Origin of the sequence: Lactobacillus rodentium, assembly GCF_003423665.1 — a bacterium.
GTDB classification, from domain to species: domain Bacteria; phylum Bacillota; class Bacilli; order Lactobacillales; family Lactobacillaceae; genus Lactobacillus; species Lactobacillus rodentium.
This window is the reverse complement of sequence record NZ_BFBY01000007.1, coordinates 1-99,347: the sequence shown is the minus strand read 5'-3', so window position 1 is coordinate 99,347 and position 99,347 is coordinate 1. Positions and strand designations below refer to the sequence as shown.

Below are 99,347 nucleotides of genomic sequence, written 5' to 3'. Positions count from 1 at the left end.
TATGTTGTGCTTAATCCTCTTAAAGCGAAAAAAGAAATGGATCTAGGACTACGTCATAATAAAACTGATAAAACTGATGCTTATCATTTAGCCTTAATTCAAAGACTTTATCATCATCCAGTTAGTCAAAACCAGTCTCAGGCTTATAAGCAACTCAATGCTTTAAGTCGTTTCTATGACCAGTTAACAGATGATTTAGTTATAGCTAAAAATAGACTTCACCAAGCTCTACAATCAACCTTTCCCGAAATTGAAAATCTATTTTCTACTGCTAAAGGTAATAACTACTGGCACATAGTTGCTCATTTTCCTCATTGCGATTCAGTAAGAAAAGAGAATAAAAAGCAAATTATTAATTGGCTAATGAATTTAAAAGGTATTTCATTTAAACATGCACAAAAAACTGCTGATAATCTTATTGAATTAGCTCATCAAGCTTATCCAGTTGTCCCTGAGACTAGTATAGAAATCCAACAAGTACAATATTATGCCCAAAGACTACTTAATCTAAATAAGCAAAGAGAACAATTAATTACAAGAATGGTTAAACTCGCTAAGACTTTGCCTAATCATGATCTAGAAAACCTAGAAAGTATTCCAGGCTTTGCCCAAACTACTGCAGTCAGAGTCTTAGCAGAATTGGGAGATGTACGTAGATTTAGTAATCCTAATAAAATCAATGCTTTTATTGGCATAGATCCAGGTAGATATCAGTCAGGCGAAACAGACTCTAATTTAAGCATTACTAAGCATGGCAATGCAGTGGCACGCAAATTGCTTTATCGGGCTATTGGTCAAATTGATAATGCGGCTAAGACTAATCCGTGTCATATAGCAGATTATTATGAAAGCAAAAAGCTATCCCCTCAAACCAAAGGATTTAAGAAGATAGCTATTGCTTCAATACATAAATTAATCAGAACCATTTATGCTCTGATTATTAATGATCAACCATATGATTACAACATAGCCACACATAATCAAAAAGACTTTAGTCGTAATTAATTGATCAAGTACATTATAACGCTAAGCCCAAAAACCAGATATAAACTTGGGCTTATGTGTCATGCTTAATACTAAAAATAAATCGCCACTACAAAATACTTAAACTGAAATTCAAGTTAAAAATAAAGCCAAACTTCTTACTATGCTTGACTTTACGTAGAAAAAAGAGCAATATTGCTCTTTTTTTAGTCAATATTATTACGGTAAAGTCCTACAACTTTACCTAAAATTTGTACACTATTTAAAATAATTGGTGCCATAGTATCATTTTCCGGTTGAAGACGATAATAATTATCCTCTTTATAAAATCTCTTGACTGTCGCCTCATCTTCATCAGTCATGGCCACTACAATTTCGCCATTATGGGCTGAAGATTGTTTTCTTACGATTACGTTATCACCATCAAGAATTCCTACATTAATCATTGAAGTACCATGAACCCTTAACATGAATAAATCACCGGCATCATTGGCTAAATCAGGTGGAATTGGAAAGTAATCTTCAATATCTTCTACGGCTAATATTGGTTGGCCGGCAGTTACAACACCAATAACAGGAATATCCTTTGGTTTGATTCCCAAAGCATTAAGGCCATCTTGTGTTACTTCAATAGCCCGAGGTTTAGTCGCATCTTTGATAATGTAACCTTTGTTTTCAAGACGTGACAAATGACCGTGAACAGTAGAAGTAGATGATAAGTTAACAGCCGAACAAATTTCTCTAACAGTAGGTGGAAATCCACGATCTTCGACTGTTTCATAAATATATTTTAAAATTTCGAGTCGTTTTGATTCATGTGCTTCAGTCATATTAAACTCCCTCTTATTAATACTATAATTCTATCAAAAAAATTTGTAGATAACAAACAGATGTTCTAGGCACTTATAACTTTTTTTATAGAAATAGATAGGGTAAACTTATTAAAGTAAGAGAGGTGTTTTTGATGGATAAAAAAGAAGAAGAAAAAGTAATTAAAAGAATCAACGAGCTTTATCATACGAGTAAAGAAAGGGAACTTACACCTGAAGAACTTGAAGAAAGAAAGAAGTTACGTGGGGCCTTTCTTGAAAACTTCCGTGCAGGATTTAGACAACAACTTGAAGATACAGTTGTAATTGATAAAGATGGTAAAGAAGTTACTTCTGAAAAAGCCAAAGAAGCACAAAGAAGAAAAGGTTTAAGAAAAGATTAGATTAGTCCTTTAAAAAGGATAGCTTTTTTAGTAAAATTTACTTGTTAGAAAATTGGAGGTTTTATCATTATGAATATGGGTTTAGCTATTTTATTAATTATTATTGCCTTGCTTATTGGTCTTATTGCAGGCTTTTATGGTGCAAGAGCATATATGAAGAAGTATTTTCAGGACAACCCTCCAATTAGTGAAGATATGATTGTTGCAATGATGTCGCAAATGGGTCAAAAACCATCAGCAAAAAAAGTAAATCAAGTTATGAATATGATGAAACATCAACAACGCAAGTAAATTTAATCTAATTAATTCACTAATTAAAAAACGAGGGATTTTTTCTCTCGTTTTTTTGTATATATTTATTTGGAGTGATTTATGAGTATATTTAGTAAATTAGGCTGGTTCTTTAAGTCAGAAAAGAAAAGGTACATCATTGGTGTATTATTTTTAGCATTAACCTCCGTTGCCAATTTGGTTCCACCATTGATTTTGGGAAAGATGGCTGATCAATTAGATAAAGGTCATATTAGTGTTGCCTATTATATTTGGTTAATTTTAGCAATAATTGCAGCCGCCTTTTCTTTATATTTATTAAGATACTTTTGGCGTAAACAAATCTGGGGTGGAGCGGCAGTATTAGAAAGAAAATTACGTACCCAATTATTCGAACATTTCATGAATATGGATCGAACTTTCTTTCAACGTCACCGAACCGGAGATTTAATGGCGCATGCTACAAATGATATTACTGCTATTCAAAATGTAGCTGGGGATGGAGTTTTAACTTTAGTTGACTCATTAGTTACTGGCGGCTCCACCATGATCGCAATGATGATTGTAGTTGATTGGCGTTTAACTATTATTGCCTTGCTTCCCTTACCAGTTTTGGCAATTGGCTCGTGGAAGTTAGGAGATCGTTTACATGGAGCTTTTGATAAATCGCAGGCGGCTTTTTCACGGCTTAACAATAAAACGCAAGAATCTATTTCTGGCATCAAAGTATTAAAAACTTTTGGTCAAGGAAAAGAGGATACTGTTGCTTTTAACAAAATGGTTGATGAAACAATCGAAATTAATAAAAAAGTTTTCAAATGGGATGCCTTATTTGATCCATTAGCTACAGTGGTCATTGGGGCCACTTATGTAATTACTATTATTTATGGAGGACTTTTAGTATCCAACAATCATCTATCAGTCGGTCAATTAGTTTCCTTTATTGCTTATATTGGGAATATGGTTTGGCCAATGTTTGCGATTGGTTATTTATTTAATATTTTAGAAAGAGGCTCGGCCTCTTATGATCGTGTTGAAAAATTATTAAAAGAAAAGTCTCTAATTACTGATGAAAAGGCTGATCAAAAACTTGATCACCAGGCAATTAAGGGAGATTTAGTTTATGATATTGAATCTTTTGCTTATCCAGATGAGAAGGAAATTCCTGTCCTGCAAAATATCAAATTTAAATTAAAACCTGGACAAACCCTTGGTTTAGTAGGAAAAGTTGGTTCAGGAAAAACGACAATCATTCAATTACTATTACGAGAATTTGATGATTATCGTGGAAAAATTTCTTTAGGTGGTCACAATATTAAAAATATTCCCCTTAAAACTTATCTTAATGAAATTGCCTATGTACCACAAAATAATTTCTTATTTTCTACTTCTATTAAAGATAATATTGCTTTTTCTAAACCAAAAACTGATCAGGCAAAAATTGAAACAGCGGCAAGAAAGAGCGATTTGCATGATGATATTTTACAAATGCCAGCTGGTTATAACTCTTTAGTAGGAGAAAATGGAATTTCACTATCAGGTGGTCAAAAGCAAAGAATGTCTATTGCTAGAGCACTTTTAAAAGATAGTCAAATTTTAATTTTAGATGATGCCTTGTCAGCAGTAGATGCAAAGACTGAAAAGGCAATTTTGTCATCATTAAAGCAAGAACGCCAAGATAAAACCACTTTGATTGCTGCTCATCGTTTAACTTCAGTGATGGATGCGAATTTAATTTTAGTACTTAAGGATGGAAAGATAATTGAAGAGGGCACTCATCAAGAATTACTAGATAAACATGGTTGGTATGAAGAAATGTGGCAAAAACAAGAATTAAGTAGTGAGGCAGGTGAAAAATTGGATGAATAATAAAAAGAATGAATCAATTTGGGCCAAAGAAATTCCTTTTAAAGAACAAATGGGCATTTTTAAACGCTTAATGACTTATGTAAAACCTTTTAAATTTGAGATTGGTTTGGCTTTAATTGGTGCTTTTCTCGTTAGCGTTATAAATATGTTGTTACCGCGTGGATTGCAATATTTTCTAGATCATTTTTTGCTAAAACAAAGTGCAACTTTACAAATAATTCTTTGGGCTGGTTTTCTTTATGGTCTAGGTTCGATTTTAAAGGCAGTTATTCAATTTACTTATGAATATTTCTATGCTTTGGGTTCAGAAAAAACATTAGAAAGTGTGCGTAAAGCACTTTATAAGAAATTACATACTTTAGGAATGCGATATTTTGATCAAACACCTGCTGGATCAATTGTTTCAAGAGTTACCAATGATACGATGACACTAAGCAATTTCTTGTCTGTTTTATCTGGAGTAGTTATTGGGATTTTTTCTATTGTAACTGCCTTTGTAGCGATGTTTTTAACTAATCATGTCGCTGCGTGGATTGTATTAGCCTTTTTACCTATTTTGGGTATTGTTTTTTGGCTTTATGCACGCCATAGTTCCAAACTTTATCGTAATTATCGCGAAAGACTCAGTCGTATCAATACTAACTTAAATGAATCAATTGAAGGTGTTTCCTTAATTCAACAGTTTAATCAAGAAGAACGCAAAGAAGGAGAATTTGAAGACGAGAACGGTTCGCTTATGCGCACGCGTTTCAATATGATCAGAATCAATTCTTTACTTTTGTCCCCATTAACCAGTCTTTTATATTCTTTGGCTTTAGCCGCAACCTTAATGTATTTTGGTTTTCCACTTAGAAAAACCTTTGTACCAGCTGGTGTAGTTTATGCGTTTTCTCAATATGTGTCAGCTTTCTTCAATCCAATTTCACAAATGATGGATACAATGACCATGTTTCAAGATGGTATTGTTGCTGGAAAAAGAATCTTTGGAATTTTGGATGAAACTGAATATGAGCCACAACAACATGCAGACCCAGACTTGACAATTAGCCAAGGTAAAATTGAATTCAAACATGTTAGTTTTTCTTATGATGGAAAAAATGAAATTTTGCATGATATTTCCTTTACGGTAAATCCAGGAGAGACTTTGGGTATTGTAGGACATACTGGATCAGGGAAAAGTTCCATTATTAATGTGATGTTACGTTTTTATGAATTTGGTAAGGGCGAAATTTTAATTGATGGCGTTGATATTCGCAAATATTCTAAGGCTGAGTTAAGAAAAAAATTAGGGTTAGTTTTGCAAGAGCCATTTATGTTTTATGGTGATATTAATTCTAATATCCGTTTATATAATAATGGGATTTCTGATGCGCAAATTAAAAATGCCGCTAAGACTGTTCAGGCTGATCAATTTATTGAAAAAATGCCTGGTAAATATCATGCCAAAGTAAATGAAGGTGGTGACGAACTAAGCCAAGGTGAAAAGCAATTAATTTCTTTTGCTAGAACTTTAGTTACTGATCCTAAGATTTTAGTTTTAGATGAAGCGACCGCAAATGTTGATACTGAAACGGAATCAATGATTCAAGCGGGACTTAAAAAATTACGTCAAGGTAGAACGACGCTAGCTATTGCTCATCGTCTTTCTACTATTGCAGATGCTGATCAAATTATTGTTCTTGATAAAGGAAGGATTGTAGAAAAGGGGACTCATCAAGAACTACTAAACAAAAAAGGGTATTATTACAATTTATATACGTTGCAACAAAATAGTGAAGATAATCAAGAATAAACAAAAAGGCATAGATGATTGTTTCATCTATGCCTTTTGTATTAGTTAGATAATTTAAAATTACTTGTCATTTAACATGTAATCACGAGTCATTGGTAGTAATTTACCTGAAGGACCTTTAGTTAAAAGATATTGCATAACATCAATATTTCCTGATTGGAATGAAGCGGCACAAGCTTGAAGGTACATATCCCACATGCGAGTGAAACGTTCGCCCATCTTTTCTTGAACTTGATCACGAACCTTGTTAAAGTTAGCATCCCAAATTTCAAGAGTACGTTGATAGTGACGACGGAGTGATTCCATATCAGCAATTTGCAAGTGAGCTTCTTCGATGCGACTAATAATTTCTACTAATCCAGGAATGTAACCACCTGGGAAAATATATTTATCAATCCAGGCATTAGTGGCACCACCTTGTTGGCGAGTAATACCGTGAATTAAAGCAACACCGTTAGGAACTAAATATTTAGCTACGTCATCGAAATATTCACCTAAGTTTTCGGAACCTACGTGTTCGAACATACCAACAGAAGTAACATAATCAAATTGACGGTCACCAAGTTCACGATAATCTTCAAGTAAGACTTCTGCTTGATCTTCAAGTCCCATATCCTTAATTCTCTTAGATACTAAATCGTATTGTTCTTGACTCAAGGTTACACCAGTAACTTTTAAGTCATATTCTTTAGCAGCGGTTAACATCAAGGTTCCCCAACCACAACCAATATCTAATAAAGTTTTACCTTTTTCTGGGTTTAATTTTTGTAAAATATGATGAATTTTAGCCATTTGCGCAGCTTCTAAATCATCTTTATTACCATTAGTAAAGTAGGCACATGAATAAGTTAAGGTAGGATCCAACCATAATTCATAAAAATCATTCCCAATATCATAGTGACTTTGGACATCTGCTTGACTTTGCTTTTCGGTGTGCTTTTGTTTTGGTAAGAATTTCTTAAATTTTGAGTTATAAAAGAAACTATCGGCACTTTCATAAGCAGCTTCAATCAAGTCTTGAATTGAACCCTGGATTTCAATGTCCTTATCCATGAATGCTTCTCCTAAAGCTAAGGAAGCATTAGAAGTAATATTTTTAATTGGAATTTTTTTGTTAAAAATAATCTCTATTTCCGGATTGCCATCACCATAAACTTCTGATTTGCCATCCCAATAAGTAACCTTAATAGGAATGTTAAAGGAGTGTTTTAACATGGTTTTGTAAAAGGTTTTTTCTAGCATTAATTTATCTCCTTAAATTTAATTAACTAGCTTATTCTAACACAAAACCCGTTATCTAGGATAACGGGTTAAGATATTAATTATTTGGGAATATATTTAAAATCAGGGTTCTCTTCCTTATCAAGTCTATTCCAAGCTTTTTCAAGTTCTTGATAAAGAGCAGGTACAGTTTCTTTATTAACTTTTTCTTTTTTAGGAATATAGATAGGATCGCCAAAACAAATATGCATTGGTTCACGTTTTAAAACTCCCTTAAAAGTAAGCGGCCCTTGATAAACCACTGGTACTAGTGGCTTTTGTGACATTTTGGCAATGACGAAGGCACCACTTTTTAATTCGGCCGAATGTCTTGTACCAGAAGGAAACATGATTAAAGATAAGTCTGAATTTTTTAGTCCTTTAACTGGAATTTTTATTGCTGAAGTACCGGGATGTTTACGGTCAACAGCAAAGGCATGGGAATGATCTAAAATAAATCTTAAAATAGGATTTTTAAATAATTCCTTTTTTGCCATAAACATAAATTCTTTTGGACGAGCTGCATAGGCAAATAAAACTGGTTCCCACCAATTGCGGTGAGGAGCAACTAGTATATAATTTCCATCAGGAATTCGATCTTTATGTTGAACATCTAAATTTCCATTAAGTAGCCAAATTAGAAAGCGTACTACTTGACGTGCAAAGCGATAAAACATAAATTTACCTCCATTTTCATGTATAGTATTATACAGCACAATTTATAAAAGAGGGATTAACTATGACACTTTTAAAAGAGAATGAACGAATTGATTATCTCTACAATGATAATTTAGGAATAATTCAATCAAAGGATGCCTTTAATGTCACGCTTGATAGTATCTTTTTAGCTCATTTTGCTAAAGAAAAAGTAAAGGATAAAAATAAAATAGTTGATTTATGTAGTGGTAATGGTGCTGTCAGTTTATATATGTCATATTTTAATCGAGCCCACTATGATGCAGTTGAAATTCAAACTGAAATTGCTGATCAAGCTAAAAGAAGCGTTGAGTTAAATCATCTTGAAAATAGAATTGAAGTACATAATTTTAATGCTTTAGAGGCACCGAAAAAATTAGGAAAAGATAAGTTCGACATGGTTGTAATTAATCCACCTTATTTTAAAGTTCCTGAAGGTCACGTGATTAATCCTGATGAAAAAAAGGCTCTAGCCCGTCATGAAATTACTATTACTTTAGAAGAGATTATTAATGTAGCCAGTCAAATGCTAAAGATGAAGGGAAAAATGTTTATGGTTCACCGGCCAGAGCGCATGGGAGAAATTATGCATTTTTGTCTTAAATATCAGTTAAGTCCAAAGTGGGTGCAACCTTTTTCTGCTAAAGAAGGTGAAAAGGCTAATTTAGTTTTAGTGGAAGCTATTAAAAATACTGGTACAGATGGTCTTATTTTAGAAAATTCAATTCTCGTTCACAATGAGGATGGAAGTTTTAAAAAAGATATTCAAAAAATAATTAAAGAAGAAAAACAAGCGGATAAGACTCAACAAGAAAAATATTATTTTTATTGCTTATTATGCAATGATGGAACTTTTTACGGTGGTTTTACTAATGATTTAAAACATCGTTTAGAGATGCATAATAGTGGAAAAGGCGCAAAATATACTAAAACAAGACGACCAGTAAAAATGATTTATCATGAAGAATTTGATGATAAACGTTTAGCCTTAAAAAGAGAGTATTGGTTCAAGCACCACTCACGAACTTGGAAAGAAAAATTTTTAAAAGAACATAATGTTAACTTTTAATTGCAATCTGGTTGTTTATTAGTTAAAATGTTTGAGTGTGTAAAAACACAAAGAAATAAATCACATCAAGAGCGATTAAAATTTTGGTGCCTATATGGTCGAATTTTAATGCGACCTCTTGAGAGGAAGTAACCAATAGGAGGAATTTTATTATGACAGTTGTTACTATGAAGCAATTGCTTGAAGCAGGTGTCCACTTCGGTCACCAAACTAGAAGATGGGATCCAAAGATGGCTCCATACATCTTTACTCAAAGAAATGGAATCTACATCATTGATTTACAAAAGACTATCAAGATGTTAGATGATGCTTACAACTATGCTAAGGCAGTTGCTGCTGATGGTGGTGTATTCTTATTCGTAGGAACTAAGAAGCAAGCCCAAGAAGCTGTTAAAGAAGAAGCAACACGTGCAGGCCAATACTACGTTAACGAACGTTGGTTGGGTGGTACTTTAACTAACTGGAAGACTATCCAAAGCCGTGTTAAGAGATTAAAAGAATTAAAACAAATGTCAGAAGATGGTACTTTTGATGTTTTACCAAAGAAAGAAGTTGCACTTTTAACTAAGGAAATGGACAAACTTCAAAGATTCTTAGGTGGTATCGAAGATATGCCAAGAATTCCAGATGTTATGTTTGTTGTTGATCCTAAGAAGGAAAAGATTGCAGTTCACGAAGCTAACAAGTTAGGTATCCCAGTTATTGCTATGGTTGATACTAACACTGATCCTGATCCAATCGATGTTATTATTCCTTCAAACGATGATGCTATTCGTGCAATTCGTTTAATTGCTGGTGCAATGGCTGATGCTGTTATCGAAGGTCAACAAGGCCAAGATGATGAAAAGTCAGTAGAAAAAGAAATGGCTGAAAAAGCAGCTGCAAATGATGACGAAACTTCAATTGAAGAAGTTGTAGAAGAATCAGAAGACTAATTTGTTTTTACTATTTAGTTCTGTTAGGAGGACTTAATTAATGGCACAAATTACAGCTAAAATGGTTAAAGAATTACGTGAACGCACTGGTGCTGGCGTTATGGACGCTAAGAAGGCATTAGTAGAAGTTGACGGAGATATGGACAAAGCAGTTCAATTCTTACACGACAAAGGTATGGCTAAGGCTGCAAAGAAGGCTGATCGTGTTGCTGCTGAAGGTTTGACCGGTGTTTACGTAGATGGTAATGTTGCAGCTATCACTGAAATTAACTCAGAAACTGACTTTGTTTCTCAAAATGATAAATTTGTGAAATTAGTAGATGATGTTACTAAGGCAATTGCTGAAGGTAAGCCTGCTGATATGGAAGCAGCTCAAGACTTAGACATGGGTGATGGTAATACTCTTGCTCAAGCATTTGTTGATGCAACTGCTACCATCGGAGAAAAGATTGCCTTACGTCGTTTTGCTCTAGAAGAAAAGACTGATGATCAAGAATTTGGTGCTTACCAACACAATGGTGGTCAAATCGGTGTAATTACTGTTTTAGAAGGTGCTGATGCAGAAACTGCTAAACACTTAGCAATGCACATTGCTGCTATGAGCCCTAAGGTTATCTCACCAGATGAATTAGATGAAGAATTCATTACTGAACGTTTAGCAGAAATGAACCATAAGATCGATCAAGATAATGAAAGTCGCGCTTTGGTAAACAAGAAGCCTTTACCACATCTTGTTTACGGATCAGCTAAGCAATTAAGCGATGATGTTTTAGCTAAGGCTAAGGAAGACATCAAGGCTGAACTTAAAGAAGAAGGTAAGCCAGAAAAGATCTGGGATAAGATCATTCCAGGTAAGATGCAACGTTTTATTGATGATAATACTCAAGTTGATAAGCAATACGCTGTTTTATCACAAGATTACATCATGGATGACAGTAAGACTGTTGGTGAATTCTTAAAGGAAAAGGGAGCTAAGTTAGTTGCCTTCCAACGTTTCGAAGTTGGTGAAGGTATCGAAAAGAAAGAAGAAGACTTTGCTGCTGAAGTACGTGAACAAATGAGATAATTTGTTAAAAATTTTAAAAGAGTAGTGTAATTTTGACACTACTCTTTTTCTTTGCACTTTTTTATTGCTTATTTATGGTAAAATGATAAAAGCTAAAGAGGAGGATTTATCATGAGTCAAGTTAAATATAAACGCATTATTTTAAAAATATCTGGTGAAGCATTGGCCGGCGAAAAAGGTACTGGTATTAACCCAGAAGTGATTAGCCATCTAGCTGAAGAAATTAAATCAGTTCATGATATGGGCGTTGAAATTGGAATCGTCTGTGGTGGTGGTAACATGTGGCGTGGTGAAACTGGTGCCAAGATGGGCATGGAAAGAGCTCAAGCTGACTACATGGGAATGTTAGCCACAATTATGAATGGTCTTGCACTTCAAGATGGTTTGGAAAACTTAGGCGTTCCTACTCGTGTACAAACTTCAATAGAAATGCGACAAGTTGCTGAACCATATATTAGACGTAAAGCAATGCGTCACTTAGAAAAGGGAAGAGTAGTAATTTTTAGTGGTGGTACTGGTAATCCATACTTTTCAACTGATACTACTGCTGCCCTTAGAGCAGCCGAAATTGGTGCAGATGTTATTTTAATGGCTAAAAATGGTGTTGATGGTGTTTATTCAGCTGATCCTAAGATAGATCCTAATGCTAAAAAATATGACGAGTTAACTCAATTAGATGTTATATCTAAAGGTTTACAAGTAATGGATAAAACTGCAAGTTCACTTTCAATGGATAATAACATTCCTCTAGTAGTCTTTAATGTAAATAAACCAGGCAACATTAAGAAAGTTGTGATGGGTGAAAATATTGGTACTGTAGTAAAGGGTGGTAAATAATGGGAAACGAAGCTATTGATAAGGCAAGAAGTAATATGGATAAATCCATTGCCGTTTATCAAAAAGAACTAGGCGGCATTCGCGCTGGTGTAGCCAATGCGAGTCTTTTAGATGGAATTAATGTGGAATATTACGGTTCACCTACGCCATTAAACCAAATGGCCAGTATTTCAATTCCAGAAGCTAGAGTTTTGATGATAACTCCTTATGATAAATCAAGTTTAGATGATATTGAACATGCAATTCTTGCTTCCGATATTGGTATTACACCTGCCAATGATGGAACTGTAATTAGAGTCGTAATTCCACAACTAACTGGTGAACGTCGTCAAGAAATTGCAAAGCAAGTTGGAAAATTAGCTGAACAAGCTAAAATAGCCGTACGTAATGTTAGACGTGAAGCTATGGATTCGTTAAAACGTCAACAAAAAGATGGCGATATCACTGAAGATGAACAAAGAGGACTTGAAAAGAAAGTTCAAAAAGTAACTGATGATGCTACTAAACGAATTGATGAATTAGCCGATGAAAAGAGTAAGGAAATTACTCAAGCATAGTTAGGTTGATAAGATGAGTAGTGAAAAAAAGCCATTAAATCATTTAGCCATTATCATGGATGGTAATGGTCGTTGGGCAAAGCAACGACATAAGCCTAGATTTTTAGGGCATAAAGAAGGTATGAACAATATTCGAAGAATTGCGCTAGAGGCGAATGATTTGGGTATAAAAGTTCTCACACTTTATGCCTTTTCTACTGAAAATTGGGGTCGACCAACTGATGAAGTAAATTATTTAATGAAATTACCCATTAATTTCTTTGATAAATTTATGCCGGAATTAATGGAAAATAATGTTCGTGTAAATATTATGGGCTACACCAAAGAATTACCAGAGAAAACTTATTTAGTAACTCAAAAGGCAATGGCAGAAACTGCTAAAAATACTGGAATGGTTCTAAATTTTGCTTTTAACTATGGCTCTCGACGAGAAATAGTTTCGGCGGTGAAAGAATTAACTCAAAAGGCAGTAAATGGTGAAATTAATCCTGATCAAATTAATGAAGAATTATTTGCACAAACATTAATGACTGCAAATTTGGCTCCTTATAGTGATCCAGATTTACTAATTAGAACTTCAGGAGAAGAGCGTCTTTCCAATTTTTTACTTTGGCAAATGGCTTATACTGAATTCTCTTTTACAGATAAACTGTGGCCAGATTTTAATAAAGATGATTTAAAAAAATTAGTTAAAGAATATCAAACCCGTAATCGGCGTTTTGGTAAAGTTTAAATAGATAGTAGAATTATATATGAAACAACGTGTAATTACGGCGGTAATAGCCTTAATATTATTTATTCCTATTGTTCTTGCTGGTGGTATTTGGATAGATTTGTTAACTTGTCTTTTTGCTGCAGTGGGAATTGGCGAAATTTTTATCATGAAAAAACAAATTATTGTTTCATGGGATTTTGTCTTAGCTTTATTAGCAACCTTAACAATTACAGTTCCAGTTGCCTTTTTTAATTTCTTACCTCCATTTCTAAATAGATATGATATTTTTTACATATTTATCATGTTAATGTTAGTAAGAATGGTTTTGTCCAAAAATAAAGAAACTTTTGATGATGTTGGTGTTTATACCTTGTCCGCTCTTTATATTGGAACCGGTTTTCACTACATGGCAGCAATTAGAAATGTACAAGATGGACATGGATTAGCTATCTTATGTTACGTTTTCGTAGTTGTATGGGCCACCGATATTGGAGCTTACATGATTGGAAGAAAATTTGGTAAAACAAAATTATGGCCTGTTATTAGTCCTAATAAAACTTGGGAAGGTTCAATAGGTGCTGTAATTTGTGCTATTATCTGTGCAGCTATTTATGTTTACCTGGTACCAACAGGGAGAAATCAATTATTAATGATTTTCTTTGCACTTATTTTCTCAATAATTGGTCAAATGGGAGATCTAGTAGAGTCTGCATATAAGCGCTTTTACGGAGTAAAAGATTCAGGAAAAATTCTTCCAGGTCATGGTGGAATTTTAGATCGATTTGATAGTATGCTTTTTGTTTTACCTGTTGTAGCTTTCTTAGGAATTATGTAGGTGAAAGCGATGAAAGGAATTTTAATCTTTCTTGTTGTCTTCGGAATTCTTGTTTTTGTCCATGAATTTGGTCATTTTATTGTTGCTAAGAAATCCGGAATATTAGTGCGTGAGTTTTCTATTGGAATGGGTCCAAAACTCTTTCAAGTCATGCGCAAAAAAACTACCTACACGATTAGATGGTTACCCCTCGGAGGATATGTTCGTTTGGCAGGTCCTGATGATGCTGCTGTGATTGATCCAGGCACAACCGTAGTTGTCCAATTTGATAATCAAGGTAAAGTAAAACGAATAGATGCTTCTGGTTCACAGATGCCTATTTCAGGAACTCCTATACAGGTAAGTGAGAGCGATTTAGTTAATAAGCTTTTTATTACTGGATATGAAAATGGTGAAGAAGATAGAGAAGTCACATATCAAGTAGATCATGATGCAACAATCATTGAAAAAAATGAAACTGAATTATTAATTGCCCCTAAAGATACCCAATTTCAAGAAGCAAGTGTTGGTAAAAAATTAGCGACTAATTTTGCAGGACCTTTTATGAATATTGTTTTGGGCTTTGTTGTTTTTATTATTTGGTCACTAGTTAGTCCCGGGCCTGCAACAACCACGATTGATAAAACTATTAATAATTTTCCAGCTCAAGAAATTGGCTTAAAATCTGGAGATACCATTAAAAAAATTAATAGTAGTAAAATTTCTTCTTTTGATGACATAGCTACACAATTGGCAAAATCAAAAGGTAAAAATGTAAAAGTTACAGTAGAAAGAAAAGGAAAAGAGCAAGTTTTTACTGTTAAACCTAAAGAAGAAAAAATTAATGGGACTAAAGTTTATCAACTTGGTTTTTATGGCAAACCTGATAATAGTTTAGGAGTTAAATTAGAGCGCGGGTGGAATACCAGCATTCAAACTACAGGCATGATTTTCGGTGCGGTTGGTAATTTATTCCGACACTTTAGCCTTAATAAATTATCTGGTCCTGTAGGAATTTATTCTCAAACTGTGCAAGTATCAAATATGGGAATCACTTATTTACTTGCTTTTCTAGCCATGATTTCCATTAATCTAGGTATAGTTAACCTCATTCCAATTCCAGGATTAGATGGGGGTAAACTATTACTAAACATTATTCAATTAATCATTGGAAAACCAATCCCGCAGGAACGTGAAGCTCTTGTCGATGTTATTGGGTTCGTTTTATTATTACTATTAATTGTTGCGGTTACTGGAAACGATATTTATCGTTACTTTATTAAATAGAATTATTTTGGAGGAAAAATGCGTCAATCTAAATTTTTTATGCCTACTTTAAAAGAGGCACCAGCAGATGCAGTTGCAGAAAGTCATAAGTTAATGATTCGAGGGGGCTATATTCGCCAAGTTACTGCTGGTGTTTATGCTTACTTACCACTTGGCTACCGTGTTTTACGAAAAGCTGAAAGAATAATGGAAGAAGAAATGGATAAGATTAACGTTCCAGAAATGTTAATGCCTCATTTCTTACCAGCTAGTTTATGGGAAGAATCTGGCCGTCTACCGAAATATGGACCAGAAATGTTTAGACTTAAAGATCGCCACGATCGTGAAAGTTTACTAGGGCCAACTCACGAAGAAACTTTTACTGAAATTATTGCGAAGAATTTAAAGAGTTATAAGCAAATGCCAATTTCTCTTTATCAAATTCAAACTAAATTCCGTGATGAAAACAGACCTCGTTTTGGTTTATTACGTGGTCGTGAATTTATAATGCTTGATGCTTATAGTTTTGCCTCAACTAGAGAACAATTAGATCAACAATTTGATGACGAAAAACAAGCATTTAAAAATATTTTCAGAAGAGCCGGTGTAGATGTACGTCCAGTTATTGCGGATTCTGGTACAATGGGTGGAAAAAATTCTACTGAATTTCAAGCACCTGCAGCTATCGGTGAAGATACAATTGCCACTAATGAAAAGGGTACTTACGCAGCTAACTTAGAAATGGCACAAAGTATTGATACCTTTAAGCAAGAACCTGAAGACCCTAAAGAATTGAATAAAGTGGCAACCACAGGTATGGATTCTATTGAAAAACTAGCAGAATTTTTACATGTACCTGCTACTAGAATCGTGAAAAGTATTTTGTTTATTGCCGACGATCAAAAAGTTTTAGTCTTAATTCGTGGTGATAAAGAAATTAACGAAGTCAAATTAGGTCATATTCTTGATGCCGACGAAGTACGAGCAGCAACTCCTGAAGAACTTATTGAAATTACTGGAAGTGCTAAAGGTGCTGTTGGTCCAATTAATGCTGATTGGGCTGATAAGATTATTGCTGATGAAACAGTAAGAAATCTTTACAACTTTGTTGTAGGTGCTAATGAAACTGATTATCAATTTGAAAATGCAAATTTAGACCGTGATTTTAAAGTTGATGAATTTGCAGATATTAGAACTGCCAACGAAGGTGAACCTGATCCTGTCGATCAATTACCATTACAATTTACTACTTCCATAGAAGTAGGACATATTTTCAAACTTGGTACTTATTACACCACTACAATGGGTGCAGATTTCTTGGATCAAAATGGTAAAACTCAACCTGTAATTATGGGTTCTTATGGAATTGGTGTTACCAGAATGTTATCTGCGGCTGTTGAACAACATTTAACTGAAAATGGTATTGCATGGCCAAGAGAAATTGCCCCATTTACTGTTCATTTGATTCAAATGAAGATGAAGGATGAAACACAAACAAATTTGGCAGAAAAACTTGAAAAAGAATTATCAGCCAAGTATGATGTTTTATACGATGATAGAAATGTCCGTCCAGGAGTTAAATTTAATGATGCTGACTTAGTTGGTGCACCTATTAGAATTACTATTGGACGTGATGCGAGTGAAAATATAGTAGAAGTTAAGCAACCAACTGATGACAAGGCTACTAAGATTAGCGTTGAGGAATTGGAAGCTTATATTGCAAATAAGATAGGATAATTTTTGTGACTAAAAAGAATGATCTTTTCTTAAAGTTATTAGAACAAATTAACTTACCAGATAATTTTGCAAGTAATGAAACCTTTAAAAAAGGCGAGATTGAAAACGTGGATGTGTACGCTAAAGAAAGAAAGTGGAAGATCCACGTTTTTTTTGCCACTCCACTCGATTTTGCAAGTTATCAGGCGTTTTACCAAGGGTTAATTAATAACTTTAATCCATTTGTAGATGTCGAATTATATATTAAGAGTAAAGATGGAGATAGTAAGTATCTTCCTGATTATTGGGAATTTGTAATAAAGAATTCTACCCAATTTCAACCTGTGGTTAGAGAATTTTTACTAAATCAAAAACCATATCTAGAGAACGAAAAATGGCTTATCCCAACTCAAAATAAAGTAGTTAATAGTATGTTAACCAATAAGGTTTTGGCAACACTAAATGAAGAATTTAGAAACTATGGATTTTTTAATATTAAATTTACTACTAAGATTGATGAAGCAAGTAATGATGAAAATTTAAAGAGTTTGGAAGAAGAACAAACGGCTCATGAATCTGCAATGCAGGAAATTTATAAGCAAAATCCTCCTGAAACAAAATCTAAAGTTCAATCTTCACAAAATACCCGAAGTTTCTCTAAAGGTAAAATTAGTAAAAAAGCTGATTTTATTCAGATGAAAGAGATAGAAGATGGTACTCGAAATGTTTTAATTGAGGGTCAAATTTTTAATACTGAATTAAAAGAGTTGAAATCAGGCAATGCAATTTGGACAGGTGAAATCACTGACTATACTGATTCGATAAGTTTTAAGAAATTTGTCAACGACAAGGATGAGCGAGATTATTTAGCTTCAATTAAACCGGGAACTTGGGCAAGGTTGCAGGGAAGTGCAGCTGATGATCAATGGCAGCATGAGGTTGTCTTTAATATCAGAAATATGGAATTAATTGAGCACCAAGGAAGACAAGAACAATATGAGGGAGAACAACAACGAGTTGAACTTCATCTTCATACCAATATGTCACAACTTGATGCAACTAATCCACCAACAGATTTTATTAAAGCAGCTAAAAAATTTGGTCAAAAAGCGATTGCTGTAACTGATCATGCAGATGTTCAATCATTTCCAGAAGCATATTTTGCTGGTAAGAGCAATGATGTAAAAGTACTTTATGGCTATGAAGCTAATATGATTGATGATCATGCCTTATTAGTTCTTAATCCAACAGATATGGACTATCGTGATCGAGAATATGTAATTTTTGACGTTGAAACAACTGGCTTATCATCTGTTTACGATACCATCATTGAAATCGGTGCCGTAAAAATGAAGAATGGTGAAGTAATAGAGCGTTTTGATAAATTTATTAATCCGCATCATCCTCTAAGTGATACTACTATTAACTTAACCTCAATTACTGATGAAATGGTCAGTGCAGCAGATGATGAAGCTGTTGTGATTAAGCAGTTTAAAGATTTTTATGGTGATTTACCACTATGTGGGCATAACGTTCAATTTGATGTTGGCTTCGTTAATGCCGCTTTAAGAAGAGCAAATTTAGCAGAAATTAGCCAACCAGTGGTAGATACTCTAGAAGTTTCTCGTCTTTTACACCCAGAACAAACTAGACATACATTAGATTCCTTAGCCAAGAAATATAATGTGGTGTTAGAACATCACCACCGAGCTAATCAGGATGCAGAAGCAACTGGTTACCTTATGTTCAAGCTTTTAGATGCCTTTTATGATCGTTTTGGTGAAGCAAATCTTGGTAAAATGAATGATTATGCTAAATATGGTCAAGTTTATAAAAGAGCCAAACCATCACATATGACAGTATTGGCCTTGAATCAAACTGGCCTAAAAAATATGTATAAATTAATTTCCAGCGCTTCAACTAAATATTTTTATCGAATTCCTCGAACTCCTATATCTGAATTAAGGAAATATCGTGAAGGTTTACTATTTGGTAGTGGCTGTAATCTTAGTGATGTTTTTATTGCAATGATGCAAAAGGGCTATGATGAGGCACGAGAAAAGGCAAAATTCTATGACTTTTTGGAAGTCCAACCGCCAGCTGCTTATCAAGGGTTAATTGATGATGAATTAATCAAAGATGAAGCTGAATTACACGAAATTATCAATAATATTTATAAGCTTGGTAAAGAGTTAGATAAGCCTGTAGTGGCTACAAGCGATGCTCACTATGTTGAGCCTCATGAAGCAATTTATCGTAAAATTTTGTTAGCAGCGCAAAAGTCTAATCCTAACCGCAATAAGCCATTACCTGATTTACATTTCTATACCACACAGGAAATGTTAGATGCCTTTAACTTTCTTGGCGAAGAAAGGGCAAAAGAAATTGTAATCGAAAATACCAATAAGATTGCTGATCAAATAGAGGAAATTGCTCCAATTAAGAGTGGTCTTTATCCACCTCACATTGATAATGCAGATGAAGAGATGAAGCAATTAACTTATGATAAAGCTTATGAACTTTATGGCAAGCCTTTACCTAAGATCGTTAAAGATAGAATAGATATGGAATTAAATTCGATCATTTCTAATGGTTATGCAGTTATTTATTTAATTTCACAAAGACTTGTGGCTAAATCCAATAAAGATGGTTACCTGGTTGGTTCTCGTGGGTCTGTTGGTTCTAGTTTAGTCGCCACAATGTCTGGAATTACGGAAGTTAATCCTTTGGCACCGCATTATCGTTGTCCAAAATGTAAATATTCAGAATTTTTTGAAAATGGTGAATATGGATCAGGCTATGATTTACCAGATAAAGATTGTCCAAAATGTGGTACAGCATTAGTTAAAGACGGTCAGGATATCCCATTTGCTACTTTCTTGGGATTCCACGGAGATAAAGTTCCTGATATTGATTTGAACTTCTCTGGAGATTATCAACCAGTTGCCCATAATTATATTCGAGTAATGTTTGGCCCTGATAACTCTTATCGTGCTGGAACAATTGCGACAGTTGCAGATAAAACGGCGTTTGGCTATGTTAAACATTATGAAGATGAAAATGAATTGCATTTGCGTAATGCTGAATTAGATCGTTTGGCTAAGGGCGCCAGTGGTGTAAAAAGAACAACTGGACAACACCCAGCTGGAATTGTTGTAGTACCAGATGATATGGATATTTATGACTTTACTCCCGTACAGTATCCAGCAGATGATCTAGATGCAGCATGGCTTACTACTCACTTTGATTTCCATTCAATTCACGATAATATTTTGAAATTTGATATTCTAGGTCATGATGATCCCACAATGATTAGAATGCTCCAGGATTTATCTGGTATTGATCCGATGACAATTCCAACCGATGATCCAGGAGTAATGGCACTATTTTCTGGAACTGATATTTTAAATGTAACACCTGAACAAATAGGGTCTAAGACAGGAACATTAGGTGTTCCAGAATTTGGTACACGTTTTGTTAGAGGAATGTTAGAAGAGACTAAGCCGACTACTTTTTCGGAACTTTTACAAATATCAGGTTTATCACATGGAACTGATGTATGGTTAGGAAATGCGGAAGAATTAATTAATAATGGAACTTGTGAATTAAAGAATGTTATTGGTTGTCGTGATAATATTATGACCGACTTAATTCACTGGGGTGTTAAACCAGAAGTTGCCTTCTCAACAATGGAATCAGTACGTCATGGTAAAGGTATTAGTGACGAAGATATGGCCGTTTTAAAGGAAAATGATAATATTCCTGATTGGTACATTCCATCCTGCTTAAAAATTAAATATATGTTCCCTAAGGCCCATGCAACTGCCTATATCTTAATGGCGTTACGTATTGCCTGGTTTAAAGTTTATTATCCAGTTATTTACTATGCTTCATACTTTACCGTTAGAGCTGATTTATTCGATATTGTGGCAATGAGTCATGGTAAAAATACAGTTAAAGCTGCAATGAAAGAAATTCAAGATAAAGGGATGGATGTCTCAGCGAAGGATAAATCATTATTGACAGTTTTGGAATTAGCAAATGAATGTATTGAACGTGGTATAAAAATAAAAATGGTTGATGTTGATCAATCAGAAGCATTAGATTTCAAAATCTTAGATGATCATACTATTTTAGCTCCATTTAATTCTGTTCCAGGATTGGGTGACAATGCGGCAAAACAAATTGTAGCAGCTCGTGCTGAACAAAAATTCCTTTCAAAAGAAGATCTTGCTAAGCGCGGAAAAGTCTCCCAAACAATTATGGATTACTTTGAAGAAAATGGTGTCTTGGAAGGAATGCCCGACCAAAATCAACTTTCATTATTCTAGTTCTTAAATTTACAAAACTTAATAAATATGCTATTCTAAATGGGAAGTTCGAATAGCTAATTCGAGTGAGCAGCGATGCTCACTCTTTTTATTACGGAGGAAGAAATTTGTCAAAAGTTACTGAAATGGTTACTAAACTTGTTCAACCTTTGGCACAAGCTCGCGGGGATGAACTAGTTGACGTAGAATACGTTAAAGAAAAAGATCAAAATTATCTACGAATTTATGTTGATCGTAGACCGGGCGGGATAGATATCGAAGAAATTGCTGATCTTAGTGAAATCGTTTCTGAAAAACTAGATGAATTAGATCCGGATCCTTTTCCAGATCCTTATGTTTTAGAACTTTCATCTCCTGGGTTAGAACGACCAATTAAGAATGATTCTGACTGGGAACATGCTGTGAGGTCTTATATTCATGTTGGCCTCTATCAAAAAATTGATGGTAACAAGGTTTATGAAGGACTCTTAAAGGAATTAAATGATGAAACCTTAACTTTGGAAATTAAAGTTAAGACTAGAACAAAAGAAGTTAAAATTCCTCGTGATGCTGTAGCTAATGCTCGATTTGCGATCGAGTTTTAGAAAGGATGAGCAAAACTTATGACTAAAGAAATGATCGATGCCTTTGCAACTTTAGAAAAAGAAAAGGGTATCAAGCAAGATGTAATTGTTGAAGCAATCAAGGCTGCTTTAGTAGCTGCCTACAAAAAGAATTATAATCAAGCCCAAAATGTAGAAGTTGTTTTTGATGAAAAGAAGGGCAACTTCAAAGTAAACGCCATTAAAACTGTCGTTGATGAAGTACAAGACAATCGTTTAGAAGTAAGTCTGAAAGATGCATTAGAAATTAACAAGGCTTATGAAGTGGGCGATGAAATAAGATTTGAAGTTACTCCTAAAGACTTTGGTCGTATAGCAGCTCAGACTGCTAAACAAGTAATTATGCAACGTTTGAGAGAAGCTGAACGCAATCATATTTATGATGAATATTCACAATATGAAGATGAAATAATTACTGGTACTGTTGAAAGACAAGATAATCGTTTTGTTTATGTCAAAATTGGTAATGTTGAAGCTGTTATGCCTCATAATGATCAATTACCAGGAGAGACTTATAATCCACAAGACAAAATTAGAGTTTTAGTTACGCGTGTTGGGTCAGATACTAAGGGAGCTCAAATTACTGTCTCTCGCACTGCTCCTGACTTAGTTAAACGTCTATTTGAACAAGAAGTACCTGAAGTCTATGATGGAACTGTTGAAATTGTCTCAATTGCCCGTGAAGCAGGCGATCGAACTAAAATTGCTGTTAAAACTAATGATCCTGACATTGATCCAGTTGGTACTTTAGTTGGACCTAAGGGTTCTCGTGTACAGAATATCGTCAATGAATTAGGTGGCGAAAATATTGACGTGGTAAAATACGAAGATGATCCAACTGATTTTATTGCTAATGCTCTTAATCCGGCAGAAGTAATTGCCGTTCAATTTGATGAAGAAGATGAAGCAAAAAATGCATTAGTAATTGTTCCTGATTATCAATTATCGTTAGCTATTGGTAAAAAGGGGCAAAATGTTAGATTGGCGGCAAGATTGACAGGCTACAAGATTGATATTAAACCTGAATCACAAGTAGAATTTGTGGAAGAAAGTAATGAGACAACTGATGATCAAGAAGATACTGCAACTTCTGATACTGAAGTAGAAGATATCGAAACTAGTAGCGATGAAACTGTAAATAATGAGGAATAGGTGATTTTCTTTGAAAAAAAGAAAAATTCCAATGCGTAAAGATTTATTAACCAATACAATGATGCCAAAAAAAGAATTGGTTAGAATTGTAATTGATAAAGATAAAAATGTTTCCGTAGATCCAACTGGAAAGAAATCTGGCCGAGGTGCTTATGTTTCTTTAATTCCAGAAAAGATTGCAGAAGCTCAAAAAGATCGGGTTCTTGAAAAGAGCTTAGGCGCAAAAGTACCACCTCAATTTTATGAGGATCTTTATGCATATGTGGATCATCAAAAAGCAAGAAAAGAATTATTTGGTGAAAACTATCGTGCAAAGTAAAGTACTGAATTTATTAGGTTTAGCGCAACGTGCTGGAAAATTAATAATTGGTTACGATGCGGTTAAACCAGCCTTATTGCAACATCAAATCAAAGTCTTAATTGTAGCTAAAGATCTTAGTGACAATACAAAAGATAAAATTATGTCAATTGCTAAACATAATAAAAATCTTGTAATTCTTAATGAATTTTCAAGTGAAGAATTAAAAAGTGCTTTAGGTAAAGAAAGAAAGTTACTTGCAATTAAGGATATTGGCTTTAGTCAAGCAATAACAAAATTAATTGATAAATAAAGGAGAGTGTTTGGATGGCTAAAAAAAGAATTTATGAAGTAGCTAAAGAACTAAACATCGATAACAAAACCGTAGTTGATAAAGCGAAGGAATTGGGATTTGATGTTAAAAGTCACATGTCTTCTTTAGATGATAATGAAGCAAAAAAACTTACTGAAGTTTTTTCTAAGAAACAAACTTCAGGTCAATCAAATTCATCAAAAAAGACAAAAATCAAAATTTCTGTTGGTGCCATCAGACGCCCAAAACATTCTGATAAAAAGAAGAATTTTTCTAATAAGAAGAATGACTCTAAAAAAACAGCGGGTCAAAATGAAAATCGTAAACGTGAAAAGAACAATAGACCAGCTGCGCGCGATTTATTAAAAGAATTGCAAGATAAGCAAAGAAAAGATTCTGTGGAATTAAATAAACAGACCGAACGTTCCCGTATGCAATACGAAAATAAACAAAATAAGAAGAAAAATACAACTAGAGAAGAAAATAATAAAGCTAGTGTTCCAGTAGAAGGAGCAGAAGCGGTAAAAGCACGTGTACAAGCCTCTAAAAAGGTAACTGGACCAAAGATTGTTAAACTTTCTCCAGCTCGTAACCAACAAAAGAAAGAAAAGCCTAGAGTAAGAAAAGTTACTCCAACTATTCCAAGTGCTCCAATTCAGGAACAAGACCAAAAGAGAAACAATAATCGTAAAAAAGACTTTGGTAAGCCTGGTCGCAAACATCATGAAGTTCCAGAATATGAACGTGAACGTAGTGATCATTCAGATAAGGCTAGACGTCGTCGTAATAAGAAGAATAAACGAAATAACCAAAGCCAAGAAGTTAAAAAACAACCTACCCAAAGAAAAGAACGTCCATTACCAGAAACTTTAGTATATGAAGAAGGAATGAACGCTCAAGATTTAGGAAAGATTCTTCACCGCGAACCAGCTGAAATCGTTAAAAAGTTGTTCATGCTTGGTGTTATGACCAACCAAAACCAATCTCTTGATAAAGATACAATTGAACTACTAGCAGCTGAATATGGTATTGAGGCCGAAGAAAAAGTTCATGAAGATATCTCTGATATCGATACTCTTTACACTAAAGAAGTTGAAGCATCAAAGAACTCTAAGAATCAAGTTAAGCGTCCACCAGTTGTAACAATTATGGGACACGTTGACCATGGTAAAACCACTTTACTTGACCGCTTACGTCATACTAATGTTTCTGAACATGAAGCTGGTGGTATTACTCAAAGTATTGGTGCATATCAAGTTAAATTAGATGATCGTAAGATTACATTCTTAGATACTCCTGGACATGCTGCCTTCTCAAATATGCGTGCTCGTGGTGCAGAAATCACTGATATTGTTGTTTTGGTAGTTGCCGCAGACGATGGCGTAATGCCTCAAACTATCGAGGCAATTGATCATGCCAAGAGTGCTGGTGTGCCAATCATTGTTGCTGTTAACAAGATTGATAAACCAGGTGCAAATCCTGATCATGTCATGGAAGAGTTAATGCAACATGGTTTGGTTCCAGAAGATTGGGGTGGGGACACTATCTTTGTAAAGATCTCTGCTAAGACTGGTGAAAATGTTGAAGATTTACTTCAAATGATTTTACTTCAAGCAGATGTCTTGGAATTAAAGGCTGATCCTGATCAAAAAGCAATTGGTACTGTTGTAGAAGCACGTCTTGATAAAGGACGTGGTCCAGTAGCCGACTTATTAGTACAACAAGGTACATTAAAAGTAGGAGATCCAATTGTTATTGGTGATACTTACGGCCGTGTACGTGTAATGACCAATGATAAAGGTCGTCGTATCAAAGAGGCAAAACCTTCAACTCCAGTAGAAATTACCGGTTTAAATGATGTTCCTAGTTCTGCAGATAAATTAGTTGTCTTTGATGATGAAAAGACTGCTAGAAATGTCGGTGAACAACGTGCTAAAAATGCTCTTGAAAAACAACGTGAAAATGTACAACATGTAACTCTTGATAATTTATTTGATACCATGAAGAAAGAGAACATGAAGTCAGTAGATATTGTGCTTAAAGCAGATGTTCAAGGTTCTGTTGAAGCACTCCAACAATCACTCGAAAAAATTGATGTTGAAGGTGTTCGAGTAAATATTATTCACGCTTCTGTAGGTGCTATTAATGAATCTGATGTTACATTAGCAGCTGCTTCAAATGCATTTATTATTGGGTTTAATGTTCGTCCAACTGCAACTGCTAAGGCTCAAGCTGAAAGTGAAGGCGTAGATATGCGTCTTTACAACATCATTTACAAGGCAATGGATGATGTTGAAGCAGCTATGAAGGGTATGCTTGAACCAACTTATGAAGAAAAAGTTACTGGTAACTTAACTGTCCGTGAAACTTGGAAAGTTTCTAAAGTTGGTACTATTGCTGGTGCCTTTGTAGATAGTGGCTATGTAACACGTGATTCTGGAATTCGTGTCATTAGAGATGGTATAGTTAAATATGATGGTAAAGTTGCTTCTCTTAAACGTTTCAAAGATGACGTTAAAGAAGTTAAGCAAGGTTTTGATTGTGGTTTAACTATTGAAAACTTCAATGATATCAAGGTCGATGATGAACTTGAAGCATATGAAATGCAAGAGGTTAAGCCTCAATAATAGGAGGCAAATATGAAACATAGAATTGGTCGTGTTGAAGGAGAAATTTTACGCGAATTAACAAAAATCTTGAGAAAAGATATTCGCGATCCACGCTTGAGCGATATAACTATTACTGCAGTTGAATGTACTAATGATTTATCCTATGCAACTGTTTACTACAGTTTATTAACTGAAGATCCAGAAAAGGAGAAAGAAGTTGCAGAGGCCTTAGACAAAGCTAAGGGAACCATGCGACACTTATTAGGACAAACTTTAACTGTATATAAAGTTCCAGAATTGATTTTTAAGCGGGACACTTCTGTAGCCTATGGTAGTAAAATCGACGACTTGATTCGCCAAGTAAAAAAGGCTGATCAAGAGCGAGAAAATAAATAATATTAAAAGGCGTCAATCAAGTTGTTGACGCCTTTTAATTTAATTATTAGGAGAATTTTGATGTTAAATGGTATTGTTGTTCTGAATAAAGAACGAGGAATGACTAGTAGCGACTGTGTCTATAAGTTAAGAAAGCTTCTTCATATTAGAAAAATTGGTCATGCTGGTACTTTGGATCCAGAAGTAAATGGGGTATTACCAATTGCAATTGGTCAAGCTACCAAATTAATTGAATTAATGCACGAAGAACCGAAGGCTTATATTGGAACAGGAAGATTTGGTTTAGCAACTGATAGCTATGATCTAGAAGGAAAAATTCTTGAAACTAAGGCAGTAGAAAAGCCTTTTACACGGGATGAAATTAGTAGTGGAATGGAAAAATTAACTGGAGAATTAGAACAAGTTCCACCAATTTATTCGGCAGTTAGGGTGAATGGGATGCGTTTATATGAATATGCTAGAAAAAATATTCCAGTTGAACGTCCTAAAAGAAAAGTTGAAGTATTTAACTATCAATTAACTAATGAATTAAGGTATGATAAAGAACATAAAACCCAGGACTTTGATTTTGCAATTAAATGTTCTAAGGGAACCTATGTTCGCTCTTTAGTTAATGACTTAGGAACGCACTTAAATATGCCTGCAGTAATGACGAGTTTGACGCGAATTGCTAGTTCAGGATTTAATATTAATCATGCGGTTTGTTTAGCTGATATTGAAAAAAATCTTGATTATCCAGAGAAATGGTTACAAGCAATTGATGACTTTTTCAGTGATTATCCAACGATAGATTTGACACAAGATCAATTTAATCGTGTAAAAAATGGAGCTGCGATTAAATTAAATATTCCAAGGGAAAAAGTGGCATTGAGATTTAATAATAAAATAAAGGCAATTTATAAAAAAGTAGGGCAAGATTATCGTCCTGTTTTAATGCTTTTAAACAACGAATAAAGAGGAATCAGAAGTGAAAGTAATTTCAATAAAGTTTCCAATTAAGGAAAAGCCCATAAAAGAAAATATGGTTGTGGCTTTAGGCTTCTTCGATGGTCTCCATTGTGGTCATCAGGCCTTAATTAAGCATGCTAAAGAAATTGCAGCTAAGAAAGGGTTACCTTTGGGTGTAATGACTTTTAACCGTCATCCAAAAGAAATTTACCAGAATGATAAAACTTTTGTATATCTTAATACTTTAAAAGAAAAAGAAGAAAAGTTAGCTAAATTGAATGTTGATTATATGTTAGTCGTGGATTTTGATGAAAACTTTAGTAAATTAGAACCACAGGAATTTATCGATCAAGTGGTGCTTAAATTAAATATTGATACTGCAGTTGTTGGTTTTGATTATACATATGGACCTAAAGATGTGGCTAATATTGAAAATTTACCAAAATTTGTTAAAGGAAGGTTTGATATTGTGGTTGAACCAAAGCATATGGAGGCTGGACAAAAAGTTGGCTCTACCAACATTCGTCATGCCATTGAAACCGGTAAAATTGAATTAGCTAATAAACTTTTAGGCGCACCTTATACAACTTCAGGAATTATTGTAAAAGGTTATCGTCGCGGACATACAATTGGATTTCCTACTGCTAATTTAAAAGTTGAGGGAGATAAGGTTATTCCAGCTGAAGGCGTTTATGCAACTCGTACACTAATTGATGGTAAATGGTATAATTCTATGACTAGTGTCGGCTACAATGATACTTTTGAAAATAAAGAGTTAACGATTGAATCGCATTTATTTGGCTTTGATGAAGAAGCTTATGGGAAAGCAATGACAATTGCTTGGTATAAATATATGCGTGGTAATGAAAAATTTGCCGGTATTCCTGAGTTAAGCGCGCAGTTAAAGAAGGACCAAGAAGATATTCAAAAGTATTTTAACCAGTTGGACAAAAAATAAATATTAAATTATAATTTTGGCATCAATTGAAATTCATTATGAAAGAGGGATTGCCGTTGCGTTAATTAATCTTGCAATTATGTGTAGTTAAATAAAATTTCTTTTATTAAAAGAGTTTTTTTGTACACTTTGTTACAAGGTTAATTATAGAGGGTAATCCTTCTTTTGATATCCCAATTAGCTCATACAATACCTTACTCATACTGAAGGAAAAGAGTCTATACTTGTGCAAAGTGTAGACTCTTTTTGCATGAGGGGATTAATTTATAAAAAATATTTAGCACTCAGCTTGCATTATTGCTAAAGTTTGATATCATTATAATTGTTAGCACAGTAAAAACTTGAGTGCTAATAAAGGGGCGATATAAATGTTGACCGAACGGCAAGAGTTAATTTTAAAAACTATTATTAAAGACTTCACGCAAATGCATGAGCCTGTTGGCTCAAAGACCGTTATGTCCCAATTACCAATAAAGGTTTCTAGTGCAACAATTCGTAATGAAATGGCAGCTTTGGAAGAAGCTGGATTATTAGAAAAGACCCATTCATCTAGTGGAAGAATTCCTTCAACTTTGGGTTATCGTTATTATCTCGATCATCTTATTAATCCAGTCCAAGTTCCTAGTTCAATTTATGAAAAAATTGGCTATCAGCTAGATCAGCCATTTCATCAAGTAAATGAAATAGTACAAGAAGCAGCAAAGATCTTATCTGATTTGACTGATTATACTGCTTTTGCGGCTGGTCCTGAAACAAAGGATATTAAAATTACAGGCTTTAGGATCGTGCCACTTTCTCCATATCAAGTAATGGCAATCTTGGTTACTGATGATGGTAATGTTAAAAATCAAGTTTATACTTTACCACATAGTGCCAAGGCTGAAGAGATTGAAAAGGCAGTTAATTTAATCAATAGTTATTTAGTAGGTAAATCTTTAAGTGAAATTAATTCTTCACTTTTAAATGAAATTTCACAACAATTAGTCAATCGTTCATCAGCAACACAAATAGTAGATTTATTGCAAGATGTAATTAAAGATGCTGCTAGTGAACAGATGTATGTTGATGGGCAAATTAACTTACTTAATAATTTTGAAAGCAATGATGTATCTCAAATTAAATCATTGTATGAATTAATCAATCAAAAAGAAGATCTTATTTCGAATTTAATAGACTTTAAACCTGATGATATGGTTGGAAAAGGTAATTCTAAAATTCAAGTTAAGCTTGGTTCTGAATTGCCATCTGACCTATTAAAGAATTATAGTTTATTAACTGCTGAATATAATGTTGGTAAATATGGCAAAGGGACAATCGCTCTTTTAGGTCCGACGAATATGCCGTACTCGCAGATGATCGGATTACTCGATTACTTTAGAGATGAGTTAGCTAAAAAGCTACTCGATTACTACGGTAGATTTAAATAGAGGAGGTTAGCTGTGAGTAAAGAAGAATTTCCACATGAAAAAGATTTAAAAGAAGAAGATTCATCAGCTCATAAAAAAGATTCTGAAGCAAAAGAAAATAGTAAAAAAACTGAAGAAGCAAAAAAAACAAGTAAAGAAGATAGTGAAGCTAAAGTTAACGAACTTGAATTAAAGATTACTGCTTTAACTGAAAAGAATAAGGAACTTGAGGACAAGTACCTTAGAAGTGAAGCGGAAAATCAAAATATGCAAAATCGTTATGCTAAAGAGCGGGCTCAATTGATTAAATATGAGTCACAAAATTTAGCCAAAGATGTCTTGCCTGCAATGGATAACTTGGAACGAGCTTTAGCTGTTAAAGCTGATGATGAAGCAGCTCTACAATTACAAAAGGGTGTTCAAATGACTTTGGATGCTTTAGTTAGAGCCATGAATGACCACGGTATTACTGAAATAAAGGCTGAGGGTGAAAAGTTTGACCCTAACTTACATCAAGCAGTGCAAACAGTAGCTGCAGAAAATGATGAGCAGAAGGACCATGTAGTTCAAGTTTTACAAAAGGGATATCAATATAAAGATCGTACGTTAAGACCAGCAATGGTTGTTGTCGCACAATAACGAAAGGAAGTAAATTTAGATGTCAAAAGTTATTGGAATTGACCTAGGTACTACTAACTCAGCAGTAGCTGTCTTAGAAGGAAAAGAACCAAAAATTATTACTAACCCTGAAGGTAGTCGTACTACTCCTTCTGTAGTTGCTTTTAAAGATGGTGAAATTCAAGTTGGTGAAGCAGCAAAAAGACAAGCTATCACTAACCCAAACACTATCACTTCAATTAAGAGTCACATGGGTGAAGAAGGATACAAAGTTAAAGTTGGAGATAAAGAATATACTCCTCAAGAAATCTCTGCAATGATTTTGCAATACATCAAGAAGTTCTCAGAAGATTATCTTGGTGAAGAAGTAACTGATGCAGTTATTACTGTTCCTGCATACTTCAATGATGCCCAAAGACAAGCAACTAAGGATGCTGGTAAAATTGCTGGTTTAAATGTTCAAAGAATTATTAACGAACCTACTGCAAGTTCACTTGCTTATGGTTTGGATAAAGATGATGCCGATGAAAAGATCTTAGTATATGACCTTGGTGGTGGTACTTTTGATGTTTCTGTCCTTGAATTAGGTGACGGTGTCTTCCAAGTTTTATCTACTAATGGGGATACTCATTTAGGTGGGGATGACTTCGATAAGAAGATTATGGATTGGTTGATCCAAAACTTTAAAGCAGAAAATGGCATTGATCTTTCTCAAGATAAGATGGCCTTACAACGTTTGAAAGATGCTGCTGAAAAGGCTAAGAAAGATTTATCAGGTGTTTCTTCAACCCACATTTCACTTCCATTCATCTCAGCTGGCGAAGCTGGTCCACTTCACTTAGAAGCAGACTTAACTCGTGCCAAATTTGATGAATTAACTAATGATTTAGTTGAAAAGACTAAGGTTCCATTTGATAACGCCTTAAAGGATGCAGGTTTATCAGTAGGTGATATCGATAAGGTTATCTTAAATGGTGGTTCAACTCGTATTCCAGCTGTTCAAGAAGCTGTTAAGAAATGGGCAGGTAAAGAACCTGATCACTCAATTAACCCTGATGAAGCTGTTGCCCTTGGTGCCGCAATTCAAGGTGGTGTTATCTCTGGTGATGTTAAGGATGTTGTTTTACTTGATGTTACCCCATTATCATTAGGTATTGAAACTATGGGTGGTGTCTTCACTAAGTTAATTGATAGAAATACTACTATTCCTACTTCAAAGAGCCAAATCTTCTCAACTGCTGCTGATAACCAACCAGCTGTAGATGTTCACGTTTTACAAGGTGAACGTCCAATGGCCGCTGACGACAAGACACTTGGACGCTTTGAATTAACTGATATTCCACCTGCACCACGTGGTGTTCCACAAATCCAAGTTACTTTTGATATCGACAAAAACGGTATCGTAAACGTATCAGCTAAGGATATGGGTACTGGTAAGGAACAAAAGATTACTATTAAATCTTCATCTGGTTTATCTGACGAAGAAATCAACCGTATGCAAAAAGAAGCAGAAGAACACGCTGAAGAAGATAACAAGAAGAAAGAAGAAGTTGACTTACGTAATGAAGTTGACCAATTAATCTTTACTACCGAAAAGACTTTAAAAGAAGTTGACGGTAAAGTTCCTGAAGATGAAGTTAAGAAAGTAAAGGATGCCTTAGAAGACTTAAAGAAGGCTCAAAAAGATAATAACCTTGAAGATATGAAGGCTAAGAAGGATGCTTTATCTAAAGTAGCTCAAGACTTAGCAGTTAAGCTTTATCAACAAAATGGTGGAGCACAAGGTGGTCCTCAAGGTCCAAACCCACAAGGTGGTCAACCAAATGATAATTCAAATGGTAATGATGATGGCCCAACAGTTGATGGTGATTTTCACAAGTAAAGTGGGTATAATATAAATACCATTTAGAAAAGAACTGCGCTGCGTAGTTCTTTTCTTTTATGAATTAAAGGAGTTTATAAATGGCACAACGTGATTATTATGAAGTGCTGGGTGTTAATAAAAATGCAACCGATAAAGAAATCAGTTCTGCTTATCGAAAGTTAGCAAAAAAATATCACCCAGACATCAACCATGAACCTGGTGCTGAAGAAAAATATAAAGAAGTAAATGAAGCTTACGAAGTGCTTCATGATAAGCAAAAGCGGGCTCAATATGATCAATTTGGTCAGGCTGGCGTGAATGGTCAAGGCGGCTTTGGTGGTCAAGGTGGTTTTGGCAATGCTGGTCAAGGTTTTGGCGGTTTTGGTGACTTTAGTGATATTTTTAATGATATTTTTGGTGGTGGCCGTAGTCGTCGAGCTGATCCTTCCGCACCACAAAAGGGTCAAGATTTGGATTATACTTTAGATCTTGATTTTATGGATGCGATTAAGGGTAAAAAGACCCAAGTTTCTTATAATCGTGATGAAGTTTGTGAGACCTGTCATGGTACTGGCGCAGAAAAGGGTACACATCCAATTACTTGTGATAAATGTCATGGTTCAGGTGTGGTTATGCAATCTCATCAAACCCCATTTGGCATGATGCAACAACAAGTTGTTTGTGATAAATGTAATGGCCGTGGTCAAATTATTGAACATCCATGTCAAACTTGTCATGGTAAAGGAACTGTTGAAAAGAAACATACGGTTCAAATTGATGTACCAGCTGGAATTGATAATGGCCAACAAATGCGTAAAAATGGTGATGGTGAAGCCGGTAAAAATGGTGGACCATATGGAGATTTATTCATCGTCTTTAGGGTAAAACCAAGTAAGAAATTTACTCGGCGTGGAACGACAATTTATACAGAAGAACCAATTTCATTTGCTCAAGCTGCCCTAGGTGATCAAATTCAAGTTGATACTGTTGATGGAAAAGTTACTCTTAAAATTCCTGAAGGTACCCAACCTAATACTCACTTTAAATTAAGAGGAGAAGGTGTACCTAAGCTAAATAGTAGTGGCCGTGGAGATCAAGAAGTAACCGTTAAAGTCCAAATTCCAAAGAAGATGAATGACAAGCAAAAAGAGGCCTTGGTAGATTATGTTAAGGCTGGCGGGGGAAATATTACTCCGCAAGAGAAGAATTTCTTTGAAAGAATGAAAGATAAGCTTGATCTTCATTAGTAAGTAATTTCGACAAGTTAAAAAGAATAGGAAAATTTTCCTATTCTTTTTCTTTTGTTTTGGCCCTTTGCTATAATTAAATAAGTGAAAAAGGTGAATTTATGGATATTAAAAAATTAAAAGAGTACCAAAAACATATTAGAAACTTTTCAATTGTAGCACATATTGACCATGGAAAATCTACAATTGCTGATCGAATTTTAGAATTAACAGATACTGTTTCAAAAAGACAATTAAAAGAACAATTACTTGATGATATGCCATTAGAACGTCAACGTGGTATTACTATCAAGTTAAACTCAGTGCAAGTAAAGTATCATGCAAAAAATGGAGAAGACTATATTTTTCACTTAATTGACACTCCAGGACACGTTGATTTTTCTTATGAAGTTTCGCGTTCTTTAGCGGCTTGTGAAGGAGCACTTTTAGTAGTTGATGCGACTCAAGGTGTGCAAGCGCAAACTTTGGCTAATACATACTTAGCCATTGATGATGATCTAGAAATTTTACCTGTTATCAATAAGATTGATTTACCTTCAGCTGACCCAGAAATGTGCAAGGGTGAAATTGAAGAAATGATTGGCTTGGACGCAGAGGATGCGGTTGAAGTTTCTGGTAAAACTGGACAAGGAATTCCTGAATTATTGGAAAGAATTGTCCAAGATATTCCTGCTCCTCAAGGAGATATTGAGGCTCCATTAAAAGCTTTAATTTTTGATTCAAAATATGATGATTATCGTGGAGTTGTTTTAGCAGTAAGAATTGAAGAAGGAACTGTTAAACCTGGTGATAAAATCAGAATTATGAATACCGGTAAAGATTTTGAAGTAACAGAAGTAGGTGTATCTAGTCCTAATCCAGTTAAAAAGGATATGTTGATTGCGGGGGATGTAGGTTATATTACTGCTAACATTAAATCAGTTCGTGAAACTCGCGTTGGTGATACCATTACTAGTGCCGAAAATCCTACTCCTGAACCATTGCCTGGATATCGTCAAATTCCCCCAATGGTTTATTCCGGAATGTATCCCGTTGACAATCAAAAATATGATGATTTAAAAGAAGCATTGCAAAAGTTGCAATTAAATGATGCTGCACTTGAATTTGAACCTGAAACTTCGCAGGCTCTTGGTTTCGGTTTCCGTTGTGGTTTCTTAGGCTTACTTCATATGGATGTAGTCCAAGAAAGACTGGAACAAGAATTCGGCATTGATTTGATTATGACTGCACCAAGTGTTGACTATCATGCAATTATGAATGATGGTTCAACGAAGTTAATTGATAATCCAGCTGATTTACCAGAAGCAGGTGAATATAAGGAAGTTCAAGAGCCTTATGTTAAGGCAGAGATCATGGTGCCGGAAGATTATGTTGGTCCTGTAATGGAATTGTGTCAACGTAAACGCGGTGAATTTATCACCATGGATTATATGGATAAATATCGCGTTAATGTTAAATATAATATGCCACTTGCCGAAATAATTTTTGACTTCTTTGATGATTTGAAATCTTCAACTAAGGGGTATGCATCCCTTGATTATGAAATTACTGGCTATCGCGCAACCAATTTGGTTAAGATTGATATGTTACTCAATAAGGAACCAATTGATGCTTTGAGTTTTATTGCACATCGTGACGAAGCTCAAGCACGTGCACGTCAAATGACTACTTTACTTAAGAAATTGATTCCACGCCAAAACTTTGAAGTGGATATTCAAGGAGCAATTGGTGCTAAGATTATTTCACGTGCTACAATTAAACCATATCGTAAAGATGTTACTTGGAAGATTCATACTGGTGATCCAGATCGTCGGGCTAAGTTACTTGAAAAGCAACGTCGTGGTAAGAAGCGAATGAAAGCAGTTGGTAAAGTAGAAGTACCACAAGATGCTTTCATGGCAGTATTGCAGATGAACGATGAAGATATCAAAGGAAAATAAAATGAATAAAAATGAGAAAAAGAAAACTTCAAAAAAGGTAATCTGGTTAAGAGTAGCAGCTGTTATTCTTCTAATTATTGGTTTGGGGATGATTTTTAATGCCCAAATTCGTGATTATATGGTAGCTCAAAATCAATCTTCTGCATTGAAAAAATTAGATCGAAGTACGATTGAAAAAAATGAAAAGAAAAAAGGAATGTTTGATTATTCAAAGGTTCAAGAAATTGATTTTAGCCAAGTTACTAAATCTCGTGTCAAAAATACTGCTGATGCGATTGGTGCACTTGCAGTTCCTGCAGTTAAAATGTACTTACCAATTATGAAGGGACTAAGTAATGATGCTATGTCCACTGGTGGTGGTACAATGCGTGCTGATCAAGTGATGGGAAAGGGTAATTATCCTCTAGCTGGACACTATATGACTGCCAAAGGCGTATTATTCTCCCCATTAGAAAATACTAAGGTCGGAGAAAAAGTTTATCTAACTGACTTGAAGAAGATTTATGTTTATAAAATATACATGAAGAAAAAGGTTGATCCGACTGCGGTGTGGTTAGTAAATAATACTAAACAAAACATTGTAACTTTAATTACTTGTGCTGACGGTGGTGTAAATCGTTGGGCAGTTAGAGGTAATTTGATTAAGACTGAAAAAGCAACGGATAAGAACCTACAAGTCTTTAAATTAAAATAAAATTTTTAGCTTAATGATACAACTGAAGTATGATTAAGCTTTTTATTTGTTTTAAAACTAAATTGCGTAGAAAGTTTTTTCTTAATATAATAGTTAGTATCTGTTAAAAATTATTTATTACTTAGAACTTGAAGTGTTTAGAATATGAAATGGAAACAAAGACAAGCTAGTCCCTTAGCTGAAGAATTGATTGATGAATTTCAACTTAGCCCCATTCAGGCTAAGTTGTTTTCATTAAGGGAGATTAATACGGCCGAAAAATTAGAAAAATGGTTCAATGCGTCTGAATATGATTTGGCCGATCCATACTTAATGCATGATATGGATAAGACTATTGAAAGAATCAATCAAGCAATAGATAATGGTGAAAAAATCACTATTTATGGTGATTATGATGCTGATGGAATTACTTCTACTAGTATTATGGTCGAAACTCTTTCTATTTTAGGAGCTGATGTTCATTACTTTATTCCGGACCGTTTTAAAGATGGCTATGGACCAAATTTAGAGCGCTATAAAGAATTAATTGAAAATGGTACTAATTTAATAATTACGGTTGATAATGGAGTTACTGGAGTAGAAGAAGTTAAATACGCTAAAGAGCATGGGGTAGATACAATAATCACTGATCACCATACTTTTCAAAGTGAAGTGCCTGAGGCTTACGCAATCATGCACTGTAATTATCCAGGACAAAAATATCCTTTTGATGATTATTGTGGAGCTGGTGTAGCTTATACGATTTGTCGCGCGCTTATGGATGATTCAATGAGTGACATGCTTGAATTAGCAATGATTGGAACTATTGGGGATATGGTTAAAGTAACTGGTGAAGGTCATATCATTGTTAAACGCGGCTTAGAAATGATCAATCAAAGTGAGCGCCCGGGATTACGTACCTTAATTAAATTATCGGGGCTTAATTTGGGTCAAATTACAGCAACGGATATTGGTTTTAATATTGCGCCTCGTTTAAATGCTGTTGGACGTTTAGCAAATGCTGAATTAGCGGTGCAATTGCTCTTAACTGATGATGAAGATGAGGCGCAACAAATTGCTCAACAAATTGAAGATTTAAATGAAAAACGTAAAGAATTAACGAGTGAAGTATTTCAAGCATGTTTACAAGAAGTAAAAGAAAAAGGGTGGCAACATACTAATACCTTAGTGATCTATAATCCAGACTTTCATGAAGGAGTTTTGGGTTTAGTTGCTAATAAGATAGTAGAAGCGCTTCATAAACCAACGATCGTACTTACTAAAAATGAAGCAGGGGAAATTAAAGGTTCAGGTAGATCAGTAGAAGGTTTTAATATTTTTGATGCTTTGGAACCTTTAAAGGGTGATATCTTAACAAAGTTTGGTGGTCATGATTTTGCCTGTGGTCTTTCCCTACAAGAAAAAGACATTAATCGTTTAAGAAAAAATTTTGAAGAAAACTTCCATGTTAGTGATAGTTTAGAAGAAAAAGAATATGATATGGAATTGCCAATGTCTGAATTACGGCCTGAATTAATGAATCAAATTAATTTAGTGGGACCTTTTGGGACTGGTAATCCAGAGCCGATTTTTTCAATTACTGAACCACAGATTTCTCATTTCTTTAAAATGGGTAAGGATAAGAATCATGTTAAATTTACAGCAAGTAAAAATGGTGGAAACCTAGAAGTAGTTGGCTTTAATAAGGGATATTTAAATTCAAATATTCTTTCTTTTGTTAAAACTTTGTACCTTACTTTATCTTTAAATCAATGGCGTAATAAAGTTAGCTTACAAGGGATGATTGATGATATTGCTTATGGTGCTCCGCAGTTAGCAGTACCAACGAAGGTCATCGATTTGCGAAAAGAAGATTATATTATGGGTTTTGCTGATCGATATTTGTTATTTGATAAAAAACTTATTCCCTGGGTAGAAAATGGCCTCGGAATTAACAAAGATCATATCAGTTTAGTAAAAGATTATGATTTAAACAATGAAACGGCTGTTTTATTAGATACTCCACGTAATAAAGCTGAATTAGACCAGGCGTTAAATAATGAATATGCCCAACTATATCTAAGATTTATTTTGGATGAATTACCAGTTCAAAGCATTCCCAATAAAGATGCTTTTGGTAAAATTTTGAAATATATCTATGCCCATCCCGAACTTAGCTTAGATGACTACCAAGAAGTAGCTCCCTACTTAGGATTAGACTATGATAGTATTTTATTCATTCTACGAGTATTTTTTGAATTAAAATTCGTAACTTATCAGGATGGCAAGATTATTGCTGAAAAAAATCCTGAGAAAAAACCGCTCACTACTTCTAACTATTTACAGGGAGTTAATGCGCAAATAAAATTTATGCAACAGTTAAGACATATGCCAACTGAACAGTTAATAAATTATGTTAAACAAATGATGTTATAAAAAGATATATTTTATTAAAAACGGTCCTTAGACTGTTTTTTTGTTCCATTTCTGGTAAAATAGAACAGTCAAAGACTTATTATAGTTTTTAAAGTCAAAGGAGAGGTCAGCTTTATATGTCAGTTGATTTTAAGAAGTACATTGCCAGTGTGCAAAATTTCCCTAATGAAGGAATTGTTTTTCGCGATATTACCCCAATCTTACAAGATGGTAAATTATATCGTGCTGCTACCCACGAATTAGCGGAATATGCTAAAAGTCGTGGTGCAGAAGTAATTGTTGGACCAGAAGCACGTGGCTTTATTGTGGGGTGTCCAGTAGCGACTGAATTAGGCCTTGGTTTTGTTCCTGCACGTAAACCTGGTAAATTACCTCGTGAAACTGAAAAGGCTTCTTATGATTTAGAATATGGTTCTAATTCACTTGAAATGCATAAAGATGCAATTAAACCAGGTCAAAAAGTAGTTATTTGTGATGACTTAATGGCTACCGCTGGTACTTTACACGCAACTAAAGAATTAGTTGAAAGAATGGGTGGCGAAGTTGTCGGCGCAGCATTTTATATTGAACTTCCAGATTTAAAGGGAAGAGAGAAGTTCCCAGATACTGATATTTTCAGTTTAGTTCAAATGGAAGGCGCTTAAAAAATATCCTTAGTTAATTAATTAACTAAGGATATTTTTATGTTTTGAATGCATTTTAATTGAACTAGAATTTTTTCTTAACTATGATGATTATATAGTTAGGAGATGTAAAAGATGAAAAAAATTATGTATTCAGGAACAATTTTATTGGGATTAATTGCTGTAACTTGCGGTGTTTATTCATGGCATATGGATATTATTCACACTTACAAAAGAAATAAAAAGCAAAATTAATTAAATATTTATCTATCAAAAAAGCTTTCGAAATGTATTTCGAAAGCTTTTTCGTTTTAAATTTTACTTGATAGTTTAGTGAATCCAGCCAGCAATAAGTGGTAAAATCCAAATCCAGAAAATACAACTTACTGCAAAGACTACGGTAGAAACTGCAACAGTACTTGCACCTTCCTTAACGTAGATTTTGAAGCGACTGGAAATGATGATTCCTGAGAATGCAGGTGGAAGACCAGTTGCTAAAGCTAGCATTGAAATCTTGTGAGGTTCAAATCCCATACCAATTATATAAGCAAAAGCAACGATAATTGCAGGTGTCAAGAATAAGCGGAAGAAGGTGTTCCAGATAACTTCTTTGTTAACGGCAAATTTAACAGTTGATAAAGCAACACCAGCTGCTAAAACAGCAACACCAGCATTTGCTTTAGCAATTAAGTCAAATGTTGGATCCCAAGAATTTGGAATTCTAAGTCCGGTTAATACAAATAAAACAGCTAATAAAGGAGCGGCGGCAACGGGCTTTTTAATGGCACTAATAATAGATTCCATAATATGAGAATTGCCTTTTGACTTTTTCTTTTTATCATCTTTATCATCGCTGTCACTGGTGTTATCAGAAGTAGCTGCTTCTTTGTCTTGGGCTAATCCTTTATTAATTAAGAAAAGTCCAAGAGGAATGGTAATGGCATTAACGACAATTGAAACAATTCCGATAACTAGGTTAGTAGTAACGTCGTTACCATAAATAGGATCCAATACCGCAAAACCTAAAAATCCAATTGTTGGGGATCCTGCAATCAAAGCACAGACGGCAGCTTGTTGTGTTGAACGGTGAAAGAGTAATTTATCTAAGTAATAACTTACCATAAACAAACCTACAACACCGACAACAGAAACAATAGTTAGTCGAATGTCTTTTACAAACATTGAACGAGTTGCCTTAACAATTGAAATAAATAATGCTGCTGGTAAGGCAATATCTAGGACTAATTTATTAAGTCCTTGTAATTGATCACTATCAAAAAAGTCTAATTTCCCACATATATATCCTAAAATCATCAGGATTAATATGGGGATAATATCATCTACAATTATTGAAACCATATATACCTCCAATAAATTTTTTTATATCTTTACACAGCAAGTATGCCGACAAAAATTGATAAAAACAACTAAAACGACTTATTATTTTAAATTTTATATATTAAGTCTTATTATTTGTATTTTAAAAAAATATCCCTTATAAATAACGTGTAGAGAATTTTTAGGAGGGATAACATGTCCGAAGATTTATTAAACCGAACTGGTGCCAATATTTTAGTAGAAGCACTGCAAAAAAACGGTATTAAAAATGTATATGGTATTGTCGGAATTCCCGTAACTGATCTAGCAAGACTAATGGAATTACGTGGAATGAAATATTATGGTTTTAGAAGAGAAGATTCTGCTGTAAATGCTGCTGCGGGAGCAGGATTCTTGAATAAACAACCAGGAGTTGCTTTAACAGTTTCTGCTCCTGGATTCTTAAATGGTTTAACGGCCTTAGCTGAAGCAACTAAGAATTGTTTTCCATTAATTATGATTTCAGGATCATCAGAAAGACATATTATTGATTTATCACAAGGTGATTATGAAGGTTTAGATCAATATAATGCTGCTAAACCATTTTGTAAGAAGGCTTATCGTGTTGATCGTGCACAAGATGTTGGTTTAGCAGTTGCACGTGCAGTTCGTACTGCCGTATCTGGTCGTCCTGGTGGTGTTTACTTAGACTTGCCAGCAGATACAATTACACAATTGAACAATGCAACCGATCAAACTGATATGGGTATCTTTGCTCCAGTTGATCCAGCTCCAGCACAAGAACCTAGTGATGCAGCAATTCAAAGAGCAGTTGATTTAATCAAATCCGCTAAAAAGCCTTTGATGATTATCGGTAAAGGTGCTGCTTATGATCGTGCTGAAAAGCAACTACAAGAATTAGTTGATGCTACTGATATTCCATTTTTACCAATGTCAATGGCCAAAGGTGTTATCCCTGATGATAGTAAGCATTCTGCCGCAGCAGCTCGTTCACTTTCACTAAAGAATGCTGATGTAGTAATCTTAGTTGGTGCTCGTTTGAACTGGATGCTTTCTTATGGTGATGCACCAGAATTCAATCCAAATGCTAAATTTATTCAATTAGACATTGATGCAACTCAATTTGATTCTTCACAAAAAATTGACGCTCCTTTACAAGGAGATATTCAATCAATTTTGAATAAATTAGTTCCTGCTATTAAGGAAACTAACTATAAAGTAGATTCAGCTTGGCTTGATGCAATTGCAGCAGATACAACCAAGAATGATGCAAAATTTGCTCAAAGAATTGAAAAGGGTAAGACCAAACCTGAATTTGGCTTCTATGCTGCAATTGATCCAATTAAGGAATACTTCGAGCAGCATCCTGAAACTTACTTAGTTAGTGAAGGTGCTAATACTTTAGATATTGGTCGTGACATGATTGGAATGCAATTACCTCGTCACCGCCTTGATACTGGTACCTGGGGTGTAATGGGTGTTGGTATGGGTTATGCCATTGCCACTGCTATTGAAACTGGTAAACCAGTAGTTGCCCTTGAAGGTGATAGTGCCTTTGGCTTTGACGGGATGGAAATTGAAACTATTTGTCGTTACCACTTACCAATTACGATTGTCATTCTAAACAATGGTGGTATTTACAATGGTATTGACAAGGTTGTACCAGATCAACCAGGTCCAACCCAACTTGATCCAACTGCTCATTATGATTTACTAGCTAAAGCCTTTGGTGGAGATAATTACTTTGTAACTAATTATGAAGAAATGAAGGAGACCTTTGCTAAGGCTGTTGCTTCAGGTAAACCAAATATTATTAACGTTCAATTAGACCCAGCCATGGGTAAAGAATCAGGTCATATTGGTAACCTCAACCCAAAGTTGAATCTTGAACCACTTGAAGAAAAAGAAAGTGTAGATAAAAATGACTAAAGAACCAAATAACAAGAATATTGAAAATGAAACTAATGAGTATGCACCTTTAAAAGGGATTAAAGTTGTGGACTGGACTCAAGTTCAATCAGGTCCCTCATGTACCCAATTATTAGCATGGCTTGGTGCGGACGTTATTAAGATTGAACGTACCAATACTGGTGACCCAACTAGAAATGAATTACTTGATATTGCAGATTCATGGAGTGTTTACTTCTTACAATTGAATGCTAACAAGAAGTCATTAACTTTGGATATTAAGGCACCAGAAGGAAAGAAGATCATGTACGATCTTTTGAAAGATGCCGATGTCTTTGTTGAAAATATCAAACCAGGTGCTGCTGAAAAAGCTGGCTATGGTTGGGATACTCTTCACAAGTTAAACCCAAGATTAATCTATGCTTCATTAAAGGGATTCAACCAAGGCTCACGTTTTGCTAATGTTAAGGCCTTTGAACCAGTAGCCCAATCAGCTGGTGGTTCAGCAACTGCAACAGGTTGGAATGAAGGTAAATTTAATGTGCCTACCCAATCTGCTGCCGCACTTGGTGACTCAAACTCAGGTATGCACTTAACTATCGGTATTTTAGCTGCACTTCTTCAACGTGAACATACTGGTGAAGGTACTTTTGTTTACCAATCAATGCAAGATGCAGTTTTGAACTTATGTCGTATCAAATTGCGTGACCAAATTATGCTTGATAACTTAGGTGCACTTCCTCACTACGCTGTATATCCTAACTTCAAGTGGGGCAAAGCAATTCCACGTGCTGAGAACACTGAAGGTGGTCAAGTTATCGGTTGGACTTACAAGGCTAAAGGTTGGGAAACTGATCCAAATGCTTATGTATATATTGTTGTTCAAAACAGTAACAAGAGCTGGGAAACTATTGCTAACACCATGGGTCACCCAGAATGGGCAACTGATCCTAGATTTAGTGATTGGGAACACCGTCAATTACACAAGCAAGAATTATACCCATTAATTGAATCTTACACTAAGAATTATGATAAGTTTGAATTAACTAAGAAGCTTGGTGCAGTTGGTATTCCAGTCGGTCCTATTCTTGATTGGCACGAATTGGAAAATGACCCTGACTTAAACTCAGATGGAACTATTGTTACTATTGATCAAGGTGGTAACCGTGGTACGTTTAAGACAATTGGTATGCCATTCACCTTATCAAACTACAAACCAGTTTATAATGCTGCACCAAACTTAGGTGAAAATAATAAAGAAATTTTATCTTCACTTGGCTATGATCCAGATCAAATTGAGGAGTTAGTTGAAAAGGGTGTAATTTCTAAAGAAAAGGCTCCATCTAACCCAAGAACTCAAGTTATTAAGGGCGAAGAATAAACATTATTGAATTTAAAAATAGATCTAACTGTTGGGTTAGGTCTATTTTTTGTTATGATAAAATGACTATATCAAAAGCAATGCAAGGAGAAGAAAAATTAATGACTAGTAATTATGAAATTAAGAGAGTATCTCTTAATAATCTGCAAGATTTACAAAAAATCTCTCGTTTAACTTTTGCCCAAACTTTTGGTGCCGAAAATAGTGAGGCTGACCTAAATAAGTATTTAGATGAGGCCTATGCCTCAGAAAAATTAACGCAGGAAATTGAGAATCCGAATAGCGAATTCTATTTTATTAAGGTTGATAACGAAGTAGCAGGTTATCTTAAAGTTAATGAATTTGATGCACAAACAGAAGAGGTCGATCCTGACGCTTTGGAAATAGAAAGAATCTACTTGGATAATAAGTTTCAACATCAGGGTTTAGGATTAGCTTTAATTCAATTAGCTGAGAAAATTGCCCATGATAAAAATAAAAAGAAAATGTGGTTAGGTGTTTGGGAGAAAAATTATAATGCCCAAAAGTTTTATGAAAAAGATGGCTTTAAGAGATTCAGTGAGCATACTTTTGTAGTTGGTAATGATAAACAAACGGACTATATTTTAGTGAAAACTTTAGTATAAAGAAAATGCAGTGCATTTAAGCACTGCATTTTTTGTATACCTTTATAAAATTGGTGCAAGTAATCTTGAAAAGTACTCTTTAAATTTATGCCACCAAGATTGCTTGTCAAAGTATTCATTAGTTAAAAGGGTAGATTCTAAAATATCATTTTCAAAAATTTGTTTTAACTTAGTATTTAACTCTTCATCATAACAAATTGCATTTGCCTCAAAGTTTAACTCATAACTTCTAAAATCTTGATTAGCCGATCCAACAGAAGCAATATTGGAACCACTAACCATAGTTTTGGCATGGATAAAGCCGTTATTATACTTGTAAACTTTAACACCATTGCGGGTTAAGTATTTTGCATAATATTCAGTTGCACGGTAAACAAAAGCATGGTCAGGCATACAAGGAATCATGACACGTACATCAATCCCACTCTTAGCTGCAATAATTAGAGCTTCTAAGATTGGATCACCAGGAATTAAATATGGAGTTTGAATATAAACATATTCCTTAGCTTTAGCAATAATTTCTTCATAAGCACGGCGAAGAGCAAAGTTTTGACTATCTGGACCAGAAGAAACAATTTGCATTGGAACAAGATTAGGATCGTTACTTGGTTCTACTAAAGTAAAATTATCTATTTCTTGATCTAGATTAAACTTAGGTAGCTTTGATTTACGACAACTAGTATTCCAGTCCATGGCAAATCTTACTTCCATCATGACTGCAGCTTGTCCAACGACACGTAAGTGGGTATCCCGCCAGTGACCAAATTTTTTACTTTTATCGACATATTGGTCACCAATATTAAAACCACCAATGTAACCAATTTTATGATCAATAATAACTAATTTACGGTGAAGGTGGTAATTAAAACGTGGAGAGGTCCAGAATTTATTGCCGGCAGTTGAGATGAATGGTTGTGCTTCACCTTGATATTTTCTTAAAGGATCAAAGAATTTTGGTTTGGTTCCGCGTGAGCCGCTGGCATCGTAAAGAACTCTAACTTTGACCCCACGTTTAGCCGCCTTAACTAATGCATCTAGCATACGATTACCGAGTTCATCATCGTAAAAGGTATAAAATTCGATATCAATTGTTTTTTGGGCTTGCTTAATATTTTCAATGATATTCTCAAATAAGTTTTCACCATTAATAAAGGTTTGAACTTGATTATTAAATGTAAGAATAGCACTATCATTTGCTAAATTAAGTTCAACCAGCCGACGGGTACGGTTACTACTTTCAGCATTAGGAAGTAAATCGTGCTTTCTTAATAATGCTTGTTGTCTTTTTAGAAAATGATTTTGAAATTTTTTTTGTTCTTTTTGTAAACTGAAAATATCATCATGTGATAATTGACGACCAGTAAGTAAATAAAAAACCAATCCCACATAAGGGAAAACCGTTAAAACTAATAACCAGGCCCAAGTAGAAGCAATATCTCGTTGGCTTCTAAAAATGGTCCAAATGGCAATGGCATCGTTGATTAACCATAAAACTTCGATTGTTCGTCTAATTATATCCCAAGTTAATACCATAAAAGGCTCCTTTTTTAATATGTTAACTTAATTATTCTAGCATAAATTAGAAGTAATTGATTTGAACCTAAATTTTAAATTGTAATATTATCTTTGGCCGAAATGTGATAATTTAGAAATACAATTTTGGGAGGAGAGTTTCATAATGTCAATTTTAGAAACACCATATTTAAACTTATTAAAAGAAATTATGACGACAGGCAATGATCGTTCTGATCGCACGGGGACGGGGACTAAAAGTATTTTTGGTGCACAAATGCGATTTGATTTACAAGCAGGTTTTCCCATTATTACTACCAAAAAGGTTCCTTTCGGTCTGATTAAAAGTGAACTCTTATGGTTCTTAAGAGGAGATACCAATATTCGTTTTTTATTAGCACATCATAATCATATCTGGGATGAATGGGCTTTTAAAAGTTGGATTGAAAGTAGTGATTATACTGGCCCTGATATGACTGACTTTGGTTTGCGTAGTGAATCGGATCCAGAATTTAAACAAGTTTATCTAGAAGAAAAGAAAAAATTTGATCAGAAAATTTTAAATGATGATGTTTTTGCCAAAAAATATGGTGAATTAGGTAATGTTTATGGAGCGCAATGGCGCCATTGGCAAACTCGTAATGGCAAGTTTATTGATCAAATTCAAAATGTTATAGAAGAAATTAAAAATAATCCTACTTCCAGAAGATTAATTGTAACAGCTTGGAATCCCGAGGATATTCCTAGTGCTGCATTACCACCATGTCATGTTCTCTTTCAATTTTATGTAAATGATAATCGTTTGAGTTTACAACTGTATCAACGTTCAGGAGATATGTTTTTAGGGATACCATTTAATATTGCCAGTTATGCGCTCTTGGTCCATTTAATTGCTCGTGAAACTGGGTTAAAAGTAGGAGATTTTATTCATACCTTAGGGGATGCTCACATTTATCATAATCATTTTGAACAAGTGCAAGAATTACTTACTCGAAAACCTTATGATGCACCTAAATTATGGTTAAATCCCGAGAAAAACAAAATTATGGATTTTGAAATGACCGATATTAAGTTGATTGATTATAAGCATCACTCAACGATTAAAGCACCAGTAGCAGTTTAAGGAGAACTAGATGATTAGTTATGTGTGGGCAGAAGATAAGCGCGGAAATATAGGTTATCAAGGTAGGCTTCCTTGGCATTTGCCAGCTGATTTGCACCATTTTAAAAAATTAACGCTTAATCATCCCATAATTATGGGACGCAAAACTTTTGCCAGTCTACCTGGAATCTTGCCAAATAGGGTGCATATAGTACTAACTCATGATCAAGCTTTAAAGGAAAAGTATCAGGAAAATAATAAAGTTTTGATTTTTAATGAGTTAACTGATTTAAAAAAATGGATTGCTCAACAAGATCAAGAAGTGGTCGTGATTGGTGGAGCAAGTTTATTTAAAGAATTTAGTGATCAGGTTGATATTTTACATCGCACAGTAATTCATAGTGAATTTAAGGGGGATGTCCAAATGCCCAAGCTGGATTATGGAAAATTCACTTTGATGAATCAGGAAGATTTTAAAGCTGATGATAAAAATAAATATTCTTATTCATTTTTAGATTATCAACGTAAATAAAAAGGGCTTTACTGTTAGTTTTCTTTTAACAGTAAAGTCCTTTTTGTAACCATTAACTATTTATTTTTCATAATGGGTTGATAGAACAAATCAATAATAATTGCGGCAATTAAAGCAACTAAAATAGTTAAACCTAAGTTTGCCCAAGTAATTTGAGTCATTGCTAAGCCAAATAAAGCAAGAGCAAAGGTAATCACGACATCAATAATCTGAACTGTATAAACTAGTCGTGAAGGTGCAGATTGCCAGAAGAATTTCTTCGTACGGGTAATCAATACAAGGAACATCGCACTAAGCACGAGGTAAACATAAACCATCGTTGAAACCACACCTTGAGTATAGCCGTGAGCAATTAAGTACCACACAAAACCAAAACCAATAATGGTCCAACCGGCAGCTAATGAAAAGGCAATTTTAGCAAGTTTGGCCATATTCCAGCTTTCTGGCTTGTAAGTTACATGAGCATTATCAGTACCAATCATCATCGTTACCATATTGTTCATAATAGTATAAATAACCATAGCGTTTAAGGCCATTGGAATATAGTTGAAGATAAGGTAGGCAAAAGTTAGTAACATGGTCAATTCAGCAGTACGGGCAAGTTTAGTTAATGACCAAGTAGTCATTCTTTGGTAAACTCGGTGACCTGCATCAAGGATATTAACGATTGGAGTTAATCCATCTTCAAGTAATACCATTTTTCCACTCTTTTTGGCCATGTCGGCAGCATTAGCAACAGCAATACCAACTTCAGCTTGTTTAAGAGCAGGGGCATCGTTAACTCCATCCCCAGTCATTCCGACAATATAACCATCTTGTTGGAAAATTTTGACCATTCTAAGTTTATCTTCTGGTAAAACATCTGCAATACCGGCTAAATCATTGACATCAGTTTGATCGTTAAAGTCTTTAATAGAAATAACTTTACCTTTTAAGCCAACTTCTTTAGCAACCGCAGCAGCCGTTCTTTGGTTATCACCAGTTAACATAATTGGTTTAATACCACGACGTTTTAATTCTTCTAAAGCGGCTTTAGAATCAGAACGAACCTTATCTTGTAAGATAAAAATTCCAGCTAACTTATCATTAATTAAGGCTGCAACTGAACGACCGGCACCAAAATCAATTTTGGCTGCTTCTTGATCAGCGTTTTTATCAATTAAAGATAACTGTTTAAATGAACCAAGTTTAACATTATAACCATCAACTTCGGCCATTGAATAACCAGTATTTGAAGTAAATGGAGTAAATTTGGTTGGAGTTAAAGCCTTGATATGGTTGGCAGCTAAGTAATCGTCGATAGCAGTATCAATAATACCAGGACTACGTTTATCAGTTGCTGCACCAATCAAAGCCAAAACCTTATCATTATCTAAATTAGAAAAGTTTTTCCAAGATGAAACAGCAGTCTTATTTTCAGTAATTGTACCAGTTTTATCTAATAATAATAGGTTTAAGTTGGCTGCATCTTGGATACCAGTTAAGTCAGAAGTTAAAACACCTTCCTTACTCAAACGAGTTGCTTCAAATGAATTTGAAAGAGCAAAAGTTGAAGGCATCGCAACTGGAATTGAAGCAATAAACATCATGGCTAAGAATGGTAACATTTCGATGACATTTTGACCACGAATCAAAGCAGCAATAATTAAGATTAATGTCAAAACTCCGTCTAAAAGGCAAAGGTAGTAAATAATCTTAGTTAATAATTGTTGTAAGTGACCAGGGGCAGCAGAATTGTTAATCAAGTTAATGGTCTTACCAGAACGAGAATTGCTACCAGTAGCAGTAACGTAAGCTAACGCATCTCCGCTAACAACAGTTGTACCAGCGTAGGCTGTATCACCGACATTTTTAGTTACTTCTTTTGATTCACCAGTAATTGATGATTCATCAACGGCAATTGAACCTTGGGCAATTTTAACGTCAGCTGCTAAAACATCTCCACGCTTTAAACTGATTAAATCCCCAACAACTAAGTATTTTGAATTAACTTTTTTCCATTTACCACTACGTTTAACAGCAACAGTAGGGGTTAATTCATGAGAAATAGTGTTTAAAACACGACGTGATTTTTTCTTTTGGGTTGCTCCGTTAAAAGCAGCAAAAAGTAACATTAGTAAAACGAATAAAGACTGAATCCATTTGCCTAAGATACATTCCAAAATAAGAGCTGCTTCTAGGATCCAAGCCGATAAGTTCCAGAGTTTAGACATGAATTCCTTAAAGAAATTGAATTCGGGTTCCGGAACTTCATTTAGGCCATCTTTTTTAAGACGAGCTTCAGCTTCGGCTTCAGTGAGTCCCTGAAGTTCTTTTTCTTCCATAAATATACCTCCTATAATTATGTACTGTTTAAGTGTAGCGCAGTTTAAGGAATTAGGGTATAGGGGAGAGAAAAATAATGAATTGCTTTAATTAATCAAAAATATTCTAGGTATAGAATAATTTATTATCCTTCTAAATAGTGCTTTAATAAAATTGTGTTACGGAAGGAGAAAACAATGAAAAATAAAAAAGATGGATACTTAGAATTAGTTGATCCTAAACCTTTAATCAATACTTTTGCACCTTGGTTACTAGGTATTTTATATACTTTATATAACTACCATTTGTTTAACCTATGGTTGAGTATTGAAATGTTAATAGCTTCTGCATTCTTGCAGTTAGCTTTAAATCTGAATGATGATTTTTGGGATAATCGTAGATCAGAAGCCTTGGGTATTGATGATCCACAAAATCCTATTAATACCTATGATTTAAGTAAGAAAGTAGTTTTAAGTTTAATTCTTAGTTTCTTGGCTATCTCAATGGTGTTTGCTTTTGCAATAGGGTTTCAAACTAATTTGATTATTTGGTTAGTTGGTATTTTTTGTTATAGCGTGGCTATTGGTTATTCAACGGGAAGACATTCAATTTCTGGAACACCTTTTGGAGAAGGATTATCAGGAATTGCCATGGGATTTGGAATCTTTTTCGTTACAGCTTTCTTAAATATCAATCATGTTTTGCCTTTAGATTGGAACTTTACTTGGAAAGCAATCTTAGCTTCTGGAGTAGGAGTGGCATGTACTTTTAATTTATTGCTTGCTAATAATATTTGTGATGCCCAACCTGATATTGAACATGGTCGTCATACGATTGTTAGTTATCTCGGTGTTAAAAATAGTTGCTGGTTAATGGCAATTGTTTATCTAGCCGGCTACATCGCATCCATTTTTGCTACGATTGTTGGTTGTATTCCTTGGACCGTATTAATTATTGAATTCTTATTATTGCCTTACTTGATTAAACAAGTTCGCTTTATTTTCCAGAAACAGAGTAAACAAATCTCATTTATTAAAATCTTGAACACTAATATTTTATTATCTTTTGGACAAATATTAGGTTTAGTCATTTGGCTATTAGTTTAATTTATTCCAATAATATTTTACTGATTACTATTTTTGATTAAAATATAAGGTATTCTTTCGAAAAAATTGGAGGATACTGGAATGAAAAAGTTGATTGGAATTTTTTTAGGATTAATATTTCTAACGGGTTGTGCCCATAAGAATGAAGTTCAAACATCTCAGTCTAGTTCAAAATCTACTTCGGTTCATAGAAGTAATTCAAAGTCTACTTCGAAAATTGATTTAACTAAGAAATATAAGAATTTAAAACTTATGACAATTCCCTCAGAATTTTATGGAACTTGGTGGCGTAGTGATCAATTTTCTAAAAGGGCCCGGAGTTTAAAGATTGATGCTCATACAGTAAATGGATCTGTAGTTTATTATCAGACTAAACCATTCAGACGTGATCATAATTCTGAAAAACTAAATAAAGAATATCCTGGCGATCTTTCCATCGGTGAAGTAACTAATTTAGATAATCGGTCCGCATTACGTGTGTGGGATATCTTAGGAACAGTAGATTTAGTATATTTGAAGGGAACATTCAATGGAAATGAAGTCCTGTATTTGGCTTATTCGTCTGGAGATATTCATGGGGCTTTGTTTAAGGATCCAAAGTTAGCTATAAAATATCGTAATTATCCCTTTGATGAGATTAAATAAAAAAGAAGCATATCATTTAATATGCTTCTTTTTTATTAGTATTAATAGCTTATTTTACGCGACCAATTTCATCGCGAACTTTGATGTTTGATGAACCGAGACTTGGCTCTTGCCCATGTAAGTTAAAGTCAACATCAACACCTGGTCTAAATAAGAGAACATGCGTAGACCCACCAAAGTGGAAGATACCTAATTGATCACCTTTATTTACATGTTGACCAACTTTAACTGTAATTTCATTACCTGAAACTTCAGCCATTCCTACTGCTACGAAGGCCATTAAACCAATCTTAGGATTATCAGCTTGAATGAAGATAACTGCACGTGAAGCAGTTTGAGTAATGTAAGCTTGAGAATCATTTGGAGCTGCAGGATCGGGTCCATCAGGATTTGCAAAACCTTGGTTAAGAGTTTCGGAGTAGTAAGATCCGTAAAGATTATATGCTTTAACAATTTTGCCACTAACTGGACTGTTCCATCTGTGATAACTTAAGGCACTTAAAAAGGCTTGATATAAGGTACCACCAACGAATTCATCGGTTAAAGGATCATTATGAAGTAAATCAACTAATGAATATGGTTGTCCTTTAATCCAGAATTTTGCTTTTTTAGGTAAATTACGTGCAACACGATATGGAGCAGATTCACAAGCATTAGCAATAGAATCTGGGTCATCTGGATTTGCTACTGGTCTAATACCTGGATTAAAGGTGCGAGTAAAGAATTCATCCCATGACTTAAAACCATAATTATTGTTAATATCATCGTTTGGCGTCTTAAAAATGGTTCTAAAATCATCACCATAAGCAGCACCTTCCATGCTCTTTAAGGCTTCATCACTTAACCAACCATTTTTTGAACGGTTAAGTACATAAGTTGAATCCGGACCTTGTAAAAACTTACCCCAGTAATCTAAGATAGCACGTAGTTTTTCATTAACACGTGGATCCATAAATGCTACGTAACCAGCCTTAGTTGCCATTGGCCAGTCTAAAATAGCGTTGATTGGAAAACCTACTAAACCCGTAGTATTAAATTCTGGTGCTCGATGCATAATACGGTTTAAGGTTCTAAGCATTTGACGATAGTCATGGATGGCTGGAGTACCCATTGGTGTATCTTTATATTTTAAAGGTACTTCATCAAACATCATGTGGAATAAATTCCAAAGAGTATGATCATTTTCGATCAAATCCTTAAAATCTTGAATAGGAGGGAGAAGTTCTTGATTTTCTTCTTCTTCAGCTTCTTTTAGAACTTTTTTCATCCATTTATTGTAAAATTCTTGGTCACTTGGAAGCCATTGACCAACATTAAATTTTTCATTTTGTTTCATAATTCTTTTCCTTTATTAATTAAAAAGTAATTTTCTTTGTAATTAAGAGATAAATAGAAATAACGGCTAAAATACATAAAGCAATTGCTAAAACCGCTTCCCACTTAGTAAAGATATGTTTATCACCGTCAGGATTTTCTTTTCTCGCAATCCAGAAGAAGATAATTCCTACTGCATATATAATGGTGGAAATTAATAAATAATTTAATCCAGCGGCATATAGTAGCCACAGACAATAGACAGTAGATAAAATACCTATAAATAAACTCTTGTGTCGTTTGGCAGAATCATTATTAAAGATTTCTTTTTTCTGCGCAATTTTCCATAAGTACATTGAACTTAATAAATAACATGGCAAAATTAATACACCAGTAATATCAATTGCTGCTAAGTATACATTATTAGCTGTAACAACCAATAACATGAATAAACTCATTAAAACACTTGAAATATAAAGTGATACACTAGGTACCTTCTTTTTATTTTCACGTGCAAAGAATGATGGTAAAACATTACCTTTAGCGGCGGCATATGGTAATTGTGCCATCATAACAGTCCAAGCGATCCAAGAACCACCGACAGAAATGATAACTGAAATAGTAACGAAGTCAATGAACCAAGGACCAAGCAAGTTCTTCAATAAGTATGCTGTTGAAGGATCAGTTAGAGTTGAAAGGTGTGGTTGGTGGTAAATTCCGTAAGCCACAATGCTGACCAAAACATAGGCAATCAATGATGTAAGGTAACCAATCACAGTGGCTTTACCGACATCTGACTTCTTTTTAGCGTGGTTAGAAATTACAACTGCACCTTCAATACCGATAAAACACCATAGAGTTACCAACATAGGTGCCTTAACTTGACTCATAAAGTTTCCAAGGTGTAGGCCTTGTCCCCAGAATCCCCAGAAAAATGTTGGGAAACGGAAGAAGATAATCATACAGATTAAAATAATAGCAATACTGATAAACTTAATTATCACAGTAATGTTATTAACAAAAGTTGCTTCCTTTACACCATTAAGAACTAAGAAGTTGTAAATCCAAATTAATACGATACCAAAGATAACTGTTGGCCATTGGTGTTTAAGCAAAACTGGGAAGTAACGACCGAAAGAATCGTTAAGCATAACTGCATATGCAACATTTCCTGTAATTGCTTCAATCCAATAACCCCAGGCTGAATTAAAACCTACATATCTACCAAATCCAGCACGAGCATATGAATAGATACCAATGTTTAAGTCTGGACGCTGTTCGGCTAAGATTTTAAAAGTATAGGCTAATCCCATCATACCTATTCCCGTTAAAACCCAGGCAATGATTACTGCACCTAGAGAAGATGAGGCAGCCATATTTTGAGGAATATCGAAAATTCCTCCTCCGATCATTGCTCCAACAACCATTGCAATTAGACCGAATAGTCCAATTTTTCTACTTTTTGATTGTGTCATTTTTTTCCTCTTTTATGTTGTTTAAATTTTGTTGTTACCTATATTTCGCAGGCTAAGGTAAAAATATCTCAGTTTGTGTTATAGTTTGAGCGCTCGGTGTAACAATCAATATAAAAATACAACTTGGGGGGGTAAAAAAGCAAACTATAAACCTTGAAATAATTGAATTTGGATAAATGGGACTTGAAAAAATAAAAAAATTAGATGAAAAATTTTAAAGTGTAAATAAAAAAACTTCTCTAATACTTTTGTGTACTGGAGGAGTTTTTTAATCTAATTTTTCAATAATTTCATCTAAATCCGCTTTTCCATCGGAAAAAAGTGAAACTTTTCTTACAAATTGTTTATCGAGTTTTTTGATAAATAATTCATCATTATTTTTTATTTTTTGCTTAGCTAAAGATAAAGGTAGGATTGTGATTAAATCGGAAATAGCTACTAAAGCTAACCGTGATTCAACAAAATCGACTTCATAAATTTCTGGAAGTTCAAGTTCTTCTTCCGAAAAAATATTAACTAAACGATCATGAACCGGACATAAACGGGGATGCATAATAAATTTTAATTGTTGGAGGTCTTTTGAAGTAAGAATCTCTTTTTTGCTATCTTTTAAAAACTCATTGTGCTTAGAATACAGCAATACATAGGGCTCACGATATAATTCTTTTTCTTCATAATCTTTAGTAAGTAATCTTTTAAATGGACTGTCTAAGAAAATTAAATCTAAATTATCTTCATTAAAGGGAGTAATTAAATCCATTACTTCATTAGATAATTTAAGGCTTCGCGCATTAAAGAGAGCTTTTTTAAAGAAGTTAGGATACCAAATAGATGCAATATTATCTAAAGCACCAATACGGAGCTTTTTAAGAGGAACGCTATTGTTTTCCACTTGATGGAGAGCTTGGAAATCATTTAAAACAAGTTTAGCTTTTTGATAAAATTCTTTTCCCGCTGGCGTTAAAGTCATTCCTGAACTAGATCGTTCAAATAATTTAGTACTAAAGTAACTTTCAAGCTGCTTTATTTTTTTACTAATAGCTGGTTGAGAAAGTAGAAGAATTTCACTACTTTTATTGATACTTTTTTGCTCACTTACAACAATAAAAACTTGTAATAAATCAATATTCAAAGAATCAATCATGGCTGCACCTACTTATTATTAGTTAGTTAACGATTTGTTATACCCCATATTCTACATTGTTTATTCCCAAAAATAAATAATCCGGCTAAGATAATACTTGTAAAAAGTAAGTAATAAGAAAAGAGGTAATTAATATGACTGTAAAAGTTGGTATTAACGGATTTGGTAGAATTGGAAGATTAACTTTACGTAGAATTTTAGAGACAAACAATCCAGATATTGAAGTTGTCGCAATTAATGACCTAACTTCACCTCAGATGCTTGCTCATCTCTTTAAATATGATACGATCCATGGAACTTTTAATGGAACTGTAGAAGCCGATGATAATGCAATTTATGTTAACGGTAAGAAGATTAATGTCTATGCTGAACCAAAAGCTCAAAATATTCCATGGGTTAAGAATGATGGCGTGGATATTGTAGTTGAAAGTTCTGGTTTTTACACTTCAAAGGAGAAATCTCAAGCTCACCTTGATGCTGGCGTAAAGAAAGTTTTGATTTCTGCACCAGCAGGTGATATGAAGACTATTGTCTACAACATTAATGATGATACTTTAACTCCAGATGATACTATCGTTTCTGCTGGTTCATGTACTACTAATTCTTTAGCACCGCTAGCTTACTACCTTAACAAGGAATTTGGTATTAAGGCTGGTACGATGACTACCATTCATGCTTATACTTCATCACAAATGTTGCAAGATGGCCCAGATAGAAGTGGTAATGTGCGTAATGCACGTGCAGCTGCTGAAAACACTATTCCTCATTCAACTGGTGCAGCAAAGGCTATTGGTCTTGTAATTCCTGAACTTAATGGCAAACTTAAGGGTCATGCTCAAAGAGTTCCAGTTAGAGACGGTTCTGAAACCGAATTGGTAACTGTATTGGATAAGAAGGTTACTGAAGAAGATATTAACAATGCAATGAAGAAATATACCGAAAATAATCCATCATTTGGGTACAACGAAGATGGTATTGTTTCTGGGGATGTCATTGGAACTACTTTTGGTGGAATTTTTGATCCAACTCAAACTGAAGTTACTACAGCAGGTGATACTCAAATTGTTAAGACTGTATCTTGGTACGATAATGAGAATGGCTTTGTATCACAAATGGTACGGACTTTGGGTGCCTTGGCTAAGTTAGCTTAATTTTGAGTAATTATAAGTAGGGGAAAATCGACTTTATCTTAAAAAAGTCGATTTTTTTGATGGGAGAAAGTAATGAAAGTAAGACAATATATTTTAGGAATCATTCTTTGTTTAACCGCAACAGTAGCTTGGGGTGCGATGTTTCCAATTATGGCTCCAACCTTAAAACTAATTGATCCAGTATACTTTACTTTGCTTAGATATGGTAGTGTAGCAATTGTATTTGCTATTTTACTTTTATTTATTGAAGGTAAGAGTGCTTTTAATCCTGGTAAAAGATTTTGGAAATTATGGTTATTAGGAACTTTTGCATTTGCTGGTTTTAACTTATTAGTATTTGCAGGACAAAATTTAGCGGGCAAATCCGGATCTGTTATTGCTTCTGTGATGATGGCAATACAACCGATGATTACAGCATTAATTAGTTGGTTATTTAAGGGTAAAAAATTGAATTTAGTCACAATTTTTACTATGATTTTAGCCTTTATTGGCGTCTTTTTAGTAGTAACTAAGGGAAATCCAAAATTACTTTTTCAAGGTGGTAGTGGATTAGCTGTAGCTACCTTGCTTATCTTTTTGGCTGACTTATGTTGGGTACTTTTTACAATGGGTGGGTCTGAATTTAAAGATTGGTCAATCTTGCGTTATTCAACTTTAACGACTATTTACGGAGTTATTTCAGTCGCAATTTTAACTGTCATTTTTACTATTTTTGGCGTAATCTCCGTTCCTAAAGTTGAAACACTAGTTTCAATTAGAGGGGCTCTGGCTTACATGATCATCTTTGCCGGAGTAATCGCTGTTTTTGCTTGGAATTTAGGTAATAAATATTTAGGACCGGTAAATGGAATTTTATTTATGAATATTGAACCAGTAACTTCTTTCATTGTTGTAACAATGAGTGGTTATTTGGCCACTGGGGCAGAAATTATTGGCTGTATATTAACTATCGCAGCCTTAATAATTAATAATGTATTTTTACGTTTTCAAACCGAGCCTAAAGAAGTTAGGGAAGAAGTAGAAGATTAACAAAACCACTAAGTCTACAACAGGACTTGGTGGTTTTGTTATATAAAGAAAAGGACAAGTGGGGAGGAATAAAAAAAGCCCAATGTATTAATACATAGGACTTTATTGAGAGGAGAGTACAGGATTTGAACCTGCGCGCCGGTATAAGCCGGTTCGCCGGATTTCGAGTCCGGTGCATTACCACTCTGCCAACTCTCCATAACAAAAATAAGTATATCATGCTTCAATATCTTAGCATAATAAAATTGAAAAAATTTTTCATAAAGTGTTTTATTAGAACAAATACAAAGAATGAGCTATGATGCAAGTAGAATAAATTTTCGTAACTAACTTGATCAATGTTAGGAGAGTTGAATATGAAAAAATCTTATCTTATTGCTGCTACTATGCTTGCAGGTATTACTCTTTCAACTACCGTAATTCCAACAAGTTTTTCTACTAATCCAACAGTACAGGCTGCTTCTAAAAAAGAATTTAAAATAAAACACGATAAATATCACAAAAAGCGTGTTTCAGTTAATGTAAAGAATCCAAAAGCTGGGGATTATGCCAAAATTGATAATGGCGAATATATGACTTGGATTAAAGGAAATAAAAAATTACCAAATTATAAAGCCAAAAGCCTAAAATTTACCAATCTTAAGTACCAAGTTTATGCAATTGAGAATTATAAGAACTATGATCAAATTTTAAATATAAATAAGGATGATAAAGCTGTTTTTGGTAAATCACAATTCTCAAATCCTGTTGATCAAACTTTTGTTGTGTTAAAAGTTACAGCAAATATTGAAAATACGAGTAAAAAGACTTTAACTTTTGGTGGTTTATCAGGTGAAGCTAAGAAAATTAAGCTAGATAAAGGCAAGAAAGTTAAAAATACGAATATTGCCTTTGATGATGCTACAAGCAATATTCAAATTAAACCAGGCGAAAAACTTAAGAATAAAGAAATGGTTCTTGTATTATCATATGGTACTGATTTGAAATCAGCCCTTAAGAAGATTAATAGCAAGCATTTAAAAGTTACAACTAATGGAATAAAAGATGAAAATAATAAATTCCTTGGTGGAGAAAAGACATTAAACTTTAAGATTAAGTAGACTAAATTAAAAAGATTGATCTATCGAATTAAATAGACCAATCTTTTTGTTTATTTATCTAATCGTTTTAGTGTGGCAAGGTATAAGCTTCCACCAACAATGGCAACAATTCCTCCGATGGTATCGAAGAGGGGAATAATAGCAATCGCACCACCTACAATTAAAAGAACGCTAGGTGCAGTATGAACTGCAGGAATATTTCTAAATTTCACTGCTCCCACAATTCCTAATACCAGAATCGCAATTTTTATTAAAATAAATATTATTCCAATAATTATTAGCCAAATTGCACCTACACCACTGATTTCAGAATATTCACCATCAACCCAGTAGGCAAGTAGTATACCGTAAAAGGCAGTAGTGAAAAGGGTAGCAAATAATAGAAGAATTCCTCCGACCAATCCGACTATCCCATTGGTTAATACCAAGGTTTTTACATTCTTAGCTTTCAATTTTGTATCTCCTTTTCATGTAACATAGAGAAAGTATAGCAAAAGTAATAAATATTTGGAATATAAAAAAAGCACCAGAAGATTAATTCTTCTAGTGCACGAATAGTTATTTAAGCTTCAATATTTTTCATTTCAGAAAGATACATGCTTCCACCAATGATGGCTAAAATTCCGCCAACCCATCCTAATAAAGGAATAAGTGAAATTGCACCACCTACAATTAAAAGAACGCTAGGTGCAGTATGAATAGCTTCAACTTCTTTGAATTGAACAGCGCCAATGATACCTAAAACTAAAATTGCAATCTTGATGATGTATACTAAGACAGTTACAAAACCACCAAAACCATCATTTACGATAAAACTTAGACCCATTAACCAAATAGCAATTAATAAAATAATTCCACCAATTAATCCAACAAGTCCATTAGTAAGCGCTAATCCTCTTGCACTTTTGTTATTCATAATAACCTCCTAAATAAAAGAAAAATTCTTTTTTAGTATAGCAAAAGATTAAGAATTGTTAAAGAAATTATTTAAAATTCATTATTAAAGATAAAAGCTGATCTTTTTTAACCAAATCCTGCTAAAATAAATTTGATATTTATAAGAGGTAGAAGAGTGAATTTGAGTTCTCATTTAGATTTTTTTATTGCGGGTCTTATCCTAGTACTACTAATTTTTAATATAAGAAATTCGCGCATGTTTAACTTTTATGATCGTTGGTTTCACCATAAGTTGGGTAAACAAAATGATTCAAAAATATGGCAAATTATAACTTTTATAAATGAGCCAAAGTTAATTGCTGGATGGGATGTTCTCTTGGCAGGCTTACTTTTTATTACTGGGCATCCCCATCTAAGTAAATGGGTCTTAATTACTTTAATTTTTACAGATTTATTAGGTATTTTTTTAAAGAGGGCAATTAAACGTCAGCGTCCCCAAAATTCTAGTCAGGTCCGATTAGGATATAGTTTTCCCAGTGGTCATGTTCTAAGTGTCACAATTATGGGGTTAATTATTTGGCACTTATTTGGAAAATTTGGTGGTTTTTTGTTACTTTTGACCATTATCGGTACATGGTTCTTAGTAGTAATTTCTCGATTAAAAACTAAAGCGCATTATCCTTCTGATATTATTGGTGCAACGACTTTGGGCTTTTTCTGTTTTGCAATTGCACAACAATTTTTAATGCTGGTTTAAGGACCAGCTTTTTTTTGTTGTTAAAAAATATAATTAATTTTTGATATAAGTTTACATCATCACAATCTTGCTCTAAAATAATCTTGTAGTCCAAAAGGGCTAATGCCCAAAGGTGACGAATATATTGGTTAGATAGCAATGTATTTAGTTTGTATATTTCGCCACAAATTCTAAGGAGGATTTTATACTAATGCTCAAATCAGTTATTGAAAATGTACACGCACTTGAAATCTTTGATTCACGTGGTAACCCAACTGTTGAAGTTTTCGTTACTCTTTCAAACGGTGTTGTAGGTAAGGCTGAAGTTCCATCAGGTGCTTCAACTGGTGAAAACGAAGCCGTTGAATTACGTGATGGTGGTTCACGTCTTGGTGGTAAAGGTGTTATGAACGCTGTTAACAACGTTAACACTGAAATCAACGATGCATTAAAAGGTTTAGATCCACATGATCAACCAAACATTGATGCTACTATGATTGCTTTAGACGGTACTCCAAACAAGGGTCGTCTTGGTGCTAACGCTATCTTAGGTGTATCTATGGCTACTGCTGCTGCAGCTGCAAAAGATACTCACCAACCTTTATACCGTTACCTTGGTGGTACTGATCTTGAAATGCCTCAAACTTTCCACAACGTTATTAACGGTGGTGAACACGCTGACAACGGTATCGACATTCAAGAATTCATGATTACTCCAGTAAGCAAGACTTCATTCCGTGATGGTTTTGAAAAGATTGTTAACGTATACCACACTTTGAAGAAAGTTCTTGAAGATATGGGTTATGAAACTGGTTTAGGTGACGAAGGTGGTTTCGCTCCTAACATGAAGAACTCAGAAGAAGCTTTAAAGGCATTACACGAATCAATTATCAAGGCTGGTTACAAGCCAGGTGAAGATATTGCCATTGCTTGTGACTGTGCTGCTTCTTACTTCTACAACAAAGAAGACGGCAAGTACCACTTGGAAGGTAAAGTATTGAACGATGAAGAATTAGCTCAATACTACGACAAGTTACTTGAAGAATTCCCAGAATTAATTTCTATGGAAGACCCATACGATGAAAACGATGTTGAAGGTATGGTTAAGTTTACTGAAAGTCACAAAGATCGTTTACAAATCGTTTTAGATGACTTCATTTGTACTAACCCTAAGCTTTTGAAGAAGGCTATTAAAGAAGGTGCCGGTAACGCTTCATTAATTAAGTTGAACCAAATTGGTACTGTTACTGAAACTCTTGAAACTATTCGTCTTTCACGTAAGAATGGTTACAACACTATGATTTCTCACCGTTCAGGTGAAACTGGTGATACCTTCATCGCTGATTTAGCTGTTGCTATTAACGGTGGTCAATTGAAGACCGGTGCTCCAGCTCGTTCAGAACGTGTTGAAAAGTACAACCGTTTACTTGAAATCGAAGAACAACTTGGTAAGGGCGAACGCTTAGCATTCTTCCCAGACAGTGTTGACTTTGATTAATTTACTTAGAATTTAATTAATCTAAAAAGGCTGATTTTTATCAGTCTTTTTCTTTTACCTAAAATTTCTTAAAGATTAGTTCATTTGAAAAAATAAAAATATAATTTTATATAATAGTATATAAAGCAAAGGAAAGGAGAAAATAATGAAAGAAGATAATAAAAAAGAAATTAAGCAAGAAAATACTATGGAAGATAGTAAATTTGTTGAAGGAATAGGGAGAATTGCATCATTTATTTCAATTTTGATGTACGTCTCATATATTCCACAGATTTTTGATAATTTACATGGTCAATATGGTAGTCCAATTCAACCCTTAGTAGCGATGATTAACTGTATTTTTTGGGTTGCTTATGCCTTAATGAAAAAAGAGAGAGATTGGCCAATTTTTTGGGCTAATGTACCAGGAATTGTTTTTGGTCTTTTAGCATTTTTGACAAGTTTGCATTAATTCCAGCTAGGCACTTTGATAAAAATTTGCTATACTTAAGCAATTGAAAAATTGTTAAGTAGAAAGGATTAATATATTTGATTACAGTATCTGACTTAAGTTTAAATTTATCAGGACGTACTTTGTATGAAGATGTTAACTTAAAATTTACACCTGGTAACTGTTACGGAATTATTGGCGCTAATGGTGCAGGTAAATCTACTTTCTTAAAACTACTTGAAGGTAAACTAGATCCAACGACTGGAAATATTAGTATTGGGCCTAATGAAAGAATGTCTAGCTTGAACCAGGATCACTTTGCATTTGAAGATTTTACGGTCCTTCAAACTGTTATTCAAGGTCATAAAGAACTTTATGATGTGATGCAGGAAAAGGATGCACTATACGCTAAACCAGATTTTGGTGATGAAGATGGAGTAAGGGCTGCCGAATTAGAAGGTAAGTTTGCTGAACTTGATGGCTGGAATGCTGAAGCTGATGCTTCGAAGTTATTACAATCTTTAGGAATTCCGGAAGCAAAGCATCAAGTTTTAATGAGTGAACTATCAGAAGCTGAGAAGGTTAAAGTTCTTTTAGCCCAAGCATTATTTGGTAATCCTGATATCTTACTTTTGGATGAACCAACAAATGGTTTGGATGTTCATACCATCGATTGGCTTGAAAACTTTTTAGCTGATTATCCAAATATTGTTTTAGTTGTTTCTCACGACCGTCACTTTTTGAATCAAGTATGTACCCAAATGTGTGATGTCGATAAAGGAAAGATTCAACTGTACGTTGGTAATTATGACTTTTGGTATGAATCTAGTAAATTGGCAAATGAATTGGCTGCTAATCAAAATGCCAAAAAAGAAGAAAAGATCAAAGAATTACAAGAATTTATTGCACGTTTTTCAGCTAATGCATCTAAATCAAAGCAAGCTACTTCACGTAAAAAGCAATTAGATAAAATTACCCTTGATGATATTAAACCTTCATTGAGAAAGTATCCCTATGTTAAATTTGATATGCATCGTGACTTAGGTAATGATTTACTTAAAGTAGAAAATGTCTCTTACAGTGTGGAAGGCGAAAAGCTATTAGATAATGTTTCTTTTACACTTAATTCAGGAGACAAAGTTGCATTTTTATCCCAAGATACTCGTATTACCACAGCATTGTTAAATATTATTGCTGGAAAAATAAAACCAGATACGGGTACAGTGACCTGGGGACAAACAACAGCATTTAATTATATGTCACGTGATTTAAATGCTAACTTTAATAATGATGAACTTTCAATTTTAGACTGGTTGCGTCAATATGCGACTAAGGAGCAAGATGATAATACCTTTTTACGCGGTTTCTTAGGACGTATGCTGTTTAGTGGTGACGAGATTGAAAAACAAATTAAAGTTCTTTCTGGTGGTGAAAAAGTTCGCTGTCAGTTATCACGTATGATGCTTGAACCAGCTAATGTTTTAATTATGGATGATCCTACAAATCACTTAGATTTAGAATCAATTACTTCTTTAAACGATGCCTTAACTGATTATCAAGGATCAATCTTATTTACATCTCATGATCATGAATTTATTGAAACCATTGCTAACCATATTATTGAAGTAGGGCCAAAAGGAATTGTTAGTCGTCCTGATATGACTTATGATGAATTTATTTCTCGACCTGAAGTGCAAGAAAAAGTAAAAAGTATTTATTAATAAAAAATCAAAGAGTTCACAGTAAGTGAACTCTTTTTAATATATTAAGTATGTAGTAAAATAAGAAACAAGTATAGTAGCAGGGAAAAGGAGAAAAATATGTGTACTGGAATTTTATATAATTCATCAAATCATTATTTTGGCCGTAATTTAGACTTGGAAATTACTTTTGGACAAGAAGTAACTGTAACTCCACGAAACTATGAATTTAAATTTCGTGAAGTTCCAGCTATGAAATCTCACTTAGCTTTAATTGGGATGGCGATGGTTGCTGATAATTATCCATTGTATTTTGATGCGGCTAATGAAGCAGGGTTGGGAATGGCAGGTCTAGCATATTCAGGCAATGCTGTCTATAATCCATCTAATCCAAAGATGACCAATGTTGCATCTTTTGAATTTATCCCATACATTTTGGGACAAGCAAAAACAGTTGCTGAAGCAAAAGAATTAATGAAGAATCTTAACATTACTAATGAGGCTTTTTCAAAAGAAACTCAACCTTCACCTTTACACTGGATTTTAGGAGATAAAACAGGTGCAAGTATTGTAGTTGAACCAGATGCTGATGGTCTTCATGTGTACGATAATCCTACCCATGTCTTAACTAATAATCCATCATTCCCACAACAATTACTTAACCTTGGTAACTATGCAGGCATTACCCCGGGAGAGCCAAAAAATACCTTACTACCAGATATTGATATTAACTACTATAGTCGTTCACTTGGCACTCATAATTTACCAGGTGGAATGGATTCCGAAGGACGTTTCGTTAAAGTAGCCTTTGCTTTACAACATGCTCCTAAAGGTAAAAGTGAAGATGAAAATGTTACCAACTATTTCCATGTACTTGAATCTGTAGCTCAACCTAAGGGCTTGGATGAAGTAGCACCAAATAGTTTTGAATATACCATTTATTCTGATTGTATGAATCTTGAAACAGGTATGTATTACTACAATACTTATGAAGATAACCAAATTGCTGCTGTTGACATGCATAAAGAAGATTTAGATGGTAGTGAATTAAGTTCATACGCAACTAAAAAGTCTCAAACAATTAATTATCAAAATTAAATAACTTAATAACTTTAAAATTATTAAATCGGATTAATTCTGAGTTGTTATAAAAAACAAGCTAAATGTTGATATATTAACGATACTAACTTCCCAAAATTGCTAATATGGTTATTAAATAACGAAAAAAAGCATTTTAAAATAACTTTTTGTGTGCTATAATCAATGTATCGAAGGCGGAAGGCCCTCGATATCTTCTCAACAACATGTTTTTCTCAACAATTTCGGAGCAATCCGATTTTTTTTTGCCCAAAAAAGGGATTTATGAAATAATTCTAAAAAAATATTAAAAAAGACTTGACGAATTCAAATGAAGAATTTATTATATTTTTAACAATTATTTTTAAACATTTCTTCAGCAGAGTAAAAGCTAAATTTACTTTTAGAGAGTCTATGGTTGGTGCAAATAGATAGAAATTTACTTTGAACATGGGCTGAAATTGCAATGGCAGAGACGAATAATTAGTTTCTGACGGGGTTGCTCTCGTTAACAAGGCAAAGTAATTCTATTTTAGAGCTACTTACGAAGGTTATTTACGTGAGTAAATAATAAATAAAGGTGGTAACACGAAGCACTCGTCCTTTTTATTAGGATGAGTGCTTTTTTATTTCTTAATTTTTGTTAGGAGGAAAGAAAATGCATAAGAAAAGAGTTAGAAATCGGATTATTTGGGCAATAGTAGGTGTTTTGATTATAGTTGCCGGATGGTTTAGTTTTGCTCCCAATCCGTTAGGAACACATAAAACGCAATCAAAGGTAGTGACCGTAGGTGTCGTGGGACTATCTAAACAAGATGAAACTATTTGGAAGAGTGTCCAAAAAGATGCTAAACAAAAATATGGTATTACGATTAAATTAAAGAATTTTTCTGATTATACTCAGCCAAATAAAGCTCTTGCTAATGGTGATATCGACCTAAATTCTTTTCAACATTATGCATTTTTAGATGCATGGAATGAAGCAAATCATGGTACTTTAACTCCAATTGGTAAAACTTATATTGCTCCAATCAGAGTTTATTCCAAAAAATATAAAAACATCAAAGATCTTCCAGATGGTGCAACCATTGCAGTTCCTAACGATTCAACTAATGAATCTAGAGCCCTTTATGTATTAAAAAATGCTGGTTTAATTAAATTAAAGAAGAATGTTAAACTTGCTACAATTGCTGATATTACCAGTAATCCTAAACATTTAAAAATTAAAGAAGTTGCAGCTGAGCAAACTGCTAGGGTTCTTGATGATGTTGATGCAAGTATCATTAATAATACTTATGTTCAAGCAGCTCACTTAGGTGATAAGGAAACTATATATATTGAACCTTTAAATAAAGATTCAGAACAATGGATAAATATTATTGTTGCTCGAAAAGAGGATAAGAATAATAAAATTTATAAAGATGTAGTAAAAGCTTTCCAAACCGAAAAAACTAAGCAATTAACACAAAAACTTTATGGTAAGACGCAATTACCAGCTTGGGGAGTTAAGTTAAAATAGGAGGGTAACAATGAGCGTACAAATTGACTTAAAAAATATCGATGTAGAATTTGATGGTAACAAAGCCGTTAATGATGTTAGTCTCCAAGTAGAAAAAGGGGATATTTATGGAATTATTGGCTTTTCTGGAGCAGGTAAATCAACTTTAGTTAGAACGATTAACTTACTTCAAGAACCTAGTAATGGTTCTGTAACTGTGAATGGCACGGAGTTATTTGCTAATCATCATCAAACAATTTCTAACCGTAAATTACAAGATGAACGTAAAAAAATTGGTATGATTTTCCAACATTTTAACTTATTAAATGAAGCAACTGTGATTGAAAATGTGGCTTTTGCTTTAAAACATGCCAAGTTAAAAGATAATGAATTAGAAAAAAGAGCACTGCACTTATTAGATTTGGTTGGCTTAAAAGAATTTGCTGATTCTTATCCAGCCCAACTATCAGGGGGTCAACAGCAAAGAGTAGCAATTGCTCGGGCCCTAGCAAATGAACCAGATATTTTAATTTCTGATGAAGCTACTAGTGCTTTAGACCCTAAAACAACTAATCAAATTTTGGATTTACTTTATAAATTAAATAAAGAATTAAAATTAACAGTTGTTTTGATTACACATGAAATGGATGCTGTCAAACGAGTAGCGAATAAAATTGCCGTAATGGAAAATGGTAAGATTGTTGAACACGGCAACTTGCGTGAAGTATATCTTCATCCTCAAAATGAATTAACCAAACAATTTGTTGGTGGTGCCTTAGAAGCTCAACATATTTTAAATACTTATCACTTTGATGCCTTAACAGATAATGAAGAATTGTATCAGTTAGTCTATAAGATAGATGATGTAACAAAATCTATTGTGGCTGATTTAGATGAAGCATTAGATACAAAATCAAGTATTCTGTATGGAAATGTTGAAGTTCTAAGTGGGGAAGCAATCGGAACCTTAGCTGTTTTACTTAATCTTGATCAAGATAAACAAAAAACGGCAATTAAATTCCTGGAAGATAAAAATGTTGTAGTAACCAAATTAAATAAAGGAGTGTTAACTAATGATTAATTTTTTAGATAAATATTTTCCTAATGTAGTTGCTCTCGGTTGGGGTGGAGATGCTGGCTGGGGAACTTCAATTTTTCAAACACTCTACATGACATTTTGGTCAGCAATTTTTGGTGGAATCTTAGGTTTGATTTTCGGATTATTACTTATCTTGACCAAGCCAGAGGGAATTTTAGCCAATAAAGTAGTTTATAATATTGTAGATAAAGTAGTTTCAATCTTTCGAGCAGTTCCATTTATTATTTTGTTAGCCTTCGTTGCTCCCTTAACGCAAGCTATTGTTGGTACACAAATTGGAATGAAAGCAGCACTTGTGCCATTAACATTAGGAGTTTTTCCTTTCTTTGCTCGTCAAGTTCAGGTTGCTCTTGAAAGTGTGGATACAGGCAAGGTAGAAGCAGCTCAAGCTCTAGGAGCATCCGTATCAGATATAATTTTTGATGTTTATTTGAAGGAAAGTCGATCTGAATTAGCACGTGTCTCAACTGTAACTTTAATTAGTTTAATTGGTTTGACAGCAATGGCCGGAGCCGTAGGAGCCGGTGGGTTAGGTAATACCGCGATTGCCTATGGATATAATAGATTTGATAATGATGTTACATTAGTAGCAACTATCCTAGTATTAATTTTAGTGTTAATTGTTCAAGTAGTTGGAGACTATGTTGCTAAAAGATTAAATCATCAAGAACGATAAATAAAAGAGAGTATAAGCTCTCTTTTATTTTTTTATAAAATTTAAAATAACATCTGTTGTTTTTAACTATAAAAAGCGTTAATCTAGTAAGTAATGATAAAGGATAGAAGATACTGAATTAGAGGAGAAAAATTGAAGCAGAGATTATCTAGAGGATTACTGAGTGTAATAGCTATTTGTTCCTTTGCTGGAATGGTAAATACTGAAATTGAAAGTGTCCAAGCAGATACGACAAATGGTGAAAATGTTGAATATCCTCCCTTGGCTCCAGCAGAAGAATCACCTGATAAAGATTTTGAAACTAGTCAGCCACAAAGCCAAACTAAAGCTCCACAATCCCCTCAAATTAAAAAGAGTCAAGCTACTTCTGTCACTTCTTCAAATAATTCTAGTCGTAATGTCTCTAATTCTAATTCCACTAGTAAAACACCAAAGTCCTTTCAAACGACCACACAAACTAATCCTAATGCGACACAGCAAGGATCTGAAAAAAGTAATACAACTGTTAAACCTCACGCACAAAAAAGTGAAACTCATAAGAATAATTCGCATAAAAAAGCTGTCAACCATAATAAAAAGCAAACGAATAAACGAAGTAAACAAGCGGTCAAAGGATCCACTAGTCCTGCTAAGTATGTAGTTGTTGGGGCGATATTTATTATTGTAATTGGCGCAGGTAGCTTCTTTTTAAAACCAAAATTATTTAAATAATTTCTATTAATCACATGAATTTCATGTGATTTTTTTATTTATAAATTTCATCTTTAAATCGCTTGAATTATAATAAAAGTAACTGATAAATATGGAGGTAGAAATTATGACAGAAGAAAAAGTTCGTACTGAAAGTGATACATTAGGCCCAGTAGAGATACCTGCAGATGCTTTATGGGGTCCGCAAACACAACGGAGTCAAAATAATTTTCCTACTGGCCCTAAAATTCCTATTGGAATTATTCGAGCTTTATTAAATATTAAGGCTGCGGCTGCCAAGGCAAATATGGAAGAGGGCAAAGAAACTAAAGAAAAGGGTAATGCAATTATTGATGCCATCAGCAAGTTATTAGCGATGCCTAATGAGGAATTACATGCCTTTTTCCCACTTCATGTTTACCAAACCGGTTCTGGTACTCAAACTAATATGAATGTAAATGAAGTAGTCGCAAATCTTGCTAATAAGGAACATCCCGGCTTAAATATTTTGCCAAATGATGATGTCAATATGGGACAATCATCTAATGATACTTTTCCTACTGCCATGAACTTAGTAGCAGTTGAAGCGCTTGATAATTTGGAAAAAGCTGTTCAACATTTAATTGACGAATTGAAAATTAAACAAGATCAATATTGGACGACAGTTAAAGTTGGTCGTACACACTTACAAGATGCTGTGCCTTTAACATTTGGACAAGAATTATCAGGCTATGTGTCAGCTTTGAATCATGATTTATCATATATTAAGGAACTAAAACCTACTTTATATGAACTCCCAATAGGTGGTACTGCAGTAGGTACGGGACTTAATGCGGCTGATGGAATGGCAGAAAAGATTGCCCAAATTTTATCTAAAGAATATGGGCATGAATTTTGCGTTGATACGAATAAATTCTTTGGGTTAGCCAACCACTCAGGTTTGGACGTGGTACATGGTGCAATCAAGACCTTAGCTGCTGATGCTTTTAAGATTGCCCAAGATATTCGTTTCTTAGGTTCAGGTCCTAGAGCCGGACTAGGGGAGCTTAACTTACCAGCTAATGAACCAGGATCCTCAATTATGCCAGGTAAGGTTAACCCTACTCAAGCTGAAGCTGTAACAATGGCAGCGACTAGAGTATTTGGAAATGATACCACTATTACAATGGCGGCTTCACAAGGTAATTTTGAAATGAATGTCTTTAAACCTGTAATGATTGAAGCATTCCTTGAATCAGCAGATATTTTATCCGGCACATTAACTCATTTTGCTGATTTGATGATCCATGGTATGACAATTAATAAGGAAAGAATGCAGGCTGATGTTGATAATTCATTAATGACAGTGACTGCACTTTCACCACATATTGGCTATCATGATGCGGCTAAAATTGCTCAAGCTGCTGCAGCAAATAATACTACTTTAAAAGAAGCAGCTATTAAGAGTGGCAAGGTTTCAGAAGCACAATATGATGAATGGATGAAGCCTCTTGAAATGACTAACGCATTAAAACAAAAACCAATTGATGATTAATTTAGAAGTGAAAAAATGGAAAAATTTGAGTTTAAAACAAGTAATCCAGATAAGATAAAAGATAATTATGATGTCATAATTGTGGGGTCTGGTGGAACTGGACTCACGGCTGCAATTCAAGCGCAAGAATTGGGAATGGATGTTGCCGTCCTTGAAAAAAATGAACGTTTAGGTGGAAATACTACTCGTGCTTCTTCCGGAATGAACGCCGCTGAAAGCTTTGTTCAATTAAAGCACCATATTATTGATAATAAAGAGGATTTTTATCGCGAAACTTTAAAGGGTGGTGGCCTTTTAAATGATCGTGAATTATTGCATTATTTTGTTGATCATTCAGCTCTTGCTATTAGTTGGTTAGAAGAACATGGAATTGATCTTTCTGATTTAACGATTACGGGGGGAATGTCAAAAAAACGAGCTCACCGTCCTGCTTCTAAAGCAGCAGTAGGTGGTTATTTAGTTACAGGTTTATTAAAACAAGTTCAAGCTAAGAATATACCAGTTTTTAATAATACTTTAGTGACAAAATTACTCCAAAATGATGAAAAGCAAATTACTGGAGTTGAAGTGACCACCGAAGAAGGAAGAAAAACGATCCATGCTAAGGCAGTTTTATTGGCAACCGGTGGATTTGGAGCTTCAAAAGATTTAATCAAAAAATATCGTCCAGATTTAGAAAACTACAAAACTACTAATCAACCTGGTGCTACTGGTGATGGCCTAAAATTAGCAAGTGACGTAAGTGCCCAATTAATCCAAATGGATTTTGTTCAAGTACACCCAACGGCTCAAACTGATGGCGAACGTACTTATTTAATTGGGGAAGGCGTTCGAGGTGAAGGAGCTATTTTAGTTAATAAGGCTGGTAAACGCTTCGTAAATGAATTAAATACGCGTAAAGTTGTTTCTAATGCCATTACTGCTTTAAATGAAGATGGAGCATATTTGATTTTTGATCAAGGAGTTAAAGATCGCTTTACGGCAATTGATTTTTATGAAAAAGTTGGTTTAGTTGAAAAGGCTAATTCGATTGAAGAATTAGCAGCAAAGATTGGTATCAATGAAGATAATTTAGCCAAAACTTTAACTACTTGGAATAAAGCGGTAGGCGAACATAAAGATACTCAATTTGATCGTACAACGGGAATGGATCATGCCTTAGAAAAAGCACCATTTTATGCTATTCATATTCATCCTGCTATTCACTACACCATGGGTGGCATCCACATTTTGCCAGATACTAGTGTTTTAGATGAAAATGGCAACAAAATTAAAGGTCTATACGCTGCAGGTGAAGTAAGTGGCGGACTTCATGGAAATAACCGCATTGGTGGTAATTCAATTGCTGAAACAGTTATTTTTGGGCGTGAAGCTGGTATGACCATGGCTAAAGAAATTAAATAATATTTTATTCCGAGACTGTAAGCCTTGAACTATATTGGTTAGTTCAGGGCTTTTTAGTATAATTTGAATTAAAGGAAAGCTCTTTAAATTAAAGGAGAATTTTATGTCAATAAAATTAGTCGCAATTGATCTTGATGGCACTTTGTTGAACTCTCATAATGTTATTTCGCTGGAGAATAAACGTACAATTCAGGAAGTAAGAAATAATGGTGTAAAAGTTGTTTTGGCTTCGGGACGACCTTTATCTGGTGTGATTCCTTTTGAACAAGAATTAGGAATTAATGGTGAAGATGAATACGCAGTCGTCTTTAATGGTGCCGTGGTGCAAACTTTAGCAGGGTGCGTTTTAATGAGTAAAAAAATGACATATCAAGATTTCTTGACCATGCTAAAATTACAACGATTAGCAAGAGTGAATTTGCATTTTGAAACCACAAATGGTTTTTATACATGTGATCGTGACTTATCAGTACAAATGCAAATTAATGCCTCATTTACAAATAATGTCATGAAAGTTAGAAATAAAAATGAAATTCCCCAAGATTTTATTTTTAATAAAGTTGGCTTTACTGCTGATCTGGATAGTAACGAAATTGAAAAAATGTGGAAAAATATTCCCGCATGGGCCTTTGAAAAGTATGATATTGTTCGCTCAGCCGATAATTGTATTGAGTTAAATACAAAAGGTGCCTCTAAAGGGGATGCTTTAGCAGATTTAGCTGATCGTTTAGGACTTGAAGAAAATGAAGTAATGATTTTTGGTGATCAAGATAATGATCGTTCGATGTTTACCAATCCCAACTTTAAAAAAATTGCGATGGGGAATGCGATTTCTTCTATCAAAGATCGGGCAGACTATATTACAGCAACAAATGATGCTAATGGAGTAGCTAAGGGATTAAAGAAGTTTGTTTTATAATTCATATTTTATGGTATTCTGATAATTGTATGCTATATAAAGGGAAGTTATATAATGAACAATCAAGATGAAAATAACGGTGATGTATTAAGTCCAATGACAACTTTATCGCATCATCATCATATGAGAATTCGCTGGAAAGAATTCTTTAATAATGAAAATGATAGTCTCGCAAAAGATGTAACTCTGGAACAAAAATCAGTGATCGTTGGTCATATTGGGATGATGTTGTTATCTTATGGAACTGGAGCTTGGCGAGTTAGAAGCTCGATGAATAAAATCTCCCGTGCATTAGGAATAACATGTAATTCAGATATTGGTTTAGTTTCACTTTCTTATACCTGCATTGATCAAGCAGGTAAAAGTTTTTCTCAATCATTAAGTTTGCCCACTACCGGAGTAAATACCACCAAATTAGCTAAAATGGAACAATTTGTGAATGAATTTAAAGATAACGGTGGTCAATGGACGATTAGCAAAATTCATAACCGGTTAGATCAAATTTCGAAGATGAAGGCGCAATATAGTCCCGTTCAGGTTGCCTTGGCTTCTGGTCTAGCATGTGGTGGGTTTATATTTTTACTAGGTGGCGGAATTTTTGAAGTTATCTGCGCATTTTTAGGTGCGATGTGTGGTAATTACGTCAGAAGAAAAATGGCAGATCACAAAATGACAATTTTAGCTAATATTGCTGTTGCAGTCACGGTTGCTTGTTGTGTTTATGTTATTGCCTTTTTCATTATTCGAATATTCTACCCCATTAGCTTAAGAAGGCTAGATGGCTACATTGGAGCAATGCTTTTTGTAATTCCAGGTTTTCCTTTTATTACTGCTGGTTTAGACATGTCTAAATTAGATATGCGTTCGGGTGTAGAACGCTTAACCTACGCTATCATGATTATTGTAGTAGCAACTGCGGTAGGGTGGGGAGTAGCATTAGCACTCAATCTCCATCCGCAAGATTTCTTACCATTAGGATTGAGTCCTTTAATCATGACAATTTTACGTCTAATAGCAAGCTTTTGCGGAGTATTTGGCTTCTCCATCATGTTTAATTCCCAACCTAAAATGGCAGCGGTAGCAGGAATAATGGGAGCAATTGCTAATACCTTACGTTTGAGTTTGACTGATTGGACCAATGTTCCACCAGCTGTTGCGGCTTTTGTTGGTGCTCTATTAGCAGGACTACTTGCTTCAATTATTAGAAAAAAGGTTGGTTATCCTCGTATTGCTTTGACCGTTCCTTCAATTGTGATCATGGTACCGGGACTTTATATGTATCGAGCAATGTTTAACCTAGGCTTAACTTCAATTAATGAAGGCGCCTTATGGGGAGTAAGGGCAATCATGATAGTTTTAGCTTTACCTTTAGGATTAATTACTGCACGTATCATTGCCGATAAAGATTGGCGTCATGCCGGATAAAAAATAAGTTCAGAAGAATTTCTTCTGAACTTATTTTTTTGAATCTGATTTTGTAAAAAGTCCGATAATAATTGCAATTGCAATACCACCAATAATAAAACCTATAATTCCCCAAATCCATGAAGCAACGGCTCCTGTTTGTGGGAGAGTTGCCAAAATCAAGTTTTTCATAAAAATACTCTCTCCATTCCTTATTCATTACATTAGTAATTGTAAGCCATTTTTTATAAAATTTAAAGCGGTTGCATCGTTATATTATTCAAGCAAATCAACAAAGGTTGCCTCAGTTATTTTTTGTAAATCTAGAGGATTAAGTTCAACACTTCGACCTAATTCACCACTTGAAACTGCAATTTGATCGTAGTTTTTCATTCCTTTATCTAAATAGATAGGAAAATGATACTTTTCATAAATTCCAATTGGAGTATTAGCACCATGAACATAACCGGTAGTTGGAACCAATTTTTTTAAAGCTAAAAGTTCACACTTTTTATTTCCAGATGCTTTGGCAAGTTTCTTGATGCTTAAGTGTTCTGTAACTGGAATGACCGCCACAATCGGTGAATTTTTATTTCCTTCACAAACTAAGGTTTTATAGACCAAATGCTCATCATTCGCTAGAATAGAAGTATCTAATTGTTGAACATCACCCTTTTTGACAGTATCAAATGATAACTGTTTATAAGGAATCTTCTTTTGATCAAGAATTTTTTCAACTAGGGTTTTCTTTAATTTTTTTTGTTTATTTTTTTTAGACATATTTCTCACCCTCAACATCATAACTGGGAGAAGTAATTGTGTCAAAGGAGTTAATTGAAATGAAATTATTAGCTATTCGTATTCAAGCTGGTCATGAAATTGAGGATGGCCTAGCTTATTATTTACAAAATGATCTGCAGGCAGTAGGGTTGGAAAGCAGAAAAAGAAGTGATTTTATTGCTGAAGGGCAGAAGAATGATTCAAGTTTAGTTGAACTTGATGATATTGAAAATTTACCAGAAGATTTAGAACTTACAGCTTTTTTTGATGCTAAGGCAAACAAGGAAGAATTGCTTGAAAAACTTAATAATAAGATTAAAGAAATGCAAGGTTATGGTCTAGATGCTGGTCATGTAGAAATTGATACTAGGTATATTGCTGATGAAGATTGGAATACTGCGTGGCAAAAATATTATCATGTAATTGATTTTTCAAGGAATTTAGCGATTGTACCTGAGTGGGAAGATTACCAGCCTGCTTTTCCAGATCAAAAATTAATTAGACTCGATCCTGGTTTGGCTTTTGGTACCGGTGGTCATACAACTACGCAATTAGTTTTATTGGCCATGGAGCGAGCAATGACTAAGCCGTTATCTGTTATGGATGTAGGAACTGGTTCTGGAATTTTGGCAATTGCAGCTTCGTTAATGGGAGCTAAAAATGTTTTGGCTACTGACATTTCAGATGAAGCAGTTACAGCCGCCCAAGAAAATATTAAATTAAATGGAATTGACAATATTACTGTTAAAAAGGCTAATCTATTAAAAGATACGGACCAGTCCTTTGATTTAATAATTGCAAATATCTTGGCAGAAATTCTCTTAGATTTAATTCCTGATCTTGATGATCATTTAAATAAGAATGGGCAAGTGATTTTTTCAGGAATTGATTATAAACAATTGCCTAAAATTGAAAAATCTCTGAATGAAAATGGCTTTGATATTAAGATGAAAATGCAAGAAAAACGTTGGATTGGTCTCTTAATCGGTAGAAAAGACAAATAAGTGCTAAAATTTATAAAAAAAGAAAGAGAAAATAAACAATGGAAAATAATGAAAATAAAAGTGGTATTAAAAAATTAAATGAAAAAAGTTTTATGCCGGTAATTTGGTTAACTTTATTAGCCGTAGTCATTTGGATTATTTGTCCTTTGGTACATTTATCTAAAGTATGGCGAATCGGTTTAGTATTTTTTATTTTTAATTCTTTTATTGCCTATGAAATAGGTCATTTAATTACCTTGCGTAAAGCTAGCAAGTGGTGGATTTTACTTTTTCCTGCTGTCTTTGCAATTGCTGTTTTAATTCACTTTGCTCGTTATAATTTATTACTTTGTATTGTTTATCTTTGTTTCGAATTATTTGGCCTTTGGCGTGATGAATTTTATCGTGAAAAGAAATAGGTGATTTTTAATGTCAAAATACGTTGAAATGACGCATGACGAAGTTTTAAAGGCTTGTCAAGAATACATGAATGAAGCCGATATTCAATTTGTTGAATCGGCGTATGAATTTGCTAAAAATGCCCATGAAGGACAGTTCCGCGAATCTGGACAACCTTATATTATTCATCCTACTCAAGTAGCGGGAACCTTGGCCACCTTAAAACTTGATCCTGATACAGTAGCAGCAGGATATCTGCATGATACGGTTGAAGATACACCTGTTACTAATGATGATATTAAAGAAAAATTTGGTGAAGATGTAGCTTTTATTGTTGATGGCGTTACTAAATTATCTAAGATTCCGTATAAATCAAAAACACATGAAGAATATTTAGCAGACAATCACCGTAAGATGTTAATTGCAATGGCTAAAGATCTACGTGTCATCATGGTTAAATTAGCTGATCGTTTACACAACATGCATACTTTAGACCATTTGCGTCCTGATAAACAAAGAAGGATTGCCGATGAAACGTTAGATATTTATGCTCCCTTAGCTGATCGTTTAGGTATCGGAACGATTAAGTGGGAATTAGAAGACATGAGTCTTCACTATTTAAATCCCCAACAATACTACCGCATTGTTAATTTGATGCAGTCTAAACGTAGTGAACGTGAGGGATATATTGCCGATGCGATTGATACATTAAAGAAAACTTTAGATGGTTTAAATATTAAATATGACATTTATGGTCGACCGAAACATATTTATTCTATCTATAAAAAGATGGTCAAAAAGCACAAAGACTTCAGTGAAATCTATGATTTATTGGCAGTGCGAGTAATTGTAAAGTCTATTCCTGATTGTTATGCGGTCCTTGGGGCCGTTCATACTGAATGGAAACCAATTCCAGGTCGATTTAAGGATTACATTGCCGTTCCAAAGGCTAATGGATACCAATCATTACATACTACGATTATTGGACCAGGTGGCAAACCTCTTGAAATTCAAATTAGAACTGAAAAAATGCATGAAATTGCTGAATACGGGGTTGCTGCTCACTGGGCTTATAAAAAGGGTGCGACTAATGAAGTAGAGCAAACTGAGGCAACTAAAAAATTAAATATGGTTCAAGAAATTCTTGAATTACAGGATGAAACTAAAGACTCACATGAATTTATGAAGAGTGTCAAAACCGATATTTTTTCAGATCGGGTCTATGTCTTTACTCCGCAAGGGGATGTATATGAACTTCCTAAAGATTCAAGCCCTTTAGATTTTGCCTACATGATTCATTCTGAAGTTGGAGCTCACTCAGTTGGTGCACGCGTAAATAATAAGATCGTACCGCTAGACTATAAATTACAAAATGGTGATGTAGTAGAAATGTTGACGCAATCTAATGCTAAACCATCACGTGATTGGGTAAATATCGTCAAAACCTCGCGTGCGCGTAATAAAATTAAGCGATTTTTCAAGGCTGAAGATAAAGAAGTTAATATTGAAAAGGGTAAAAACCTAGTTGAAGAAGAACTACATAATAAGGGCTTCGTAGCAAAAGATTTTTTAACTAAAGATAAATTAGAAAAAGTTATTTCTCATTTTAACTATCATAATGAAGACGAACTCTTTGCAGCAGTAGGTTTTGGTGAAATATCTGCTGCCACAGTCGGAAATCGCTTAACTGAAGATGTACGGCGTGAACAAGAAAATGAAAAGCAACGGCAAAAAGAAGCGGAAATCATGAATGCTGGTCAACAGAGTATCACTGATGATAATGCTTCAAAAGCACCGGCCGATGTAATGCGGGTTAAACATAATAATGGCGTAATGGTACAAGGAGTATCTGATTTGATGCTTCATTTAGCTAAATGTTGTAATCCAGTTCCGGGAGATCCCATTGTAGGTTATGTAACCAAAGGCCGTGGGGTAACAATTCACCGCTATGATTGTCCTAACATTACGGAAGAAGCGAGAAAGCAGGGACGCTTGATTGATGTAGCTTGGGAAAATGTAGCTAGACATAAGAATGATGAAAACTATAATGCCGACATTGAAGTGTTTGGTTATAACCGTTCTAAACTCTTAAGTGATGTCATTAACGCCCTCAATTCCAAAACCAAAAATATTGTTAATATTTCTGGTAAAGTTGATAACAATAATATGGGACACATTTATGCGACGGTTTCCGTCAGAGATGCTAATCACTTAGAAGACATTTTGAGTCGGTTGCGTGATATTCCAAATGTTTATGAAGCAAAGAGGTCAACAAATTAATGAGAGTTGTATTACAAAGAGTTAATCATGCCCAAGTTGCGATTGATGGTAATGTAGTAGGAAAGATTGATCGTGGACTACTAGCATTAGTGGGCTTACGCAATGGTGATAACAGTGAAGTAGTAAAAAAGGCTGCAGCAAAAGTTGCTAAAATGCGTATCTTTGAAGACAAAGACGGTAAAACTAATTTGTCTTTGGCTGATGTTGGTGGTCAAATATTAAGTGTTAGTCAATTTACTTTATTAGCAGATACTAAAAAGGGTAATCGTCCTAGCTTCTTTGATGCGATGCGTCCTCCAAAATCCAAAGATCTATGGGAAGAATTTAATCGTGAACTTGAAGATAAGGGCTTCCACGTTGAGACTGGTGAATTTGGGGCCGATATGCAAGTTTCTTTAGAAAATGATGGTCCTTTTACTATTGTTTTAGATTTGGAAGACTAGCTTCTATTGACAAGTTAAGTAAAAAAAAGTATGCTAAAAAAGAATTATCGAAGACAAAGATTGAGACGAGTGGTAACCACCAGAGAGCGTCTAGTTGGTGAGAGGGCGCATAAAGTATACACGAGTCGTGACACTTTAACAGATAATGGTTCGTGTGGCGAGCGTTAATCGTAGCAAGCAAAAGGTGGTACCGCGCAAAAGCGCCCTTGATTAAGTTCAAGGGTGCTTTTTTATGTTTTGGAAAGGTTAGATGTGAATGAAAGTTCAAAAGCCTAAAGGCACAGTAGATATTCTACCTGATGTCTCTTATCAATGGGAAAAGGTAGAACAAACAGCAAGAGATTTCTTTGAACGTGCTAATTATCGTGAAATTAGAACTCCAGCTTTTGAAAATTATGAAATTTTTGCTCGTTCAAGTGGTGAGTCCTCAGATGTTGTTGAAAAAGAAATGTATGATTTTCATGATAAGGGAGATCGTCACATTGCTTTACGACCTGAAGGAACTGCCGGAGTGGTTAGAGCATATGTAGAAAACAAAATTTATGGGCCTGATTACGTAAAACCATTTAATGTGTTCTATATTGCACCAATGTATCGTTATGAAAGACCGCAAGCTGGGCGTCAACGTGAATTCCACCAAATTGGAGTTGAAAGTTTTGGTTCGGCTAATCCTTTGGCAGATATTGAAACAATTGTAATGGGTAACGATTTACTAAACGCATTAGGAGTTAAGAATTTTGAATTGCATATTAATTCCTTAGGTAATGAAGACGTTAGAAAAGCTTACCATGATGCTTTAGTAAATTACTTTACTCCTGTAAAAGATCAATTATCAGAAGATTCTCAACGTCGTTTGGAAACTAATCCATTAAGAATTTTAGATTCTAAAGAAGAGCAAGATAAGCAATTCTTGCCAGATGCACCAAAGATCGTTGATTACTTAGATGAGGAATCTAAAGCTAATTTCAAGACCATTACTGACACTTTAACTAATTTAGGAATTAAGTATGTTTTAGACGATGATTTGGTTCGCGGCTTAGATTACTATACTGGTGTTATTTTCGAATTTATGGTCGAAGATAAGAATCTTTGGCAATCTAAAACTACTATCTTAGGTGGAGGACGTTATGATCATTTAGTTGAAGAATTTGATGGTCCCCAAACACCAGCAGTTGGTTTTGGTATTGGAGAAGAAAGATTAATGTTAGTTCTTAAAGAACAAAACCCTAAATTCTTTGAAGATGAAGGAATTGACTTCTTTATTACTAACATTGGTGAAGGAACTGCACAAAAGACTGTAGAAATTGCACGAAAATTACGTAGTCAAGGTTTAAAAGTTCAATATGATGTTGATCAAAAGAAGCTTAAGGCTCAATTTAGAAAAGCTGATCGTGTTCATGCTAAGTATGTAATTACTTTAGGTGCCAAGGAATTAGAAAATGGTACTTTAAACATTAAACGCTTAAGTGACGGTCAAACTATTGATCTTAAGTTAGAAGATCTTGATAATATTGACGGAGTTTTAAAACAATTAAAAGATTAATTAATAAGTTAGATCGAGGAAAAAATGGATAAAAGAACTGATTATGCAGGTAACATTACCTCAAAATATGAAGGTCAAGAAGTTACTTTATATGGTTGGGTACAAAGAGTTAGAAAATTAGGTAAGTTAATTTTTATTGATTTACGTGACCGTGAAGGTATTGTTCAAATTGTAGTTAACCAAGATTCTGGTAAAGAATTGATGGACATTGCTCAAAGCCTTGGTAACGAATATGTTATTGAAGTAAAGGGTAAGGTTGTTAAACGTTCTAGTGTTAACCCAGATATGAAGACTGGTGAAGTAGAAGTTGATGCGACTGAAATTAAGATTTTGAATAAGTCACAAACTCCACCATTTGAAATTAAAGATGATGCTGAAATTAGTGAACAAACGCGTTTGAAGTATCGTTACTTAGACTTACGTCGTCCAACACTTCAAAAGGCAATAATTTTACGTTCAAAGATTTTACGTGCTGTTCACGAATACTTCGACGAAAATGGCTTTATTAATATTGAAACTCCTAACTTAGGTAAATCATCTCCAGAAGGTGCACGTGACTACTTAGTTCCTTCAAGAATTTACCCAGGAAGTTTTTATGCTTTACCTCAATCACCCCAATTATTTAAACAATTATTAATGGGTGCTGGTTTTGATAAGTACTACCAAATCGCTCGTTGTTTCCGTGATGAAGATTTGCGTGGTGACCGTCAACCAGAATTTACTCAGATTGATATGGAAGCATCCTTCCAAGATGAACAAGGAATTCAAGACATTACTGAAGGTTTACTTAAAAAAGTTATGAAGGATGTCATGGGAATTGACTTAAAGACTCCTATTAAGAGAATTACTTGGGATGAAGCAATGAACAAGTATGGTTCTGATAAACCAGATACTCGTTACGAAATGTATCTTCATGACTTAAGTCCAATTTTTAAAGATAGTGACTTTAAAGTATTTTCTGGTGCAATTGCTGATGGTGGAGTTGTTAAAGGAATTGCTGTTAAGAATGGTGCTAAACAATATTCACGTAAGCATATTGATGAAAAACAAGATTACATTAAACGTTACCATGCAAAGGGTCTTGCTTGGGTTAAATATGAAGATGGCGAATTCTCAGGTCCTATTGCAAGATTCTTAACTGATGAAAACAAGGAAGCTTTGAAGAAAGAATTCAACCTTGAAGGTGGAGAATTAATCGTCATGGTAGCTGACAAGTGGAAGGTTGTTACTGATTCACTTGATCATTTACGTCGTGAATTTGCTAAGGAAACTGGTATTATTCCTAAGGATGTTTATGACTTTGTATGGGTAGTTGATTGGCCATTATTTGAATACGATGAAGGATTTGGTCGTTGGATTGCTGCACACCACCCATTCACTATGCCAGATGATAAGGGTATTGAATTGTTAGAAACCGAACCACATAAAGCACATGCTCGTTCATATGATATTGTTATGAATGGGGATGAACTTGGTGGAGGATCAATCCGTATTCACAAACGTTCAATCCAAGAAAAGATGTTCAAGGCTCTTGGCTTTACTAAGAAACGTGCCTACGAACAATTTGGTTACTTAATGGATGCACTTGATTTAGGTTATCCACCTGAAGCTGGTCTTGCTATTGGTCTTGATCGTTTTGCAATGTTATTAGCACAAAAGGATAATATTCGTGATGTTTTGGCATTCCCTAAGAATGCTAGTGCTTCAGAACCAATGATGCATGCTCCTGCTCCTGTTGCTGATCAACAATTAGCTGATTTGGGAATTGAAGTAGAAGAAAAATTCCATGATAGTGTTGCTGAAACTAATGCTCGTCTTGAAAAAGAAGCGCAAGAAGATGCTGATAAGAACAGCACTTGGTATGAATAAATTTAATATAGATTTTGGAAAAAGAATTATGACAAAAAGGTCATAGTTCTTTTTTTGTAGGCAATTTTGTATTTACTTTTAGTAAGATTTGCTATAGTTAAGTTAGAAAGAAGGGTAAAAGATGAGTGATAAAAAAGATTTAAGTAAGTTAACGCCACTTCAATATGAAGTTACTCAACACGCCGCCACCGAAAGACCTTTTACAGGAAAATATGATGATTTTTATGATAAAGGTATATATGTTGAGGTTGTTTCAGGTGAACCTTTATTTTCTAGCTTAGATAAGTATGATGCAGGATGTGGTTGGCCTTCATTTACTAAGCCAATAGAAAAATTGAACTATCATCGTGACACAAGCTATGGAATGGAACGAACTGAAGTAAGAAGTCCGCAGGGAGATTCCCATTTGGGACACGTTTTTACTGATGGACCGATACAAGCAGGTGGATTAAGATATTGTATTAATTCGGCTGCTTTGAAATTCATCCCTTATGCTGATTTGGAAAAAGAAGGCTACGGTGAATATAAAAAACTTTTTGATAAGTAAATATAGGTTGGTAGATTTTTAAATACTATGATGTGGTGAAGGAAGGGAAGACTAATATGAGTGATAAAAAAATTGATAACAAAGAAAAAATTCAGTACGAAACAGCTATTTTTGCTGGTGGCTGCTTTTGGTGCATGGTTGAACCTTTTGATACTCAACCAGGAATAATTAGTGTTGTATCTGGCTATACAGGTGGGGATGTTCCTAATCCTACTTATGAACAAGTTTGCACTGGGACAACAGGTCACACTGAAGCAGTAAAAATAACTTTTGATCCAAAAGTTATGAGTTATAAAGACTTAGTTAATATTTATTGGCAGGTTACTGATCCGACTGATGCAATGGGACAATTTCAAGATCGTGGCTCTCAATATCAACCAGTTATTTATTACAATTCTCCTAAGCAAAAAGAAATTGCGATGAGGTCAAAAGAAGAGTTAGAAAAATCTGGTAAGTTCGATAAGCCAATTGTAGTAAGAATCGACCCAGCTCAACCATTTTACCCAGCTGAAGAATATCATCAAGATTTTTATAAAAAAGATCCTTTACGCTATCAAATTGAAGAAATGGGTGGACGTGAACAATATAAAAAGAAGTATTGGTCGAAGTAAATATTACAAACTTAAAACTTTTTCTAATTTATCTTGTATTTATTGTTACTTCTAATTAGACTTAAACTATCAATTAAAATTAGGAAAGTTAAGGAAAAGTAATTGAATAAATTAGAAGATTTATCACGTCAACATGATTCGATATCCAAGATTTCAGCGGGAATTGTTTATGCTTTAGCAGTTGCTATTGCTTTGAATTTCTTTTGGACTCCCGGTCATATTTATGCTTCAGGAATTACCGGTTTTGCCCAAATTATTCATTCTCTTTCAAAGCATTTACCAATACCACTGGCAACATCTGTGATGTATTTTGTACTGAATATTCCTTTATTTATTATTGGTTGGCTTAAAATTGGACATCGTTTTACGATTTTTACTTTACTAACTGTATTACTGGCTTCCATTATGATGCGGGTAATTGGCCCTGTTAAGATTAGTTACGACCCAATCATTTGTGCAGTATTTGGGGGAGTGATTAATGGTGTAGGAACTGGACTGGCCTTAAAAACTGGAATTTCTACTGGTGGTTTAGATATTTTAGGAATTGTATTAAGGAAAAAAACTGGCAAAAGTTTTGGTACCATTAATATTGCTTTTAATTTAGTAATTGTTGTTTGTGCTGGCTTTGTTTTTGGTTGGAGTCGCGCTCTTTATACCGCATTAAATATTTTTATTAATGGACGCGTAATTGATAATGTTTATAATCAGCACCAAAAGATGCAAGTATTGATTGTAACCGAAAAACCTAAACATATTATTGATGGTATTCAGAACAAGATGCATCGTGGAATTACTATTTTGCATGATGTTGAAGGTGCCTATAGTCATACAGAAAAAACGGTTTTATTAACCGTAATTGATCGATATGATATGTATGATATTGAAAAGATTGTCAGCAAGAGCGATCCTTATGCCTTTATGAGCATTAGTCAAGTAACAACAGTTCATGGTCGCTTTGTTGAACAAAAACCAGTTTAAAATTATTTGAGAAAATTTAGTATTTCTATTGACCCACATTTTTAGGTTAGCTATAATCTAAGTATATGTTGTGGCACGTTATGTGCCAAGAAATGGAAGGAGGGATATCACTATGGCAAAGACAATCGTTCACGAAAACGAGTCTATTGATGATGCTCTTCGTCGTTTCAAACGTTCCGTTTCTAGAAGTGGTACTTTACAAGAATACCGTAAACGTGAATTCTACGAAAAACCTAGTGTTAAGCGTAAGTTAAAATCTGAAGCAGCACGTAAACGTAGACATTATTAATAACAAAAATTGCTCTGGTAGATTAGTTTCTATTCAGAGCTTTTTTTGTCTAAAAAGTTTACAATATAATTGTGGAAAATATTTTGAAAGGATAAATAATAATGGCATTAAATGATACTTTGATGGAAGATATGAAAAGTGCAATGAAAGCTAAGGATAAGGAAACCTTAACGGTAATCCGTTCTTTGAAATCAGCTTTAATGAATTACAAAATTAGAGTTGGGCATGATTTAACTAGTGATGAAGAACTTGATGTTTTAGCGACAGCATTAAAACAAAGAAGAGAATCATTAGAAGAATTTTCTAAAGCTGAACGTCAAGATTTAATCGATGCTACTAATAAGGAAATTCAAACTATTGAAAAATATTTACCAAAGCAAATGTCTGATGATGAATTAGAAGCAACTGTTGAAGAAACTATTAAAGAAGTTGGGGCAACTTCCAAAAAGGATTTTGGTGCGGTTATGCAAGCTTTAATGCCAAAAATAAAGGGAAAAGCTGATGGTAAAGCAGCTTCTTCAATAGTAGGTAAAAAGTTAAATTAATTAGCTATGGAGGCTCATTAGTGGAACAAACGACGGCTATTTTTACACCTACTAAACCAGATACAATTATGAATTTAGTAGGAATTAATGATGCAAATTTGCGATTACTTGAAGAATCATATGATATTCGGGTAACAGATACCGGAAGTGAAATTGAAGTAGTAGGAGATCAAGAAGTCGTTGATAAGGTTTTAAATATTCTGTCTGCATTGGATAAAGTAATTACAAAGGGTGTTAATATTAACGCAACTGACGTAATTAGTGCAGTTAAAATGGCAGATAAGGGAACCTTAGAATTTTTTGGCGAATTATACAGTCAAGTTCTTATTCGTGATGCTAAAGGTAGACCTGTTCGCGTTAAGAATATGGGTCAAAAGGCCTATATTGATGCAATTAAAAAATATGATGTAACTTTTGGTGTCGGACCTGCCGGAACTGGTAAGACCTTTTTGGCGGTGGTAATGGCAATTTCTGCATTTAAGAAGGGAGAAGTTTCCAGAATTATCTTGACTCGTCCGGCGGTAGAAGCAGGAGAATCACTTGGATTTTTACCTGGAGATTTAAAAGAAAAAGTAGATCCCTACTTGAGACCTATTTATGATTCACTTTATGCAATCCTTGGTACTGATACGACTAATCGTTTAATGGAGCGAGGATTAATTGAGGTGGCTCCTCTAGCTTATATGCGTGGTCGAACTTTAGATGATGCTTTTGTAATTTTAGATGAAGCGCAAAATACTACTGAAGCCCAAATGAAAATGTTTTTAACCAGATTAGGTTTTAATTCTAAGATGATTGTCAATGGAGACCAGACACAAATTGATCTTCCAGGACGTGCTCGTAGTGGACTCTTACAAGCTGAACATATTTTAAAGGGAATTGATCAAGTTAAATTTATTCGTTTTACGTTTAATGATGTTGTTCGACACCCAGTAGTAGCAAAAATTGTAAAAGCATATGAAGAAGAGGGCCAATAGTGGAACAATTAGAGATTTCTTTTAATGATGAAATTAATTTTTTAACTGACGAAAAGCGTGACTGGGTTAATTGGATTACCAAATTATTACTTTCCGCCAAAAAAGCAATTAATAAAGACAATGCCCAAGAGATAAGTATTAATTTTGTTTCCCCAGAAAAAATTCATCAGATTAATAAAAAATATCGGGGAAAAGACCGACCGACAGATGTCATTTCTTTTGCTATTGAAGATGATGAAAATAATTTAATGGCGCAATTTTTTGATGATCCTGATTTTGTTGAAGATATTGGTGATTTATTTATTTGTATCGAAGTAGTCAAAAAACAAGCAATTGTCTACGAAACAGGATTTGATCGTGAATTTGGTTATACTTTGGTCCATGGCTATCTGCATTTAAATGGCTATGATCATATTGAAGATGATGAAGCCAAAGAAATGTTTAGTATCCAGGGAAAAGTTTTACGTGAGTATGGTTTACCACTTCATCCAGATCAAGAAACTCATGGAAAACAGATTCATTAAAAGATAGAAGGTTTAAAAATGACAAAAGAAGAGAGTTTTAAATCAGGGTTTGTTGCTTTAATTGGACGACCAAATGTTGGTAAATCAACCTTACTAAATTATTTAGTCGGTCAAAAAGTTGCTATTATGTCACCCCAACCACAAACAACTCGTAATAAAATTTCAGGGATTTATACTGGTGATAATGAACAAATTGTTTTTGTTGATACACCAGGTATTCATAAACCCAAAAATAAATTAGATGATTTTATGGATAACTCTAGTTTATCTACTTTAGACGAAGTAGATGTGGTTTTATTTATGGTTGAACCTGAGCCAGCGGGCAAAGGCGATCATTATATCGCAGATTTATTGAGTAAAATTAATAAACCAGTTTTTTTAGTTATTAATAAGATTGATACAATACATCCTGATAAATTACTTGAAATTATGGACTCATATCGTTCATTAGGTGATTTCGCCGAAATTGTACCTATTTCAGCTAGTCAAGGGAATAATGTTGATGAATTAATTAAGACAATTGGTAAATATTTGCCTGAAGGTCCACAATTTTATGATGCTGATCAAGTAACTGATCGACCAGAATATTTTATTGTGGCTGAATTAATTCGTGAACAAGTTTTGCGTTTAACTCATGAAGAAGTGCCTCATGCGACTGCAGTAGTAGTTGATCGTATGAAAGATCACGAAGCAGGAAAATTGCAGATTGAAGCTACAATTTATGTTGAACGTGATGGTCAAAAAGGAATTATTATTGGTAAGGGTGGCAAAATGTTAAAGCAGATTGGAATTGCGGCCCGTCGAGAAATTGAAAATTTATTAGGTGAAAAAGTTAACTTACGTTTATGGGTGAAAGTACAAAAAAATTGGCGTACAGACCCAGCTTTCTTAAAGTCAATTGGTTATAACGCTAAGGAATTACGTTAATGGCACGAGAACTAGAAGAAGTTCAAGGAATTATTTTTAAAAGAAAAAAATATAAAGAAGCAGATGCTCTTTGTAAAGTTTTTTCTAAAGAACGAGGAATTTTCACTTTAGATATTAGAGGAGCTTATCGACCTAAATCTAAACTTGGTCCCGCAACCTTAAACTATTCTTTTGGTAATTATGTAATTAATACAAGTGGTAAGGGTATTAGTAGTTTACGAACCTATAAGAATATCAAACAATTTGATCAAATTTTTAATGATTTAGTTAAACAAGCTTATGCAAGTTATCTGTTGGACTTAGTTGATCATGCTTTTATTGAGTATCAAAGTCTTGGTCCAACCTATGATTTGATTTTTACTGCTTTACAAAGAATTAATGAAAATATTGATCCTGAAGTAATTAAGCAGATGGTCGAATTAAAAGTTCTCCAAGTTTATGGTGTAAAGCCACAACTAAAAGCTTGTATTATTTGTGGCAAAGAACAAGGTATATTTGATTATTCACTGGAAAAGGGTGGAATTGTATGTAATGAACATTTTCACCTAGTCCCCGAACGTATGCACCTAAATCCTAAAGTAGTCGCTTTACTTAGAACTTTAGCCCTTGTTAGAATTGAAAGATTAGGTGCTATTAATATTAATGAAAAGTTAAAATTTCAAACGAAAAAAGTGATTAATCGCATATATAGTGCATATTTAGATCTTAATCTTAAAAGTAAAAAATTTCTTGATGAACTTACGTTTAATTAACCTAACACGTAGAAAAAACACGATATTCGTGATAAAATATAAACATGATTTTAGTGGGAATTAAAGGATAAAAAAAGTACTAGTCTAGCGAGTGTAAGATGGTGAAAGTACACCTAGGAAAAGGCACCTTTAAGCTAAAATAGAATTAAGAGCAGGAAGAATATAACTTCCTGAATTAGGGTGGAACCGCGAATTAATCGTCCCTATGCAATTTTTGCATAGGCTTTTTTAATGCCTATGTTGTGAGGAGAGATTATTATGTCAGAAAAACTGAACGTCCAAGATATGATTTTTAAATTGGAACAGTTCTGGGCCTCAAAAGGTTGTATGATTATGCCTTCATATGATGAACAAAAAGGGGCCGGAACCATGAGTCCATATACTTTTTTGCGTGCTGTAGGTCCTGAACCTTGGAAGGCTTGTTATGTTGAACCATCAAGAAGACCAGCGGATGGTCGTTATGGTGACAACCCTAATAGATTGTATCAACACCATCAATTCCAAGTAGTAATGAAACCTGCTCCAAAAGAAATTCAACAATATTATCTTGATAGTCTACGTGTTTTGGGTATTGAACCTTTAGAACACGATATTCGTTTCGTTGAAGATAACTGGGCTAACCCATCAATGGGATGTGCCGGTGTTGGTTGGGAAGTATGGCTTGATGGAATGGAAGTTTCTCAATTCACTTATTTCCAAGTTGTGGGTGAACTAGATGTTAAACCAACAATGAGTGAAATTACATATGGGGTTGAAAGACTTGCTTCTTATATCCAAGATGTTAATTCCGTTTTTGATCTTGAATGGGGAGACGGCGTTCTCTATCGTGATATTTTCAAACAACCAGAATATGAACATTCTAAGTATGCTTTTGAAGAAAGTGATCAAGAACAATTATTAAAAGATTTCGATAACTATGAAGCAACAGCTAAACGTTTATTGAGTCTTAATTTAATTCATCCTGCATATGATTATATTCTTAAATGTAGCCATACTTTTAACTTATTGGATGCACGTGGTGCAGTATCAGTTACTGAAAGAGCAGGTTACTTATCACGAATTAGAAATTTAGCTCATTTAGCTGCTCAAGGATTTGTCGAAGAACGTGAAAAACGTGGCTTCCCATTACTAAAACACCAAGAAGAAAAACAGAAGGCGGGGCAAGAAAATGACTAAAGATTATTTATTTGAAGTTGGAACTGAAGAAATGCCAGCACATGTTGTTTCTCGTAGTGTTAAACAATTAGCTGACAGAACTAAAAAATTTTTAAAAGAAAATGGTCTATCTTTCAAAGATATTAAAACTTTTTCTACGCCACGTCGTTTAACAATTTTGGTGCAAGATCTAGCTGAAAAACAAGCTGATATTGATGAAGTAAAAAAAGGACCAGCAAAAAAGATTGCTCAAGATGCTGATGGCAACTGGACTAAAGCCGCTGAAGGTTTTGTACGTGGACAAGGAATGACCACTGATGACATTTATTTTGAAGAGTTAAAGGGCACTGAATATGCTTATGTCCATGTTCAAAAAGAGGGTAAAAAAGCCGAAGACATCCTAATGGGAATGAGTGAGATTGTTGAAGACATGAATTTCCCAACTAAGATGCGTTGGGGAGCTTCTGGTGATTTTGAATTTGTTCGTCCTATTCACTGGATGGTTTCTTTATTCGGCAGTGAAGTAATTCCTGTCAAGTTATTGGATATTGTTGCTGGTCGTAAAACGCAAGGACATCGTTTCTTAGGTGATAGTGTCGTTTTGGCTAATGCTGATGATTATGAAGAAGCATTAAAGAGCCAATATGTTATTGCTGATGCTGATGAACGTAAAGGTATTATTTTAAATCAAATTAATGAATTAGCTGCACAACACAATTGGAAAGTTAATATTGATCAAGGTTTACTAGAAGAAGTTACAAACCTAGTTGAATATCCAACAGTATTTGCGGGTAGTTTTGATGAAAAGTATCTTAATATTCCAGATGAAGTCCTTATTACTTCTATGAAAGATAATCAACGTTACTTTGAAGTTTATGATGAAGATGGTAAATTAATTAACCACTTCATTTCTATTAGAAATGGTAATAGTGAATACTTAGATAATGTCATTTCTGGTAACGAAAAGGTTCTTGTTGCACGTTTAGATGATGCGCAATTCTTCTATGATGAGGATAAGAAATATCCGCTTTCTCATTTTGTAGATAAATTAGCCAATGTTTCCTTCCACGATAAAATTGGTTCAGTCGCTGAACATATGCTTCGTGTTAAATTAATTGGTGATTACTTAGCTAATCAGCTCGGTTTATCAGATGATGAAGTTAAGGATTTTGATCGTGCTGCTGACATTTATAAATTTGATCTAGTAACAGCGATGGTTGGTGAATTTGCTGAATTACAAGGTGTAATGGGAATGCATTATGCTAAGTTAGCCGGAGAAAATGAAAATGTAAGTAATGCGATCAGAGAAAGTTATATGCCAATTAGTGCTGAAGGAAAATTACCTTCTTCTGTCGTTGGTTCACTACTTTCGATTGCAGAAAAATTAGATACTATTATTTCCTTCTTTGGTGCTGGAATGATTCCAAGTTCTTCTAATGATCCCTATGCTTTAAGAAGAAGCGCTTATGGAATTGTAAGAATCTTATTAAATGAAAATTGGTCATTATCTATTAAACAAATTTTGCAAGATCTCATTGAAATCCTAAACGGTAAGACACCAGCAAAATTGCCAAAGGGTCAAGATCAAGAAGACGAAATTTCAAGCTTTATTAGAGATAGAATTAAGCAATACTTACAAACTAATAATTATTCATATGATGTTATTGATGCTGTTCTTGCTTCAAGCCAACAGGATCCAATCCAAATGCTTGAAGCGGCTAAGACTTTGCAAGCACATCATGATGATCAAGACTTTAAACCAGTCGTAGAAAGTTTAAATAGAATTAATAATATTCTTGATAAGGCTAAATTTGATAATAAGATTCAAATTAATCCAGAACTCTTTGAATCAAATAGCGAAAACGAGTTATTTGCTGCAGTAAATCAATTTGAAGAACAAGAAGATTTATCTATAGCTGATTTATATAATGGCTTTGTAGAATTGCAACCAATTATTGATAATTTCTTTGAATCAAATATGATTCTTGATAAGGATGAAAAAATTAAAGCTAATCGTTTAGCACAAATTGCAAGAGTTAATAATTTGGCTGAACGAATTGGGGATTTAAGTCAATTAGTAATAAAATAGAGGAAAGTAAAACTAATGGCAGGTCGAATTCCAGAAAGTTTTATTAATGAAGTTAGTAATGCCGTAAATATTGTTGATGTCATTAGCCAATATGTTTCTTTAGAAAAAAAGGGCAAAGATTACATTGGTTTGTGCCCATTTCACCAGGAAAAAACCCCTTCATTTACAGTAAGTGAAAATAAACAATTTTTTAAATGTTTCGGCTGTGGTAAGGGTGGTAATGTATTTAAGTTTTTAATGTATCAAGAAAATTTAACCTTTCCTGAAAGTGTAAAGCGAGTAGCAGAACTTGCTAATATTTCAATGCCTAATGGGGTTGGTACTAAAAGTACCACTCTTAGTCCATTATTAAAGATGTATCAAGATGCTACTGAATTTTACCATCACATTTTGTTAACTACCAAGGCTGGTGAAAAAGGCTTAACCTATGCTAAAAATCGTGATTTGAATGAGGATATTTTAAATCATTTTCAGATCGGTTATGCCCCAGATAATGATCAAATTCTTTTAACATTTTTAAAGCAACAAGGCTATGAAGATGACTTGCTTCAACGAAGTGGTTTATTTGTTGAGTCAAAAGATGGTCAATTATTTGATCGTTTTAGAGATCGATTAATGTTTCCGCTGATGAATGAGACAGGAAGAACAATTGCTTTTTCGGGAAGACGCATTTCAGATGATCCAGAAATAGCAAAGTATGTTAATAGTCCTGAAACAGAAATTTTTACTAAATCAAAATTACTCTATCATCTTAGTGAAGCTAAAAAGGCTGTTCGAGATGAAGGTCATCTAATTCTTTATGAAGGTTATATGGATGTAATTGCAGCTTATAAGGCCGGAATTAGATCTGGAGTAGCTTCTATGGGAACTAGTTTAACTAGTGAACAGGTTTATATCTTAAGAAGAATCACGCCTAATGTAATTATTAATTATGATGGTGATAACCCAGGAATTCATGCTGCTGAAAGAGCAATAACGCTTTTTAATCAAGTTGCCGGTTTTAATTTAGGTATCGTTGTTTTACCTGATAATCTCGATCCTGATGAATATGTAAAAAAATATGGTAAAGAGAAATATCAGAATGAAGTTGAAGGTGCATTAGCTCCAACTAAGTTTTTGTTGCAAAGAACGGCTTTAAAATATAATTTGCATAATGAACGAGAAAAATTAGCTTATGTCAATGATGCTATTGCATTAATTGCTAGTCTAAATGATCCGGTGGCAAGTGATATTTATATCAATGATCTGGCCAAAGAAGCCAATGTAACAATTGAATCATTGAAAGTTTCTCTACTTAGAGAACAAAGAAAACAGCGACGTGTTCAACAACGTCGGAATCAAAATCAAATTTCTTTGCAATTACCAGAAGTTAATTCTACTCTCAATAATGACGCAGTAATAACTGAAAATAAAGAAACCGCTAATCCCAAAACCAAGAGTTTGCAGCGCCTACTTTATTTATTTATTCATAGTGAAGAAGCTAGAGATTACTTATTAGAAAATAACTTCCTTTTTCCCGATCAAGAATATGCCGCAATAGCAGAAAAATGGCTTGAATATTTACGTAAGGATCAAACTCATACAATTCAAGGCTTTATGAATTTTGTTCCTAGTGATATTGAGGGTATAATAGTAAATATAGAAATGGCAGATATGCCAGCTGATTATTCAAAACAAGAAATTGATGATCAGGTTAAAGCTCTTGAGATAAATAAAATCGATGAGCAATTAAGTAAATTACAGTTAAGCTTAAAAGAAGCTCAACGAAAAAATGATAATGACGAATTATTAAAAATTACGCAAAAAATAATCGAATTAAAAAGACTGAAAAGTTAGAGGAGGACTTATATATGGCAGAAAAACAAGCTACAGAAGAAATGCCTTCTTTATCCCTCGATAAAAAGGTTAAGCAAGTAGTAAAAGATGTTAAAAAAAGTAAGTCTATTACAGAAACTGACTTTACAGAACAATTGATCAAACCCTATAAATTAGAGGGGAAAGCTGTCGACCAATTAGTTCAAGAATTTGAAGACAATGGGATTTCTATTGTCGATGAAAAAGGTGAACCTTCTCAATTAGCTTTGAAGAAGCAAAAAGATGTTGAAAGAAAAGAATTAAATGATATGTCTGCTCCTTCAAGCATTCGGATGAACGATCCCGTGAGAATGTACTTGAAAGAAATTGGTCGGGTGTCACTATTAAGTGCTGACGAAGAAATCGCATTAGCCAAGAGAATTGAAGCAGGTGATGAAGAAGCTAAGCAAGAACTTGCCGAGGCTAACCTTAGATTAGTTGTATCAATTGCTAAACGCTATATTGGTAGAGGAATGTCATTTCTTGATTTAATTCAGGAAGGTAACATGGGCTTAATGAAAGCCGTAGACAAGTTTGATTATCGTTTAGGTTTCAAGTTTTCAACCTATGCAACTTGGTGGATAAGACAAGCCATCACACGTGCAATCGCTGACCAAGCAAGAACTATTCGTATTCCAGTTCATATGGTTGAAACTATCAATAAGTTGATTAGAATTCAACGTCAATTGTTACAAGATCTTGGACGTGAACCAACTCCTGAAGAGATTGGTGCCGAAATGGATATGCCAACTGATAAAGTAAGGGATATTTTGAAAATTGCTCAAGAGCCTGTATCTTTAGAAACACCAATTGGTGAAGAAGACGATTCTCACTTAGGTGACTTTATTGAAGATAAAGATGCTACTAGTCCAGAACAACATGCTTCGGCCGAGTTGTTGAAAGAACAACTTGAACAGGTCTTAGATACATTAACTGACCGTGAAGAGAATGTTTTACGTTTAAGATTCGGTCTTGATGATGGACGAACTCGTACTTTAGAAGAAGTTGGAAAAGTATTTGGGGTAACTCGTGAACGTATTCGTCAGATTGAAGCTAAAGCTTTGCGTAAATTACGTCACCCTAGTCGCTCAAATCAATTGAAAGATTTCTTAGATTAATCTTTAAAAAGCTTTTGGAGTATGATTCCAAAAGCTTTTTTCTATTTATACTTAATAATAAAAGGAGACTAACGATGCTTGAACAACGTTTAGCCGAAATTGCAGACATGGTAGACGAAAAGGCTAGAATCGCAGATATAGGTACGGATCATGCATATTTACCAATCGCTTTAGTCAAAAATAAAAAAATAAATTTTGCGATTGCATCAGATGTAGCGTCTGGTCCTTTAAACAATGCAATTAGTGATATTAAAGTGGCAGGCTTAGAAAGACAAATTATTCCCCGCTTAGGTTCTGGCTTAGAGACGCTTAAACCAGAAGATGCTATTGATACAATAGTAATTGCTGGGATGGGTGGAAAATTAATGGTTGATTTGCTTGATAAACCTGCTCAAAATAATACATACTATGAAACCTTAATTTTGGAACCAAACGTTGGAGAACCAATTGTAAGATACTGGTTAATGGCTAATTCATATGCCATTCAGGCCGAAAAAATTATTGAAGTTTCTGGTCATATTTATGAACTAATAAAAGCCAAAAGGGTAGATCAACCTCAAAAACTTACTAACAAGGAAATTCAATTCGGTCCTTTTTTACTTAAAGAAAAAAATTCAGTCTTTTTAAAGAAATGGCAAAGACAGTTGGAATTTCAGAAAAAGCTTTTAAATAATCTACAAAAGGCAAAAAAAGTAAATAATGAAAAGTTAGAAGAAACGACGCGCTTGATTTCAATGATTGAGGAGGTCCTAAATGACTAAAGTAAAAGATATTGTTGACCAATTAAATCAAACTTTTCCAGAAGAGATTGCTTCGCAGGGAGATCCAGTTGGCTTACAGATTGGATCGATGGATCAAGAAGTTACGCAAGTCATGACTACCTTAGATGTTAGACCAGAAGTAGTTGATGAAGCAATAGAAAAAGGGATAAATTTAATTATTAGTCATCATCCCTTGATTTTTAGGCCAATAAAAAACTTGGATTATAGCGATCCGCAAAAGGCCATGTACGCTAAAATAATTGCTAATAACATTACAGTTTATTCGCTTCACACCAACTCAGACAAAGCGCAAAATGGATCAGCTGATTGGGAAGCTGAAGAATTAGGACTAAAAGAGATCGAGCCCTTTGCTTTAGATAAAGATGGGATTGCTATTGGACGAAAAGGTAAGTTGCCTAAAGTAATGACGGCTAAAGAGTTTGCCTACTATGTGAAAGAAAAGATGCAAATTCCAATGGTTAGGTTAATTACTGCAGATAATTCTAAGAAAGTATTGACTGTAGGTTTTATTTGTGGCGATGGAGGCAAATTCTGGCATCAAGCGGTAGAAGAAAACTTAGATGCTTTTATCACTGGGGATGTTTATTATCATGTTGGCCATGACATGATTTCAAATGGCCTTACTGTAGTTGATCCAGGCCATTACACTGAAAAACTATTTAAATATAAGGTTTTTGATCTTTTAAAACAATGGAATAAAGACTTTAATTGGCAGATAGGAATCGAATTATCTGAAGTTTCGACTAATCCTTTTCAAGATTTATTTTAAGCTAGCTTTTAATTAAGTAAGGAGTATAAAATGACAGAATATCCAACTTTATTACCAAGATTTTTAAAGTATGTAAAAGTAAATTCACGTTCAGATGAACATGCAGATAGATTTCCTTCTACAGAAAGAGAAGAAAATTTTCAGAAAAATGTGATTATGAAGGAACTTCAAGAATTAGGTTTAGAGGATGTACATTATAATCAAAAAAGTGGCTGTGTAATTGCCACCATACCATCCAATTTGGATTATGAGGTACCTACTTTTGGTTTATTAGCTCACTGTGATACTGCAGATTTTAATTCTGAAAATATTAAACCTCAAATAACAGAAAATTATGATGGAAAATCAAAAATTCAACTAGGTGAAAGTGATTTTTATCTTGATCCGGAAGTCTTTCCTCATTTAAAAAATTATCAGGGACAGACAATTATTTCTGCTTCAGGGGATACTTTACTTGGAGGAGATGATAAATGCGGTATTTCAGAGTTAATAACTTTTGCGGAATACTTAATGAACCATCCTGAAGAAAAGCATGGTGAAATTCGACTTGGTTTTACTCCGGATGAAGAAATTGGAACCGGAGCTCAGCATTTCGATGTAGCAGATTTTAATGCTGATTTTGCTTATACAGTTGATGGGGAAGCACCAGGAAAGCTAGATTGGGGAACTTTTTCAGCAGCTCAATTTAGTCTTGATATTCAAGGAGTAAACGTTCACCCTGCTGTAGCCAAGGGACAAATGATCAATGCCATTCAAGTCGGAATTGATTTTCAAAACTCTTTACCAAAAAATGAAGTTCCTGAACATACCGAAGGTAAAGAAGGTTTTTATCATTTAATGAATTTCAATGGTACAGTTGATCATGCTCATTTAGATTATATTATTCGTGATTTTGAACGAGATGGACTTGAAAGGCGTAAAAATTTAGTCAAAAGCATCGTTGAAAAAATGAATAAAGAATTTGGCACTGAGCGTATCAAATTAAAGATGTGGGACCAATACTACAATATGGCTGATGAGCTTAAGAAGCATATGGAAATTGTTGATTTAGCCCGTGATGCTTATAAAGCTGAAGGATTAACTGTTAATGAAGATCCAGTACGCGGGGGAACAGATGGCTCTCAACTAACTTATATGGGCTTACCATGTCCTAATTTGTTTGCTGGTGAAGAAAACATGCATGGACGTTATGAATATACGGTCGTAGAGTCCATGTGGAAGGCTGTAGATGTTTTACGCCAAATTAATCGTTTGAATGTTGAAAGAAACAAGTAATATCAAGCAATTACAGACATTAAAAAGAGGATACTCAAAGAATTGAGTATCCTCTTTTTCTACGTAAAGTCAAGCACAATGCGATATTTGGCTTTGCTTTTTGTTTAAATTTAAGTTTAAGTATTTTGTAGTATCGATTTATTTTTATCATTAAGCATGACAAATAAGCCCAAATATATCTGATTTTTGGGCTTAGCGTTATAATGTACTTGATCAATTAATTACGACTAAAGTCTTTTTGGTTATGTGTGGCTACGTTGTAATCATATATTTGATCATTGATAATCAAGGCATAAATAGTTCTGATTAGTTTATGTATTGAAGCAATAGCTATCTTTTTAAACCCTTTGGTTTGAGAGGATAGCTTTTTGCTTTCATAATAATCAGCTATATGACAGGGACTAGTTTTAGCCGCATTATCAATTTGACCAATAGCTCGATAAAGTAATTTACGTGCTACTGCATTGCCATGCTTAGTAATACTTAAATTAGAATCCATTTCGCCCGACTGATACCTACCTGGATCTATGCCAATAAAAGCATTGATTTTATTGGCATTACTAAATCTACGCAAATCACCTAACTCTGCTAAGACTCTGACTGCAGTAGTTTGGGCAAAGCCTGGAATACTTTCTAGATTTTCTAAATCATGATTAGGCAAAGTCTTAGCGAGTTTAACCATTCTTGTAATTAATTGTTCTCTTTGTCTACTTAGATTAAGTAGTCTGTGGGCATAATATTGTACTTGTTGAACTTCTATACTAGTCTCAGAGACAACTGGATAAGCTTGATGAGCTAATTCAATAAGATTATCAGCGGTTTTTTGTGCATGTTTAAATGCAATACCCTTTAAATTCATTAGCCAATTAATAATTTGCTTTCTATTTTCTTTTCTTATTAAGTCGCAATGAGGGTAATGAGCAACTATTTGCCAGTAATTATTACCTCTAGCGGTAGAAAATAGATTTTCAATTTCGGGAAATGTTGATTGTAAAGCCTGATGAAGTCTATTCTTAGCTATGACTAAATCATCTGTTAGCTGGTCATAGAAACGACTTAAAGTATTGAGTTGCTTATAAGACTGAGACTGGTTTTGACTAACTGGATGATGATAAAGTCTTTGAATTAAGGCTAAATGATAAGCATCAGTTTTATC

The 99,347-nt window shown here is 34.2% G+C and carries 90 protein-coding genes and 1 tRNA gene; 76 read left to right on the top strand and 15 right to left on the bottom strand.

What is annotated here, in order from left to right:
* Positions 1-1,005, top strand: a 1,005-nt coding sequence (locus LrDSM24759_RS05535) for an IS110 family RNA-guided transposase (protein ID WP_117118502.1), incomplete at its 5' end; no start/stop codon positions are given.
* Between the two features lie 185 nt (positions 1,006-1,190).
* Here the strand turns inward: LrDSM24759_RS05535 and lexA are convergent.
* Positions 1,191-1,814, bottom strand: coding sequence for a transcriptional repressor LexA (lexA, locus tag LrDSM24759_RS05530; RefSeq protein ID WP_117118497.1), 624 nt, complete (start codon positions 1,812-1,814; stop codon positions 1,191-1,193).
* A gap of 134 nt (positions 1,815-1,948) precedes the next feature.
* On the opposite strand from lexA, the gene LrDSM24759_RS05525 reads away from it, so the two are divergent.
* The 4 genes from LrDSM24759_RS05525 (at position 1,949) to LrDSM24759_RS05510 (ending at position 6,128) form a co-directional block, all read left to right on the top strand.
* Entirely contained in the window at positions 1,949-2,197 is a 249-nt protein-coding gene (locus LrDSM24759_RS05525; protein ID WP_117118496.1) for a DUF896 domain-containing protein, read from the top strand.
* A gap of 69 nt (positions 2,198-2,266) precedes the next feature.
* The gene (locus LrDSM24759_RS05520; protein ID WP_117118495.1) at positions 2,267-2,488 is read left to right on the top strand and encodes a YneF family protein; all 222 of its coding nucleotides are present in this window, start codon (positions 2,267-2,269) and stop codon (positions 2,486-2,488) included.
* An 81-nt stretch (positions 2,489-2,569) separates the two neighbouring features.
* Positions 2,570-4,336 carry an ABC transporter ATP-binding protein gene (locus LrDSM24759_RS05515; protein ID WP_117118494.1) on the top strand — a complete coding sequence of 589 codons (1,767 nt, stop codon included), beginning with the start codon at positions 2,570-2,572 and terminating at the stop codon, positions 4,334-4,336.
* Positions 4,329-6,128, top strand: a complete 1,800-nt coding sequence (locus LrDSM24759_RS05510; protein ID WP_117118493.1) for an ABC transporter ATP-binding protein — start codon at positions 4,329-4,331, stop codon at positions 6,126-6,128. Before LrDSM24759_RS05515 ends, LrDSM24759_RS05510 begins: the two co-directional genes overlap by 8 nt.
* A 60-nt stretch (positions 6,129-6,188) precedes the next feature.
* Here the strand turns inward: LrDSM24759_RS05510 and LrDSM24759_RS05505 are convergent, their stop codons facing one another.
* Together LrDSM24759_RS05505 and LrDSM24759_RS05500 are read right to left on the bottom strand one after the other, a co-directional pair.
* Entirely contained in the window at positions 6,189-7,370 is a 1,182-nt protein-coding gene (locus LrDSM24759_RS05505) for an SAM-dependent methyltransferase (RefSeq protein WP_117118492.1), read from the bottom strand.
* A gap of 80 nt (positions 7,371-7,450) precedes the next feature.
* Positions 7,451-8,065, bottom strand: a complete 615-nt coding sequence (locus tag LrDSM24759_RS05500; RefSeq protein ID WP_117118491.1) for a lysophospholipid acyltransferase family protein — start codon at positions 8,063-8,065, stop codon at positions 7,451-7,453.
* A 62-nt stretch (positions 8,066-8,127) separates the two neighbouring features.
* On the opposite strand from LrDSM24759_RS05500, the gene LrDSM24759_RS05495 reads away from it, so the two are divergent.
* The 26 genes from LrDSM24759_RS05495 (at position 8,128) to LrDSM24759_RS05370 (ending at position 39,494) form a co-directional block, all read left to right on the top strand.
* A complete protein-coding gene (locus LrDSM24759_RS05495) occupies positions 8,128-9,153 on the top strand; it encodes a GIY-YIG nuclease family protein (RefSeq protein ID WP_117118490.1) in 1,026 nt (341 codons plus the stop codon).
* A gap of 152 nt (positions 9,154-9,305) precedes the next feature.
* A complete protein-coding gene (rpsB, locus tag LrDSM24759_RS05490; protein ID WP_117118489.1) occupies positions 9,306-10,088 on the top strand; it encodes a 30S ribosomal protein S2 in 783 nt (260 codons plus the stop codon).
* 40 nt (positions 10,089-10,128) lie between these two features.
* Positions 10,129-11,154, top strand: a complete 1,026-nt coding sequence (tsf, locus tag LrDSM24759_RS05485; protein ID WP_117118488.1) for a translation elongation factor Ts — start codon at positions 10,129-10,131, stop codon at positions 11,152-11,154.
* 111 nt (positions 11,155-11,265) lie between these two features.
* Complete coding sequence (pyrH, locus tag LrDSM24759_RS05480) at positions 11,266-11,991, top strand: UMP kinase (RefSeq protein ID WP_117118487.1); 726 nt, start codon at positions 11,266-11,268, stop codon at positions 11,989-11,991.
* Entirely contained in the window at positions 11,991-12,548 is a 558-nt protein-coding gene (gene frr / locus LrDSM24759_RS05475; protein ID WP_117118486.1) for a ribosome recycling factor, read from the top strand. The genes pyrH and frr overlap by 1 nt, the downstream gene beginning before the upstream one ends.
* Before the next feature lie 13 nt (positions 12,549-12,561).
* On the top strand, positions 12,562-13,281 hold the full coding sequence (gene uppS, locus LrDSM24759_RS05470) for an undecaprenyl pyrophosphate synthase (RefSeq protein ID WP_117118485.1): 720 nt from the start codon (positions 12,562-12,564) through the stop codon (positions 13,279-13,281).
* 19 nt (positions 13,282-13,300) lie between these two features.
* Positions 13,301-14,098 (top strand): phosphatidate cytidylyltransferase, encoded by a 798-nt coding sequence (locus tag LrDSM24759_RS05465; RefSeq protein ID WP_117118484.1) that lies wholly within the window; start codon positions 13,301-13,303, stop codon positions 14,096-14,098.
* 9 nt (positions 14,099-14,107) lie between these two features.
* A complete protein-coding gene (gene rseP, locus LrDSM24759_RS05460; RefSeq protein ID WP_117118501.1) occupies positions 14,108-15,364 on the top strand; it encodes an RIP metalloprotease RseP in 1,257 nt (418 codons plus the stop codon).
* Between the two features lie 18 nt (positions 15,365-15,382).
* The gene (locus LrDSM24759_RS05455) at positions 15,383-17,080 is read left to right on the top strand and encodes a proline--tRNA ligase (protein ID WP_117118483.1); all 1,698 of its coding nucleotides are present in this window, start codon (positions 15,383-15,385) and stop codon (positions 17,078-17,080) included.
* 5 nt (positions 17,081-17,085) lie between these two features.
* On the top strand, positions 17,086-21,390 hold the full coding sequence (locus tag LrDSM24759_RS05450; RefSeq protein WP_117118482.1) for a PolC-type DNA polymerase III: 4,305 nt from the start codon (positions 17,086-17,088) through the stop codon (positions 21,388-21,390).
* Between the two features lie 107 nt (positions 21,391-21,497).
* Positions 21,498-21,974, top strand: a complete 477-nt coding sequence (gene rimP, locus LrDSM24759_RS05445; RefSeq protein WP_117118481.1) for a ribosome maturation factor RimP — start codon at positions 21,498-21,500, stop codon at positions 21,972-21,974.
* 18 nt (positions 21,975-21,992) lie between these two features.
* Entirely contained in the window at positions 21,993-23,144 is a 1,152-nt protein-coding gene (gene nusA, locus LrDSM24759_RS05440; RefSeq protein ID WP_117118480.1) for a transcription termination factor NusA, read from the top strand.
* A gap of 10 nt (positions 23,145-23,154) precedes the next feature.
* Positions 23,155-23,463, top strand: coding sequence for an RNase P modulator RnpM (rnpM, locus tag LrDSM24759_RS05435; protein ID WP_117118479.1), 309 nt, complete (start codon positions 23,155-23,157; stop codon positions 23,461-23,463).
* Positions 23,441-23,755 carry a L7Ae/L30e/S12e/Gadd45 family ribosomal protein gene (locus tag LrDSM24759_RS05430; RefSeq protein WP_245953341.1) on the top strand — a complete coding sequence of 105 codons (315 nt, stop codon included), beginning with the start codon at positions 23,441-23,443 and terminating at the stop codon, positions 23,753-23,755. The genes rnpM and LrDSM24759_RS05430 overlap by 23 nt, the downstream gene beginning before the upstream one ends.
* A 14-nt stretch (positions 23,756-23,769) precedes the next feature.
* On the top strand, positions 23,770-26,382 hold the full coding sequence (gene infB, locus LrDSM24759_RS05425) for a translation initiation factor IF-2 (RefSeq protein ID WP_117118477.1): 2,613 nt from the start codon (positions 23,770-23,772) through the stop codon (positions 26,380-26,382).
* A gap of 12 nt (positions 26,383-26,394) precedes the next feature.
* On the top strand, positions 26,395-26,760 hold the full coding sequence (locus LrDSM24759_RS05420) for a ribosome-binding factor A (RefSeq protein ID WP_117118476.1): 366 nt from the start codon (positions 26,395-26,397) through the stop codon (positions 26,758-26,760).
* A 60-nt stretch (positions 26,761-26,820) separates the two neighbouring features.
* Positions 26,821-27,714 carry a tRNA pseudouridine(55) synthase TruB gene (gene truB / locus LrDSM24759_RS05415; RefSeq protein WP_117118475.1) on the top strand — a complete coding sequence of 298 codons (894 nt, stop codon included), beginning with the start codon at positions 26,821-26,823 and terminating at the stop codon, positions 27,712-27,714.
* Positions 27,715-27,727: 13 nt separating this feature from the next.
* Positions 27,728-28,666, top strand: coding sequence for a riboflavin biosynthesis protein RibF (ribF, locus tag LrDSM24759_RS05410; protein ID WP_117118474.1), 939 nt, complete (start codon positions 27,728-27,730; stop codon positions 28,664-28,666).
* Positions 28,667-29,034: 368 nt separating this feature from the next.
* Positions 29,035-30,093 (top strand): heat-inducible transcriptional repressor HrcA, encoded by a 1,059-nt coding sequence (hrcA, locus tag LrDSM24759_RS05405; RefSeq protein ID WP_117118473.1) that lies wholly within the window; start codon positions 29,035-29,037, stop codon positions 30,091-30,093.
* Positions 30,094-30,105: 12 nt separating this feature from the next.
* Positions 30,106-30,711, top strand: coding sequence for a nucleotide exchange factor GrpE (gene grpE, locus LrDSM24759_RS05400; RefSeq protein ID WP_117118472.1), 606 nt, complete (start codon positions 30,106-30,108; stop codon positions 30,709-30,711).
* A gap of 19 nt (positions 30,712-30,730) precedes the next feature.
* Complete coding sequence (dnaK, locus tag LrDSM24759_RS05395; protein ID WP_117118471.1) at positions 30,731-32,572, top strand: molecular chaperone DnaK; 1,842 nt, start codon at positions 30,731-30,733, stop codon at positions 32,570-32,572.
* An 80-nt stretch (positions 32,573-32,652) separates the two neighbouring features.
* Complete coding sequence (dnaJ, locus tag LrDSM24759_RS05390) at positions 32,653-33,801, top strand: molecular chaperone DnaJ (RefSeq protein WP_117118470.1); 1,149 nt, start codon at positions 32,653-32,655, stop codon at positions 33,799-33,801.
* Positions 33,802-33,902: 101 nt separating this feature from the next.
* Positions 33,903-35,741, top strand: a complete 1,839-nt coding sequence (lepA, locus tag LrDSM24759_RS05385) for a translation elongation factor 4 (protein WP_117118469.1) — start codon at positions 33,903-33,905, stop codon at positions 35,739-35,741.
* 1 nt (position 35,742) lies between these two features.
* Positions 35,743-36,435 (top strand): class A sortase, encoded by a 693-nt coding sequence (locus tag LrDSM24759_RS05380; RefSeq protein WP_117118468.1) that lies wholly within the window; start codon positions 35,743-35,745, stop codon positions 36,433-36,435.
* 144 nt (positions 36,436-36,579) lie between these two features.
* Positions 36,580-38,850: a single-stranded-DNA-specific exonuclease RecJ gene (recJ, locus tag LrDSM24759_RS05375; protein ID WP_117118467.1), complete on the top strand. Its 2,271-nt coding sequence runs from the start codon at positions 36,580-36,582 to the stop codon at positions 38,848-38,850.
* A 116-nt stretch (positions 38,851-38,966) separates the two neighbouring features.
* Entirely contained in the window at positions 38,967-39,494 is a 528-nt protein-coding gene (locus LrDSM24759_RS05370; RefSeq protein ID WP_117118466.1) for an adenine phosphoribosyltransferase, read from the top strand.
* 309 nt (positions 39,495-39,803) lie between these two features.
* On the opposite strand, the gene LrDSM24759_RS05365 is transcribed toward LrDSM24759_RS05370, so the two are convergent.
* Positions 39,804-40,832, bottom strand: coding sequence for an AEC family transporter (locus LrDSM24759_RS05365; protein WP_117118465.1), 1,029 nt, complete (start codon positions 40,830-40,832; stop codon positions 39,804-39,806).
* A gap of 174 nt (positions 40,833-41,006) precedes the next feature.
* Here LrDSM24759_RS05365 and oxc point away from each other — a divergent pair, with 174 nt between their 5' ends.
* The 3 genes from oxc to LrDSM24759_RS05350 all read left to right on the top strand — a co-directional run bounded on the left by oxc (position 41,007) and on the right by LrDSM24759_RS05350 (position 44,726).
* Entirely contained in the window at positions 41,007-42,740 is a 1,734-nt protein-coding gene (gene oxc / locus LrDSM24759_RS05360) for an oxalyl-CoA decarboxylase (protein WP_117118464.1), read from the top strand.
* Positions 42,733-44,100 (top strand): formyl-CoA transferase, encoded by a 1,368-nt coding sequence (gene frc / locus LrDSM24759_RS05355; RefSeq protein ID WP_170133362.1) that lies wholly within the window; start codon positions 42,733-42,735, stop codon positions 44,098-44,100. The genes oxc and frc overlap by 8 nt, the downstream gene beginning before the upstream one ends.
* Positions 44,101-44,201: 101 nt before the next feature.
* Positions 44,202-44,726 carry a GNAT family N-acetyltransferase gene (locus LrDSM24759_RS05350; protein WP_117118463.1) on the top strand — a complete coding sequence of 175 codons (525 nt, stop codon included), beginning with the start codon at positions 44,202-44,204 and terminating at the stop codon, positions 44,724-44,726.
* Positions 44,727-44,768: 42 nt separating this feature from the next.
* Here the strand turns inward: LrDSM24759_RS05350 and cls are convergent, their stop codons facing one another.
* Positions 44,769-46,259: a cardiolipin synthase gene (cls, locus tag LrDSM24759_RS05345; protein WP_117118462.1), complete on the bottom strand. Its 1,491-nt coding sequence runs from the start codon at positions 46,257-46,259 to the stop codon at positions 44,769-44,771.
* A gap of 145 nt (positions 46,260-46,404) precedes the next feature.
* Here cls and LrDSM24759_RS05340 point away from each other — a divergent pair, with 145 nt between their 5' ends.
* Complete coding sequence (locus LrDSM24759_RS05340) at positions 46,405-47,361, top strand: thymidylate synthase (RefSeq protein WP_117118461.1); 957 nt, start codon at positions 46,405-46,407, stop codon at positions 47,359-47,361.
* 10 nt (positions 47,362-47,371) lie between these two features.
* Entirely contained in the window at positions 47,372-47,872 is a 501-nt protein-coding gene (locus LrDSM24759_RS05335; protein ID WP_117118460.1) for a dihydrofolate reductase, read from the top strand.
* Positions 47,873-47,928: 56 nt separating this feature from the next.
* Here the strand turns inward: LrDSM24759_RS05335 and LrDSM24759_RS05330 are convergent, their stop codons facing one another.
* Positions 47,929-50,196: an HAD-IC family P-type ATPase gene (locus LrDSM24759_RS05330; RefSeq protein ID WP_117118459.1), complete on the bottom strand. Its 2,268-nt coding sequence runs from the start codon at positions 50,194-50,196 to the stop codon at positions 47,929-47,931.
* A gap of 177 nt (positions 50,197-50,373) precedes the next feature.
* Here LrDSM24759_RS05330 and LrDSM24759_RS05325 point away from each other — a divergent pair, with 177 nt between their 5' ends.
* Both LrDSM24759_RS05325 and LrDSM24759_RS05320 read left to right on the top strand, forming a co-directional pair.
* Positions 50,374-51,282, top strand: a complete 909-nt coding sequence (locus tag LrDSM24759_RS05325; protein ID WP_117118458.1) for a UbiA family prenyltransferase — start codon at positions 50,374-50,376, stop codon at positions 51,280-51,282.
* Between the two features lie 81 nt (positions 51,283-51,363).
* Positions 51,364-51,927 carry a hypothetical protein gene (locus tag LrDSM24759_RS05320; protein WP_117118457.1) on the top strand — a complete coding sequence of 188 codons (564 nt, stop codon included), beginning with the start codon at positions 51,364-51,366 and terminating at the stop codon, positions 51,925-51,927.
* Positions 51,928-51,976: 49 nt separating this feature from the next.
* Here LrDSM24759_RS05320 and LrDSM24759_RS05315 read toward each other — a convergent pair whose 3' ends face one another.
* The 3 genes from LrDSM24759_RS05315 to LrDSM24759_RS05305 form a co-directional block, all read right to left on the bottom strand.
* The gene (locus LrDSM24759_RS05315) at positions 51,977-53,263 is read right to left on the bottom strand and encodes a phosphatidylserine decarboxylase family protein (RefSeq protein WP_117118456.1); all 1,287 of its coding nucleotides are present in this window, start codon (positions 53,261-53,263) and stop codon (positions 51,977-51,979) included.
* Positions 53,264-53,282: 19 nt separating this feature from the next.
* Entirely contained in the window at positions 53,283-54,716 is a 1,434-nt protein-coding gene (locus LrDSM24759_RS05310) for a basic amino acid/polyamine antiporter (RefSeq protein WP_117118455.1), read from the bottom strand.
* A 268-nt stretch (positions 54,717-54,984) separates the two neighbouring features.
* Positions 54,985-55,860: a LysR family transcriptional regulator gene (locus LrDSM24759_RS05305; RefSeq protein WP_117118454.1), complete on the bottom strand. Its 876-nt coding sequence runs from the start codon at positions 55,858-55,860 to the stop codon at positions 54,985-54,987.
* Between the two features lie 134 nt (positions 55,861-55,994).
* Here LrDSM24759_RS05305 and gap point away from each other — a divergent pair, with 134 nt between their 5' ends.
* Both gap and LrDSM24759_RS05295 read left to right on the top strand, forming a co-directional pair.
* The gene (gene gap, locus LrDSM24759_RS05300) at positions 55,995-57,011 is read left to right on the top strand and encodes a type I glyceraldehyde-3-phosphate dehydrogenase (RefSeq protein ID WP_117118453.1); all 1,017 of its coding nucleotides are present in this window, start codon (positions 55,995-55,997) and stop codon (positions 57,009-57,011) included.
* A gap of 72 nt (positions 57,012-57,083) precedes the next feature.
* Positions 57,084-58,040: a DMT family transporter gene (locus tag LrDSM24759_RS05295; protein ID WP_117118452.1), complete on the top strand. Its 957-nt coding sequence runs from the start codon at positions 57,084-57,086 to the stop codon at positions 58,038-58,040.
* Between the two features lie 110 nt (positions 58,041-58,150).
* Here the strand turns inward: LrDSM24759_RS05295 and LrDSM24759_RS05290 are convergent.
* Positions 58,151-58,238 (bottom strand) — tRNA-Ser (locus tag LrDSM24759_RS05290).
* A 158-nt stretch (positions 58,239-58,396) separates the two neighbouring features.
* Here LrDSM24759_RS05290 and LrDSM24759_RS05285 point away from each other — a divergent pair.
* Entirely contained in the window at positions 58,397-59,140 is a 744-nt protein-coding gene (locus LrDSM24759_RS05285; protein WP_117118451.1) for a hypothetical protein, read from the top strand.
* 50 nt (positions 59,141-59,190) lie between these two features.
* Here the strand turns inward: LrDSM24759_RS05285 and LrDSM24759_RS05280 are convergent, their stop codons facing one another.
* Together LrDSM24759_RS05280 and LrDSM24759_RS05275 are read right to left on the bottom strand one after the other, a co-directional pair.
* Positions 59,191-59,592, bottom strand: a complete 402-nt coding sequence (locus LrDSM24759_RS05280; RefSeq protein WP_117118450.1) for a hypothetical protein — start codon at positions 59,590-59,592, stop codon at positions 59,191-59,193.
* 110 nt (positions 59,593-59,702) lie between these two features.
* Entirely contained in the window at positions 59,703-60,056 is a 354-nt protein-coding gene (locus LrDSM24759_RS05275; protein ID WP_117118449.1) for a hypothetical protein, read from the bottom strand.
* A 156-nt stretch (positions 60,057-60,212) separates the two neighbouring features.
* Between LrDSM24759_RS05275 and LrDSM24759_RS05270 the strand changes: the two genes are divergently transcribed.
* The 13 genes from LrDSM24759_RS05270 (at position 60,213) to LrDSM24759_RS05210 (ending at position 74,723) form a co-directional block, all read left to right on the top strand.
* Positions 60,213-60,794 (top strand): phosphatase PAP2 family protein, encoded by a 582-nt coding sequence (locus LrDSM24759_RS05270; protein WP_371824303.1) that lies wholly within the window; start codon positions 60,213-60,215, stop codon positions 60,792-60,794.
* 190 nt (positions 60,795-60,984) lie between these two features.
* The gene (gene eno / locus LrDSM24759_RS05265; protein ID WP_117118447.1) at positions 60,985-62,271 is read left to right on the top strand and encodes a phosphopyruvate hydratase; all 1,287 of its coding nucleotides are present in this window, start codon (positions 60,985-60,987) and stop codon (positions 62,269-62,271) included.
* A gap of 145 nt (positions 62,272-62,416) precedes the next feature.
* A complete protein-coding gene (locus tag LrDSM24759_RS05260) occupies positions 62,417-62,722 on the top strand; it encodes a SemiSWEET family transporter (protein ID WP_117118446.1) in 306 nt (101 codons plus the stop codon).
* 77 nt (positions 62,723-62,799) lie between these two features.
* A complete protein-coding gene (locus tag LrDSM24759_RS05255) occupies positions 62,800-64,422 on the top strand; it encodes an ABC-F family ATP-binding cassette domain-containing protein (protein WP_117118445.1) in 1,623 nt (540 codons plus the stop codon).
* A 99-nt stretch (positions 64,423-64,521) separates the two neighbouring features.
* A complete protein-coding gene (bsh, locus tag LrDSM24759_RS05250) occupies positions 64,522-65,499 on the top strand; it encodes a choloylglycine hydrolase (protein ID WP_117118444.1) in 978 nt (325 codons plus the stop codon).
* A gap of 637 nt (positions 65,500-66,136) precedes the next feature.
* Entirely contained in the window at positions 66,137-66,997 is an 861-nt protein-coding gene (locus LrDSM24759_RS05245; protein ID WP_117118443.1) for a MetQ/NlpA family ABC transporter substrate-binding protein, read from the top strand.
* 10 nt (positions 66,998-67,007) lie between these two features.
* Positions 67,008-68,057 (top strand): methionine ABC transporter ATP-binding protein, encoded by a 1,050-nt coding sequence (locus tag LrDSM24759_RS05240; protein ID WP_117118442.1) that lies wholly within the window; start codon positions 67,008-67,010, stop codon positions 68,055-68,057.
* Entirely contained in the window at positions 68,050-68,751 is a 702-nt protein-coding gene (locus LrDSM24759_RS05235) for a methionine ABC transporter permease (protein WP_117118441.1), read from the top strand. Before LrDSM24759_RS05240 ends, LrDSM24759_RS05235 begins: the two co-directional genes overlap by 8 nt.
* Before the next feature lie 132 nt (positions 68,752-68,883).
* Positions 68,884-69,462, top strand: coding sequence for a hypothetical protein (locus LrDSM24759_RS05230; protein ID WP_117118440.1), 579 nt, complete (start codon positions 68,884-68,886; stop codon positions 69,460-69,462).
* A gap of 106 nt (positions 69,463-69,568) precedes the next feature.
* The gene (locus tag LrDSM24759_RS05225) at positions 69,569-70,975 is read left to right on the top strand and encodes a class II fumarate hydratase (protein WP_117118439.1); all 1,407 of its coding nucleotides are present in this window, start codon (positions 69,569-69,571) and stop codon (positions 70,973-70,975) included.
* Between the two features lie 15 nt (positions 70,976-70,990).
* Complete coding sequence (locus LrDSM24759_RS05220) at positions 70,991-72,379, top strand: flavocytochrome c (protein ID WP_117118438.1); 1,389 nt, start codon at positions 70,991-70,993, stop codon at positions 72,377-72,379.
* A gap of 103 nt (positions 72,380-72,482) precedes the next feature.
* The gene (locus LrDSM24759_RS05215; protein ID WP_117118437.1) at positions 72,483-73,298 is read left to right on the top strand and encodes a Cof-type HAD-IIB family hydrolase; all 816 of its coding nucleotides are present in this window, start codon (positions 72,483-72,485) and stop codon (positions 73,296-73,298) included.
* Between the two features lie 54 nt (positions 73,299-73,352).
* The gene (locus LrDSM24759_RS05210; RefSeq protein ID WP_117118436.1) at positions 73,353-74,723 is read left to right on the top strand and encodes a threonine/serine exporter family protein; all 1,371 of its coding nucleotides are present in this window, start codon (positions 73,353-73,355) and stop codon (positions 74,721-74,723) included.
* Between the two features lie 30 nt (positions 74,724-74,753).
* Here the strand turns inward: LrDSM24759_RS05210 and LrDSM24759_RS05205 are convergent, their stop codons facing one another.
* Both LrDSM24759_RS05205 and LrDSM24759_RS05200 read right to left on the bottom strand, forming a co-directional pair.
* On the bottom strand, positions 74,754-74,894 hold the full coding sequence (locus LrDSM24759_RS05205) for an LPXTG cell wall anchor domain-containing protein (RefSeq protein WP_117118435.1): 141 nt from the start codon (positions 74,892-74,894) through the stop codon (positions 74,754-74,756).
* Between the two features lie 84 nt (positions 74,895-74,978).
* A complete protein-coding gene (locus tag LrDSM24759_RS05200) occupies positions 74,979-75,482 on the bottom strand; it encodes an aminoacyl-tRNA deacylase (RefSeq protein ID WP_117118434.1) in 504 nt (167 codons plus the stop codon).
* A gap of 59 nt (positions 75,483-75,541) precedes the next feature.
* Between LrDSM24759_RS05200 and prmA the strand changes: the two genes are divergently transcribed.
* The 22 genes from prmA to pepT all read left to right on the top strand — a co-directional run bounded on the left by prmA (position 75,542) and on the right by pepT (position 98,191).
* A complete protein-coding gene (gene prmA / locus LrDSM24759_RS05195; RefSeq protein ID WP_117118499.1) occupies positions 75,542-76,486 on the top strand; it encodes a 50S ribosomal protein L11 methyltransferase in 945 nt (314 codons plus the stop codon).
* Positions 76,487-76,524: 38 nt separating this feature from the next.
* On the top strand, positions 76,525-76,884 hold the full coding sequence (locus LrDSM24759_RS05190) for a hypothetical protein (RefSeq protein WP_117118433.1): 360 nt from the start codon (positions 76,525-76,527) through the stop codon (positions 76,882-76,884).
* A 10-nt stretch (positions 76,885-76,894) separates the two neighbouring features.
* A complete protein-coding gene (locus tag LrDSM24759_RS05185; protein ID WP_117118432.1) occupies positions 76,895-79,144 on the top strand; it encodes a RelA/SpoT family protein in 2,250 nt (749 codons plus the stop codon).
* On the top strand, positions 79,144-79,587 hold the full coding sequence (gene dtd, locus LrDSM24759_RS05180; protein WP_117118431.1) for a D-aminoacyl-tRNA deacylase: 444 nt from the start codon (positions 79,144-79,146) through the stop codon (positions 79,585-79,587). The genes LrDSM24759_RS05185 and dtd overlap by 1 nt, the downstream gene beginning before the upstream one ends.
* Before the next feature lie 256 nt (positions 79,588-79,843).
* Positions 79,844-81,130: a histidine--tRNA ligase gene (gene hisS, locus LrDSM24759_RS05175; RefSeq protein WP_117118430.1), complete on the top strand. Its 1,287-nt coding sequence runs from the start codon at positions 79,844-79,846 to the stop codon at positions 81,128-81,130.
* Between the two features lie 24 nt (positions 81,131-81,154).
* The gene (gene aspS, locus LrDSM24759_RS05170) at positions 81,155-82,999 is read left to right on the top strand and encodes an aspartate--tRNA ligase (protein ID WP_117118429.1); all 1,845 of its coding nucleotides are present in this window, start codon (positions 81,155-81,157) and stop codon (positions 82,997-82,999) included.
* Between the two features lie 121 nt (positions 83,000-83,120).
* Positions 83,121-83,546, top strand: a complete 426-nt coding sequence (gene msrB, locus LrDSM24759_RS05165) for a peptide-methionine (R)-S-oxide reductase MsrB (RefSeq protein ID WP_117118428.1) — start codon at positions 83,121-83,123, stop codon at positions 83,544-83,546.
* 56 nt (positions 83,547-83,602) lie between these two features.
* Positions 83,603-84,157, top strand: a complete 555-nt coding sequence (gene msrA, locus LrDSM24759_RS05160) for a peptide-methionine (S)-S-oxide reductase MsrA (RefSeq protein ID WP_117118427.1) — start codon at positions 83,603-83,605, stop codon at positions 84,155-84,157.
* 102 nt (positions 84,158-84,259) lie between these two features.
* On the top strand, positions 84,260-85,135 hold the full coding sequence (locus LrDSM24759_RS05155) for a YitT family protein (RefSeq protein WP_117118426.1): 876 nt from the start codon (positions 84,260-84,262) through the stop codon (positions 85,133-85,135).
* Between the two features lie 112 nt (positions 85,136-85,247).
* A complete protein-coding gene (rpsU, locus tag LrDSM24759_RS05150) occupies positions 85,248-85,424 on the top strand; it encodes a 30S ribosomal protein S21 (protein WP_003647180.1) in 177 nt (58 codons plus the stop codon).
* A 101-nt stretch (positions 85,425-85,525) separates the two neighbouring features.
* Positions 85,526-85,969 (top strand): GatB/YqeY domain-containing protein, encoded by a 444-nt coding sequence (locus LrDSM24759_RS05145; RefSeq protein ID WP_117118425.1) that lies wholly within the window; start codon positions 85,526-85,528, stop codon positions 85,967-85,969.
* Between the two features lie 68 nt (positions 85,970-86,037).
* Positions 86,038-86,946, top strand: coding sequence for a PhoH family protein (locus LrDSM24759_RS05140; protein WP_117118498.1), 909 nt, complete (start codon positions 86,038-86,040; stop codon positions 86,944-86,946).
* Positions 86,946-87,470 (top strand): rRNA maturation RNase YbeY, encoded by a 525-nt coding sequence (gene ybeY / locus LrDSM24759_RS05135; protein ID WP_117118424.1) that lies wholly within the window; start codon positions 86,946-86,948, stop codon positions 87,468-87,470. The genes LrDSM24759_RS05140 and ybeY overlap by 1 nt, the downstream gene beginning before the upstream one ends.
* 18 nt (positions 87,471-87,488) lie before the next feature.
* Positions 87,489-88,397 carry a GTPase Era gene (gene era, locus LrDSM24759_RS05130; RefSeq protein ID WP_117118423.1) on the top strand — a complete coding sequence of 303 codons (909 nt, stop codon included), beginning with the start codon at positions 87,489-87,491 and terminating at the stop codon, positions 88,395-88,397.
* Positions 88,397-89,149, top strand: coding sequence for a DNA repair protein RecO (recO, locus tag LrDSM24759_RS05125; protein WP_117118422.1), 753 nt, complete (start codon positions 88,397-88,399; stop codon positions 89,147-89,149). The genes era and recO overlap by 1 nt, the downstream gene beginning before the upstream one ends.
* A 258-nt stretch (positions 89,150-89,407) precedes the next feature.
* The gene (gene glyQ, locus LrDSM24759_RS05120; RefSeq protein WP_194007998.1) at positions 89,408-90,325 is read left to right on the top strand and encodes a glycine--tRNA ligase subunit alpha; all 918 of its coding nucleotides are present in this window, start codon (positions 89,408-89,410) and stop codon (positions 90,323-90,325) included.
* Positions 90,318-92,393 (top strand): glycine--tRNA ligase subunit beta, encoded by a 2,076-nt coding sequence (gene glyS, locus LrDSM24759_RS05115; protein ID WP_117118420.1) that lies wholly within the window; start codon positions 90,318-90,320, stop codon positions 92,391-92,393. The genes glyQ and glyS overlap by 8 nt, the downstream gene beginning before the upstream one ends.
* A gap of 15 nt (positions 92,394-92,408) precedes the next feature.
* Complete coding sequence (dnaG, locus tag LrDSM24759_RS05110) at positions 92,409-94,229, top strand: DNA primase (RefSeq protein WP_117118419.1); 1,821 nt, start codon at positions 92,409-92,411, stop codon at positions 94,227-94,229.
* Positions 94,230-94,243: 14 nt separating this feature from the next.
* Complete coding sequence (gene rpoD, locus LrDSM24759_RS05105; protein WP_117118418.1) at positions 94,244-95,365, top strand: RNA polymerase sigma factor RpoD; 1,122 nt, start codon at positions 94,244-94,246, stop codon at positions 95,363-95,365.
* Positions 95,366-95,439: 74 nt separating this feature from the next.
* The gene (locus LrDSM24759_RS05100) at positions 95,440-96,126 is read left to right on the top strand and encodes a tRNA (adenine(22)-N(1))-methyltransferase (protein WP_117118417.1); all 687 of its coding nucleotides are present in this window, start codon (positions 95,440-95,442) and stop codon (positions 96,124-96,126) included.
* Positions 96,119-96,916: a Nif3-like dinuclear metal center hexameric protein gene (locus LrDSM24759_RS05095; protein ID WP_117118416.1), complete on the top strand. Its 798-nt coding sequence runs from the start codon at positions 96,119-96,121 to the stop codon at positions 96,914-96,916. Before LrDSM24759_RS05100 ends, LrDSM24759_RS05095 begins: the two co-directional genes overlap by 8 nt.
* Before the next feature lie 30 nt (positions 96,917-96,946).
* The gene (gene pepT, locus LrDSM24759_RS05090) at positions 96,947-98,191 is read left to right on the top strand and encodes a peptidase T (protein WP_117118415.1); all 1,245 of its coding nucleotides are present in this window, start codon (positions 96,947-96,949) and stop codon (positions 98,189-98,191) included.
* A 217-nt stretch (positions 98,192-98,408) separates the two neighbouring features.
* On the opposite strand, the gene LrDSM24759_RS05085 is transcribed toward pepT, so the two are convergent.
* Positions 98,409-99,347 (bottom strand): IS110 family RNA-guided transposase (locus tag LrDSM24759_RS05085; RefSeq protein ID WP_117118414.1); only part of this gene is annotated, 939 nt, incomplete at its 5' end.

Bases quoted from the DNA above. Each gene is read 5' to 3' on its own strand.
- lexA (WP_117118497.1), bottom strand. From the start codon at position 1,814: ATGACTGAAGCACATGAATCAAAACGACTCGAAATTTTAAAATATATT.
- LrDSM24759_RS05525 (WP_117118496.1), top strand. From the start codon at position 1,949: ATGGATAAAAAAGAAGAAGAAAAAGTAATTAAAAGAATCAACGAGCTT.
- LrDSM24759_RS05520 (WP_117118495.1), top strand. From the start codon at position 2,267: ATGAATATGGGTTTAGCTATTTTATTAATTATTATTGCCTTGCTTATT.
- LrDSM24759_RS05515 (WP_117118494.1), top strand. From the start codon at position 2,570: ATGAGTATATTTAGTAAATTAGGCTGGTTCTTTAAGTCAGAAAAGAAA.
- LrDSM24759_RS05510 (WP_117118493.1), top strand. From the start codon at position 4,329: ATGAATAATAAAAAGAATGAATCAATTTGGGCCAAAGAAATTCCTTTT.
- LrDSM24759_RS05505 (WP_117118492.1), bottom strand. From the start codon at position 7,370: ATGCTAGAAAAAACCTTTTACAAAACCATGTTAAAACACTCCTTTAAC.
- LrDSM24759_RS05500 (WP_117118491.1), bottom strand. From the start codon at position 8,065: ATGTTTTATCGCTTTGCACGTCAAGTAGTACGCTTTCTAATTTGGCTA.
- LrDSM24759_RS05495 (WP_117118490.1), top strand. From the start codon at position 8,128: ATGACACTTTTAAAAGAGAATGAACGAATTGATTATCTCTACAATGAT.
- rpsB (WP_117118489.1), top strand. From the start codon at position 9,306: ATGACAGTTGTTACTATGAAGCAATTGCTTGAAGCAGGTGTCCACTTC.
- tsf (WP_117118488.1), top strand. From the start codon at position 10,129: ATGGCACAAATTACAGCTAAAATGGTTAAAGAATTACGTGAACGCACT.
- pyrH (WP_117118487.1), top strand. From the start codon at position 11,266: ATGAGTCAAGTTAAATATAAACGCATTATTTTAAAAATATCTGGTGAA.
- frr (WP_117118486.1), top strand. From the start codon at position 11,991: ATGGGAAACGAAGCTATTGATAAGGCAAGAAGTAATATGGATAAATCC.
- uppS (WP_117118485.1), top strand. From the start codon at position 12,562: ATGAGTAGTGAAAAAAAGCCATTAAATCATTTAGCCATTATCATGGAT.
- LrDSM24759_RS05465 (WP_117118484.1), top strand. From the start codon at position 13,301: ATGAAACAACGTGTAATTACGGCGGTAATAGCCTTAATATTATTTATT.
- rseP (WP_117118501.1), top strand. From the start codon at position 14,108: ATGAAAGGAATTTTAATCTTTCTTGTTGTCTTCGGAATTCTTGTTTTT.
- LrDSM24759_RS05455 (WP_117118483.1), top strand. From the start codon at position 15,383: ATGCGTCAATCTAAATTTTTTATGCCTACTTTAAAAGAGGCACCAGCA.
- nusA (WP_117118480.1), top strand. From the start codon at position 21,993: ATGACTAAAGAAATGATCGATGCCTTTGCAACTTTAGAAAAAGAAAAG.
- infB (WP_117118477.1), top strand. From the start codon at position 23,770: ATGGCTAAAAAAAGAATTTATGAAGTAGCTAAAGAACTAAACATCGAT.
- LrDSM24759_RS05420 (WP_117118476.1), top strand. From the start codon at position 26,395: ATGAAACATAGAATTGGTCGTGTTGAAGGAGAAATTTTACGCGAATTA.
- truB (WP_117118475.1), top strand. From the start codon at position 26,821: ATGTTAAATGGTATTGTTGTTCTGAATAAAGAACGAGGAATGACTAGT.
- hrcA (WP_117118473.1), top strand. From the start codon at position 29,035: ATGTTGACCGAACGGCAAGAGTTAATTTTAAAAACTATTATTAAAGAC.
- dnaK (WP_117118471.1), top strand. From the start codon at position 30,731: ATGTCAAAAGTTATTGGAATTGACCTAGGTACTACTAACTCAGCAGTA.
- dnaJ (WP_117118470.1), top strand. From the start codon at position 32,653: ATGGCACAACGTGATTATTATGAAGTGCTGGGTGTTAATAAAAATGCA.
- lepA (WP_117118469.1), top strand. From the start codon at position 33,903: ATGGATATTAAAAAATTAAAAGAGTACCAAAAACATATTAGAAACTTT.
- LrDSM24759_RS05380 (WP_117118468.1), top strand. From the start codon at position 35,743: ATGAATAAAAATGAGAAAAAGAAAACTTCAAAAAAGGTAATCTGGTTA.
- recJ (WP_117118467.1), top strand. From the start codon at position 36,580: ATGAAATGGAAACAAAGACAAGCTAGTCCCTTAGCTGAAGAATTGATT.
- LrDSM24759_RS05370 (WP_117118466.1), top strand. From the start codon at position 38,967: ATGTCAGTTGATTTTAAGAAGTACATTGCCAGTGTGCAAAATTTCCCT.
- LrDSM24759_RS05365 (WP_117118465.1), bottom strand. From the start codon at position 40,832: ATGGTTTCAATAATTGTAGATGATATTATCCCCATATTAATCCTGATG.
- oxc (WP_117118464.1), top strand. From the start codon at position 41,007: ATGTCCGAAGATTTATTAAACCGAACTGGTGCCAATATTTTAGTAGAA.
- frc (WP_170133362.1), top strand. From the start codon at position 42,733: ATGACTAAAGAACCAAATAACAAGAATATTGAAAATGAAACTAATGAG.
- LrDSM24759_RS05350 (WP_117118463.1), top strand. From the start codon at position 44,202: ATGACTAGTAATTATGAAATTAAGAGAGTATCTCTTAATAATCTGCAA.
- cls (WP_117118462.1), bottom strand. From the start codon at position 46,259: ATGGTATTAACTTGGGATATAATTAGACGAACAATCGAAGTTTTATGG.
- LrDSM24759_RS05340 (WP_117118461.1), top strand. From the start codon at position 46,405: ATGTCAATTTTAGAAACACCATATTTAAACTTATTAAAAGAAATTATG.
- LrDSM24759_RS05335 (WP_117118460.1), top strand. From the start codon at position 47,372: ATGATTAGTTATGTGTGGGCAGAAGATAAGCGCGGAAATATAGGTTAT.
- LrDSM24759_RS05330 (WP_117118459.1), bottom strand. From the start codon at position 50,196: ATGGAAGAAAAAGAACTTCAGGGACTCACTGAAGCCGAAGCTGAAGCT.
- LrDSM24759_RS05325 (WP_117118458.1), top strand. From the start codon at position 50,374: ATGAAAAATAAAAAAGATGGATACTTAGAATTAGTTGATCCTAAACCT.
- LrDSM24759_RS05320 (WP_117118457.1), top strand. From the start codon at position 51,364: ATGAAAAAGTTGATTGGAATTTTTTTAGGATTAATATTTCTAACGGGT.
- LrDSM24759_RS05315 (WP_117118456.1), bottom strand. From the start codon at position 53,263: ATGAAACAAAATGAAAAATTTAATGTTGGTCAATGGCTTCCAAGTGAC.
- LrDSM24759_RS05310 (WP_117118455.1), bottom strand. From the start codon at position 54,716: ATGACACAATCAAAAAGTAGAAAAATTGGACTATTCGGTCTAATTGCA.
- LrDSM24759_RS05305 (WP_117118454.1), bottom strand. From the start codon at position 55,860: ATGATTGATTCTTTGAATATTGATTTATTACAAGTTTTTATTGTTGTA.
- gap (WP_117118453.1), top strand. From the start codon at position 55,995: ATGACTGTAAAAGTTGGTATTAACGGATTTGGTAGAATTGGAAGATTA.
- LrDSM24759_RS05295 (WP_117118452.1), top strand. From the start codon at position 57,084: ATGAAAGTAAGACAATATATTTTAGGAATCATTCTTTGTTTAACCGCA.
- LrDSM24759_RS05285 (WP_117118451.1), top strand. From the start codon at position 58,397: ATGAAAAAATCTTATCTTATTGCTGCTACTATGCTTGCAGGTATTACT.
- LrDSM24759_RS05275 (WP_117118449.1), bottom strand. From the start codon at position 60,056: ATGAATAACAAAAGTGCAAGAGGATTAGCGCTTACTAATGGACTTGTT.
- eno (WP_117118447.1), top strand. From the start codon at position 60,985: ATGCTCAAATCAGTTATTGAAAATGTACACGCACTTGAAATCTTTGAT.
- LrDSM24759_RS05260 (WP_117118446.1), top strand. From the start codon at position 62,417: ATGAAAGAAGATAATAAAAAAGAAATTAAGCAAGAAAATACTATGGAA.
- bsh (WP_117118444.1), top strand. From the start codon at position 64,522: ATGTGTACTGGAATTTTATATAATTCATCAAATCATTATTTTGGCCGT.
- LrDSM24759_RS05245 (WP_117118443.1), top strand. From the start codon at position 66,137: ATGCATAAGAAAAGAGTTAGAAATCGGATTATTTGGGCAATAGTAGGT.
- LrDSM24759_RS05240 (WP_117118442.1), top strand. From the start codon at position 67,008: ATGAGCGTACAAATTGACTTAAAAAATATCGATGTAGAATTTGATGGT.
- LrDSM24759_RS05235 (WP_117118441.1), top strand. From the start codon at position 68,050: ATGATTAATTTTTTAGATAAATATTTTCCTAATGTAGTTGCTCTCGGT.
- LrDSM24759_RS05225 (WP_117118439.1), top strand. From the start codon at position 69,569: ATGACAGAAGAAAAAGTTCGTACTGAAAGTGATACATTAGGCCCAGTA.
- LrDSM24759_RS05220 (WP_117118438.1), top strand. From the start codon at position 70,991: ATGGAAAAATTTGAGTTTAAAACAAGTAATCCAGATAAGATAAAAGAT.
- LrDSM24759_RS05215 (WP_117118437.1), top strand. From the start codon at position 72,483: ATGTCAATAAAATTAGTCGCAATTGATCTTGATGGCACTTTGTTGAAC.
- LrDSM24759_RS05210 (WP_117118436.1), top strand. From the start codon at position 73,353: ATGAACAATCAAGATGAAAATAACGGTGATGTATTAAGTCCAATGACA.
- LrDSM24759_RS05205 (WP_117118435.1), bottom strand. From the start codon at position 74,894: ATGAAAAACTTGATTTTGGCAACTCTCCCACAAACAGGAGCCGTTGCT.
- LrDSM24759_RS05200 (WP_117118434.1), bottom strand. From the start codon at position 75,482: ATGTCTAAAAAAAATAAACAAAAAAAATTAAAGAAAACCCTAGTTGAA.
- prmA (WP_117118499.1), top strand. From the start codon at position 75,542: ATGAAATTATTAGCTATTCGTATTCAAGCTGGTCATGAAATTGAGGAT.
- LrDSM24759_RS05190 (WP_117118433.1), top strand. From the start codon at position 76,525: ATGGAAAATAATGAAAATAAAAGTGGTATTAAAAAATTAAATGAAAAA.
- LrDSM24759_RS05185 (WP_117118432.1), top strand. From the start codon at position 76,895: ATGTCAAAATACGTTGAAATGACGCATGACGAAGTTTTAAAGGCTTGT.
- dtd (WP_117118431.1), top strand. From the start codon at position 79,144: ATGAGAGTTGTATTACAAAGAGTTAATCATGCCCAAGTTGCGATTGAT.
- hisS (WP_117118430.1), top strand. From the start codon at position 79,844: ATGAAAGTTCAAAAGCCTAAAGGCACAGTAGATATTCTACCTGATGTC.
- aspS (WP_117118429.1), top strand. From the start codon at position 81,155: ATGGATAAAAGAACTGATTATGCAGGTAACATTACCTCAAAATATGAA.
- msrB (WP_117118428.1), top strand. From the start codon at position 83,121: ATGAGTGATAAAAAAGATTTAAGTAAGTTAACGCCACTTCAATATGAA.
- msrA (WP_117118427.1), top strand. From the start codon at position 83,603: ATGAGTGATAAAAAAATTGATAACAAAGAAAAAATTCAGTACGAAACA.
- rpsU (WP_003647180.1), top strand. From the start codon at position 85,248: ATGGCAAAGACAATCGTTCACGAAAACGAGTCTATTGATGATGCTCTT.
- LrDSM24759_RS05145 (WP_117118425.1), top strand. From the start codon at position 85,526: ATGGCATTAAATGATACTTTGATGGAAGATATGAAAAGTGCAATGAAA.
- LrDSM24759_RS05140 (WP_117118498.1), top strand. From the start codon at position 86,038: ATGAATTTAGTAGGAATTAATGATGCAAATTTGCGATTACTTGAAGAA.
- era (WP_117118423.1), top strand. From the start codon at position 87,489: ATGACAAAAGAAGAGAGTTTTAAATCAGGGTTTGTTGCTTTAATTGGA.
- recO (WP_117118422.1), top strand. From the start codon at position 88,397: ATGGCACGAGAACTAGAAGAAGTTCAAGGAATTATTTTTAAAAGAAAA.
- glyQ (WP_194007998.1), top strand. From the start codon at position 89,408: ATGTCAGAAAAACTGAACGTCCAAGATATGATTTTTAAATTGGAACAG.
- glyS (WP_117118420.1), top strand. From the start codon at position 90,318: ATGACTAAAGATTATTTATTTGAAGTTGGAACTGAAGAAATGCCAGCA.
- dnaG (WP_117118419.1), top strand. From the start codon at position 92,409: ATGGCAGGTCGAATTCCAGAAAGTTTTATTAATGAAGTTAGTAATGCC.
- rpoD (WP_117118418.1), top strand. From the start codon at position 94,244: ATGGCAGAAAAACAAGCTACAGAAGAAATGCCTTCTTTATCCCTCGAT.
- LrDSM24759_RS05100 (WP_117118417.1), top strand. From the start codon at position 95,440: ATGCTTGAACAACGTTTAGCCGAAATTGCAGACATGGTAGACGAAAAG.
- LrDSM24759_RS05095 (WP_117118416.1), top strand. From the start codon at position 96,119: ATGACTAAAGTAAAAGATATTGTTGACCAATTAAATCAAACTTTTCCA.
- pepT (WP_117118415.1), top strand. From the start codon at position 96,947: ATGACAGAATATCCAACTTTATTACCAAGATTTTTAAAGTATGTAAAA.